General features: G+C 64.8%; 101 protein-coding genes, 2 tRNA genes, 1 pseudogene and 1 riboswitch (1 of these 105 only partly in view). Of the genes and pseudogenes, 38 read left to right on the top strand and 66 right to left on the bottom strand.

The annotated features are described in order from the left end of the window. Window positions 1-69: 69 nt before the first annotated feature. The 3 genes from DX905_RS12585 to DX905_RS12575 all read right to left on the bottom strand — a co-directional run bounded on the left by DX905_RS12585 (window position 70) and on the right by DX905_RS12575 (window position 2,570). A complete protein-coding gene (locus DX905_RS12585) occupies window positions 70-729 on the bottom strand; it encodes a COQ9 family protein (RefSeq protein ID WP_116091652.1) in 660 nt (219 codons plus the stop codon). A gap of 2 nt (window positions 730-731) precedes the next feature. Beyond that, window positions 732-1,649 (bottom strand): DMT family transporter, encoded by a 918-nt coding sequence (locus DX905_RS12580; RefSeq protein ID WP_116091651.1) that lies wholly within the window; start codon window positions 1,647-1,649, stop codon window positions 732-734. Window positions 1,650-1,835: 186 nt separating this feature from the next. Next, window positions 1,836-2,570, bottom strand: a complete 735-nt coding sequence (locus DX905_RS12575) for a sterol desaturase family protein (RefSeq protein ID WP_116091650.1) — start codon at window positions 2,568-2,570, stop codon at window positions 1,836-1,838. A 46-nt stretch (window positions 2,571-2,616) separates the two neighbouring features. Between DX905_RS12575 and crtY the strand changes: the two genes are divergently transcribed. The 4 genes from crtY to DX905_RS12555 are packed head-to-tail and all read left to right on the top strand — an operon-like array spanning window position 2,617 to window position 6,783. After that, complete coding sequence (gene crtY, locus DX905_RS12570) at window positions 2,617-3,771, top strand: lycopene beta-cyclase CrtY (protein ID WP_116091649.1); 1,155 nt, start codon at window positions 2,617-2,619, stop codon at window positions 3,769-3,771. After that, window positions 3,768-5,258, top strand: coding sequence for a phytoene desaturase (locus tag DX905_RS12565; protein WP_116091648.1), 1,491 nt, complete (start codon window positions 3,768-3,770; stop codon window positions 5,256-5,258). The genes crtY and DX905_RS12565 overlap by 4 nt, the downstream gene beginning before the upstream one ends. Continuing rightward, window positions 5,255-5,836, top strand: coding sequence for an LOG family protein (locus tag DX905_RS12560; protein WP_116091647.1), 582 nt, complete (start codon window positions 5,255-5,257; stop codon window positions 5,834-5,836). The genes DX905_RS12565 and DX905_RS12560 overlap by 4 nt, the downstream gene beginning before the upstream one ends. Further along, the gene (locus tag DX905_RS12555; protein WP_116091646.1) at window positions 5,833-6,783 is read left to right on the top strand and encodes a phytoene/squalene synthase family protein; all 951 of its coding nucleotides are present in this window, start codon (window positions 5,833-5,835) and stop codon (window positions 6,781-6,783) included. The genes DX905_RS12560 and DX905_RS12555 overlap by 4 nt, the downstream gene beginning before the upstream one ends. On the opposite strand, the gene DX905_RS12550 is transcribed toward DX905_RS12555, so the two are convergent. After that, window positions 6,768-7,376: a sterol desaturase family protein gene (locus tag DX905_RS12550; RefSeq protein ID WP_116092536.1), complete on the bottom strand. Its 609-nt coding sequence runs from the start codon at window positions 7,374-7,376 to the stop codon at window positions 6,768-6,770. The genes DX905_RS12555 and DX905_RS12550 overlap by 16 nt on opposite strands. A gap of 73 nt (window positions 7,377-7,449) precedes the next feature. Here DX905_RS12550 and DX905_RS12545 point away from each other — a divergent pair, with 73 nt between their 5' ends. The 4 genes from DX905_RS12545 (at window position 7,450) to DX905_RS12530 (ending at window position 10,961) form a co-directional block, all read left to right on the top strand. Continuing rightward, a complete protein-coding gene (locus DX905_RS12545) occupies window positions 7,450-7,758 on the top strand; it encodes a hypothetical protein (RefSeq protein ID WP_116091645.1) in 309 nt (102 codons plus the stop codon). Between the two features lie 77 nt (window positions 7,759-7,835). Next, window positions 7,836-9,035 carry an ADP-forming succinate--CoA ligase subunit beta gene (sucC, locus tag DX905_RS12540; RefSeq protein WP_116091644.1) on the top strand — a complete coding sequence of 400 codons (1,200 nt, stop codon included), beginning with the start codon at window positions 7,836-7,838 and terminating at the stop codon, window positions 9,033-9,035. A gap of 244 nt (window positions 9,036-9,279) precedes the next feature. Then, window positions 9,280-10,029, top strand: coding sequence for an electron transfer flavoprotein subunit beta/FixA family protein (locus DX905_RS12535; RefSeq protein WP_116091643.1), 750 nt, complete (start codon window positions 9,280-9,282; stop codon window positions 10,027-10,029). Then, window positions 10,026-10,961: an electron transfer flavoprotein subunit alpha/FixB family protein gene (locus DX905_RS12530; protein WP_116091642.1), complete on the top strand. Its 936-nt coding sequence runs from the start codon at window positions 10,026-10,028 to the stop codon at window positions 10,959-10,961. The genes DX905_RS12535 and DX905_RS12530 overlap by 4 nt, the downstream gene beginning before the upstream one ends. Here DX905_RS12530 and DX905_RS12525 read toward each other — a convergent pair. Next, window positions 10,945-11,622: a TetR/AcrR family transcriptional regulator gene (locus DX905_RS12525; RefSeq protein WP_116091641.1), complete on the bottom strand. Its 678-nt coding sequence runs from the start codon at window positions 11,620-11,622 to the stop codon at window positions 10,945-10,947. The two genes, DX905_RS12530 and DX905_RS12525, sit on opposite strands and share 17 nt — an antisense overlap. 172 nt (window positions 11,623-11,794) lie before the next feature. Between DX905_RS12525 and DX905_RS12520 the strand changes: the two genes are divergently transcribed. The 5 genes from DX905_RS12520 (at window position 11,795) to DX905_RS12500 (ending at window position 19,515) form a co-directional block, all read left to right on the top strand. Beyond that, entirely contained in the window at window positions 11,795-12,898 is a 1,104-nt protein-coding gene (locus tag DX905_RS12520; protein ID WP_116091640.1) for a sensor histidine kinase, read from the top strand. Continuing rightward, window positions 12,895-13,689, top strand: a complete 795-nt coding sequence (locus DX905_RS12515) for a LytR/AlgR family response regulator transcription factor (RefSeq protein ID WP_162875600.1) — start codon at window positions 12,895-12,897, stop codon at window positions 13,687-13,689. Before DX905_RS12520 ends, DX905_RS12515 begins: the two co-directional genes overlap by 4 nt. 194 nt (window positions 13,690-13,883) lie before the next feature. Next, a complete protein-coding gene (locus tag DX905_RS12510; protein WP_116091638.1) occupies window positions 13,884-16,868 on the top strand; it encodes a TonB-dependent receptor domain-containing protein in 2,985 nt (994 codons plus the stop codon). A 131-nt stretch (window positions 16,869-16,999) separates the two neighbouring features. Next, window positions 17,000-18,475, top strand: a complete 1,476-nt coding sequence (locus DX905_RS12505) for an MFS transporter (protein WP_240320841.1) — start codon at window positions 17,000-17,002, stop codon at window positions 18,473-18,475. Beyond that, the gene (locus tag DX905_RS12500) at window positions 18,472-19,515 is read left to right on the top strand and encodes a serine hydrolase domain-containing protein (protein ID WP_116091637.1); all 1,044 of its coding nucleotides are present in this window, start codon (window positions 18,472-18,474) and stop codon (window positions 19,513-19,515) included. Before DX905_RS12505 ends, DX905_RS12500 begins: the two co-directional genes overlap by 4 nt. A 201-nt stretch (window positions 19,516-19,716) precedes the next feature. Here DX905_RS12500 and DX905_RS12495 read toward each other — a convergent pair whose 3' ends face one another. After that, on the bottom strand, window positions 19,717-20,091 hold the full coding sequence (locus DX905_RS12495; protein WP_116091636.1) for an endonuclease domain-containing protein: 375 nt from the start codon (window positions 20,089-20,091) through the stop codon (window positions 19,717-19,719). Between the two features lie 203 nt (window positions 20,092-20,294). Here DX905_RS12495 and DX905_RS12490 point away from each other — a divergent pair, with 203 nt between their 5' ends. Next, window positions 20,295-20,738, top strand: coding sequence for a GNAT family N-acetyltransferase (locus DX905_RS12490; RefSeq protein ID WP_162875599.1), 444 nt, complete (start codon window positions 20,295-20,297; stop codon window positions 20,736-20,738). 908 nt (window positions 20,739-21,646) lie between these two features. Here DX905_RS12490 and dacB read toward each other — a convergent pair. Further along, window positions 21,647-23,104 (bottom strand): D-alanyl-D-alanine carboxypeptidase/D-alanyl-D-alanine endopeptidase, encoded by a 1,458-nt coding sequence (gene dacB / locus DX905_RS12485; protein ID WP_116091635.1) that lies wholly within the window; start codon window positions 23,102-23,104, stop codon window positions 21,647-21,649. An 83-nt stretch (window positions 23,105-23,187) separates the two neighbouring features. Between dacB and DX905_RS12480 the strand changes: the two genes are divergently transcribed. Beyond that, on the top strand, window positions 23,188-25,221 hold the full coding sequence (locus tag DX905_RS12480) for a S9 family peptidase (RefSeq protein WP_116091634.1): 2,034 nt from the start codon (window positions 23,188-23,190) through the stop codon (window positions 25,219-25,221). A 102-nt stretch (window positions 25,222-25,323) separates the two neighbouring features. Here the strand turns inward: DX905_RS12480 and DX905_RS12475 are convergent, their stop codons facing one another. Both DX905_RS12475 and DX905_RS12470 read right to left on the bottom strand, forming a co-directional pair. Next, the gene (locus DX905_RS12475; protein ID WP_162875598.1) at window positions 25,324-26,172 is read right to left on the bottom strand and encodes a phytanoyl-CoA dioxygenase family protein; all 849 of its coding nucleotides are present in this window, start codon (window positions 26,170-26,172) and stop codon (window positions 25,324-25,326) included. Between the two features lie 20 nt (window positions 26,173-26,192). After that, window positions 26,193-27,758, bottom strand: coding sequence for an N-acyl-D-amino-acid deacylase family protein (locus tag DX905_RS12470; protein ID WP_240320840.1), 1,566 nt, complete (start codon window positions 27,756-27,758; stop codon window positions 26,193-26,195). Between the two features lie 100 nt (window positions 27,759-27,858). Here DX905_RS12470 and DX905_RS12465 point away from each other — a divergent pair, with 100 nt between their 5' ends. Then, window positions 27,859-29,514, top strand: a complete 1,656-nt coding sequence (locus DX905_RS12465) for an alkaline phosphatase family protein (protein ID WP_116091631.1) — start codon at window positions 27,859-27,861, stop codon at window positions 29,512-29,514. A 9-nt stretch (window positions 29,515-29,523) separates the two neighbouring features. Here DX905_RS12465 and DX905_RS12460 read toward each other — a convergent pair whose 3' ends face one another. Then, window positions 29,524-30,252, bottom strand: coding sequence for a LuxR C-terminal-related transcriptional regulator (locus DX905_RS12460; protein WP_162875597.1), 729 nt, complete (start codon window positions 30,250-30,252; stop codon window positions 29,524-29,526). A 9-nt stretch (window positions 30,253-30,261) separates the two neighbouring features. On the opposite strand from DX905_RS12460, the gene ppk2 reads away from it, so the two are divergent. The 5 genes from ppk2 to DX905_RS12435 all read left to right on the top strand — a co-directional run bounded on the left by ppk2 (window position 30,262) and on the right by DX905_RS12435 (window position 33,481). Continuing rightward, on the top strand, window positions 30,262-30,969 hold the full coding sequence (gene ppk2 / locus DX905_RS12455) for a polyphosphate kinase 2 (protein ID WP_240320839.1): 708 nt from the start codon (window positions 30,262-30,264) through the stop codon (window positions 30,967-30,969). Window positions 30,970-31,032: 63 nt separating this feature from the next. Beyond that, window positions 31,033-31,668: a TMEM175 family protein gene (locus DX905_RS12450; protein WP_162875596.1), complete on the top strand. Its 636-nt coding sequence runs from the start codon at window positions 31,033-31,035 to the stop codon at window positions 31,666-31,668. Between the two features lie 40 nt (window positions 31,669-31,708). Further along, entirely contained in the window at window positions 31,709-31,969 is a 261-nt protein-coding gene (locus DX905_RS12445) for a hypothetical protein (RefSeq protein ID WP_116091627.1), read from the top strand. Between the two features lie 286 nt (window positions 31,970-32,255). After that, window positions 32,256-33,134, top strand: coding sequence for a hypothetical protein (locus DX905_RS12440; RefSeq protein WP_116091626.1), 879 nt, complete (start codon window positions 32,256-32,258; stop codon window positions 33,132-33,134). Continuing rightward, complete coding sequence (locus DX905_RS12435; RefSeq protein WP_116091625.1) at window positions 33,131-33,481, top strand: murein L,D-transpeptidase; 351 nt, start codon at window positions 33,131-33,133, stop codon at window positions 33,479-33,481. Before DX905_RS12440 ends, DX905_RS12435 begins: the two co-directional genes overlap by 4 nt. Window positions 33,482-33,552: 71 nt before the next feature. Here DX905_RS12435 and DX905_RS12430 read toward each other — a convergent pair whose 3' ends face one another. The 10 genes from DX905_RS12430 to DX905_RS12385 all read right to left on the bottom strand — a co-directional run bounded on the left by DX905_RS12430 (window position 33,553) and on the right by DX905_RS12385 (window position 45,607). Beyond that, entirely contained in the window at window positions 33,553-34,920 is a 1,368-nt protein-coding gene (locus DX905_RS12430) for a Gfo/Idh/MocA family protein (protein ID WP_116091624.1), read from the bottom strand. 11 nt (window positions 34,921-34,931) lie between these two features. Continuing rightward, window positions 34,932-36,095 carry a Gfo/Idh/MocA family protein gene (locus tag DX905_RS12425; protein ID WP_116091623.1) on the bottom strand — a complete coding sequence of 388 codons (1,164 nt, stop codon included), beginning with the start codon at window positions 36,093-36,095 and terminating at the stop codon, window positions 34,932-34,934. A gap of 14 nt (window positions 36,096-36,109) precedes the next feature. Continuing rightward, window positions 36,110-36,556, bottom strand: coding sequence for a cupin domain-containing protein (locus DX905_RS12420; protein WP_116091622.1), 447 nt, complete (start codon window positions 36,554-36,556; stop codon window positions 36,110-36,112). Between the two features lie 171 nt (window positions 36,557-36,727). After that, on the bottom strand, window positions 36,728-38,644 hold the full coding sequence (locus DX905_RS12415; RefSeq protein ID WP_116091621.1) for a S9 family peptidase: 1,917 nt from the start codon (window positions 38,642-38,644) through the stop codon (window positions 36,728-36,730). Between the two features lie 58 nt (window positions 38,645-38,702). Next, window positions 38,703-41,015 (bottom strand): xanthine dehydrogenase family protein molybdopterin-binding subunit, encoded by a 2,313-nt coding sequence (locus DX905_RS12410; protein WP_205412249.1) that lies wholly within the window; start codon window positions 41,013-41,015, stop codon window positions 38,703-38,705. Beyond that, window positions 41,012-41,995, bottom strand: coding sequence for an FAD binding domain-containing protein (locus DX905_RS12405; protein WP_116091620.1), 984 nt, complete (start codon window positions 41,993-41,995; stop codon window positions 41,012-41,014). The genes DX905_RS12410 and DX905_RS12405 overlap by 4 nt, the downstream gene beginning before the upstream one ends. Then, window positions 41,992-42,501, bottom strand: coding sequence for a 2Fe-2S iron-sulfur cluster-binding protein (locus tag DX905_RS12400; RefSeq protein ID WP_116091619.1), 510 nt, complete (start codon window positions 42,499-42,501; stop codon window positions 41,992-41,994). The genes DX905_RS12405 and DX905_RS12400 overlap by 4 nt, the downstream gene beginning before the upstream one ends. A gap of 78 nt (window positions 42,502-42,579) precedes the next feature. Continuing rightward, window positions 42,580-43,872, bottom strand: coding sequence for a peptide MFS transporter (locus tag DX905_RS12395; RefSeq protein WP_240320838.1), 1,293 nt, complete (start codon window positions 43,870-43,872; stop codon window positions 42,580-42,582). A gap of 22 nt (window positions 43,873-43,894) precedes the next feature. Further along, entirely contained in the window at window positions 43,895-44,905 is a 1,011-nt protein-coding gene (locus DX905_RS12390) for a dipeptide epimerase (protein ID WP_205412248.1), read from the bottom strand. Between the two features lie 60 nt (window positions 44,906-44,965). After that, window positions 44,966-45,607, bottom strand: coding sequence for a helix-turn-helix domain-containing protein (locus tag DX905_RS12385; RefSeq protein WP_116091617.1), 642 nt, complete (start codon window positions 45,605-45,607; stop codon window positions 44,966-44,968). A gap of 152 nt (window positions 45,608-45,759) precedes the next feature. On the opposite strand from DX905_RS12385, the gene DX905_RS12380 reads away from it, so the two are divergent. The 3 genes from DX905_RS12380 to DX905_RS12370 all read left to right on the top strand — a co-directional run bounded on the left by DX905_RS12380 (window position 45,760) and on the right by DX905_RS12370 (window position 52,312). Next, window positions 45,760-47,925 (top strand): TonB-dependent receptor, encoded by a 2,166-nt coding sequence (locus DX905_RS12380; RefSeq protein ID WP_162875595.1) that lies wholly within the window; start codon window positions 45,760-45,762, stop codon window positions 47,923-47,925. Between the two features lie 15 nt (window positions 47,926-47,940). Then, a complete protein-coding gene (locus DX905_RS12375) occupies window positions 47,941-49,926 on the top strand; it encodes a serine hydrolase domain-containing protein (RefSeq protein ID WP_116091615.1) in 1,986 nt (661 codons plus the stop codon). A gap of 502 nt (window positions 49,927-50,428) precedes the next feature. Further along, entirely contained in the window at window positions 50,429-52,312 is a 1,884-nt protein-coding gene (locus DX905_RS12370; RefSeq protein WP_116091614.1) for a potassium transporter Kup, read from the top strand. 27 nt (window positions 52,313-52,339) lie between these two features. Here DX905_RS12370 and DX905_RS12365 read toward each other — a convergent pair whose 3' ends face one another. From DX905_RS12365 to DX905_RS12285, 17 genes are all read right to left on the bottom strand, one after another. Next, window positions 52,340-53,494 (bottom strand): GGDEF domain-containing protein, encoded by a 1,155-nt coding sequence (locus tag DX905_RS12365; RefSeq protein ID WP_116091613.1) that lies wholly within the window; start codon window positions 53,492-53,494, stop codon window positions 52,340-52,342. A 102-nt stretch (window positions 53,495-53,596) separates the two neighbouring features. Next, entirely contained in the window at window positions 53,597-53,851 is a 255-nt protein-coding gene (locus DX905_RS12360) for a hypothetical protein (protein WP_116091612.1), read from the bottom strand. Continuing rightward, window positions 53,848-54,420 (bottom strand): methyltransferase domain-containing protein, encoded by a 573-nt coding sequence (locus DX905_RS12355; RefSeq protein ID WP_162875594.1) that lies wholly within the window; start codon window positions 54,418-54,420, stop codon window positions 53,848-53,850. Before DX905_RS12355 ends, DX905_RS12360 begins: the two co-directional genes overlap by 4 nt. A 200-nt stretch (window positions 54,421-54,620) precedes the next feature. Next, a complete protein-coding gene (locus DX905_RS12350) occupies window positions 54,621-54,845 on the bottom strand; it encodes a hypothetical protein (protein WP_116091610.1) in 225 nt (74 codons plus the stop codon). Between the two features lie 141 nt (window positions 54,846-54,986). Next, window positions 54,987-55,115 (bottom strand): hypothetical protein, encoded by a 129-nt coding sequence (locus DX905_RS16400; protein ID WP_275896078.1) that lies wholly within the window; start codon window positions 55,113-55,115, stop codon window positions 54,987-54,989. Between the two features lie 140 nt (window positions 55,116-55,255). Next, window positions 55,256-55,948, bottom strand: coding sequence for a response regulator (locus tag DX905_RS12340; protein WP_116091608.1), 693 nt, complete (start codon window positions 55,946-55,948; stop codon window positions 55,256-55,258). Continuing rightward, window positions 55,945-58,608 (bottom strand): sensor histidine kinase, encoded by a 2,664-nt coding sequence (locus DX905_RS12335; RefSeq protein WP_116091607.1) that lies wholly within the window; start codon window positions 58,606-58,608, stop codon window positions 55,945-55,947. The genes DX905_RS12340 and DX905_RS12335 overlap by 4 nt, the downstream gene beginning before the upstream one ends. Next, a complete protein-coding gene (gene kdpC / locus DX905_RS12330; protein ID WP_116091606.1) occupies window positions 58,605-59,195 on the bottom strand; it encodes a potassium-transporting ATPase subunit KdpC in 591 nt (196 codons plus the stop codon). The genes DX905_RS12335 and kdpC overlap by 4 nt, the downstream gene beginning before the upstream one ends. An 11-nt stretch (window positions 59,196-59,206) precedes the next feature. Further along, window positions 59,207-61,237: a potassium-transporting ATPase subunit KdpB gene (gene kdpB, locus DX905_RS12325; RefSeq protein WP_116091605.1), complete on the bottom strand. Its 2,031-nt coding sequence runs from the start codon at window positions 61,235-61,237 to the stop codon at window positions 59,207-59,209. A 17-nt stretch (window positions 61,238-61,254) separates the two neighbouring features. Continuing rightward, a complete protein-coding gene (kdpA, locus tag DX905_RS12320) occupies window positions 61,255-62,958 on the bottom strand; it encodes a potassium-transporting ATPase subunit KdpA (protein WP_116091604.1) in 1,704 nt (567 codons plus the stop codon). A 13-nt stretch (window positions 62,959-62,971) separates the two neighbouring features. Further along, window positions 62,972-63,061 carry a K(+)-transporting ATPase subunit F gene (gene kdpF, locus DX905_RS12315; protein WP_116092531.1) on the bottom strand — a complete coding sequence of 30 codons (90 nt, stop codon included), beginning with the start codon at window positions 63,059-63,061 and terminating at the stop codon, window positions 62,972-62,974. Between the two features lie 233 nt (window positions 63,062-63,294). Further along, on the bottom strand, window positions 63,295-63,798 hold the full coding sequence (locus DX905_RS12310; protein WP_116091603.1) for a hypothetical protein: 504 nt from the start codon (window positions 63,796-63,798) through the stop codon (window positions 63,295-63,297). Next, the gene (locus DX905_RS12305; protein ID WP_116091602.1) at window positions 63,755-64,636 is read right to left on the bottom strand and encodes a transglutaminase family protein; all 882 of its coding nucleotides are present in this window, start codon (window positions 64,634-64,636) and stop codon (window positions 63,755-63,757) included. Before DX905_RS12305 ends, DX905_RS12310 begins: the two co-directional genes overlap by 44 nt. A 24-nt stretch (window positions 64,637-64,660) precedes the next feature. Continuing rightward, window positions 64,661-64,897 carry an antitoxin Xre/MbcA/ParS toxin-binding domain-containing protein gene (locus tag DX905_RS12300; RefSeq protein WP_116091601.1) on the bottom strand — a complete coding sequence of 79 codons (237 nt, stop codon included), beginning with the start codon at window positions 64,895-64,897 and terminating at the stop codon, window positions 64,661-64,663. Continuing rightward, window positions 64,894-65,085: a hypothetical protein gene (locus DX905_RS12295; protein WP_116091600.1), complete on the bottom strand. Its 192-nt coding sequence runs from the start codon at window positions 65,083-65,085 to the stop codon at window positions 64,894-64,896. The genes DX905_RS12300 and DX905_RS12295 overlap by 4 nt, the downstream gene beginning before the upstream one ends. Window positions 65,086-65,324: 239 nt before the next feature. Further along, the gene (gene infA / locus DX905_RS12290) at window positions 65,325-65,588 is read right to left on the bottom strand and encodes a translation initiation factor IF-1 (RefSeq protein ID WP_116091599.1); all 264 of its coding nucleotides are present in this window, start codon (window positions 65,586-65,588) and stop codon (window positions 65,325-65,327) included. Window positions 65,589-65,592: 4 nt separating this feature from the next. Next, window positions 65,593-65,799 carry a cold-shock protein gene (locus tag DX905_RS12285; RefSeq protein ID WP_116091598.1) on the bottom strand — a complete coding sequence of 69 codons (207 nt, stop codon included), beginning with the start codon at window positions 65,797-65,799 and terminating at the stop codon, window positions 65,593-65,595. Between the two features lie 312 nt (window positions 65,800-66,111). On the opposite strand from DX905_RS12285, the gene DX905_RS12280 reads away from it, so the two are divergent. Further along, a complete protein-coding gene (locus tag DX905_RS12280; RefSeq protein WP_116091597.1) occupies window positions 66,112-66,330 on the top strand; it encodes a hypothetical protein in 219 nt (72 codons plus the stop codon). Window positions 66,331-66,410: 80 nt separating this feature from the next. Here the strand turns inward: DX905_RS12280 and DX905_RS12275 are convergent, their stop codons facing one another. The 4 genes from DX905_RS12275 to DX905_RS12260 all read right to left on the bottom strand — a co-directional run bounded on the left by DX905_RS12275 (window position 66,411) and on the right by DX905_RS12260 (window position 70,098). Then, window positions 66,411-67,181 carry an ABC transporter permease gene (locus tag DX905_RS12275; RefSeq protein ID WP_116091596.1) on the bottom strand — a complete coding sequence of 257 codons (771 nt, stop codon included), beginning with the start codon at window positions 67,179-67,181 and terminating at the stop codon, window positions 66,411-66,413. Continuing rightward, entirely contained in the window at window positions 67,178-68,104 is a 927-nt protein-coding gene (locus DX905_RS12270) for an ABC transporter ATP-binding protein (protein ID WP_116091595.1), read from the bottom strand. The genes DX905_RS12275 and DX905_RS12270 overlap by 4 nt, the downstream gene beginning before the upstream one ends. Before the next feature lie 74 nt (window positions 68,105-68,178). Then, a complete protein-coding gene (locus DX905_RS12265) occupies window positions 68,179-69,195 on the bottom strand; it encodes an LLM class flavin-dependent oxidoreductase (RefSeq protein ID WP_116091594.1) in 1,017 nt (338 codons plus the stop codon). After that, window positions 69,196-70,098 (bottom strand): ATP-grasp domain-containing protein, encoded by a 903-nt coding sequence (locus DX905_RS12260; protein ID WP_116091593.1) that lies wholly within the window; start codon window positions 70,096-70,098, stop codon window positions 69,196-69,198. A 217-nt stretch (window positions 70,099-70,315) separates the two neighbouring features. Here DX905_RS12260 and DX905_RS16095 point away from each other — a divergent pair, with 217 nt between their 5' ends. Next, window positions 70,316-70,624, top strand: a complete 309-nt coding sequence (locus DX905_RS16095) for a hypothetical protein (protein ID WP_162875593.1) — start codon at window positions 70,316-70,318, stop codon at window positions 70,622-70,624. A gap of 61 nt (window positions 70,625-70,685) precedes the next feature. Here DX905_RS16095 and DX905_RS12255 read toward each other — a convergent pair whose 3' ends face one another. The 3 genes from DX905_RS12255 to DX905_RS12245 all read right to left on the bottom strand — a co-directional run bounded on the left by DX905_RS12255 (window position 70,686) and on the right by DX905_RS12245 (window position 74,981). Then, window positions 70,686-71,639, bottom strand: coding sequence for an alpha/beta hydrolase (locus DX905_RS12255; RefSeq protein WP_116091592.1), 954 nt, complete (start codon window positions 71,637-71,639; stop codon window positions 70,686-70,688). Between the two features lie 41 nt (window positions 71,640-71,680). Continuing rightward, window positions 71,681-74,335, bottom strand: coding sequence for a glycoside hydrolase family 3 C-terminal domain-containing protein (locus DX905_RS12250; RefSeq protein WP_116091591.1), 2,655 nt, complete (start codon window positions 74,333-74,335; stop codon window positions 71,681-71,683). 241 nt (window positions 74,336-74,576) lie between these two features. Further along, window positions 74,577-74,981, bottom strand: coding sequence for a hypothetical protein (locus DX905_RS12245; protein ID WP_116091590.1), 405 nt, complete (start codon window positions 74,979-74,981; stop codon window positions 74,577-74,579). A gap of 94 nt (window positions 74,982-75,075) precedes the next feature. Between DX905_RS12245 and DX905_RS12240 the strand changes: the two genes are divergently transcribed. The 3 genes from DX905_RS12240 (at window position 75,076) to DX905_RS16300 (ending at window position 78,375) form a co-directional block, all read left to right on the top strand. After that, a complete protein-coding gene (locus DX905_RS12240) occupies window positions 75,076-75,477 on the top strand; it encodes a hypothetical protein (protein ID WP_116091589.1) in 402 nt (133 codons plus the stop codon). Window positions 75,478-75,588: 111 nt separating this feature from the next. Continuing rightward, window positions 75,589-76,062, top strand: a complete 474-nt coding sequence (locus DX905_RS16090; RefSeq protein WP_162875592.1) for a hypothetical protein — start codon at window positions 75,589-75,591, stop codon at window positions 76,060-76,062. A gap of 1,410 nt (window positions 76,063-77,472) precedes the next feature. Further along, on the top strand, window positions 77,473-78,375 hold the full coding sequence (locus DX905_RS16300; RefSeq protein ID WP_240320837.1) for a hypothetical protein: 903 nt from the start codon (window positions 77,473-77,475) through the stop codon (window positions 78,373-78,375). Between the two features lie 322 nt (window positions 78,376-78,697). Here the strand turns inward: DX905_RS16300 and DX905_RS12220 are convergent, their stop codons facing one another. The 7 genes from DX905_RS12220 to DX905_RS12190 form a co-directional block, all read right to left on the bottom strand. Then, the gene (locus DX905_RS12220; RefSeq protein ID WP_162875591.1) at window positions 78,698-79,729 is read right to left on the bottom strand and encodes a DUF6624 domain-containing protein; all 1,032 of its coding nucleotides are present in this window, start codon (window positions 79,727-79,729) and stop codon (window positions 78,698-78,700) included. Window positions 79,730-79,747: 18 nt separating this feature from the next. After that, a complete protein-coding gene (locus DX905_RS12215) occupies window positions 79,748-80,257 on the bottom strand; it encodes a toxin-activating lysine-acyltransferase (RefSeq protein ID WP_116091585.1) in 510 nt (169 codons plus the stop codon). Between the two features lie 19 nt (window positions 80,258-80,276). Beyond that, window positions 80,277-82,004, bottom strand: coding sequence for a hypothetical protein (locus DX905_RS12210; protein WP_162875590.1), 1,728 nt, complete (start codon window positions 82,002-82,004; stop codon window positions 80,277-80,279). 56 nt (window positions 82,005-82,060) lie between these two features. Further along, window positions 82,061-84,169 (bottom strand): peptidase domain-containing ABC transporter, encoded by a 2,109-nt coding sequence (locus tag DX905_RS12205; protein WP_116091583.1) that lies wholly within the window; start codon window positions 84,167-84,169, stop codon window positions 82,061-82,063. After that, entirely contained in the window at window positions 84,166-85,392 is a 1,227-nt protein-coding gene (locus DX905_RS12200) for an HlyD family secretion protein (protein WP_205412247.1), read from the bottom strand. Before DX905_RS12200 ends, DX905_RS12205 begins: the two co-directional genes overlap by 4 nt. Window positions 85,393-85,544: 152 nt before the next feature. After that, entirely contained in the window at window positions 85,545-86,687 is a 1,143-nt protein-coding gene (locus DX905_RS12195; RefSeq protein WP_116091581.1) for an MvdC/MvdD family ATP grasp protein, read from the bottom strand. 309 nt (window positions 86,688-86,996) lie between these two features. Beyond that, complete coding sequence (locus DX905_RS12190) at window positions 86,997-87,212, bottom strand: hypothetical protein (RefSeq protein WP_116091580.1); 216 nt, start codon at window positions 87,210-87,212, stop codon at window positions 86,997-86,999. 465 nt (window positions 87,213-87,677) lie between these two features. On the opposite strand from DX905_RS12190, the gene DX905_RS12185 reads away from it, so the two are divergent. Continuing rightward, entirely contained in the window at window positions 87,678-88,949 is a 1,272-nt protein-coding gene (locus DX905_RS12185; protein WP_116091579.1) for a glycosyltransferase, read from the top strand. Here the strand turns inward: DX905_RS12185 and DX905_RS12180 are convergent. After that, window positions 88,830-89,849 (bottom strand): glycoside hydrolase family 5 protein, encoded by a 1,020-nt coding sequence (locus DX905_RS12180; RefSeq protein WP_116091578.1) that lies wholly within the window; start codon window positions 89,847-89,849, stop codon window positions 88,830-88,832. The genes DX905_RS12185 and DX905_RS12180 overlap by 120 nt on opposite strands. 224 nt (window positions 89,850-90,073) lie before the next feature. Next, a tRNA-Thr gene (locus DX905_RS12175) sits at window positions 90,074-90,149 on the bottom strand. A 201-nt stretch (window positions 90,150-90,350) separates the two neighbouring features. On the opposite strand from DX905_RS12175, the gene DX905_RS12170 reads away from it, so the two are divergent. Next, entirely contained in the window at window positions 90,351-95,000 is a 4,650-nt protein-coding gene (locus tag DX905_RS12170; RefSeq protein WP_116092529.1) for an NAD-glutamate dehydrogenase, read from the top strand. 156 nt (window positions 95,001-95,156) lie between these two features. Here DX905_RS12170 and DX905_RS12165 read toward each other — a convergent pair whose 3' ends face one another. Genes DX905_RS12165 through DX905_RS12155 form a run of 3 tightly spaced genes read right to left on the bottom strand, consistent with a single transcriptional unit; the run spans window position 95,157 to window position 98,855 of the window. Next, on the bottom strand, window positions 95,157-96,863 hold the full coding sequence (locus DX905_RS12165; protein WP_116091577.1) for a heparinase II/III family protein: 1,707 nt from the start codon (window positions 96,861-96,863) through the stop codon (window positions 95,157-95,159). Further along, window positions 96,863-97,528 (bottom strand): ribulose-phosphate 3-epimerase, encoded by a 666-nt coding sequence (gene rpe / locus DX905_RS12160; protein ID WP_116091576.1) that lies wholly within the window; start codon window positions 97,526-97,528, stop codon window positions 96,863-96,865. Before rpe ends, DX905_RS12165 begins: the two co-directional genes overlap by 1 nt. 52 nt (window positions 97,529-97,580) lie before the next feature. Next, the gene (locus DX905_RS12155) at window positions 97,581-98,855 is read right to left on the bottom strand and encodes an RsmB/NOP family class I SAM-dependent RNA methyltransferase (RefSeq protein WP_116092528.1); all 1,275 of its coding nucleotides are present in this window, start codon (window positions 98,853-98,855) and stop codon (window positions 97,581-97,583) included. A 38-nt stretch (window positions 98,856-98,893) separates the two neighbouring features. On the opposite strand from DX905_RS12155, the gene DX905_RS12150 reads away from it, so the two are divergent. Both DX905_RS12150 and DX905_RS12145 read left to right on the top strand, forming a co-directional pair. Next, complete coding sequence (locus tag DX905_RS12150) at window positions 98,894-99,061, top strand: DUF1674 domain-containing protein (protein WP_116091575.1); 168 nt, start codon at window positions 98,894-98,896, stop codon at window positions 99,059-99,061. A gap of 38 nt (window positions 99,062-99,099) precedes the next feature. Then, window positions 99,100-100,938: an AsmA family protein gene (locus tag DX905_RS12145; protein ID WP_116091574.1), complete on the top strand. Its 1,839-nt coding sequence runs from the start codon at window positions 99,100-99,102 to the stop codon at window positions 100,936-100,938. 9 nt (window positions 100,939-100,947) lie between these two features. On the opposite strand, the gene DX905_RS12140 is transcribed toward DX905_RS12145, so the two are convergent. The 3 genes from DX905_RS12140 to DX905_RS12130 are packed head-to-tail and all read right to left on the bottom strand — an operon-like array spanning window position 100,948 to window position 103,326. Further along, window positions 100,948-101,925, bottom strand: coding sequence for an NAD(P)H-dependent glycerol-3-phosphate dehydrogenase (locus tag DX905_RS12140; protein ID WP_116091573.1), 978 nt, complete (start codon window positions 101,923-101,925; stop codon window positions 100,948-100,950). Next, entirely contained in the window at window positions 101,922-102,956 is a 1,035-nt protein-coding gene (gene tsaD, locus DX905_RS12135; protein ID WP_116091572.1) for a tRNA (adenosine(37)-N6)-threonylcarbamoyltransferase complex transferase subunit TsaD, read from the bottom strand. Before tsaD ends, DX905_RS12140 begins: the two co-directional genes overlap by 4 nt. Before the next feature lie 31 nt (window positions 102,957-102,987). Continuing rightward, window positions 102,988-103,326, bottom strand: a complete 339-nt coding sequence (locus DX905_RS12130; RefSeq protein ID WP_116091571.1) for a DMT family protein — start codon at window positions 103,324-103,326, stop codon at window positions 102,988-102,990. Between the two features lie 82 nt (window positions 103,327-103,408). On the opposite strand from DX905_RS12130, the pseudogene DX905_RS12125 reads away from it, so the two are divergent. Beyond that, window positions 103,409-103,839, top strand: a pseudogene (locus DX905_RS12125) (pyridoxamine 5'-phosphate oxidase family protein). A gap of 46 nt (window positions 103,840-103,885) precedes the next feature. Here DX905_RS12125 and DX905_RS12120 read toward each other — a convergent pair. The 3 genes from DX905_RS12120 to DX905_RS12110 all read right to left on the bottom strand — a co-directional run bounded on the left by DX905_RS12120 (window position 103,886) and on the right by DX905_RS12110 (window position 107,801). Next, window positions 103,886-105,769, bottom strand: coding sequence for a TonB-dependent receptor plug domain-containing protein (locus DX905_RS12120; protein ID WP_116091570.1), 1,884 nt, complete (start codon window positions 105,767-105,769; stop codon window positions 103,886-103,888). Between the two features lie 76 nt (window positions 105,770-105,845). Continuing rightward, window positions 105,846-106,032, bottom strand: a riboswitch (cobalamin riboswitch). A 21-nt stretch (window positions 106,033-106,053) separates the two neighbouring features. Continuing rightward, a complete protein-coding gene (locus DX905_RS12115) occupies window positions 106,054-106,815 on the bottom strand; it encodes an ABC transporter ATP-binding protein (RefSeq protein WP_116091569.1) in 762 nt (253 codons plus the stop codon). Beyond that, window positions 106,809-107,801: a FecCD family ABC transporter permease gene (locus tag DX905_RS12110; RefSeq protein WP_116091568.1), complete on the bottom strand. Its 993-nt coding sequence runs from the start codon at window positions 107,799-107,801 to the stop codon at window positions 106,809-106,811. Before DX905_RS12110 ends, DX905_RS12115 begins: the two co-directional genes overlap by 7 nt. Before the next feature lie 103 nt (window positions 107,802-107,904). Between DX905_RS12110 and DX905_RS12105 the strand changes: the two genes are divergently transcribed. Further along, entirely contained in the window at window positions 107,905-108,705 is an 801-nt protein-coding gene (locus DX905_RS12105) for an ABC transporter substrate-binding protein (protein ID WP_116091567.1), read from the top strand. 34 nt (window positions 108,706-108,739) lie between these two features. After that, a tRNA-Gly gene (locus tag DX905_RS12100) sits at window positions 108,740-108,813 on the top strand. Window positions 108,814-108,834: 21 nt separating this feature from the next. On the opposite strand, the gene DX905_RS12095 is transcribed toward DX905_RS12100, so the two are convergent. The 3 genes from DX905_RS12095 to DX905_RS12085 all read right to left on the bottom strand — a co-directional run bounded on the left by DX905_RS12095 (window position 108,835) and on the right by DX905_RS12085 (window position 113,248). Further along, window positions 108,835-110,481 (bottom strand): M28 family metallopeptidase, encoded by a 1,647-nt coding sequence (locus tag DX905_RS12095; RefSeq protein ID WP_116091566.1) that lies wholly within the window; start codon window positions 110,479-110,481, stop codon window positions 108,835-108,837. A gap of 136 nt (window positions 110,482-110,617) precedes the next feature. Beyond that, the gene (gene clpA / locus DX905_RS12090) at window positions 110,618-112,933 is read right to left on the bottom strand and encodes an ATP-dependent Clp protease ATP-binding subunit ClpA (RefSeq protein ID WP_116091565.1); all 2,316 of its coding nucleotides are present in this window, start codon (window positions 112,931-112,933) and stop codon (window positions 110,618-110,620) included. Between the two features lie 117 nt (window positions 112,934-113,050). Beyond that, entirely contained in the window at window positions 113,051-113,248 is a 198-nt protein-coding gene (locus DX905_RS12085) for a DUF1192 domain-containing protein (protein ID WP_116091564.1), read from the bottom strand. Between the two features lie 168 nt (window positions 113,249-113,416). On the opposite strand from DX905_RS12085, the gene DX905_RS12080 reads away from it, so the two are divergent. Continuing rightward, window positions 113,417-114,394, top strand: coding sequence for an NAD(P)H-quinone oxidoreductase (locus DX905_RS12080; RefSeq protein ID WP_116091563.1), 978 nt, complete (start codon window positions 113,417-113,419; stop codon window positions 114,392-114,394). Window positions 114,395-114,418: 24 nt separating this feature from the next. Here DX905_RS12080 and DX905_RS12075 read toward each other — a convergent pair whose 3' ends face one another. Further along, a complete protein-coding gene (locus tag DX905_RS12075) occupies window positions 114,419-114,796 on the bottom strand; it encodes a GIY-YIG nuclease family protein (RefSeq protein ID WP_116091562.1) in 378 nt (125 codons plus the stop codon). A 185-nt stretch (window positions 114,797-114,981) separates the two neighbouring features. On the opposite strand from DX905_RS12075, the gene DX905_RS12070 reads away from it, so the two are divergent. After that, window positions 114,982-115,343: the start of a CocE/NonD family hydrolase gene (locus tag DX905_RS12070; protein ID WP_116091561.1), read on the top strand. 1,564 nt of this gene lie beyond the right edge of the window; only the first 362 of its 1,926 coding nucleotides appear in the window; the start codon lies at window positions 114,982-114,984; the stop codon falls past the right edge of the window.

The raw sequence follows: 115,343 nt of genomic DNA, 5'->3' as shown, positions 1-115,343 counted from the left end.
ATCATGCCTCCGCATCGTTCGCGCCTGTTGCGCGATGGATGCTGAAACAAGTTCAGCATGACCACGTGGTCAGTGGTTGGGATAGCGTAGCCGGCCGAGGAAGCGGGCCATGCTGAAATGGCGATCGGGATCGGGTTTGATCTGCGCCTTGAACTTCTCGAATTTCATGACATCGTCGATGCGGCGATCGAGGAAGGCGCGGGTGTCGGCATAATCCTCGCTATCGTCGTTGAGGAAGGCGAGCAAAGTCGCCCCATAGACGCCGCCGAGCGTGAGCCGCTTGCTGTAATGGGCAAAGCCGGTCGCTTTATCGCCCGCCAACCGCCACATCCTGTCAGCCGCACGCCAGCCGAGACGGGTGCCAAGCAGGACATTCTGGGGAAGCGCGAGCATTGCCAACGCGCGGCGCAGCGCTTCGCGATGCGGCGCCACGGCGGCAAGGCGCGCGAGCACGAGGGCGGTGATGCGATCGCGGATCCGCATCGCCGCCAGCGACTCGGGCGGCAGCACCACCGCCATCTGCCGGTCGATGTCGGCGAACCACGCGTCGATCATCTCGCCCGCTCCACCGGCGAACGCCAGGCGCGCGCGCTCGGGTGGCACGCCGAGCGAAAGGGCCGCGGCGTTCAGCGCAGCGTCGGTCCAGCCTTCGAACGTTGCCTCGCCCGGCAGCCGTTCGGCCAGAGCGGCGCGCAATTCGTCGAGCGTCATGTCGAGTGGATCGGCCATGGTCATGCACTTAGGCTTATCTGTTCGGCGGGCAAAGGGCGCTTGGTGTCGCGCACCAGCAGCACGGCCAAGGCAATGGCGAGCCCGCCGGCGAGATCGAACAGGGTCAGCCGCTCGCCATAGACGATCCACCCGATCGTTGCCGCGACGATCGGCTGGAGCAGGAGCATCAGGCCGACGACCAACGCCGACACGCGGCTGACGGCGTACATGATCAGGCCCTGCCCGAGCAGCTGGCTGCCGAGCGTCATCAGGACGAGCGGCCACCAGATGGCGGGCCAGATCGGGTCGCCGAGTGCGAGCGCCACCACCAGCAATATTGGTATGCCGGCGGCGACCGACCAGGTGAGCGTCGTCACCGGCCCCAACACCGCGCGCGCCCGATCGGCAAATACCAGATAGCCGGTGAAGCAGACGCCCGCGAACAGGCAGAGCAGATCGCCGAGCAGATTGCGCGCCGACAATTCATAAGAGCGGCCGAGCAAAAGGACCGCACCGACCAGCGCCAGCGCCAAGGCGATCCCCTGCTTGCGGCTGGGCAAGGTGCGCGCCACCAGGAAGCCGTAAAGCGGGAAAAGGATCGCGGTCACGTTGCCGAGCAGGGTGGCGTTGGAAAGGCGGGTATGGAGGATGCCCGCATGCCAGGCGCCAAGATCGGCGGCGAAAAACAATCCGGAGAGAATCGCGGCGACCACGAGCAGCCGCATGTTGGCCGGGCGCGGGCCGCGCTCGCTGCGGGCGGCGATCATCAGCACCGGCAGCGCCAGCGTAAGCCGCCAGAAGCCGGAGCCGATCGGGCCGACGTGACCGTCGACCCGCGCAATACGGACCAGCCACGGCCCCAGCGCGAGCGCCACGTTGGCGACCACCAGGGCGGGCACGGCGAAACGCGCCGCATCTTTCTGAGCGAGCTGCTGCATCGGCCTCCTCTAGCGCAAACTCCCTTGGCGTCACCCCCGCGCGGGGAATGCGCAGAGCATAAAAAAAGGGCCGGCGAACCGGCCCTTGAGTCTTAGGAGAGGATGCCTGAAAGGCAGGATCAATGTGACTCTAATGGTGCAGTGCCGCAATAGCTATTTTGCAGCGCAAGGTGCAAAGATTGACTGCTAGGTTGCGCGCTTTGCATCATCAAAGTTGCCGAGACCGCGGTCAGTGCGACATAAACTGTCCCAAAAGCGGAAATAAAGGCCGTAATTACAACGATATTCCCGATGATGGCGCTGGTGATGGGTGGCGGTGATCAGCCAACGTCCGGCCGGGCCATCGACGATGAAGCGCGGAAAAAGCTCCCAGCCCATATGGTTGGTGACGCCCATCAGCGTCATGATCGACAGGACCAAACCCAGCATGGCGACGTGGATCGGAATCAGGAACACCAGGGCGGGAATCACGACCGCACCGCTGACCGCTTCCCACGGATGAAAGCTCATCGCGGCCCATGCCGTGGGCGGCCGGCTGGCATGATGCACGGCATGCATCGTCCGGAACGCCCATGGCCGGTGCATCAGCCGGTGCGTCCAGTAGAAATAGGCATCGTGCGCGATCAGGAAAGCGAGCACCGACAGCGGCATCCACCACACAGGATAGGCATGGGGATCGGTATAGATGCGGGTCCAGCCGCGCGCCTGCCAGCCCCATGCGACCAGCCCCGCCGGCACGCCGTAGATCGCGGCGGAAGCGAGCGACCAGCCAATCTCGCGCCAGATCTGGCGTCTTTGCCCGGCGTACAGGCCCGGCCGGCGGAGCTGCGTCGCAAGCGCGAAGCCGGCACTCGTCGCGAGATAACGCAGCGCCACGATCGCCGTCATCGCCAGCGCGGCGAACAGGATGGAAGCAAGCATGACAGCGCTATAGGCGCAGGCGGGCGGCGTGGGTAGAAGCGACGCGATGGCGCAAAACCCGAATATTGACCTGCTGATCGCGGGTGGCGGCCTGGCGGGCGGATTGATCGCACTGGCGCTGGCGAAGCGGAGGCCGGAGCTGAAGGTGGCGATCGTCGAGGCGGGCGAGCGGCTCGGCGGCAACCATATCTGGTCCTTCTTCGACAGCGACGTCGCGCCTGCGGAGCGCGCACTTGTCGACCCCCTCGTCTGCCATCGCTGGAGCGGCAATGACGTGCGCTTTCCCGGGCATCGCCGTACTCTTGCGGGCAGCTATAATTCGACCGAGTCGGAACGACTCGACGCCACGGTTCGAGCCGCCCTCCCTCCCGAAGCCGTGATCACCGCCGCGATTGCAGCCCTCGATCCGCAGGGTGCCACGCTGGCTGACGGATCACGGATCGACGCGACAGCGGTGATCGATACACGGGGCACGCGCGACCTTTCGGTGATCGATCTCGGCTGGCAGAAGTTCGTCGGCCGGCTGCTGCGGTTGAACGGCCCGCATGGCCTGACCCGACCGGTGATCATGGATGCGACGGTCGATCAGGCCGAGGGGTATCGCTTCGTATACCTGCTGCCGTTCGGACCCGACCGCATGTTCGTCGAAGATACCTATTATAGCGACACGCCGACGCTGGACGTGCCCGCGATCGAGGCGCGGATCGATGCTTATGCCCAGGCGCAAGGTTGGAGCGTCGCCGAAGTCGAGCGTCAGGAAGTGGCGGCGCTGCCGATCGCGATGGGCGGCGATTTCGCACAGCTGTGGCCGGCGCGGGACCGGGTTGCGCGCGCCGGCATGGCGGCAGGCCTGTTCCAGCCGATGACGGGCTATTCGCTGCCCGATGCGGTGCGGACCGCGGCGCTGGTGGCGGCGCTGCCGTACCTGTCGCCGCACGCCCTCTATGGTGCGCTGCGCGGCCACGCGCGCAACGCATGGGAGGAGCGTGGCTTCTACCGCTTGCTGGCGCGGATGCTGTTCCGTGCCGCCGACCCGCCCGAGCGTTACCGCCTGCTGGAACGCTTCTACCGGCTCGACGAAGGCCTGATCGGTCGCTTCTATGGCGGGCAGTCGACGCTGATCGACAAGGCGCGGATATTTGTCGGAAAGCCGCCGGTGGCCTTGCGCCGCGCGCTCGGCGCGCTCAGGGAGGCGGAGTGAATAATCCAACGCGCAAGACGGCGGCGGTTATCGGCGCCGGCTTCGGCGGCCTCGCGCTCGCCATCCGCCTCCAATCCGCCGGAATCGCCACGACGCTGGTTGAGGCACGGGATAAGCCCGGCGGCCGCGCTTATGTGTGGGAGCGGGACGGCTTCACCTTCGATGCCGGCCCGACGGTCATCACCGACCCTGCCTGCCTGGAAGAATTATGGGCGCTGACCGGCAACCGACTGGCCGACGACGTGACTTTGCTGCCGGTCAGCCCCTTCTACCGACTTAACTGGCCGGACGGCGTCAGTTTCGATTATTCCAACGACGAGCCGGCGTTGAGGGCCGAGATTGCCAAGCTCAATCCCGCCGATGTCGCGGGCTACGCCAAGTTCCTCGATTATGCCGCGGGCGTGTATCGCGAGGGCTATGAGAAGCTGGGCGCGGTCGCGTTCCTCGACTTCAAAAGCATGATCAACGCCGCCCCCGCGCTCGCCAAATATCAGGCGTGGCGTTCGGTCTATTCGATCGTCTCATCCTATGTGGAGGACGAGCATCTCCGTCAGGCGCTAAGCTTCCATACCCTCCTGGTCGGCGGCAACCCGATGACGACCAGCGCCATCTATGCGCTGATCCACAAGCTCGAGAAAATGGGCGGGGTATGGTTCGCCAAGGGCGGCACCAACGCGCTGGTCCGCGGGATGGTCACGCATTTCGAGCGGCTCGGCGGGGTCGTGCGGATGGCCGACCCGGTGGTAGAGATCGAGACGATCGGCGACCGCGCCAGCGCGGTCCGTACGACAAGCGGCTGGCGCGAGGCGTTCGACATGGTCGCCACCAACGCCGACATCATGCATAGCTATCGCGACCTGCTCGGCCGCAGCGAGCGCGGCAAGAAGGCGAGCAAGGCACTGCAGCGCAAGCGCTTCTCGCCGTCGCTGTTCGTGATCCATTTCGGCGTGAAGGGCACTTGGCCGGGCATCCCGCACCACATGATCCTGTTCGGCCCGCGCTATCGCGAGCTGCTGACCGACATCTACAAGCATGGGGTGCTGCCGGCGGATTTCTCGATCTACCTGCATCATCCGACCGTGACCGACCCCAGCCTCGCGCCCGAAGGCTGTTCGAGTTTCTATGCGCTGGCGCCGGTGCCGCATCTCGGCAAGGCACCGCTCGACTGGGAGACGATCAAGGAGGAATATGCCGATCGCATCCTCGGCGAGATCGAGCAGAGGCTGATGCCGGGCCTGAAGGACCGGATCGTCACACGCTTTTGCTACACGCCGCTCGACTTCCAGCACGATCTCCAGGCGCATCTCGGCTCGGCCTTCAGCCTGGAGCCGTTGCTCACGCAATCGGCCTGGTTCCGCACGCACAATCGCGACGATGTGTTGCACAATTTGTATTTCGTCGGCGCCGGCACGCATCCCGGCGCGGGCATTCCCGGCGTCGTTGGATCGGCCAAGGCAACGGCGGCCTTGATGCTGGAGGGCCTGTGAAGCGACTGGCGGTTTATTGCGGATCGGCGAGCCCGGCGGATCCAACCTATATCGAAGCGACGCGCAATGTAGGGACCGCGCTGGCGGCACGCGGCATCGGGGTCGTTTATGGCGGCGGCCGGCTCGGCCTGATGGGCGCGATCGCGGACGGCGCGCTGGCGGCCGGGGGCGAAGTGATCGGCGTGATTCCGAAGGCGCTGGTCGATCTGGAGGTCGCGCATCGCGGACTGAGCGAATTGCACGTCGTCGCGACGATGCACGAGCGCAAGCAGGCTTTCACCGATTTGTCGGACGGCTTTCTGACGCTTCCGGGCGGTACCGGCACGATGGACGAATTGTGGGAGGCGCTGAGCTGGGCGCAGCTCGGCTATCATTCCAAGCCGGTGGGGCTGCTCAACGTCGCCGGCTATTATGACGGTATCCTCGCTTATTGGCGGATGATGCAGGATGTCGGCTTCCTGCGCCCGCAGCATCGCGATCTGCTGATCGCAAGCGACGATCTGGACGATCTGCTCGACAAGATGGCGGCGCACCGGCCGGCCAAGCCGATCACGAGCATGCGCGCGGAGGAGCTTTGACGTTCGATCGAGAGGCGCTGGTCGATCATGCGCGGCAATCGATCGCGCGCGGTTCCAAGTCTTTCGCAATGGCATCCAAGCTGTTCGATCCGGCGACGCGCGAACGCGCCTGGCTGCTTTATGGCTGGTGCCGCGCATGCGACGATCTCGCCGACGGGCAGGAGATGGGCCACGGCATGGAGATCGTCGCCGATCCTGCCTCCCGCCTCGCCACGATCCGCGCGCGAACCGCGCTCGCTCTGGCGGGAGCGCCGAGCGGTGATGCGGCGTTCGACGGGTTCGGCGTGGTGGCGCGCGAATGCCAGATACCGGCGGCGCTGGCGGAGGACCTGATCGAAGGCTTTGCGCTGGACGCCAAGGGCTGGCGGCCGCGCAGCGAAAACGACCTTTATCAATATTGCTATCATGTCGCGGGGGCGGTCGGCGTGATGATGGCGCTGGTAATGGGGGTTGCGCCCGACGACGAGGCGACGCTCGACCGCGCCTGCGATCTCGGCCTCGCCTTCCAGCTCGCGAACATCGCGCGCGACATCAGCGAGGACGATGCTGCCGAGCGCTGCTACCTGCCGATCGAGTGGCTGGTCGAAATGGATATCCCGCCGGGCGAACATATGAAGCCGCATTATCGCCCGCGGCTGGCGGTGCTGGCAAAGCGGCTGGCCGCACGCTCCGCCGAACATGAGGCCAGCGCCCGGATCGGCGCCGCGGCCTTGCCGTTCCGCTCCGCATGGGCGGTATTGGCGGCGGCGGGCATCTATGGCGACATTGCGCGCGAGGTTGCGCGGCGCGGCGAACATGCCTGGGATCACCGGGTGGTGACGAGCAAGGCGGCCAAGCTCGGCTGGGTGGCGAAATCGTTCGGGCAGACGCTCAGGCGCACTGGCGGCAGTGTTCGATCTCCGCGCTTATGGACGCGCCCGCGGACCGGCCCTTACCGTTCGTCCTGAGCCTGTCGAAGGACAGTTTTTTGGTCTTGGGAAGAAGAGAGCGGTACCTCGACAAGCTCAGCACGAACCGGAAAATTCGGAGCAGCGTCCTGACGGGACGCACGCACTCCTGCCCGGCCGTGTTTCGCCAGTTCAGCCTTGAGCACTTCCGGCCGCGGCGCGATCAGGAAGCCGAAGCTGACCGTGCCATGCTTGGTCTCGACCACATGGTGAAGACGGTGCGCCTGGACGATGCGCTTCATATAGGTCGAGCGGGCGACGAACCGTCCCGGCAGGCGCTGGTGCACGATCCAGTCGTGGAAGCCGAAATAGATGGCGCCGTAAGCAGCGATACCGGCGCCGATCCAGGTGCAGCCGGGCCACCAGCCCAGCTGGACGCCGCCCAGCAGCAGGATGAACGAGGGTATCGCGAATATTGCGGCGTAAAGATCGTTGAGCTCCCACGCGCCGAGCCGCGGGCGGTGATGGCTTTCGTGGAGAAACCAGCCCGGCCCGTGCATCACCCAGCGATGCGCGACATAGGCGACGCCTTCCATCGCGGCGACGGTCAGGACGAACAGGACAAGGCCAGCGAGGATCGACACGATCCCCATATAGGAGCCTTGCTGCCGTTCATCCATCCGTCAGGCGGCAAAGCGTCTAGCGCCGCCATTCCGGGAGACGAACATGAAGCGCGTGCTGATCCTGCTGCCCCTGCTCGCCCTGGCCGGCTGCATGGCCACGCCCGAGCAGCGCGTCAAAGCGGCGCTGGTGAATGCGGGCGTCGCGCCCCGCGTCGCCGGCTGCATGGCGGAGCGGATGGCAGACCGGCTGTCGATCGAACAGCTCAAGGAACTCAAGGCACTGACCAACGGGCGCAAGCCCGGCGAGAAGCTGAGCGCCAAGCACATTCTGAAGCGGGTGGCCTCGATCGGCGATCCGGAGGTCGTCAGCGTCACCACCAAGGCTGCCATTGGCTGTACTATCGCCGGCTGAGCCTTTGCCTTGCGGACTTCGCTGTGTAGAGGACGCCGCATTCCTCTCCCCCGAGTCCGCACAGGAATCGCCCACCCATGAACATCCACGAATATCAGGCCAAGGAACTGCTTGCGAAGTTCGGCGTCGCCATCCCCTTGGGCTTCGCCGCGATGAGCGTCGACGAGGCGGTCGCGGCCGCCGGCAAGCTCCCTGGGCCGCTTTATGTCGTTAAGGCGCAGATCCATGCCGGCGGACGCGGCAAGGGCAAGTTCAAGGAATTGGGCGCGGACGCCAAGGGCGGCGTGCGCCTGTCCAAGACGCTGGACGAGGTACGGGCCAACGCGACCGACATGCTCGGCAATACTTTGGTGACGATCCAGACCGGCGATGCCGGCAAGCAGGTCAACCGCCTCTACATCACCGACGGCGCCGACATCGCGAAGGAATATTATCTCTCGATGCTGGTCGATCGTTCGACCGGCCGTATCGCGCTGGTCGTATCGACCGAAGGCGGCATGGACATCGAGACGGTTGCGCATGAGACGCCCGAGAAGATCCGCACGATCATCATCGACCCGGCCGAGGGCTTCCAGCCGCATCATGGCCGCGCCGTTGCGTTCGCGCTCAAGCTCAAGGGCGATCTCAACAAGCAGGCGGTCAAGCTGGCCGGCCAGCTCTACGACGCCTTCGTCAGCACCGACATGGCGATGCTGGAGGTGAACCCGCTGGTCGAGACCACCGACGGCAAATTGCTCGTGCTCGACGCCAAGGTCTCGTTCGATTCGAATAGCCTGTATCGTCACCCCGACATCCTCGCGCTGCGCGATGAGACCGAAGAGGATCCGGCCGAAGTCGAGGCATCCAAGTACGACCTCGCCTACATCAAGCTGGACGGTAATATCGGCTGCATGGTGAACGGCGCCGGCCTCGCCATGGCGACGATGGACATCATCAAGCTCAACGGCGCCTTCCCCGCAAACTTCCTCGACGTCGGCGGCGGCGCTTCCAAGGAGAAGGTGACGGCGGCATTCAAGCTGATCCTGTCCGACCCGGCGGTGAAGGGCATCCTCGTCAACATCTTCGGCGGGATCATGCGCTGCGACATCATCGCCGAGGGCATTGTCGCCGCCGCCAAGGAAGTGAATCTGTCGGTGCCGCTGGTTGTCCGGTTGGAAGGCACCAACGTCCAGCAGGGCAAGGAAATCCTGGCCAATTCGGGCCTGCCGATCGTGGCGGCGGACGATCTGGGCGACGCGGCGAAGAAGATCGTGGCGCAGGTGAAGCAGGCCGCCTGAGGCCAATCCTCCTTCCGCTCATGCTGCGTAGAGACTGAGTAGGCGCTTGGGCGCCGTAGCGAAGGCTCGTATCGAAGCAGCGTCCTTCGATACGCCACTTCGATAGACTCAGGTGGCTACTCAGGATGAGCGGGGTAGGTGATCGATGAAAGACGTGTAGCAGCTTTACCTATACGTCAAGCTGCTGCTAACGGACCCGTGCTGACCGGCGGGCGTTGACCCGCACTGGCTGTGGAGAAAAGATGTGAAGGTCCTCGTCCCCGTCAAGCGGGTGATCGACTATAACGTGAAGCCGCGCGTCAAGATGGACGGCAGCGGCGTCGATCTCGCCAACGTCAAGATGTCGATGAACCCGTTCGACGAGATCGCGGTGGAAGAGGCGATCAGACTGCGCGAGAAGGGCGCCGCGACCGAGGTCGTGGCCGTCTCCGTCGGGCCGCAAAAGGCGCAGGACACGCTGCGGACCGCACTGGCAATGGGTGCTGACCGCGCCATTTTGATCATGACCGACGCCGAGGTCGAGCCGCTGGGGGTCGCCAAGCTGCTGAAGGCGGTAATGGACGAAGAGCAGCCCGGCATCGTCATGCTGGGCAAGCAGGCGATCGACGACGATTGCAACCAGACGGGACAGATGCTGGCGGCGCTGAGCGGGCGGCCGCAGGGCACGTTCGCCTCCAAGGTCGAAGTCAGCGGCGACCGGGTCGAGGTGACGCGCGAAGTCGACGGCGGGCTGGAGACGGTCAGCCTGGCGATGCCCGCGATCGTGACGACCGACCTGCGTCTCAACGAGCCGCGTTATGCGAGCCTGCCCAATATCATGAAGGCCAAGACGAAGCCGATGGCACAGAAGACGCCTGAGGATTATGGCGTCGACATCGCGCCTCGCCTGACCACGCTTAAGGTGGTCGAGCCTTCCAAGCGTCAGGCGGGCGTCAAGCTCGACAACGTCGATGCGCTGGTCGGCAAGCTCAAGGATATGGGGATCGCACAATGAGCGTGCTGGTATTGATCGAGCATGCCGAGGGCGCGCTCAAGGATGCGAGCCTTTCGACCATCACCGCTGCAGCGCAGCTTGGCGAAGTCCATGCACTTGTCGCCGGCGAAGGCGGCCAGGCCCAGCAGGCGGCGGATGCCGCGGCGAAGGTCGAAGGCGTTGCCAAGGTGCTGCTCGCGAGCGATCCCGCCTATGCGCAGGCGCTGGCGGAGAATGTCGCGCCGTTGCTCGTGTCGCTGATGGGCAATTACGAGGCGCTGCTGTGCAACGCGACGTCCGAAGGCAAGAATATCGCGCCGCGCGTCGCGGCCTTGCTCGACGTCATGCAGGTCTCCGACGTTCTCTCGATCGAGGGGCCGGATACGTTCACACGCCCGATCTATGCCGGCAATGCGGTCGCCACGGTGCAATCGTCTGACGCCAAGAAGGTGCTGACCGTGCGCGGCACCGCCTTCGCCAAGGCCGCGGCGAGTGGCGGTAACGGCACCGTGGAGCCGGTCGCCGGCACCGGCGATGCGGGCCTGTCCAGCTTCGTCGGTCGCGAGACCAGCAAGTCGGAGCGGCCAGAGCTGACCTCCGCGCGTGTCGTAGTTTCCGGCGGCCGGGCGCTCGGTTCGTCCGAGCAGTTCCACGCCTTGATCGATCCGTTGGCAGACAAGCTCCATGCCGCGGTCGGCGCCAGCCGCGCAGCGGTGGATGCGGGCTACGCACCCAACGACTATCAGGTTGGCCAGACCGGCAAGATCGTGGCACCCGAAGTCTATGTCGCGGTCGGCATTTCCGGTGCGATCCAGCATCTTGCCGGCATGAAGGACAGCAAGGTCATCGTCGCGATCAACAAGGATGAGGACGCGCCGATCTTCCAGGTCGCTGACCTCGGCCTCGTCGGCGACCTGTTTCAGATCATCCCGGACCTTACCGCGAAACTTTGAACTCCGGCGGGGCGCGCCTCGGCGCGTCCGGCCGAGCCGCGAAAAAGCCGGCGCGGTGATGGTCAGCCTCGAAAGGTGCGGCGCCCGCCGCGAGGCGGCCGAGAAAGATCGCTACGATCTCGTGCGGATGGAATGCCGAGGGCTGCGTCACCGCAACCATCACCATCGCGGCGAGCCGCTCCGCATGGGCGGACGGCTCGTCAATCGCCAGCCCATGGTCATGAATCTGCCGCACGAGGCACCGCTCGATCGCCCATTCGAGCGGCAGCACCACGCGCTGGCGGTACATTTCGGAAAGCCACGGCAGGTCGGCCCCGTCACGCGCCACCGCCCCGCGCAACTGGAGGTGGGCTTCGCCGGATAGGGCCAGCCAGGCTTCACGAACGAATTGCTCCATCGCCTCCCGCAGCGGCAAATTGCGGTTGATTTCGCGCGGCAGCACCGTTTCCACTTCCACGACCAGCTCGAGACGGACGATGCGATACAGTTCGGCCCGATCCTCGAACTGATTGTACAAGGTGCGGCGGCTGAGGCCGGCAAGGCGTGCCACGCGCTCGACCGAGAAGCTGCCATAAGCCTGGTCGCGCAGCACTTCCCGTGCTGCCGCAAGCGCGCGCCGTCGTGCGCCATATTGTCCGTCGTCGGGTCGGCCCTGGGTCATGCGCGGAGAATATCGTCAAGCGCGCGCCGATAGATGCACGATGCCGTGAACACCCCTGCCTTGCGCGCCAAGCGACGAAGCGTGACGCTCCACCTCACCAACGGCCATGCGCCGCCCACCAACGGCACGGCGCGCTGTTTACGCGAGACGGGGATAGCCCGTAGCAAGGGGTATGGCGCAGATCGAACTGGGGCAGGAGAGCAATGGCGGGCTGTCCCCGAACCGGATTGCCATACTCGCGATCTTGCTGGCCTGGATGACGCAGTTCGCATTGCTGACCGCCCAGATGGCCGCGGCGGAGAAGGCGGCCGGCATGCCGGTAATGACCTGGTCCGAATTGGCCGCGCGCGCCTGCGTGACGACGATCGGCATCTTGTTGTCGATCGGTATGGCGTTGCTGTTGCGCAAGCTGCGCGAGACACCGCTCGGGCTGCGCATCACCATGGCCGGGATAACGGCGGTGGCCGGGTCGCTCCTCCACGCGCTCGCCAATTTCGGCCTGTTCTCGATCCTTATGCCGGAAGAATCGATGAAGCGGGCCAGTATCGCCTCTTATCTTGCGGCGACGACCGTCTGGTTCTGGACCTATGGCGCGATAGCAGCGCTGCTGCTGGTCATCTATTACAATGCCGACCTGCGTGAACGCGACCGCCGGCTGGCGCTGCTGCGGGCGGTTGCGCAATCGGCGCAGATCAAGGCGCTGCGGTACCAGATCAATCCGCACTTCATGTTCAACACCCTCAATTCGATTGCTTCCCTCGTCGGTCGCAGGGAGACCGCCGAGGCCGAAGCGATGGTCGAAAACCTGTCGGATTTCCTGCACACGACATTGTTGCTCAATCCCGAGGACGACATTCCCTTGTGGCGTGAGCTGGAGCTGCAGCAGCTCTATCTCAGCATCGAGGCTGCGCGCTTCCCCAAACGCCTGCTGGTGGAAGTCGATGTGCCCGACGAATTGCGCGCCCTGCTCGTGCCGAGCCTGATCACGCAGCCGCTGATCGAAAACGTGATCAAGCACGCGGTGCGCAAGAGCACCACGCCGATCGAGCTTCGGATCGTCGCCCGCCAGGTCGGTAAAAACCTGGAACTCGTCATCCGCAACAGTTTCGGCGATGCCGCCGGCCAGATGCGGGGGCCGCCCGGGATCGGACTCGCCAACGTCGATGAGCGGCTGACGATGCGTTACCCCGGCGCATGCCGCTGCCTGGCCGTATCGGATGCCGACGGCTTCTACGTCCGCTTGCTCATGCCCGCGACGGGCGGAGCGGTGCCATGAGGGTGGCGGTATGCGACGACGAGCTGCTTGCGGTCGAGCGGCTGGTGAGGATGCTGGGGCGCATCGACGGCATTCGTGTCGAAGGCACCGCGCAGAACGGGCGCGACGCTCTCGCCCTGGTAGCCCGCACCTCTCCGGATGCGATCTTCCTGGATATCGAAATGCCGGCGCTCGACGGTTTTGACGTGGTGGAGGCACTGGCAGCCAACCCTGGCGCGGCTACACCGCCGCTGATCGTGTTCGTCACCGCCTTCCCACAGTTCGCGGCGCATGCGTTCGACACGGGCGCGATCGACTTCCTGATCAAGCCGGTCCGCTTTTCCCGCCTGGAGACCGCGGTCGGCCGGTTGCGCGACGTCCGCGATCAGCGCGACGCGCGACGCCGGCTGAGCGAACTGGCCGACCAGCTCGACACGTTGCGAGCCGAGGGGCGCGAGATCGGCACCCCGGCCAATGAGATCTGGGTGCACCGCCGCGCGGAGCGGGTGCGGGTCGATCTCGACGAGGTCGAACTGGTGCGCGCGGAAGGAGAATATGTCCGCCTCTTCATCGGCAGCCAGAGCTTCCTGCACCGCGCGTCGATCGGATCGATCGCGGCCCGCCTCGACCCCGGCCGCTTCATGCGCGTGCATCGTTCGTATGTCCTGCGACTCGACCTGATCGCCAAAATCCGGCGCAAGGCCGCCGGCGGCTATACGTTGGTGCTAACACACGGCGAAGAAGTGCCGCTTGGAAGACTGTATCGAGCAGACCTTCTCAAGCATGCCAACAAAAGCTTTACGCCGTCGTAAACTGAACCGGATGGGTATTCGCAAGGTCGATGCACATCCTTGTAAATCAACTGTTGTATAACTCACGCGCCGACGATCGATTTTCATGATGTATTCACATCGTCGTTTGTTCGGACGCCGCATACTTGTAGCCCCAGCCCATTCCGCGCCCGTCGATCTGTCGACACGCGGCACGCCAACAAGGGACTGCAACCATGCCATATCTGCCCGCCGCCCGGCCGGCTTTCCTGTACGCCGGCACCGCCTTGCTCGCCATCGCCTCTGCGCTCAGCGCGGCGCCGGCCCACGCACAGGATGCCGCGTCGGCGACACCGCCTGCGGCCCCAACCGCCAATGTCGACACACAGGAGATCGTGGTGACCGGATCGCGCCTCGCGCGCACCACGTTGCAGTCGACCGTACCCGCCGCCGTACTCAACAATGCCGCGATCGAGGAAAGCGGCGCGACCAACATCCAGGATGCAATTTCCCAGCTTCCGGCGGTGGGGCAGAATGCGTCGCGGTCCGACACCAATTTCGCAACCACCGGCAATGGCACGGCGACGCTCAACCTGCGCAACCACGGTTCGCAGCGCACGCTTGTCCTGATCAACGGCAAGCGCTCGGTTGGTTTTCCGGGCTCGTCGGCGACCGATCTCAACAATATCCCGAGCGACTTCGTCGATCGGGTCGAAATCGTCACCGGCGGCGCCTCCGCGGTCTATGGTTCGGAGGCGATTGCAGGCGTTGCCAATTTCATCCTCAAGGACCGGTTCGACGGCGTCCGGTTGCGCGCGCAAAGCACGCTATCCGACAAGGGAGACGCGGCCCGCCAGTTCGGCAGCCTCACCGCCGGCCAATCCTTCGCGGGCGATACCGGCCACCTGATCGTCAATTTCAGTTACGACAAGGACCATGGTCTGCGCTCACGCGAGCGCAGCTTTTCGGCGACGGACAACCCCAATCGCAGTTCCTACGCGGCGCAGGGCCTGTACAGCTTCGACACGTTGTTCCTGCGCGGGCCGACAACCTATACGTTCGACGCCAACAATCGCCTGAAGCAATATGAGGGCGCCAACGTCGATGGCTATAACCGCAATAACGACCGCTATCTGTCGCTTCCGGTGGAACGGTATAGCGCGGCCCTGATCGGCAATATCGAACTGGGCGGCTTCGCCACCGCCTATGTCGAAGGCGAATATACCCGCACCAAGGCCGCAAACGGGCTTGAGCCGCTGGCCACCGGCAACATCCCGCCGGTGCCGGTGACGGAGCCCGACGGCAGCCCCTATCCCGGAATTCCGCTGAGCAACCCCTATATTCCGCCCGCTTTGCTGGCGGCGGTGACGGCGTACAATGCGGCAGGCGCAGCCGCGGCGACGCCGGATGCGCCGTTCACGCCGGTTACCAATTTGCAGTTCCGGCGCCGCTCCAACGACATTTTCGACCGCAGCAGCTTCGTGAAGCGCGATTATTATCGCGGGGTCGCCGGGCTCAAGGGCGCGATCGGCGGGTCAAACTGGCATTGGGACGCCTATTACGAGCATAGCCAGACGACCGACCGCACCCATAGCCAGAATGCCCTGGCGACCAATTACGGCGCGGCGCTGAACGCGACGCGCGATGCCAGCGGCAATATCGTGTGCAGCGACCCGGTCGAGCGCGCCGCCGGCTGCGTGCCGATCAACATCTTCGGCTTCAACACGGTCAGCGCCGCCGCGGCCAACTGGCTGCAGACCGATCCGGGCCCGAGCCTGGGCGGCATCACGGCTGGAGCCCATGTCGAGTTCCGCTACAAAGGCGTGGTCAAGCAGGACGTCGCCAACGCGTCGATCACCGGCACGCTGTTCACCCTGCCGGGCGGGCCGGTCAACCTGGCGGCCGGCGTAGAATATCGCCGCGAGAGCAGCTCCGAATTGTTCGATCCGTACACGCAAGCGGGCATCGGCCTCGGCAACCAGCTGGCCAACATCGTCGGCAAGTTCAACGTCAAGGAGGCCTTCGGCGAACTGGTCGTGCCGATCCTGGCCGACCGGCCGTGGGTCAAATCACTCAGCGTCGAGGGCGCGATCCGCTATGCCGATTATTCGACCGTCGGCAGTGTCGCGAGCTGGAAGCTGGGTGGCGAATATGCGCCGAGCCGCGATATCCGCTTCCGCGGCGTCTATGCCTCGGCGACGCGCGCGCCCAATATCGGCGAATTGTTCACCCCGCCGAGCCAGACCTTCCCGGCGGTGACCGACCCGTGCGACCAGGGCCAGGGCATTGGCGACGACGCGATCGTCGATCCGAGCCAGCGTGTCGCTCTGCCGGCGGCATGCAGGACGATCCCCGGCATCCAGGCGCAATCTCAGACCGCGCAGGGCTTCACCTACTCGACCGCGCAGATCCAGAGCGTGAGCGGCCTGCTCGGCGGCAATATCGCGCTCAAGCAGGAGACGGCGCATACGATCACAGCCGGGGTGGTGTTCACGCCGAGCTTCGTGCCCAACGTGTCGCTGACGGTCGATTATTACCGGATCAAGGTGAAGGACGCGATCGGCTTCATCGGCCAGCAGACCTCGCTCGACGAGTGCTTCGCCAACGGCGATCCGTTGTTCTGCAACAATATCGTCCGCAACGCGCAGGGCTTCGTGACCGCGGTCAACGGCCTCAATCTCAACACCGGTTCCAACCTGGTCGAGGGTATCGACGTCGAATTCCACGCGCGCCGCAGTCTCGCCGGACTGGGCTTGCCGGGTGCGCTCGACTGGTCGGTCTTCTGGAATCACCTGCTCAAGCAGCAGCAGGTGCCTTTCCCGGGCGCGCCGGTGCAGAAAGAGGTCGGCCAGAGCGATTGCTATAATTGCGGGCGGCTGGGCTCCGGCTTCCACAACAAGATCTTCACCACCGCGACCTACACGGTCGGCGGTCTGACCCTGAATTACCGCATGAATTATTACAGCCCGGTGGTGGACGATCGCACCGATCCGGATGCCACGCGCATCCCGGCCTTCTTCTATCATAATATGCAGGTGCGTTATGATGTCGGCCCGAACCGGCGGATCGGGCTCTATTTCGGCATCAACAATTTCACCGACAAGAAGCCGCCCGTCTTCCCCGACACCAACATCGTGACCTTCCCCGGCACGCAAACCGTGGCCGACACGTATGACACTTATGGCCGCATGCTCTACGCCGGCGTGGAGGTGAATTTCTGAGTGGAACGGGAGGGGGCGAAACCCCCTCCCCGACCATGATTGCGGTTCGGCCCGCCGGATCGGTTGACGGCGCGGTGCGGTTGCGTCGACAAGGGCGGCGATGACGTTTCGATTTGGCCGGTGCGGGCGTCTTGGCTGACGCGACGATTGCTCCGAAGGCGCCGCCCGGGCGGCTAGCCCTGTACCTGATGCTGGGCTTTTCGGCGGGCCTGCCCTTCTACATGTTCAATGCGGTGCTGACGCTGCGGCTGGCGCGGCATGGCATCGACATCGTGCTCATCGGCTTCTTCGCCTGGGTCGCGCTGCTGCCGACGTTCAAGTTCGTATGGGCGCCGTTACTCGACCGCTTCGACGTGCCCGGCTTCGGAAGCTTCTGGGGAAAAAGGCGCGGCTGGATCATGCTGTCCCAGCTCGGCATCTTCCTGTCGATGGCGGCAATGGCGTTCACGTCGAGCGACAGGAGCCTGCCGCTGACCGCCCTGTTCGCGGTACTGCTCGCCTTCTGGACGACGACGCTGGAGGTCGCCGCCGACGGCTGGCGGATCGAGCTGGCGCCGACCAAGGCGGAGCAAGGGCCGATCGTCGCGGCCAATCTATGGGGTTACCGCAGCGCCATGGTTGCGGCCGGCAGTGGCGCGGTGTTCGTGGCGGGCCAGCTCGACTGGACCTGGGCCTATCTCGTCATCGCCTTTGCCGCCTTCCTGCCTTTCCCGATCCTGGTGGGAACCGCACGCGACGCGGGCCATGAAGGCAGCCGCTGGGCGGCGCTGGGAACGGGACTGGTGGCGAGCGCGGTCATCCTGCTTGCCTCGCTGGCAGCGACCGCTGCGGTCGGCTGGGCCATCCTCAACGTCGCCGCACAGGCCGGCATGACCAGCCGGACCAATGTCACTCCGGCGGTGCTCGCGCTCGCCTTGCTCCCGTTCGTCGGGCTGGCGCTGGCGTTGCCGCGCATCCGCCGCCTGGGGCGTGAGGCGCCGGCGCGGCGCTCGCTGGCGATCGGGCCCTATGTCGATATTTTCTGGCGGTTCGGCTACGCGACCCTGCCCGTCCTCGCCTTCGTCTCCTTCTACCGGATGGGCGACGTGATGACCCTGACCCTATCGCACCCCTTGTGGAATGCGCGCGGCTACAGCCTCAACCAGATTGCGATGGCCGACGGTGCGGTCGCCTTGCTGTCGAGCATGGTCGGCGTGGCGATCGGCGGCTGGATGGCGGCGCGCTGGCGCATGGGCGCGGCACTGGCCGGCGGCGCGATCGCATCCGCGTTCGGAAATTGGGTGTTCGTCTGGTTATGGCATGCCCAACCCAGCAATTTCGTGCTCTATGTCGCCGCCGGGCTCGATCAGTTCGCGCACGGCCTGGAGGGTGCGGTGTTCGTGGTCTACCTCTCGCTGCTGGTGAACCCACGCTACCCGGGCGCGCAATATGCCTTTCTGTCGGGCTTCGCCTTCCTGCTGCCCCGGCTGCTGGCGGGCGCGGCGGGATCGATCCAGCAGCAGATCGGCTATGACGGCTTTTTCTGGCTGTCGGGCGGCCTGAGCGCGGCGGCGATCCTGTTCCTGCCGTTCATCGTCAACGTGAAGCCGCGGCCGGCCGAGGCATGATCGACGAGGCCTTCGCACCGGCCGCTGCGGCAATCGCCGAGGGGCGGATTCCCGGCGCGGCGCTGGGCGTCGTCCACGCCGATGGGCGCCGCGCAATGCACCATGCCGGCATGGCGGCCTTGCTGCCCGAGCCCGAGCTGCTGACCGAAGATCATTGGTTTGACCTCGCTTCGCTGACCAAGGTCATCGCCACGACGACCATGATCCTGGCACTGGCCGAAGCGGGCCGGATCGACCTCGATCGGCCGTTGATCGACGCCATTCCCGACCTGCGCCAATATGATGTCGCCAATGCCGCCGAGCGCCGGCTGACCTTCCGCGACTGTCTCGCCCACCGCACCTTCCTGCCCGCGGTCGAGCCGATTTACACCTATGGCGGCGATCCCGGGCGGCTGCGCGCGTTCGTGCTGCAGCGCGAATGGCGGCATGGACCGCCAGTCTATTCGGACATTAACTTCATCCTGCTCGGCATCGCGATCGAGCGGATTACCGGCGAGCCGCTGTCGGCGTGGCCGTTGGGGCAAGGCCTGAGCTACGGCCCGCCCCCGGGCCCTGCCGTGGCAACCGAAGCCTGTTCGTGGCGCGGGCGCGTCATCAAGGGCGAGGTGCATGACGAGAATTGCTTCGCGCTGGGCGGTGCCACCGGTCATGCCGGGCTGTTCGGCACGGTCGAAGGCGTGTTGGGCTTCGCGCAAGGCCTGCTCGACGGTAGCGGTGCCACGCCAAGAATGCTGGAGGCGATCCGCACCCCCGTCCACGACGATCGCACCTGCGGCTGGGAGAAGAAGTTCGCCGGCTGGCACGGCGGCGATGCTTGCTCAGCCGAGACGATCGGCCATACCGGTTTCACCGGCACGGGCCTGTGGGTCGATTTCGAGCGCGGGGTGGCGTGGACCTTGCTGACCAACCGGGTCCACCCGACGCGGCATCGGGAGACGGGGATCCTGGACTTGCGCAGGGCGACGGGCGATGCGGTGGTCGCATCGGCCTGGCCCTCCGCCAGCGAGCGCAAAACAAAAAAACACCAGAAACGAACTTGATGATGTGGACGGGCGGACGGCGGAAACCGGGCATCGCCTCGGCTGCTGTCGAGCCCTGCGCGGCGTATCGCTGTCCTCCCCCTCCGTCGCCTTCGGCGCCACCTCCCCCTGGCGGGGGAGGATCACTAGGAGACGGCAATCCAATCCTCCCCCGCCAGGGGGAGGTGGCAGGCGTAGCCTGACGGAGGGGGCGGGCCGCGATCAGCCCTCGGATCGCTCGCGCCGCGCGAGCGCGATCGTCAAGATCTCGCGCACGACGCCGTCGAGGTTGGTCAGGACCTCGACTGCCGTATAGCGCAGCACATGCGTGCCCTGGATGGCGAGCCATTCGTCGCGCAGTTCATCCCGCAGCGGACGGTCGCCACGATTATGCGCTTCGCCATCGACCTCGATCGCCAATTTGGCCGGGGCACAATAGAAATCCAGGACATAGGGTCCGGCGGCGTGTTGCCTGCGGAAGCGTAAGCCAGCGTCGTTGCCGCGGAGGGCAAGCCACAGGCCGACCTCCGGCGGCGTCATCGCCCTGCGTAGGCGCCTGGCGTTGCGTCGGCTGCTGTCCGAACCCGCGAGACGCATCGTCGCCCTCCCCCTCCGTCGCCTGCGGCGCCACCTCCCCCTGGCGGGGGAGGATCACTTATTGCGTCTGCCCAATATGAGAAACAGCCGGCGCCTGCGATCGCCTCGCCGCGCGAAAGAGGCCGTACGCTTTGTGCGTACGTTTGTCAAGTGAGCGGCCGCACGCCATTACCCGGACCAGGGCGCGTGACGGAGACGATGTTGTGGAAACGGTGAGCGACTATCGGCTGGTCGAGCGCGTGCCGACGGTGGCGGAGCATGGACGCCTGCGCGTCGCCGCCGGGATGACGCCGCGCAGCGCCGAGGCGGCGGCGCATGGCCTGCCGGGCACGCTGCTGGGCGTCGTGATCGAGCGGGATGGCGTGGCGGTCGGGATGGGGCGCGCGATCGGCGATGGCGGGCTATTCTATCAGCTGGTCGATATCGCGGTCGAACCGACGCATCAGGCGCGCGGGCTGGGGAAAAGGATCGTCGGCAACCTGGTCGAGCGGCTGCGCGCGTTCGTGCCAGCCGAAGCCTATCTCAGCCTGATCGCCGATGGCGATGCCAAATATCTATACGCCCAGTTCGGCTTTGAGCCGACGACGCCCGCATCGATTGGGATGGCGACGTGGCTTAATCCGCCGGCGGATGATGCGGAGGTTTAGATGGCTAACCCCTTATCCAAAACGACAGATTTATTGGATTTGCAGCCTTCCGGTTTGAGGCGTTGAAATCGAGATGCGTATCTAGGTTGATCGGGGCGGTCGCAAACCCGTCAGCCGCTGAATCTCGGTAGATCTAGCGTGCATATCAGCCTCGTAGCTCGGGTTTGACCAGTCAGGTTGGATGCTCCCGCCACAACCGATTGGGTTTCCATCGACTAAGCTGAAGCAATCCGTCCAGACCCCAGCCCTCGCTATCAGGAGCCATTTGGAGTCAGGGGATAACACGATCTTCTCGTCACCAGTGAAACGCCCATCCTCCGAGTAATCCAGTCTCGCAACCTCCCGCCACCAAAAGCCCCAGCGGCCAATCGGCCGATAAAGGGTATATACAGCATCTGTGGGGATGGGCTCGAGGGCTAAGATGAACCGCGCTCCACTTGGCAAGCGGACGCTTCCCAGCATTGCCGGACCTCGAGCTAGCGCAAGCAGACCCGCTACGAACGCAATCGGCACCAGAATGACGAGACCAATCCTGCTTAGCCGCCGCAGCAAGGCGGATCGCCAGCCGCGCTGCATCCAAAGGGCAGTTCCAATCAGACCCAGCGGTACGAATACACCGCTCGCTCTCCACCAATCGGCCGGAACGCGGGGAATGCCGGGAGCACCTCGGGCATACGCCCGATACTCGGCAGCAGCGGCCCGCAGCGCATGTGACTGAGCGAAAATCAGAGCGATCGCGGCCGCCCATAGAAGCAGGATTACGAGATTACGCCACGGCGGTTTCGACGTGTTAGCGTCTGACTTCATGCCGCCATCATACAAGAATGTCGTCTTACGGGATACAGCACCTGCCATTCCGAAGACCGCATCTGGTCCTCTTGCTGTCCGCCTGCTTTATTAGCGTACGCCTAATTCTCGGCAGCTACGAGATTTAGGGCGTCCTCCACCGCCTTGGTCGCGACCACGCCTTGCGGCACGTCGTTGGCCAAGGCCGAAAAGGTCAGGATCCGCCCGCTGCGGGCGATCATGTAGCCCGACAAGGCATTGGTCTGGTTGAGCGTGCCGGTCTTGGCGAAGACCTTGCCCTCAAGCGGTGTGCCTTTGAAGCGGCGGGCGAGCGTGCCCGGGCCCTGCCCGCCGATCGGCAAGGTCGCGCGCCATTGCGCGCCCCAGGGCTGGGCGGCGACCCAACGCAGGAAGATGACGGTGCCGCGCGGGGCGATGCGGTTGTAACTCGACATGCCCGAGCCGTCGGCGAAATCATAATCGGCCCGCGGCACGCCCGCCTTGGCCAGCATCGCGCGCACCACCGCCAGTCCATCCGCGACCGAACCGCTGCCGTCGTGGAGCGACACGCGGCGCAGGAAAAGTTCGGCATGCAGGTTCTGGCTGACCTTGTTGGTGTGAATGAGGTCTTCCGCCAGCGGCGGCGGGGTGAGCTTGGCCAGCACCGGCTGCTGCGGCGCGCGCATCGGCGCAGTGCCACCGCGGTGCGCGCCGTCGTCCGCCCATTGCAGCAGACGGTGGCGGACATCGATCGTGCCGGTAACCCTAACACCCCGGGTGGCGAGCAGCGCCTTGAACCGCCAGGCGGCGTACCGCGCCGGGTCGTCGATGCCCATGTGGATCAGCTCGGGCTTGGCGGTCGCGCCAATCGTACCGCGCAGATGGACGAGCAGGCCGTTGGGATCGCGATCATAATCGAGATCGACCTTGTCGCCGGCGACGGTGACCGCGCGATTGTCGACCGCATAATAATCGGAAAGGGCGAGGACAGGCGGGCTGCCGATCGCGCCCGGCGCGACCGTCATCGCCACTTCATTGTCGTCGAGCGTCAGCGCCGAGGTGGCGGTACCCGAACCTGTCGGGATGTTGTTCCAGCTCATTCCCTGGCTCCAGCGCTCGTCGGGAAAAAGGCTGTCGTCGCCGATCACGTCGTGGACGACGCGCGCTTTGGCGGCGACGGCATCGGCGAGGGTGGCGAGGCAATCGACGGTGCAGTCGGTGGCGCTGGAGAGGCGGGCATCGCCATGGCCTTCGAGCACCACGTCGGGCGGCCCCCTGCGATAGTCTTCGAGGCGAACCGCCGCGCCGCCGGTCGCGTCAGGCCGGTCGAGCGCATCGAGGGTGGCGAAGGCGGCGGTGGTGGTGAACATCTTGGTATTCGAAGCCGGGATGTAACGGCCGTCGGGATCGATCGCGATCAGCTCCTTGCCGCTCTCGTCGGCGACGACCAGGCCGAAGCGGGGCCCCTGCCCCGCGGCATGGAGGACGGCTTCAACCCGCTGCTGCAGCGATGGTGCGGTTTGCGCGGATGCCGACGCCAGCGGCAACAGGATGGCGGTGAAAAATGTGCCCCACTTCATGGCCGCGAACCTAAAGCGGAAGCCGAGAAGAGCAATCGGCCAAATGGCTTGCTCCGGCCGGTACAGGGTTTCAGAAGACGGCGATGGACTGGACCGGATGGAAGCTGGCGCTGTGCGCGGCGGGATTGGCGTTGGCGCAGCCGGCTGCGGCGGATGCGCTGGAACAAGCGCTGGCGCTGCCAGTCGCGGGCGGGCTGGTGGGTGCGCAGGACAAGCCGCGTTTCGCCTGGGTCGAGAACAAGGCCGGCGTCCGTAACATCTGGATCGCGGACAAGAGCCAGCCGGCGCGCGCGATCACCGCTTTCAAGGACGACGACGGCCTGCCGATCTACGATCTGGAGTTCACACGCGACGGCGGCACGCTGGCGTTCGTGCGCGGCGGCGACCCGGAATATCCGGACGAGGAAGATGCGCCGAACGCCGCCGGCCTGGCGGCGTGGCCGAGGCAGCAATTGTTCGTGACCGCACTCGACGGCAGCGCAGCGACGCTGATCGGCGAAGGCCATGCCCCGGTTTTCTCGCCGCAAGGCGACCGGCTGGCCTTCACCCGGCGCGGATCGCTCTATCTGTGGCAACGCGGCGGTGAGGCTCGGCGGGTTGCCAAAGTCGCGGGCGAGGTCGGCAATCTGCAATGGTCGCCCGACGGCGCGCGGCTGCTGTTCACCGACAATCGTCGCGGCCACAGCGTGGTCGGTCTGCTCGACATCGGCGCGGACCAGGTGCGCTATGTCGATGCCGCACTGGGCGATGCGATCGAGCCGGTCTTCTCGCCCGACGGCCAGCAGATCGCCTTCATTTTCGCGGTCGATCCGCCTGCCGGTGCCGCGCCCGACAGCGGTCCCTATTGGTCGCTGCGGATCGCGGATGCCGCGACCGGGGCGGCGCGCATGTTATGGGCCGCGCCGCAAGGCGTCGGCGGGCGCTATGCGGGAACGCGCGGGCAGAACCTGTTCTGGAGCGCGAACGGCACGATCGTCTTTCCGTGGGAAGCAAGCGGCTGGATCCATGCCTATGCGATCGATCCCAACGGTGGGGGGCCGCGTGAGCTCACGCCGGGCGCGTTCGAACTCGACACTTACACACTCAGTCCCGATGGCAAGAACCTGGTCTATGCGGCCAATGCCGGCGACCTGGACCGCCATCATGTCTGGCGCGTGCCGTTGCGCGGCGGCGCGCCCGAGGCGCTCACCAAGGGCGATGGCATCGAATCCTATCCGCTGTTCGGCGGCGACACGCTGGCGGTTACCGCGACCGACGCCACCCACCCCGCTTTCCCTGCCCTGGCCGGACGCAAGCTCACGCCGATTGGCGCGGCGCCCGCGGCGAGCGGCTTCGTCACCCCGCAGCCGGTGGTGTTCAAGGCGGAGGATGGCGTAGAGGTTCACGCGCAATTGTTCAGGGCCAAGGGCGCGGGGCGGCACCCCGCGTTGATCTTCGTCCATGGCGGGCCGCGGCGGCAGACCCTGCTCGGCTTCCACCCGTCAGGCTATTATTCCAACGCCTATATCCTCAACCAGCATTTCGCGGCCGAGGGCTATGACGTGCTGTCGGTCAATTATCGCAGCGGCACCGGCTATGGCCGGACCTTCCGAGACGCCCCCGCAATCGCGCGTGAGGGCGCCAGCGAATATCGCGACGTGCTGGCCGGCGGCCGCTGGCTGGGAGCGCAGAGCTTCGTCGATCCGGCGCGGATCGGCATCTGGGGTGGCAGCTGGGGCGGATATCTCACCGCATTGGCGCTCGCGCGTAACAGCGACCTGTTCGCCGCGGGGGTCGATTTTCACGGCGTGCATGCGATGGTCCGGCCGGTCGAGAACAACCTCTCGCCCGATCAGCAGGCGGCGGCACAGCGGTTGCAATGGTCGTCGTCGCCGATGGGGTCGATCGACAGCTGGCGTTCGCCGGTGCTGTTGATCCACGGCGATGACGACAAGAATGTCGATTTCGGCCAGTCGATCCTGCTCGCGCGTGAGCTGGCGGCGCGACGCATTCCGTATCGCGACCTGGTCTTTCCCAACGAGCGGCATGGCTTCCTGCGTTACGCCGATTGGCTGACGAGCTATTGCGCGACGGATGCTTTCTTTCGCGAGATGCTGATGGAGAAGAAGGCGCGGTAGAACGCGTTAAAATTGCCGTTCGTGCTGAGCCTGTCGAAGCACTGTCCTTTCTTTCGGACAAGAAGAACGGCCCTTCGACAAGCTCAGGGCGAACGGAAAGGATCAGTCGACGTAATGCGGCTCCGGGTGCTCGCGCAGCGCTTCGTAATGAACGAGCGCCTGCTCGGGGCCGAACGGGACCGGCACGCCATCGCGGAAGGCCCATTCGCCGCGGTCGCAATCGGCGGCGCGGACGTAGCCGTTGATGTAGAGGCGGCGCTGATGATCGGAATGGTTCGCGCCCGATCCGTGCACCAGATAGGGGCTCCACAACGCGAAATCGCCGGGATCGAGCACGACCTCGACCAGATCGTCGGCGGACAGGCCGGCCCGCTCCAGCACATTATCGTTCATCGATCTGCCGAGCACCTCGGCGGTCGTGTCGAGATCGAGATCGCCGTGGCGGTGGCTGCCGCGGATGAACTTCATGCAACCGGATTCGGGCGTGTGCGGATCGATCGCAAGGCCGGTCTGGATGTAGGAGGTGGCGAGGTTGCGATAGGCGTCCGCCGGCAGCCGAAAACGGCTGTCCTGGTGCCAGGCGAAGTCGCCTTTGGCGCCCGGCGTCTTCCAGTGGATCTGGTTGATGATCTGCTTGAGATCGTGCCCGATCAGGGGCGCCAGCGTCCGCTCTATCCGCGGATCGAGGCGGACGGCGTTGAGCACCGGCTGGTGATAGGCGATCCATTGCGCCATCCGCACCAGCGGCGGCTCGCCCGGCGCGACATTGTAGAACAGATTGCCGTGGCGGAAACTGCGGCCATGGGCGACGCCTTCGGCATGGACGCGGTCGATCGCGAGACCGATCCCGGCGATTTCGTCGGCGCTGAACAGGCCGCGCACGATCGCATAACCGTCGCGGCGATAGTCGGCGACGATGTCTTGTCGGTCGATACGCTGTTGAACACCCACGATCATCTCCTGGGACAGACTTAAGGGCACGTCCCGGCCGTGGGACGATGCGGCAAGGCGCGCCCTGCCGCACGGCCGGTTAACGCACCATGATCAACCGCGACCACGCCGTTGACGAGCACGGTCTGCACGCCGGCGGCAAGCAAGGTCGGCTGCTGATAGGTGGCGCGCGCCGCATAGGTCCTGGGATCGAACACGACAATGTCGGCAAAGGCGCCGGCTTTCAGGTGCCCGCGCCCTGCGAGATGGAACCAGTCGGCCGTAAGCGCGGAGCTCCGTTCGATGAATTCGCGCACCGTGATGACGTGATCGGCGACGGCATATTTGGCATATTTGCGGGCGAACGTGCCGTAGACGCGGGGATGGCCGGTCGACGCGTCGGAATCGGTCATCACCCATGGCCGGCGCATGAAGGCGGCGATATCGCCTTCGCTCTGATTGAACGAGACGGTGCCGGGATCGGCGATGCGGATCACGGCGATGGCGGCGGCAACCGGGTCCATCGCATGGGCCCTGGCGACCTCGGCCAGCGTGTAGTTCCTGAACGGGCCTTCGACGATCAGCAGCTTTTCGGGGCCGCCGCGCTTGCGCAGATTCTCGACGATGCCGGCGCGCAGACGGCCCTGCAGCGCGGGATCGTCGAACCGCTTGACCAAAGCGGTGCGGCCGCCGTCCTGCGCCCAAAGCGGCATGAGCGAGGCGACCAGGCTCGTGCCGCTGGCCGACCAGGGATATTGGCTGGCGGTGACGTCGATGCCCTCGCGTTGCGCGGCCTCGACCCTGGCGATGATCTCCGGCGCCTCACCCTGCACGTCCACGCCGAGCGCCTTGATGTGCGAGATATGGATCGGGATATGGGCCTCGCGTCCGATCGCGATCGCCTCGTCGATCGCGGCCTTCAGCCCGACCGTGTAGGAGGATTCGTCGCGAATGTGGCTGTCATAAATGCCGCCGCGCCTGGCCGCCTCGGCCGCCAACGCCACCACCTCGTCGGTCTTGGAGAAGCTTTGCGGCGCATAGAACAGGCCGGTCGAAAGGCCGAGCGCGCCGTGGCACATGGCGTCCGCCACCATCGCCTTCATCCGCGCCAGCTCGGCGGTCGTCGGCGCGCGATCGGCTTCGCCGACGACCTTCTCCCGGATCGTGCCGAAGCCGGTATAGGTGGCGTAGTTGATGCCCACCGGACGGGTGCGGGCATTGCCGAGCACCTTGGCAACATCGATCGCGCCACCGCCGTCATTGCCGATGAAGGCGGTGGTCACGCCCTGCATCAGGAAGGCCGGCACCAGGCGTTTCTGCGAATCGGCCGACGCAAGATCGCCCCCCATATGGGTATGCGGATCGATGAAGCCGGGCGCGACGATCTTGCCGGCAGCGTCGATCGTGCGACGCGCCTGGACCTTCAAGCGGCGGCCGACCGCGGTGATGCGATCGCCGCTGACGGCGACATCGCCGACAAACGGCGCATCCGATCCGGTATAGATCGTTCCGCCGCGGATCAGGAGGTCGGCGGTCGCGCCCGAAGCGTGAGCGGGCAGTAAGGCGGCGCAAAAACCGCCCAGCAAGGCGAGCATTCTGATCGTCATGACGCGCTGCATAGGCCGCGCTGCGAAAATGGAAAACGGCTAGCGTCATCGATCCGCAACATAGTCGCGCGAACGAGGCTTATTCTCCGGGAGATTGTGGATGACGCGGCTGGGAATTTGGTTTGCGGCAGCGTGGCTCGCCGCCGGCAATTGGGCGGGCGCGACAGCCCAGGCCGCGCCGCCCCAGCCCAAATTGGTGGTGGCGATCGCGGTCGACCAATTCTCGGCCGAGTTGTTCCAGCGCTATCGCCCAAGCTTCACCGGCGGGCTCAGGCGGCTCGGCGACGGCATCGCCTTCACCGGCTATCAAAGCCATGCCGCGACCGAGACCTGCCCCGGCCATTCGACCATCCTCACCGGCCGCCACCCGGCCGCGACCGGTATCGTCGCCAACAGCTGGTTCGACGCGAAGAGCGGATCGAGCGTCTATTGCGTGGCCGTGCGCGGCACCGCCGATCCGGATGCGCGCGGCCCGCAGAATTTGCGGGTTTCGACCTTCGGCGACTGGCTCAAGCAGGCACAGCCGCAGGCCCGCGTCGTCTCCATCTCCGGCAAGGATCGCGCCGCGATCATGCTGGGTGGGCACAAGGCGGATGCGGTCTATTGGTGGAAGGACGGGATCGGCTTCACCACCTCATCCTATGCCGGGCCCGCCACCGCGGACGTCACCGGGCCGGCGGCGACGTTCGATCAGGCGCTGTTCGCGCGCTGGAAAGCCGCGCCGCCGAAGCTGTGGCCGAGCGACGTTTCCGCTGCCTGCCAGGCGCTGGCCCAGCCGCATCTGTTCGGCAAGCTGGCGATATCGGGCAAGGTCCCGCCCGATCTGTCGCTCACCGCCGAGAGCGGCGATTTTCTCGGCAGCGCCGATTTCCAGGATCAGCTGCGCGTCTCGCCGATCTTCGACCCGATGACGCTCGACTTCGCGGATCAGACGATCGATCGGCTCAAGCTCGGCCATGGCCCGGCGACCGACCTGCTCGCGGTCAGCCTGTCCTCGACCGATTATATCGGCCATCGCTACGGCAATGGCGGCGCCGAAATGTGCGTGCAGATGGCGGCGCTCGACCAGGCTCTGGGGGCATTCCTCGCCAAGCTGGACAGCCTGGGCGTGCCCTATGTGGTGGCGCTCACCGCCGACCATGGCGGCATCGATGCGGCCGAGCGCGCGAGCGAGCATGGCGTCGACGCGCGGCGCATCGATCCGGCCGCGTTCGTCAAGGCGCTCAACGATGCGATGAAGACGCAATTGGGCCTGGCCTTCGAGCCGATCGTCGGCGACGATCCGCAGCAATTGACCGTCAATGTCGGCCCCGACGAGGCCTTGCGGGCGAAGGTGCGCGATGCGGCGGTCGCCTGGCTCAAGCAACGGCCCGAGGTGGCGGCCGTGTTCACCGCCGACGAGACCGCGGCGGCGGTGCCCGCTCCGGGCACGACTGCCGACCAGCTCTCGATCGTGGAGCGCTTCCACGAAAGCTACGACAAGGAGCGCAGCGGCGATATCCAGGTGCAGCTGCTGCAATATGCCAGCGTCGGCATGCCGCGCGCGCCCGGCGATGGCGTCGCGGGCCATGGCAGCCCGTGGGATTATGACCGGCGCGTGCCGATCCTGTTCTGGTGGCCGGGGGTTGGGGCCGCGCAGCGCCCAGAGCCGATCGAGACGGTCGACATCGCGCCGACGCTGGCGGCGGTCACCGGGGTGGCAGCGCCGCAGGTCGATGGCAAATGCCTAGTAATGGTGGCGGCGACCTGCCGCTGACCAAAGCGATCAGGCCTGCGCCATGATCGCCAGCGGCCGGCCTTCGTCGTCCTTGAAGAAAGCCATCCATTCCTCCGTCCCGTCGGAGTGGCGATGGATCATGTGCGGCGCATCGAGAAATTCGATACCGCGGTCCGCCAACTGCTTATGCGCGGCATGGATGTCCGGCACGCGGAAATAGAGGATCGAATCGGCAGCCCCTTCCCCTTCGGACAGGAACAGCCGCAGGCCGCCGCAATCCAAGAAAGCGAGCTTTCCAAAGGAATATAGGTGGGTAAGCCCGAGCACGTCGCGATACCATGATGTCGACGCCTCGATATTCCGAACGCTGCGCGCGACCTGGCCGAGCGGGCCAAGCTTGATGTCTGACGCCATGGGCTCCCCCTTTCGATGAAGCTTGCTGTCGCGCCGTACGCCATCCCAGTGACGCAACTCGGCGCGCCGCTGCAGACCCAGTTTCTGCAGCGCGTTGGTAATATGAAATTTGACTGCATCGCGGCTTACGCCCTGACGCGCGGCGATCTCGGCGTTGGTGGCACCATGACGCACCGCCTCGACGACGCGCCATTCGGCGGCTGTCAGGATATCGGCATAAGGAGGCCGACCGCGGGGGCGCTTGCTCATGCCTCTCCATAACGCGGCTGAGGCGCATTTTCCCTCCCCGCCCTTGATTTGCCGCGCGCGAAGGGTCACCCCCCTGGAATGAGTGGTTACAAAAAAGAGCTGATCGAACTCCAATGCGCGCTGGTGCGGACCCAGCAGGCGTTGATGGCGAGCGGCGCGCGCACGATTTTGGTGATGGAAGGCCGCGACGGCGCCGGCAAGGATGGCAGCATCAAGCGCATCACCGAGCATCTGAGCCCGCGCAACACGCGCGTGGTGGCGCTGCCCAAGCCATCCGACCGCGAAACCTCGCAATGGTATTTCCAGCGTTATGCGGCGCATCTGCCGGCGGCAGGCGAGCTCGTGATCTTCAACCGCTCCTGGTACAACCGCGCCGGGGTCGAGACGGTGATGGGCTTTTCGACGCCGTCGCAGCAGGCCGAATTCCTGCGCGACGCCCCCGATTTCGAGCGGATGCTGGTCGAGAGCGGCATCACGCTGGTGAAGCTGTGGCTCGACATTTCCAAGAAGGAGCAGGCCGAGCGGCTCAATGCGCGCCGCACCGATCCGCTGAAGGCGCTCAAAGTCTCCGATCTGGATACCGTCGCGCAGAAGAAGTGGAAGGAATATTCGGCCGCGCGCAACACGATGCTGGAGCGTACGCACAATTCGATCGCGCCGTGGCATTGCGTGCGCGCCGACCACAAGAAGCCGGCCCGCCTCGCCATCATCCGCCATCTGATCCAGCGGGTGGCGCCGGCGGATATCGTCGCCGCGATCGACGTGCCGGACCCCAAGATCCTGTTCCCGTTCGAGCCCGAGGCGATCGCGGACGGCCGGCTCGCGCCATAAGCCGGGTGGACAGGGTGCGCGCCGGATCGCAATAACAACCCGACCGGTCTGAGGGGGCAGCGGGTGGGTGGCAGGGAATCGACGGTGGCGCATGGGCCGGAACATGGTCTCGAGCGGCTAATCTTCTTTTCGGACGCGGTGTTCGCGATCGTGATCACGTTGCTGGTGATCGAGCTCCACGCCCCGATATTGCCGCGTGGCTCGCCGGACTGGAATTATTGGGCTGCGCTGATCGCGCTCACGCCGCATTTCATCGGCTTCTTCATTTCCTTCTTCGTGATCGGCTTCTTCTGGGCGGGACATCATCGGACGCTGTCGCTGGCTGCGCATTATTCGCCGCGCCTGGTGTGGCCCAATCTGATGCTGCTCGCGGCGATCGCGGCCGTGCCGTTCTTCACGGCCTTCACCAGCGCCAATCCGATGATGCGCGTCCCGATCTTCTGCTATTGCGCGTGGCTGCTGATCGCGGCGATTTTAAATCGGCGGCTGCAGGCGATCGCGACCAGTCCGCCGGTGGTGGGCGAGACCGCCTCACCCGAATTGGTTGCCATGACCCGCGAACGCGGTTTGGCGGTGATCCTGGGAGCGGCGACGGCGATGCTGATCAGCATCGCGATACCGGTGCTGGGGCAGGTCGCGCTGGCGACCATCCCCCTATGGCGGCTGATGCTGGGCCGGATCCGGGAAGGGCGCAGATAGGCTGGACCCACCTGCTGCGAAGAGGCAATCGGCTCCCGCAATGGCGAAGAGGAAATATTATCTGACCGCGACCCTAGCGGATGGCTACGTCAAGACCATCGGGCCGACGGCGACGGATTTCACCCATTATTGGCGGATCGTCGCATATCTCGATGGCGGACGTACCGAGGTATTCTGGGGTCACACCAAATCGCTGACCGAGGCCAAGCGCAAGCGGGGCGCGACCGCCGACGCGGCCGCGGCGCGGGGATGGGAAAGCTATCAGTTCGAAATCGTCGAGCTGGTCAGAACGGCGGGCTAAGGCGGAAGGGCAGCCTAGCGCGACGGCGCTATCATCGCGGCCGAGGGCGTCCTTTTGGCGCACCGGACCGCAAGCCTCGCATGGACGAGACGAACCCTGCCCATACCAACATTCTACAACGCCGAAGTTATTGATCCATATTGGCGAGATATCGGCGCCGATAAGTGCAAAATGCAACCTATGTTGTTAACTGGCATCTATTTAATTTTATTGAAAATATTTATTGAACCTTATGCTGCACTGCAATGTTGTGCGCTAACAATTACATTCAGATTGGTTCTAAATCATGCTTTCGAAGACCAGACTTCTGGCCGGTGCCGCGCTTTGCCTGCTGTCGGGCGTGGCACATGCGACAACGCGTAACTCCCAGCCGCTCCACACGGGGGGCGGCACGCAAAACCCAACGACGCCGACCACGCCATCGACGCCGACCACACCCACGACGCCCACCACGCCCACCACGCCTACCGGCGCGACGGCCGATAATGGCGGCAGCTGGGATTCGAGCAGCAGCACGGGACCGATTACGGTGAGCGCCGCAGCGGCGGCCAATGCCGCGGCGGGCGCCGTCTCCGGCAGCAACTCGTCGGTCGGGGCCACGACATCGACCTCGGGCAATAACAGTCTGGCGAACGATGCTAGCAACAGCGGCATCGATGCATCCAACCATAGCAGCTATCGATCGAAGGCGATCTTTATCCCGCCGGTGGTTCCGGGGACGCCGCCGTCGCAGCTCGCGATCGGCAATATCATCAAGGAAACGACCGCGTGCGGACCGCTGCAGCATATCGTGCGCCAGCAGGTCAACGGCACCTTCATCGGCCTGCTGCGCAATGCATCGGTCGATCAGGGATGGTCCGACGATCTGGAACCCTATCGTGACCAGCATGGCATGGTGATGGATTACCGGCGCGAGCGCCTCGCCAATGGCGACGAGCGGCTGTTCGGGCATCAGGTGATCATGTTCACCACGGTCGTCGGGGTGGCCAGCAACCGCAACGTCGCGATCGGCGGCGGCGGCGGTGGCGGCGGCTGGGGCCAGGCGGGCATGGGCTCGTCGAGCTCCAACCAGCGCATGATCACCACGATCCAGCTGCGCGATTGCGAGATCGGCACGATGCACAATGTCGTGATGGAAGTCGCCCCGAAGCGTATCCGTCGATGAGCGTCGTGGTCAGCCTGAGCCTGGCCACGATCTGCTTCGTCGGGCAATGCTATCCGGCCCTAGTGGGGAGCACGACCCCTCCCGGCCATTACCAGCTCTCCCAGCGTTATGTGGTTTCACCGGGCTATGGCGGCGATGTGCTGACGTTCAAGGAGGATCCGGACGATCTGTTCGCGATCCACCGGGTATGGCTCGGCTCGCCGCGCGAACGTCGCCTACAGCGGCTGGAATCGAACCAGGTCGCGCTGCGCCAGGGCGTGACTGGCGGATGCATCAACATCGCCCCGGAGACCTATGCCAAGCTGGTGGAATGTTGTTCCACGGCCGAGTTGGTGGTCGAGGGTTAGAGGCGCGCCTTCGGGTTTGCAGGCCCGGGCTGGGCTCAGCCCCTCCCGTCAAGGGGAGGGGCTCACGAAGATCAGATCACATAGGGCTTGCGCATCGGCCGGCTGAGGCGGGCATTGGCGGCATCGTTGTCGACGAAGCGCTCCGCTGCCGGATCCCATTCGAGATGCTGGTCGGGCAGATGCATTGCGATCGAATGGACCAGGCAGGTCGAGCAGGCGCGGTGGCCGAGTTCGGCCGGCGAAATGTTCGGCTGGCGGCTGCGCATCGAATCCAGCCAATTCCGGTGCTGCTCCGGGCTACGATAGAGATGGACCTCGTTCGGGCCGATCACGCTGTCGAGGATCTTGGGATTGCTCGCCACCAGCGGATCGATCTTGGGACCCGACGGGTCGCTCGCCGTGACCGGGCCGTCGCGCGTGACGAAGATCGAGCCTTCGCTTCCAATGAACTTGATGCCGTTGGGCAAGGCGCCCGACATCGTCATGGTGACGCCGTTGGCATAACGCGCGTGCGTCTCGAACGGACCATGCACATTCCACAGGCCGCTCTTGGGAAATTCGGCGCGGCCCCACACTTCGACCGGACCCGAATGCTCCATGTCCATGCCCCAATGCGCAATGTCGACATGGTGCGCGCCCCAGCCGGTGATCATGCCCGCGCCAAATTGTTCGAGGCGGAGCCAGCCGGGACGATCGAACGAGTTCTGCGGGTGGACGCGGATCTCGGTATAATAGACTTCCGGCGTCGAGCCGAGCCACGCGTCGTAATTGAGATTGGGCGGGATCGGCATCGGCGTCGCGTCCGGCCCGGACGGGTCGCCGGGCAGGCCGATCTCGACATGGCGAAGCTGGCCGATGCGGCCGTTGCGGACGAGCTCGCAGGTACGGTGGAATTGCGGCCACGGATCGAGGCTGCGCTGCTGCGAGCCGATCTGGAGGATGCGATCGGTCTTGGCGACCGCATCCGCCATCGCGCGGCCTTCGGCGATCGTCAGCGACGCCGGCTTCTGGAGATAGACGTCCTTGCCCGCGCGCACGGCATGCACGGCCACGATCGCATGCTGATGATCGGGCGTGGAGATCAGGACGCCATCGATATCCTTGTTGGCGAGCAGTTCGTGATAATCGGCATAGCCTCGCGTACCGCTATAAGCCTTGCCCGTCTTCCTGGCATAGGTTTCGTCGACCAGTTGCCGGCCGAGCGCGATCCGCTTGGTGTCGAGATCACAGACCGCGACGATGTGCGCGTCGTCATATTTCCACACGGATGGCATGTCGTGGATGCGCGAGATCCGTCCGACGCCGATCGCGCCGATATTGAGACGGTTGCTGGGCGACGTGGCGCCGAAGACGCTCGAAGGCACGATCGCCGGAAAGCCGACCGCCGCAGCGGCGGCACCCGCCTTGATCAAGCCGCGGCGCGAGATGTGCTGGGTCATTAACCTCTCCCTCAGGCCGAAACCGGCCGCGTGGCATTTTTCTGGGCCGTCAGTACCAATTCGGCGGCGAGCAAGGCGCCTGCCTGATCTTGGGCAACGGAGGTGCGCTCGACGATGTCGGTGACGAATTGCGGGCCGAACGGCAGGAACACGTTCTTGCAATCGAGGTAGCGTACGCCCTTCTTGTCGGCGACGAACAGGTGATTGCCGCCGGGGCGTCCGGCGACATCGACATATTTGCGCAGCTCGATATAGCCCTCGGTACCGAGCAGGAAGAGCCGCCCGTCGCCCCAGGTGGGCAGGCCGTCAGGCGTGAACCAGTCGACACGGACATAGCCTGTCCCGCCATTGCCGGTCATCGTCATGTCCCCGAAATCCTCGAAATCGGGATGCTGCGGATAAGTGAGGTTGCCGGTCTGCGAGGCGACGACGTGCGCCTGCGTGCTGCGCGTGAAATAGACGAACTGATCGGCCTGGTGGCTGCCGATGTCGGTCAGGATGCCGCCGTACCGCGCCTTGTCCCAGAACCAGGCAGGCCGCGTCGGCGCGCTGACGCGGTGCGGCGCGATGTTGATCGTCTGGACGACCTTGCCGATCGCGCCCTGATCGACCAGCTGCCCGGCCATGACGGCGGCCGGCACCTCCAGCCGTTCGGAATACATGATCGCGAACTTGCGGCCGGTCTCCTTGATCGCGCGGCGCACGTCCGCGAGCTGGCCGAGTGTGGTGATGGCGGGCTTGTCGCTGAGATAATCCTTGCCCGCGCGCATCACGCGCACGCCGAGCGGCGCACGCAGATCGGGAATGGGCGCGCCGGCCACGAGCTTGATGTTCCGGTCCTCGAGGATTTCGGCTTCGTCGCGCGCAAGCTTCACGTCGCCATAGCGCTTGCGGAAGGTGGCGATCTGTCCCGGATCGGCGGCGTAGAAGGCGGTCAGCACGCCGCCGCCGCGGATCAGCGCGTCGGTCATCGAATAGATATGCGCGTGATCGAGGCCGATGACGGCGAACGGCACGCGATATTTGGCCTGCGCCACCGGGCCGCGCGGTGCGCTTTCGGTGGAGATGCCATTGCCCTGGGCCGTGGTCTGGGCGAGCAGCTCGCCGCCGAAGGTCGAGGCGATGCCAGCAATCCCCGCACCCGTGAGAAGAAGACGGCGGTCGATCGGGTCCATGACGCTCTCTCCGGTTAGCTCTTGGGCGTGGTCGCGCTGGTCCAGTTGATGACGTGATACACGGCCGGCGTGGAGCCGACGTTGCGCAGCGCATGCAGCGAATTGGAAGCGTTGAAGATGATCGAGCCGGGGCCGGCACGCTTCCACACGCCACCCGACAAGGTTTCGACATTGCCCTCGCGGATAATCACCAATTCTTCGTTGGGATGCTTGTGCGGCGGGTGCGACGCTACGCCCGGGTTAAGCGTGGTGATGTGCATTTCCAGCTCGTTAAGCGTGGCGGTCGGCTGGCGCACGACCGCGCGGACGGAGCCGGTCTCGTTCGGGGTGACGGGCAAGGCATTCCAGTCGAACACCGCCGGCCCGAGCACGCTTTTGTCGGCTTGTGCCAGGACGCCGACCGAGCAGGTCAGGGCCACGCTGGCGCAGGCAATCATCGCATCGCGACGGGTAAAACGCATAAACCTCTCCCGGCGCAAGTCGCGTTTCGCGATTTTGGTAGCGCTCTCAGAAGAGCTACGCCGGGGGACGAGGAGGCGTCAACCGCGCACAGTGGCCAATCCAGTCCGAACATTGGTCTTGGATTGCCTCGTCGCTACGCTCCTCACAATGACAAAGCCGGGCGGGTCGTCCTACCGCGCGGCCTTCACATATTTGTCGAACCAGGCGACGGTGCGCTTGCGCACGTCGGCGGCATGGGCGGCGTCGCGGATGCGATGGCCTTCGTCGGCATAGATGACGAGCGAGGTCGGCACGCCCATCTCCCTGAGCGCGTGCCAATATTCGACCGACTGGGTTGGCGGCACCTCGATGTCGCGCTCGCCGACATAGATGAAGGTCGGTGTGCGTGCGCGCTTGATGAAGTTGATCGCGGATACATCCGCATAGGCCTTGGGATCGTCGTACATCGACTTGCCGAAGAAGGGCAGCATCCACTGATCGATGCCGTTGGTGCCGTAATAGCTGATCCAATTGGACAGGCCGGCGCCGGCGACGATGCCCTTGAAGCGATTGGTCTGGGTGTTGGCCCACATCGACATGAAGCCGCCGTAACTGCCGCCCATCATACCGAGGCGATCCTCGTCCACCGGCGCGACCTTCTTCACCGCGTCGATGCCGGCGAGGATGTCCTTAAGGTCTCCGCCACCGAAATCGCGCCGATTGGCGAGTGTGAAAGCCTCACCCTGGCCGTAGCTGCCGCGCGGATTGGGCAGGAAGATATAATAGCCGGCCCGCGCGAGATCGGCGGTGACGCTTTCGCCCCCGATATACGTGGGGGTGCTGGCCGCCGCCGGGCCGCCATGGACGTTGACGATCATCGGGGCCCGGGCGGCCGCATCGACGCCGCGCGGGGCGAGCAGCCAGCCCTGAACGGAGAAGCCGCCATTGGTCCAGGTGACGCTGCGCGCGGTGACCGCGGCCGGCAGCGCGTCATTGTCGTTGGTGAGCTTGCGCGGCGCCTGCAGCGGTCCGGCATAGATTGCGGGCGCATGTTCGAAATCCTGCACCACGGTGGCCGCTGTGCGGCCATCGGCGCTGAAGGCGACGCGGGCATCGCCCGCCGCGAAGCTTGCCGGGCCGCTCCACAGCACGACGCCGCTCTTCCGGGGATCGAAGCGGACAATGGCCTGATCCGCGCCGGCGAGCGTCGTCGCCCGCAGGCCGCTCGCCAGCCACACCAGCGAGGTAACGCTCGCCTTGTAGCCGGGCGTCATGTTGACGGGCTTCCCGCCCGCGAACGGCACCGTCCAGAGATCGCCCCCGACCGAGCCGAAGTCGCTCATTAGCCCGCCGATATAAGCGACCGTCTTGCCGTCAGGCGACACACGCGGGAAATTGGCCTGGGTCGCGGGCCGGGCAATCTGGCGGACCGCGCCGGACGCGGCGTCGATCGCGTCGATCGTCGCCACCCACCAATTATTGTCGCCATTGCCGAGCGCGGTGGTCGCGACGAAGCCACGCCCGTCCGGCGTCCAATCATATTCATAGACGTAGCGCCCCGCGGGCGAGATTGGACGGACGGCGTCTGGCGCGACCTTGCCGGCAATGCTGAATATAGCGATCCGGCGTTGGTCGGGCGCCTCGCCAATCTCGCCGACCTGGCGCGCGCCGGCCTCGGTCGCGCCGGCTTCCTTGGCGGCGTCGAGCGTCACCAGCACAGCGATCCGTTTGCCGTCTGGAGCGAAACGTGGCTTCTGGGCGATGCCGCGCACGGTCGCGATCGTGCGCACCCGCACGGTCGCATCGGTCACATTGAGGGCGACCGTCCCGGCCGTGCGGTCACGGCTCAGGAAAGCCAGGTCCCCGGTGGACCCGAACATGAGATCGGAATAGGCGCATTTGGCGCAAGGATCGATCGTGCGCAGGACCCGGCCACCGGCAACGCTGCGCACGACGATCCTGCCATGCGCCAGCGGCTCGTCGATCGATTCGATGGCGGCAACGACGTCGCCAGCGGGCGACATCACGAGCGCATCATATTTGTGGACCGGCACCGCCTGCGCGGGAACGGCGGCGGCGGCAAGGGTGACGGCCAGGGTGATGCGCATCGTGGAAAGATTCCTGAAATAAAGCAGCGGCCTAGCGGCTCGCGCGACAGATGCCAAATCAGCCGAGCAGCTTGTCGAGCGTGATCGGCAGATCGCGGATGCGCTTGCCGGTGGCGTTGTAGACCGCATTGGCGACCGCCGCGCCGACGCCGGTGATGCCGATCTCGCCGACGCCGCGCGCGCCCATCGGCGCATGCGGATCCGGAATGTCGGTCCACATCACCTCGATCTCCGGCACATCGAGATGCACGGGCACATGATATTCGGCGAGGCTTGGGTTCATGATCCGCCCGGTGCGTTCGTCGAACAGTGTCTCCTCCATCAGCGCCAGCCCGAGGCCCATGATGATGCCGCCGCGGAACTGGCTGGCGGCGGTCTTGGCGTTGAGGATGCGCCCGCAATCGAATGAACCGAGGAAGCGGCTGACGCGGGTCTCACCGGTTACGGCATTGACCCGCACCTCGCAGAACATCGCGCCGTGCGAATGCATCGACCAGTGCATCAGTTCGAGCGGCGGCGGCGCGCTGGCTTCGACCGTTACCTCGTCACGCTGTGCGCGCGCCAGGATCGAGGCATAGCTTTCGCAAAGCTCGGGCTGATCGAGCTTGCACAGACCGGCATTGAGCCCCCCGACCTCGTCGGGCTTGAGCCCGGCCAAAGGTGAATCATTGCCAGCCAGCTTCAGCAATTCGGTCACCAGCGCACGGTGGGCGGCGATGACGGAGGCGCCGATCGACGCGCTCTGTTGCGAGCCACCGGCAAGCACGACGCCGGGCAGGTCCGAATCGCCATAAGCGAACGTCACCTGATCCATACCCAGCCCAAGCCGTTCGGCGATCACCTGGCTCTGGGCGGTCGAGGTACCCATGCCCATTTCGTGGGCGGCGATCGAGACGGTGACGTGGCCGTCCTTCGCCAGCGAGATGCGCGCCGCCCCGCCGGGCATGCGATAATAAGGATAGGTGGACGTGGCGCAGCCCATGCCGACGAGCCACTCGCCTTCGCGGCGCTGGCCAGGCTTGCCGCGCTTGCTCCAGCCGAAGCGTTCGGCGCCGGCGCGATAAGCCTCGACGATATTGCGCGACGAGAATGGCAGGCCGGTGGTCGGATCCTTGTCCGGCTCGTTGCGCTCGCGGAGTATGATCGGATCGATGCCGAGTTGCTCGGCCAGTTCGTCGACCGCGCATTCCAGCCCGAACGTGCCGACCGCTTCACCCGGCGCGCGCATGAAGGTGTTGGCGAGCATGTCCATCGTCGCCACCTCGACATCCAGCTTCATGCTCGCGGCGGCATAAGCGCCGCGCGTCGCGAGGATGAGCGGCTCCGGCATATTGTTATGCTCGCCCGAGACGACCGCGCCGGTGTGGATCAGCGCGTCGAAACGCCCATCGGCCTGCGCGCCGATCGCGACGCGTTGCTCGGTCACGGTGCGGCCGCCGACGACGCGATAGACACCTTCGCGCGACAGCATGATGCGCACCGGCCGCTGGGCGATACGCGCTGCCGCTGCCGCCAAGATCTGGTGATCCCACAGGCATTTGCCGCCGAAGCCGCCGCCGACATAAGGCGAGGTGACGTGGACCTGCTTCTCGTCGAGACCGAAAACCTCGGCAAGCGTATAGGCCTCGTGCGCGACCAGCTGGGAGGCGTCGTGCACGATCAGCTCGTCGCCCTGCCACATCAGGGTCGCCGCATGCAGCTCGATCGCATTATGGTTGTGGCGCGGGGTGGTATAGACGACGTCGATCTTGTGCGGCGCGTCGGCGAGCGCGGTTTCGGCATCGCCGATCACGGTCTGCAGCGGCTGGCCGCCGAAATTTGCGGGCTTCATGCCCTTGGCCTTTGCCGCAGCAAAGGAGGTGGTTGCGGGCACCGCCTCATAGGTCGCACGGATCAGAGATGCCGCATGATCCGCCTGCTCCTGCGTTTCGGCGAGGACGATTGCGATCGGCTGACCGTTCCAGCTGATGCTGTCATCCTGCATCACCGGAAGATCGTCGCCGCCCGCCGCCTTGGGCGCGCTCATGAACACCGGGGCGGGCTTCATCGGCGGCGCATTGCGGTGCGTCATCACCAGCAGCACGCCGGGCGCATGTTCCGCCGCGTGCGTATCCAGCGTCGCGATCCGGCCTTTCGCGATCGTGCTGTAGGCCAGCGCGGCATAGGCCATATTCTCAAGCGGGAATTCCGCCGCGAACTGGGCGGCGCCACGCACCTTCTGCGGCCCGTCGATGCGCGAGACCGGGGCGCCGACCAGGCCGTGCTGGTGGCGGATGAGCGGATCGGGATTGCCACCGGGAATCCAGCTGTCCGGCGCCAAAGCCAACGCCTTCTTCATGACCGTCTGGAGCTTGTCCTGGATAACGCTCATGCCGCTTCTCCAGTCAGTTCGCCAAGGACGGCGACGATCGTCCGCTTCGCCAGTTCGACCTTGAAGCCATTGTCGCGCAGCGGCGCGGCGTCGCGCAGCTCGGCCTCGGCCGCCGCGCGGAACAGCGCCGGACTGGCTGCTTGCCCCTGCAACGCCTCTTCCGCCGCGAGCGCGCGCCAGGGCTTGTGCGCGACTCCGCCGAGCGCGATGCGGACATCGCGGATGGTGCCGCCGTCGAGATCTATCGCGGCTGCAACGGAGACCAAGGCGAAGGCATAAGAGGCCCGGTCACGCACCTTGCGGTAGGTCGAATGGTTCGCCGCAAAGGCGAGAGGCGGCACGATCACGGCCGTGATCAATTCGCCAGGCTGCAATTCGGTCTCGATATCGGGCCGTCCCCCGGGCAGGCGCAGCAGATCGGTGAGCCGGATGCTGCGCTTACCCCCTGCCCCTTCGATTTCGACGTCGGCATCGAGCGCGGCGAGGGCAACGCACATGTCCGAGGGATGGGTCGCGACGCAATCGGGCGAAGCGCCGAGGATGGCATGGATACGGTTGAACCCGTCGATCGCGTCACAGCCCGAGCCCGGCACGCGCTTGTTGCAGCGCGCGGCGACGTCATAGAAATAATAGCAGCGGGTGCGCTGCAGGATGTTGCCGCCGACGCTGGCCATATTGCGGATCTGGGCGGAGGCGCCGGCAAGGATCGCGCGCGATAGGAGCGGATAGCGGGCGCGCACCAGCGGGTGCGCCGCGACGGCGGTATTCTTGACGCCCGCGCCGATCCGAAGACCCCCGTCCGGCTGCTCCTCGATCGCGCCGGACAGCTGACTGACATCGACGAGCGCACGCGGGGCCTCGACCGTTTCGCGCATCAGATCGACGAGGTTGGTACCACCGGCGAGATATTTGGCGCCGGGCGACATCAGCGCGAGCGCGGAACCGACGTCGGCGGCGCGATCATAGCGGAACTCGATCATGCCGCCGTCTCCGCCACCAGGGTCTCGCGGATCGCGGCGATGATGCCGTTATGCGCGCCGCAGCGGCACAGATTGCCGCTCATGCGCTCGCGCAGCTCGTCATGCGAGAGATCGTGCCGGGGGGCGTTCAGGTCGGCGGTGACGGCGCTCGGTACGCCCTCCTTCCATTCGGCGGCCATGCCGATCGCGGAGCAGATCTGTCCCGGCGTGCAATAGCCGCACTGGAAGCCGTCATGCTCGATGAACGCGCTCTGCAGCGGATGCAGCGCGTCAGCCGCGCCGAGCCCCTCGATCGTAACGATCTCACGCCCCTGATATTGCACCGCCAGCGCGAAGCAGGAATTGATCCGCTGCCCGTCGACCAGCACCGTGCACGCGCCGCACGCACCCTGATCGCAGCCCTTCTTGGTACCCGTCAGGTGCAGATGTTCGCGCAGCAGATCGAGCAGCGACGTGCGGATATCGGCGGATACGTCGATCGCCCGGCCGTTGATCGTGAAAAGCATCCTGGCCTCGTTTCCAGAGACCCCCCGACCATCGATCTAAGCCGGTTTAGCGAACCTGCCAAGCAGCGCCGCCACGCTTCATCCGCGCCGTTGCTCGACCGACCCCATCAGGCGCAATATCACTGCCGCCAGCAGCACCGAGCCGGCGCCCAGGCCGAAGAACAAGGCGGGCGGGATCGCGCCCCAATAGGACCCCATCACGCCCGCCAGCACGCTGCCGAGGAATTTGGCGATGTACCAGGCGCCCATCGCGGTCGCGGCGAATCCGGCGGGCGACAGCAGGTTGACCAAGGTCAATCCGACCGGGATGACGAGCAGCTCGCCCATCGTCAGCAGCAGGAAGTAAAGCAGCACCCACCAGGCGCCGACCGGCTGACCGGTGCGCGCGTTGACGATCGCCGCGGCGACCATCACCAGCATCGAGCCGCCCGCGATCATGCAGCCGAAACTCATCCGGCGCAGCAGCAGGGCGGCGGTGCCGCTGTGCGGTTTCTTGCCCCAATAATGGATCAGCAACGGCGTAAACAGGATGATCAGCAGCGGATTGATCGCCTGGAACCATGTCGCCGGAATGGTCAGCGCGCCGCCGAACATCGATCGGTCGGTCTGGTCGCGCACCCACAAGGCGATGACGTTGCCGCTCTGCTCATAGGCGATGCGGAACAGGATCACGACCGCCACCAGCACGACCAGCAAGCGGACGGCACGCGCGTCGATCGGGACCCTGGTCGTGCCCGGTGCGGCCGGCATGCGCCTGCCGGGATCGTGAGGCAGCAGCCGCTTGAAGCCGAGATAGATGACCAGCCCGAAGAACATGCCGACCCCGGCCGCGCCGAAGCCCCAATGCCAGCCGAGCAATTCGCCCAACGAGCCGCACACCAAAGGGGCGAGCAGACCGCCGAGGTTGATGCCCATATAATAAGCGCTGAAAGCATGCGCCTTGCGCGGATCGTCGTCGGCGTAAAGCGCGCCGACCTGCACCGCCAGCGGCGGCATGAACAGGCCGTTGCCCAGCGCGACCAGCGCCAGCGCCGGGAAGAGGAACGCCGGGAAAGCCATGGCGAAATGGCCGAGCATCATCAGCAGCCCGCCGATCACGACGCTGCGCGTCCGACCGAGCCATTTGTCGGCGATAATGCCACCGAAGAAGGGGCTGAAGAAGGCCGCCCCGCCATAGATGCCATAAATCAGCGAGGACTTGCCCTGGCTGAAGCCGAGCTGGCTGGTCATGTAATAGACCAGCAGCGCCTGCAGGCCGAAATAGGAGAATTCGGCCCACATATCCGTGAGGAACAGAATTGTGAGACCGGGGGGATGGCCGAACAAGCGCTTCGGCGTGGCGGTTGGAACGCTGGCCGAATTCGAATTCACCGTCGTCCCCCGCCCGCCAATATCATGCATGGCCCCAAAATTCGGCCGGCACCATCACCATTCCATCATCGTAGATTTTTTCCGCGAGCGGATCGTTGGCGAGCGAGGACGGGCCGTCGAGGTCGACGAGGTCGCACAATTGCGCGACCACGAAGGCCGGCGCGGTCGACAGGGTCGAACCGGCCATGTTGCCGACCATGACCTGCATGCCCATGCGCTTGGCCAGCGCGGCGATCTCCAGCGCCTCGGTCAGCCCGCCGCACTTATCGAGCTTGATGTTCATCACCTGGAAGAGATGCCCCAACGTCTCCAGTTCGGCGAGGGAAAGGATGCTTTCGTCCGCGGCGACCGGGATCGGCGAGCGCCAGCCCGCGAGCGCCTGCTCATCGCCGCGGCGAAGCGGCTGCTCGAGCAAGCTCACGCGCTGCGCGACCAGCATGGCGACGAGCGCATCGAGATCGTCGCTGGCGAAGCCCTGATTGGCATCGACGCCGATCCAGGCGTCGGGCCGCGCCTTGCGCACCGTCTCGACCCGGGCGGTGTCCGCCGCCAGATCGCCGGCGAGCTTGAGCTTGATCGCCTTGGCATGCGCGAAGCCGGGCAGCCGTGCGCGCAGATAGGCCGGGTCTTCGGCGGGAAGCGTGAAGGTGGTCACGAGCTGACGGGGCGGGCTGACGCCGGCCAGCTCCCATACCGGCCGCTGCTGCTGAAAGGATTCGAGCTCCCAGAAGGCGCAGTCGAGCGCGTTGCGTGCACCGCCCGCGGGCAGCAGCTCCTGCAGCTCGCGGCGGTCGACACCATCCTCGATCGCGCCGCGGACACGCTCGATCTCGCTCGCCATGTGGGCGGGATCGTCGTTGAGATAATAGACGCCTGCCGCCTCGCCGCGCCCCTCATATTGCCCGTCGCCGAGCGTGGCGATGACCGCGGGAATACCTTCGAACAGATAGCCCGAGATGCGGAACGGTTCCTTCATCCGCATCGGATCGCAGCGGTGACGGAGGGTGAGCGCGGTGCGCGATGTGGTGGCCATGACCATCAACATCCCACAGGCCGAACCATGTTTCAACTGGAGAAACATGTGTCCCCAGCTTTACTCGCGATGTTCGGAATTCCACTGGGGATCGGTGGTCTGCGCGAGGCGCTGGATGCCGGATCCGGCACAGACCGAGAGCACGCGGCATGGACCGTCGCTGGTGCGGACATAGCCATGCGCCATGCCGCTGTCGAAATAGCAGGAATCGCCCGCCGCGAGCGGCAGCGGCGCGTAGAGATCGGAATGCAGCTCCATCGCGCCGGTGAGGATGTAGAGATATTCTTCGCCGCCATGGCGAACCAGGCCGCCCAATTCCTCGACGCTGCGCGCCTTCACGTCGATGATGATCGGCACCATCATCTTGCCGAGCAGCTCGGACGCCGGATAGAAATGCGAATGATGCTCTGAGATTGCGCGCATTCCGTCGGCGCGCAGGATGCTGCGGCGGCCGATACCGGGCGGGGGCGTTTCGGCCGGCGGGGTGTTCGAGAGCAACGTGCCGATATCGACGCCGAGCCCTTGCGCGAGTCGCACGAGCTTGTCGTAGGTGACCGCCATTTTGCCGTTTTCGAGCTTCGACAAAGTCGAGAATGGCAAGCCGATCCGCGCCGCCAGCGCCCGGAGCGTGAGCCCCTGCTCGACCCTGGCCGCGCGCAGCGTCAGCCCGGGATGCGACGTGTTTCCGGCATTTTTCTTCATCGGCTCCCCTCGCGGCACGCATAGCGTACGGATTCCCGGAATGGAACACGGGCGATGAATCAGAAACCAGTTGCTATGTTTGAAACATGAGTCATTATGCCGTCATGATTAAAGGGGTTAGTAAAATGATTTCCCGATCCAAGGCTTGGCTGATGGCAACCGGGGCTGTGGTTGCTTTCATATCCCCCGCTTACGCGCAGGCGCAGGCAGCAAGTGACAGCGCCAATAATAACCAGGACGAAATCATCGTCACCGCGCAGAAGCGCGAGCAACGACTGCTCGATGTTCCGCAGTCGGTATCCGTGCTGTCGGCGCAGGCATTGACCGCCGTTCATGCCGAGCGCTTCGCCGATTATTTCACCCGCATCCCGAGCGCGAGCTTCGTCGAAGATCAGGCGGGCCAGACGCGACTCATCCTGCGCGGCATCAACACCGGGGGTGTCGGCGCGACCGTCGCGACCTATGTCGACGAGACGCCTTACGGATCGGCCACGGCGCTCGCCAACGGCGCGATCCTGACGCCGGATATCGATCCGTTCGACCTGCAGCGGGTCGAGGTGCTGCGCGGCCCGCAAGGCACGCTTTACGGTGCCAATTCGCTCGGCGGCCTCGTCAAATATGTGACGATCGCACCGCAGACCGACGCGGTTCATTATGCAGCGGAGGGCGGCGTCGAGAATGTCGATCACGGCAGCACCGGCTGGTCCGGCCGCGCGGCGGTCAACCTGCCGCTCGGCAGCGCCGCGGCAATCCGCGCCAGCGGTTTCTACCGGCACGATCCCGGCTATATCGATGACGCGCGGTTCGGCTCCGACGTCAATGACGGCAAGACCTATGGCGGGCGCATCAGCGGGCTCGTGCGGCCGACCGACGACCTCACCATCCGCGGCACGGCCGTGTTCCAGAACCTCTACAGCAACGGCACGAACACGATCGACGTCGATGCGGTCACGCTGCGGCCGGTGCTGGGCAAATATGAGCATAGCCGCACCGTCGCCGAGCCGAACAACATGAAATACCGGATCTACAACGGCACGGTGGATTATGATTTCGGACCGGTGAACCTCGTCGCCTCGTCGAGCTGGGGAACGCTCGACCAAGCGCAGGTCCAGGACCCCAGCGGCCTGTACGGCCCGCTGCTGACCGGCATCTTTGGGCAGCCGCTGGGCGCCTCGCTCGATCAGAACGTGACGCAACGGCGTTTCACCGAGGAGGTGCGCCTCACCTCCTCCGGCAAGAACAAGCTGGAATGGACGCTCGGCGCTTTCTACACGCGCGAGCGCAACCTGATCGATCAGGCATTGAATGCGGTCGACGCAGGGACCGGCGCAGAGGTCGCTGCTCTGTCGCCGCTCGCGCTCGCCACCGTCGGTTCGCGTTATCGCGAATATGCCGGCTTCGGTAACGTCACCTATCATTTCTCCCGCCAGTTCGATCTGACGGTCGGTGGGCGCTACAGCCACAATCGCCAGACCACGCTGCAGGAAACCTCGGGCCCGCTGGCGGGCGACAGCTCGATTACGGGCGTGTCGAGCGACAATGTCTTCACCTACTCGATCGCACCGGCGTTCAAGCCGAACGACCACACCACCTTCTACCTGCGCGTCGCGCGCGGCTATCGCCCGGGGGGGCCGAACGCCTTGCCGCCGCTGTCGCCGGACAGCGTGCCGCGGCAGTTCGGTGCCGACACCACCACCAATTACGAGGCGGGTGTGAAGGCCGAACTGATCGACCGTCTGCTCACGGTCGAGCTGACCGGCTTCTACATCGACTGGAAGGACATCCAGCTTTTCACCAGCGTCGACGGCTTCGGCGTCAACACCAATGGCGGCAAGGCACGCAGCAAGGGCATCGAGTTCACCTCGACGCTCACGCCGACGCGCGGCCTCACGCTTTCGGCCAACGGCTCCTATGTCGATGCGCGCCTGACCGAGGATGCGTCGCCTTTGGTGGGCGGATTGGACGGCGACCGGCTGCCCTATAATCCGCGCTTCTCGGGTACGCTTAGCGCCGATTATTCGCGGCCGCTGAGCGGTACGATAGAGGGGACGTTCGGCGTGAGCTGGCGCTATACCGGCGAGCGCCGGTCGGCGTTCGATGCCGGGCTCGGCCAATATAAGCTTGGCGCGTTCAGCCAGATCGACGCGCATGCCGGCGTCACGTTCGATCGCTTCCGTATCGATGCTTTCGCGCGCAACCTGACCGACAGCCGCGGCATCACCAATCTCGGCACGTCGGGCACCGCGCCCAACGGAGCGCTTGCGGCAGCGATAATCAGGCCACGTTCGTACGGCTTGACGATCGGCGTTCGTTACTAAGAGGGGTAGGCAGCCATGCGCATCGTCCACAAGATCGCCTTCGCCCTGGCGGCGCTCGCCATGCCGCTTGCGGCGCAGGCGCCGACCCAGCTCCAGCCCAAGCTGACGCTGGCGCCCAAGGCGGCAACCGCGGCACCCGCCGCCGCGGCCACGCCGGCAGGACCGGCGACATTGACCAAGAGCGATGTGGACGCATGGCTCGACGGCTTCGTCCCGTACGCCATTGCCAGCGGTGAGATTCCGGGCGCGGTGGTGGTCGTGGTCAAGGATGGCCAGGTGCTGACCCAGCGCGGCTTCGGCTATGCCGACAAGAAGGCGCGGCTGCCGGTCGATCCCGACAGGACGTTGTTCCGGCCGGGCTCGACCTCGAAGCTGTTCACCTGGACGGCGGTGATGCAGCAGGTCCAGGCGGGCAAGCTCGACCTCGACCGCGACATTAACGACTATCTGGATTTCAAGATTCCGCCCGCTTTCGGCAAGCCGATCACGCTGCGCAATTTGATGACGCACACCGCCGGCTTCGAAGAGACGGTGAAATATCTCATCACGTCCAATCCGAAGATTCTGAAGGCCCTGGGCCCGGCGCTGAAGCGCTGGACGCCCAATCGAATCTTCGCGCCGGGCGAAGTCCCGGCTTATTCGAATTACGGCGCCTCGCTGGCGGGCTACATCGTCGAGCGCGTCTCCGGCGAGCCGTTCGATACTTATATCGAAAACCACATCTTCAACCCGCTGGGCATGAAGCATTCGACCTTCCGGCAGCCGCTGCCGGCGCAATTCGTGAAGGATATGTCCAAGGGCTATGAGCCGGGCTCGGACGACGCCAAGCCGTACGAGATGATCCCGCTCTCACCAGCGGGCGCGCTCGCGTCAACGGGCACGGACATGGCCAAGTTCATGATCGCGCAGCTCGCCAATGGCGGTCCGTTGCTCAACCCCGCGACCGCCGCGCTGATGCATACGCCGCAGCGTTCGTTCATCCCCGGTCTGCCGACGATGGCGCTGGGCTTCTACCACGAGGACCGCAACGGCCAGACGATCGTCGGCCATGGCGGCGACACCGTCTATTTCCACTCCGATCTGCACCTCTATCTGGACAGCAATGTCGGCTTCTTCGTGTCGTTCAACAGCCCCGGCAAGAATGGCGCGGCGCACATCGTACGCGCCCGCATGCTCGAGGATTTCACCGACCGTTACTTCCCGGTCACCCGCACCAATCTTCCGACGGCGGCAACGGCCAAGGAGCATGGTGCGGCGATGGTCGGCCATTATGTCAGCACGCGCGGTGCGATCCACGACTGGCTGAAGTTCATCGGCGTCGTCAGCGAAACCACGGTGGCGCTCAATCCCGACAACACCATCACCGCGTCTTCGTTCGTCGATGCGGCCGGCAATCCGAAAAAGTGGCGCGAAGTCGGCCCGTGGCAGTGGCAGCAGGTCGGTGGCAACAGCCGGCTGCATGCGGCGGTCAAGGATGGCAAGGTGACCGCCTTCCTCAGCGACGATCTGCCGCAGATCCTGCTCTACACGCCGGCACCGGCCTCAATGAACGCGGCCTGGTTGGTTCCGGCGCTCATCGTCGCGCTGGTGATCATGTTGCTGACCGCGCTCGGCTGGCCGGTGATCGCGCTGGTGCGCCGCAATTACGGCTATCGTGCACCGCTCACCGGCCGCGCGCTGCAACTGCACCGTGCCACCCGCATCACCGCCTGGCTCTTCCTGATCATCGCGGCCGGATGGGTTTGGATCGTGAGCTCGGTCGACAGCAACCTCGAGGCATTCAACGGCGGCATGGACATCTGGATGCGCGTGTTCCAGCTGCTGTCGCTGGTGGCGATCGTCGGCATGGTTCTCACCTGCTGGAATGCCTATGTCGCGATCAAGACGCCGGAACGCCGCTGGACCAAATATGTGTGGGCAGTGCTGGTCGCCTTGGCGGCATTGTTCCTGGTGTGGCTGATCATCACGATGAAGCTGCTGACCGTATCGCTCGATTACTAAGGACGCCTCAGCCGCGCGGCAGATCGTGAGCGGTCCACCGTGCGGACAAGACGACCTCGTCGAACAGGTGGCGCCCCTGCCAGAGCGGGCGCCACCGATACTCGCGCTAAGAAAGCCGATCCCAGCCAGCAGATAGTCGAGCGGCGCGGCTGCGCGCGGAGCGTCTTCGAACACCATATGCGCGATCACCGCCGCAAGGCACAATGATGCCAAGCCTGCCGATCGCAGCGCCACATCCACCCACGTCTTTTCATGCCACGCCATCGCCCATCTCCGGATGGACACCCAGTTATTGGGCAGCGCGTAGGGATTCGAGCCGCGCGGGACCGCGACGGCGTAGGGATCGCATATGGCGGCAAGGCCGAAAACATATGGAAAACCTATGCGGCGCGGGCCGCTTGCCGCTGGAAAGCTTATGGAACAGGCCTCATTCGTGAAGTGCGGTGCAGGATGATCCGCAGTTCAAGGATCGTGCGTGTCCGCCACCCCGCTGCCTGACGAAATGAATTCGGCCGCGCCGCATGCGCACCCTCCCGAACCGCTCTCGCTGCTCGCGCTGGGCGCGATCGGCGTGGTGTTCGGCGATATCGGCACGTCCCCGCTTTATGCGCTCAAGGAGAGCTTCGCCGGCCATCATCCGCTGACGGTGGACCAGCCGCACATTTTCGGCGTGCTGAGCCTGATCTTCTGGACGATGATGATGATCGTCACGATCAAATATGTCTTCATCATCCTGCGCGCCGACAATCACGGCGAGGGCGGCAGCCTCGCACTACTGGCGCTGATCGCGAGGCGGCTTGGCGCGCGGCGATGGAGCGCCGGCATCGTCATGCTCGGCGTGGCGGCGACGGCGCTATTTTATGGCGACGCGATCATCACGCCCGCCATTTCCGTTTTGTCGGCGGTGGAGGGGCTGAGCACGGTCAGCGACACGTTCACGGCGATGGTGCTGCCGATATCGATCGCGATCCTGATCGGACTGTTCGCGATCCAATCCTACGGCACCGCGCGGGTGGGGATGTTGTTTGGCCCGATCATGGTCTTCTATTTCCTCGTGCTGGCCGTGCTTGGCATTTCGAGCGTAGTGACGCATCCCGCAATCCTGGGCAGTCTCAATCCGATCTGGGCGGCCCGTTTCTTCCTGGTCGATCCCAAGCTGGCTTTCCTCGCGCTCGGATCGGTCGTGCTGGCGGTCACGGGGGCCGAAGCGCTCTATGCCGATATGGGCCATTTCGGCCGGCGCGCGATCAGCATCTCGTGGCTCTATATCGCCTTACCCTGCCTGCTGCTCAATTATATGGGCCAGGGCGCGCTGCTGCTGAACCACCCGGGCGCGATCGAGAATCCATTTTTCCTGATGGCACCCGACTGGGCGCGGCTGCCGCTCGTCATCCTCGCCACGGTCGCGACCGTGATCGCCAGCCAGGCGGTGATTTCCGGCGCCTTCTCGGTCACGCAGCAGGCGGTCCAGCTTGGTTTTCTGCCACGCCTGCACATCGTCAACACCAGTGCCAAGGCCGCAGGGCAAATTTACGTGCCGTTCGTCAATTGGGCGCTGCTGGTGATGGTGATCGTCATCACGCTCGGCTTCCGCAGCTCGAGTAATCTTGCCGCAGCCTACGGCATCGCAGTGACCGGTACGATGTTCATTACCGCGTGCATGCTGGGGGTCCTGACCTATTCAGTGTGGAAGTGGCCGAAGCCGATCGCGATCCTCGTGACCGGCATCTTCCTCATGGTGGACGGTGCCTATTTCGCGTCGAACCTGACCAAGGTGCCGGACGGCGGCTGGTTCCCGCTGCTGGTGGCCGCCATCGCCTTCACCCTGCTCACCACCTGGGCGCGCGGGCGTCGGTTGGTGCGCGCGCATCTCAACCAGAGCGCAATGACGATGGAGATGTTCATCGCCTCCAGCGTACGCTCGTTGAAACGGGTGCCGGGCACGGCCGTCTTCCTGTCTGCCAGCGCCCAGGGCGTGCCGCACGCGCTGCTGCACAACGTCAAGCATAACAAGGTGCTGCACGAGCGGATCGCGATCCTGACGGTGCAGATCCAGGGCGTGCCCCAGGTCCCGGAGGAGAAGAGGATCGAAGCGGAACCGCTCGATGCCGGCTTCTACCGCATCGTGCTGCATTACGGCTTCATGGAGGAGGTCGACATACCCGCCGCGCTTGCCCGCGTAGAGGGCTGCGGGCCCGTCTTCCGCCCGATGGACACCAGCTTCTTCCTCGGCCGGCAGACGCTGATCCCGTCGGATAAGCCCGGCATGGCAATCTGGCGCGAGCAATTGTTCGCATGGATGGTGCGGAATGCCGAAAGCGCGATGTCGTTCTTCAAGCTGCCGATCAATCGCGTGATCGAGCTCGGTAGCCAGCTCGAAATCTAGGGCGGCCGGAGAGGCAACCTCGATCGGTCAGGCGGCGCGTAGCCGGGGATCGAGGTCGGCGTGAATAGCTTCCGGGGCCACGACCACCCGGTTGCGGCCTTCTTCCTTGGCCCGGTAGAGTGCCGCATCCGCGCAAATGAAGGCGCTTTTCGGCAGCGTGCCGCCTTTTAGTTCGGTAACGCCGAAGCTCGCGCTCAACCGGTGATCCGGCGCAACGCCGGGATAGGTGCCGGCGTGAAAGCGCTGGCGGATCATTTCTGCGACACTTGCCGCGTCGGCCGCGTTACGGTTGGGCAGCAGCAACGCGAACTCCTCGCCGCCCATCCGCCCGACGGGGTGGCCGGTATGCTCCAGTAAGCCGGCGAATTCGCGCAGCACATCGTCGCCGACAGCATGGCCGTAGCGGTCGTTGACGCGCTTGAAATGGTCGATGTCACACAGGATCAGCGCACAGCTGCCCCGCCCCTGCCCGGCCACCGCCAGATCGAAGCCATGGCGATTGAGCAATCCGGTCAGCCCGTCGCGCTCAGAACGCATGCGATAGGTCGCGATCACGCCGCCAATCACCTTTACGACGAGCAGGAAGGCCGTGGTCGAGGCGAGCAGGCCGGCGACGATCAGCGACATGTGCTGGAAGGAGGACGCTCGGATGACGCCATAATGCGAGCCGGCCTCGAACAGGATCAGGTAAAGCGGGATGCGCGCGAGGAAGACGGCGGCGAGCCCGGTGAGCGCGACCATCAGGCAGATGTCGACGATCCCTTTTTGCGGGCCGCGGGCCAGCCGGATGATGCTCTCGGAAACCGCCACGGCGCAGGCGAGCTGGAACGGCAGCGTCTGGTAAAGGAAGGCTATGCCCGCGAACGCCATCAGCACGGCAATCGCGGTCAGAGCGAGTACAGTTCCGACCAGCGCACGATATTGCCGTTGCTGGCCAAGTGTAATGCGGATCGATTGCGCCACGCAAAGATAGGCAACGGGCACCGTCACGGTCAGCGCGATCCACTCGAGCAGGGAGCCCTGCGCCTGACCCAGTATCAGGATCGCGAGCGCCCCGCATAATAAGGCGGCAGCGAGCCAGCCGAGAGACGATTGGCCGCGGAGCCCGGCAAAAATGGCGGCGCACAGACCGGCAAGGACGGCGAAAACGCCGACCTGCACCATGCCCAGGCTGATCATCATTCCCACGCTTTGGGCCAACCCCCGGCCGTTGATCCCGCTTGCCCACTGCCTAGGACGTAAATGCGTCTTTTACAATTTTGGCGGCCGATTGGTTCGCCAAGCTCAGGAGCCGCGGTTGCGGGGAAGGTCGCGTCGGCCACGCGCCGGGCCGGCACCTCGCAGCAGCTTTTCGCCGTGGAGGATAAGCAAGGTGCCCGCCAGGGTGAGCACAAAGCCGGCGACGACCAGCGCCAGCTCGACCAACGTTGGATCGTGGCGCCCCTCCGGCACGAGCGCACGCAGCCACAGGCAGCTCGCCCAGCCGGCAATGAGCACGCCGACACCGGTCGATCGTGCAAGAAGGTCGCGTCGGGTCATTGCGCGCCACCCAGGCATATCAACGTTCCGGCCGTGACGCGCGCCAGTTCGGCCACGACATGCTCATGACAATCGAGCGGCAGCCGCGCGAGCAGGCCATAGTGGCACAGCACGATGTCGGCACCATGATCGTCCTCGTCCGCAAGCGCGGCAGCGACGTCGGCGACGTCGAAGGACAGGCCGATGCGGGGATCGTGAATTCCTGCCGCCGTTGAGCGTGCACGCTCGACCATCGCCGCGACGGTGTCGAAGCCCCTGCCTTCGATCGCGACGAAGCCGAGCATGGGCGCATGCAGGACCGTTTCGATCAGCCAGCCGCCGTCCTCGCATCCCACGTCGAGCACCCGCAAGGCTTGGCGACCCGCCTTACGCAGCGCGATCAGCGCGTGATCAATCTCTCGGGTGATCGGGCAAGCATTGAGGCCGCGCGACTGCTCGAATGCGGCGAGGCGGGCCACAATATTGGGACGTACGGCGCCGGGGCGATTGCCGGCAGCGAATATGTGAGCCTGTGGATAGAGGCCGCCGGGCGGGTCGTCGTCCGGATCGGAAACCATGAGCCATGCCATTGAAAACATCCTTTTCGAAGATCAATCGCGACGCCGTCGTGTCCGGACGTGCGTCGGAGGCGAGAGCGTTTCCAGCTGGGCGCGGAGGGCCTTTCGCCGCGCGCGTCCGTCGCGCCATAAGCGGAACAGCATCGCCAAGTTGACAAAGCTCAGGGCCGATATGAGCAAGACCAGCATGACCAAGCCTTCGGGATTCATGGTCAGACCGCCAGCCGCGACGTCAAAGGCCCTTCCGCCAACGCGACGATCGCGGCCCGATAGGCATGGCGCTCCCACCGGGCGAAGTGGAGGGCCGCTTCGCGAGACACGAAGCAGCCTTCGAGCGCCCCGTCGGCCTCCTGAACGAGCCAATGGCCATCTGCATCGGGGCCAACCAGCAAGGTAACGGCCGGGGCGGGGTCGATTGCGACGCTGTTCGTGAACATGGAGAATGCTCGACCGGAAGAATGCGTCCGGCACGCGATGAGCGCGACCTTGCGTCATCGTTGATGGATGTGATCCCCTCGGCATTGGGAAGCGAGACGGCCTTCGGCGACGACGCATAGTGTTTGCATAAGAGCGCCGGATCAGTGGGAAAGCAGGCGGAGGATGGCGACGATCAACCCCAGGATGGCGGCCGCTTTCAACGCCTGGAGGACACCCACCCAGCTGACGCCGACCTCCTCCCACCGGCTCTGGCGAGGGGATGGCGGCACCGGCCGGCTCCACGGCCCGGGATGCTCGGCAGGTGTTTCATCGTCCGCGCTCATCCCTCGCAGGTAAGAGCGGTCCGCGTTTTCAATCGAGAGCGAGAAAATAGATTTGGAGTAGTTTTACCGTAGCGGATGATGCCGGCTCAGCTCGCGCCCATCAGGCGGTAACCGACACCAAGCTCATTGACGATCACCGTCGGGGAAGCGGCATCGTCTTCCAGCTTCTGGCGGATGTTACGCACGATCACGCGCAGATATTCGATGTGACGCTCGTAATCGTTGGGCCACACCGCCGCGAGCAACTTGTCGTGGGTGATGACCCGTCCCGGGAAACGGGCAAGCTCGGCCACGACCATGAATTCCTTGGGGGTGAGATGCACCTCCTGCCCATTCTTGTGGATGCGGCGCTGGACGAGATCGATCGTCACGCCGCCGGCTTCAATCAGGGAACGCCCGCCATCCGCCACCAGGCGGCTGCGCAACGCGACCCGCACGCGCGCCAGCAATTCCTCGGTGTCGAACGGCTTGGTGACATAGTCGATCGCGCCGAGATCCAGCGCGGCGACCTTTTCGTCGGTCGCATCGCGCGCCGAGACGATCAGCACTGCTGCTTTCGACTTCTGGTGGATCAAAGGCAGCAGTTCGAGCCCGTCGCGATCGGGCAGGCCAAGGTCGAGCAATATGACGTCGGGCGGATTGCTCTCCATCTCCGCCAGCGCCTGACGGGCCGAGCCAGCCTCGGTCACGCGATATTCGGCGCGGGTGAGCGTACCATGGAGCAGCCGGCGGATATGCGGCTCATCATCGACGATCAGCACCAGCGGAGCGTTGCTCATTCCTCCTCCATTTCCCGTACCAGCGCGCTTTCGGGGAAGCGGATGGTGAAGCGTGCGCCGCCCCCCTCCTCGCGGTTGGCGGCGTCGACCGTTAGCCCCATCGCTTCGGCAAAACCCTTGACGATGGCCAGGCCGAGGCCGGTGCCGGCCTGCTTGCGGTCCGATCCCTCGATGCGATGGAAGGTCTCGAATACCTCCCGCTCACGACCCAAGGGCAAGCCCGGCCCCTGGTCCAGCACTGCCAGTGCCAGGCTGCCCGGCACCCGCTCGGCTTGGATCGTGATCGGCGTACCGGGATCGGCATAGCGCCCGGCATTATCGAGCAGGTTGATCAGGACATGGTGGAACAGCTGCGGGTCGACCCGCACCAGAGGCAGGTCGGCCGCTACCCGCAGATCGATGCCATGACCGTCGAGTGCGCGGCGCGTATCGTGCACCGCGCTGGCGATTGCATCAGCAAGATCGGTCGCCTCCGCGTTGAGCCGCAGCGCGCCGGCCTCGACCCGCGCCATGTCGAGCAGATTGGCAACGAAGCGGTTGAGACGCTCGGCCTCGGCTTCGATGCTGTCGACCAATTCGGGGGTGGCGCCCTGGCGCAATTCGGCGGCGGCGGCGAGGATCGCGGTCAACGGCGTGCGCAGATCGTGGCTGACCGAAGACAACAGGGCGGCACGCAAGCGGTCCCGCTCCTTGAGCTGCGCCACCCCCTGCATTTCCTCGGTCAGGCGGGCGCGCTCGATCGCAAGCGCGGCCTGATCGAGCAGGTTCATCAACAGCGGCAGCTGATCGGATTGAACCGGCTCGCTGCCATCGTCGCGGCTGAGCCCGACGGCCGCGAGCGCACCTGAAGCGCTGCGCAGCGGATAAAAGAGCCAGTCTGATGCAGTGAGCGTGTCCGATCCCCGGCCGGCGGGCGTGCCGCGTTCGAGCACCCAACTCGCTGCCGCGCGCTCGATCGTGTCGAGCCGATCCTCCGCCGGGTTGGCGGCGCGCACTTGTGGTCCATCCGGCGAGGCGACCAGCAATACGGTACGCACGTCGAAAATACGCCCGATCTCGCCACAGATCGCCTGCGCCAGTTCCTCTTCGCTCGCCGTCTGCGTCAATTGCCCGAGGAAGCCGGCAAGCGCGGCATTGGCGCGCGCGCTCGACGAGGCGACATCCGCCTGGGCCCGCGCCCGCGAGGCGAACTGGCTGGTGACGAAGGCGACGCCGAGCAGCACGATGATCGTGATGACGTTTTCGGGATTGTTGACGGTCAGCGTGCCCGTCGGCGGCAGGAAGAAGAAATTATAAGCGAGGCTGGACGCAAGGCCCGCGAACAGGCCCGCGCGCAGACCGAACATGCTGGCCGCGACCATCACCGGCAGCAGGTAGAGCAAGGCGAGATTGCCGAGGTTGAGGATATGGCTGAGGCCGGTCCCGAAGGCGGTGACCGCCGCCACCATCAAAGCCGACCAGAGATAGTCGCTGCGACGGCCCCAGCTGCCGGCTACCGGCTTTCGCACCGCCTGCCCGGTCGGCGTGGCATGCTCCATCGGCAGGACGTGGACGGCGACGCCGGGCGTGCCGCGCACCAGCCGATCGACGACCGAGCCGTGGCGCAATTCGAACAGGCGCGAGCGCACAGATTTGCCGACGACCAGCTGGGTTGCGCGCGCTTCGGTCGCAAAAGCGGTCAGGCCTTCCAGCACCGACATTGCGGGGATGGTGGTGACGGTCGCGCCAAGCTGGCTGGCGAGGTTCATCGTCGCCGCCAATTGCTGCCGTTCCGCCTCGCCGAGCATGCGCGTGCGCGGCGTTTCGACATGGACCGCGGTCCAGGGCGCCCGCGCGCCGTCGGCGATGCGCTTGGCCGCGCGCACGAGGCCGTCCGCGCCGGGCAGTTCGCTGACCGCGACGACGATGCGCTCGCCGCCGGCCCAATTGCCGGCCAGCGCGTGGGTGCGGACATAGTCGAGCATCTGCGCATCGACCGCCTGCGCCGCGCGCCGCAGCGCCAGCTCGCGCAACGCCGACAGGTTGGACTTGGAAAAGAAATGCGCCAGCGCGCGGGTCGCTTCGTCGGGGACGTAGACCTTGCCGTCCTTGAGTCGCTCGATCAGCTCGTCGGGCGGGATATCGACAACCTCGATCTCGGCGCTTTCGAGGATACGATCGGGCACCGTCTCCCGCACCCGCACGCGCGTGAAGGACGCGACGACGTCGTTCAGGCTCTCGATATGCTGGACGTTGATGGTGGAGAAGACGTCGATCCCCGCCGCGAGCAGCTCCTCGACATCCTGATAGCGCTTGGGGTGTCGCCCTTCCGGCGCATTGCTATGGGCCAGCTCGTCGACCAGCACGAGCTGCGGCCGGCGGGCGAGGATGGCATCGAGATCCATCTCGCTGAGCTTGCGGCCCTGATAATCGAGCAGGCGCCGCGGGATCACCTCGTGCCCGGCGATGAGCGCTTCCGTCTCGATGCGGCCGTGCGTTTCGACGATGCCGATCACGACATCGACCCCGGCGCGCTGGCGCGCGGCGCCCTCGATCAACATCTCGTACGTCTTGCCGACGCCCGGGGCGGCACCCAGGAAAACCTTGAGCTTGCCGCGTGCCTCCTGCGCCGCCTGGCGCAGGAGGGCATCGGGATCCGGGCGATCTTCGCTTGCGCTCACCTTCGCGGTGTAGACGCTTGGCTATCGAGCTGTCGATTGAGTAGCAGCACGTTGACGCGATCCTCGCCGATGAAGCCGAGGAGCGGGTGCGCGGTTACGCTCGCTACGGTCGCGCGCAGCCGCCCCTCGTCTATCCCTCGCGCCCTGGCGACGCGCGGAACCTGATACAAAGCCGCCTCGGGCGTGATATCGGGATCGAGGCCCGAGGCGGAGGCCGTGACCAGATCCAGTGGAACGGAACTACCTGGTACGGAAGCTTGCAAAGTCTTGATATCGCCGGCGACGCGGTCGTGCAGCGCTTGGCTGGCCGGGCCGAGATTGGAGCCGGCCGAGGCAAGCCCGTCATAGCCCTTGCCCGCCGCCGACGGGCGCGGATGGAAATAGCGATCCGACGTGAAGCCCTGCGCCAGCAACTCGGAGCCGACGACCTGGCCCTTTTCCCTGATCAGGCTGCCATTCGCCTGATGCGGGAAGACGGCCTGGCCGATCCCGGTGAGCGCGAGCGGGTAGGCGATACCCAGCAGCAGCGCGAACAGCAGCGTCATGACCAGAGCCGGACGAAGCGAGGAGGTGAAGTCGTTGCCCATGATTGAAATCCTCAGGCGAGATGCAGGCCGGTGACGGCGATATCGATGAGCTTGATGCCGACGAACGGCGCGATCAGCCCGCCGAGCCCGTAGATGGCGAGGTTGCGCCGCAGCAGCGGCCCTGCCCCCATCGGCGTATATTTCACGCCCTTGAGCGCGAGCGGCACGAGCGCGGGGATGATCAGCGCATTGAAGATGATCGCCGACAGGATCGCCGAATTGGGCGTGCCGAGCCGCATCACGTTGAGCACGGCCAGACCGGGATAGAGGACGATGAACATCGCCGGGATGATGGCGAAATATTTGGCGACGTCGTTGGCGACCGAGAATGTGGTGAGCGCGCCGCGCGTCATCAGCAATTGCTTGCCGAGCCCGACCACCTCGATCAGCTTGGTCGGATCGCTGTCGAGATCGACCATGTTGCCGGCCTCGCGCGCCGCCTGGGTGCCGGTGTTCATCGCGACGCCGACATCGGCCTGCGCCAAGGCGGGCGCATCGTTGGTGCCGTCGCCGCACATCGCGACGAGCTTGCCGCCCTGCTGCTCGGAGCGGATCAAGGCGAGCTTGTCCTCCGGCGTCGCCTGCGCGAGGAAATCGTCGACGCCGGCCTCGGCCGCGATCGCCGCAGCGGTAAGCGGATTGTCGCCGGTGATCATCACGGTGCGGATGCCCATCTTGCGCAACTCGCCGAAACGTTCGCGGATGCCCGCCTTGACGATATCCTTGAGCGCGATCGCGCCGAGCAGCCGGCCATCCTTGGCGACCGCGAGCGGGGTCATGCCGGCACGGGCAATTTCGTCGGTGGCACGACGCAATTCGGCGGCGGCGGGCGTTTCGCCCACGCCAGGATTGGCGCGCAGCACCGAATCGACCGCGCCCTTCTGGATCAGGACGGTGCCGAGCCGGACGCCCGAGATACGCGTCTGGGCGGTGAAGGCGATGACCTCGGCGCCCTCGGGCAAGGCATTGGCCCGGACGTTGAAGCGCTCGCGCGCCAACAGCACGATCGAGCGGCCCTCCGGGGTTTCGTCGGCGAGGCTCGCCAGCAGGGCGGCCTCGGCCAATTCCGCGAGGGTGGCGCCGCCCACCGCGCGCAATTCGCTCGCCTGACGGTCACCGATCGTGATCGTGCCGGTCTTGTCGAGCAGCAACGTGTCGATGTCGCCCGCCGCCTCGACCGCGCGCCCGGATTTGGCGAGCACGTTGAAACGCACCAGCCGATCCATGCCGGCAATGCCGATCGCCGAAAGCAGGGCGGCGATCGTGGTCGGGATCAAAGTGATCAGCAAAGCGGCCAATACCGTCACCGGGATCGCACCGCCGCCATAAGCAGCGAAGCTCGGGATCGTCGCGACCGCGATCAGGAAGATGATCGTCAATCCGACGAGCAGGATGGTGAGCGCGATCTCGTTCGGTGTCTTCTGCCGCTCCGCCCCTTCCACCAATGCGATCATGCGGTCGAGGAAACCCTGGCCTGGATTGACGGTGACGCGCACCTTGATCTGATCGGAGATGACGCGCGTGCCGGCGGTGACCGCCGAACGATCGCCGCCCGCCTCGCGGATCACGGGCGCGCTCTCCCCGGTGATGGCGGCCTCGTTGACCGAGGCCACGCCTTCGACCACTTCGCCGTCGGAAGGGATCAACTCGCCCGTCCTGACGAGCACCACATCGTCCATGCGCAAGGCGCTGGCGGGCACCGCCTCCAGGGCCGAGCCTTTGACGCGGTTGGCGGTGAGCTCTGCCTTGGTGGCGCGCAGGCTTGCCGCCTGCGCCTTGCCACGCCCTTCGGCGATCGCCTCGGCGAAGGTGCCGAACAATACCGTCAGCCACAGCCATATGATCAGCTGCAGCTTGAACCCCACGCTCAGGCCGTCATGGCCAACGACCAGCAGGACGGTCAGCAACAGAGCGACGCATGCGGTGACGAACATCACCGGATTGCGCACGAGCTGGCGTGGGTCGAGCTTGCGGAAGGAGTCGCCGATTGCCGGGAGCAGCAGATCGACGGTGAACAGGGATTTTGTCGCGGTGCGTGCCATGGTGGCGTGTCCCAGGATCAGGAGAGGTGGCCACCGATCATCGCGAGATGATCGGCGATGGGTCCGAGCGCGAGGCTCGGCAGGAAGGTCAGGCCGCCCATGATCAGGATCACCCCGATCAGCAGGCCGACCCAGAGCCCGCCGGTGGTCGGGAAGGAACCCGCACTTTCGGGGATATGCTTCTTGGCGGCGAGGCTGCCGGCGATGGCCAGCATCGGCACGATCACGAAGAAGCGCCCGACCCACATGCACACCGCCAGCGCGCCATTGTAGAAGGGCGTGCCCGAGGTGATGCCGCCAAAGGCCGATCCATTATTCCCGACCGCGCTGGTGAAGGCGTAGAGTATCTCCGAAAAGCCGTGCGGGCCCTTGTTGAGTGGCCCCGCCAGCCCGGCGCCGGTGACGCTCGCAATGGCGGTCCCGCCGAGGATTGCGAGCGGCAGCACCGCGATCGCCAGCACGGCCAATTTGACCTCGCGTCCTTCGATCTTCTTGCCGACATATTCCGGCGTGCGGCCGACCATCAGCCCGGCGACGAACACCGCCAGGATGGCGAACAGCAGGAAGCCGTAAATGCCCGAGCCGACCCCGCCGACGACGATCTCGCCGAGCTGGATGTTGAATAATGGCACCATGCCGCCCAGTGCGGTGAAGCTGTCATGCATGGCATTGACCGCGCCGCAGGAGGCGGCGGTCGTGACCACCGCGAACAAAGCGGAGGCGGCGGTGCCGAAGCGAACCTCCTTGCCCTCCATATTGCCCCCGGCAAGGCCAAGCTGATGCAGGACCGGATTGCCCGCGGCCTCCTGCCAATAGCAGACGATGACGCCGGCCATGACCATGATCAGCATCGCCGACAGGATCGCCCAGCCCTGGCGCACGTTGCCGACCGCCTTGCCGAAGCACCAGGTGAGGCCGACGCCGAGCGAGAAGATCGACAGCATCTGGACGAGGTTGGTGAGCGCGCTGGGATTCTCGAACGGATGTGCGCTGTTGGCATTGAGGAACCCGCCGCCGTTGGTGCCGAGCATCTTGATCGCCTCTTGCGACGCGATCGGCCCGAGCGCGATCGTCTGCTTGACGCCCTCAAGCGTGGTGGCCGTGATCTGCTGGGTCAGCGTCTGCGGCACACCGCTCGCCAACAAATAAATGGCGTAGACGACCGAGACCGGCAGCAGCAGGTAGAGCGTGATCCGCGTCATATCCGCCCAGAAATTGCCGAGCGTCGATGCCTGCCGTCGCGCAAAACCGCGGAAGAAAGCAAAGGCGAGCGCAATGCCGGTCGCGGCCGAGGTGAAATTGTGGATCGTCAGGCCCAGCATCTGGCTGAGGTTCGACATCGCCGCCTCGCCCGAATACCATTGCCAATTGGTGTTGGTGGTGAAGCTCACCGCGACGTTGGCGGCCCCGTCGGGACCGATATTGGCCATTCCCGGCGCGTTGAGCGGCAGATAGGCCTGGAGCCGCAGGATGGCATAGGTGAACAATGCCAGCACCGTGTTGAACACCAGCATGTGTACGGCGTAACGGCGCCAGCCCATCTCCGCGGTGGGATCGATCCCGGACAATCGATAGAAGCCACGCTCGACCGGGCCGAGCAGCGCATGGAGCGGCGTGCGGCGGCCCTCGTACAGCGCGAACAGCCACATGCCCACCGGCTTGGTGATGGCCAGCAGGACCGCGAAGAAAGCGAGGATCAGGATCCAGCCTTGGAATGTCATGATGGGCGCCCCGTCAGAAGCGCTCGGGCCGCAAAAGCACGGCCACGAGGTAAAAGAGGAGGCCGAGCGCGGTCAGCGCGGCGAGCGAGAGATCGAGGGTCATGTCCAGCCCCTCACGCATTGTCGCACAGCCGGACGTAAGCGAGCGTGGCCGCCAACAGTCCGACGATGATTGCGAGCCAGATGATGTCCTGCACGTGATCCTCGCGGTTAAGCCTGAGGATCAGCCATTAGGCAGCGGGCGCGTAGGGAAACGAGACGCGAGAAACGAATACCGCATAGGTTTTGCATAAACCGAGGCGGATTTTCCGCCGCGTTACGCGCAATGCCGCAGCCTCAGGCCTTGGTGCGCTTCGCGCGCAGGCGCCGTGCATTGGCGGTCGCCTGCTTGTGGATCGGCGCCATTGCCTTGCCGCTCATGCCGATCGACCGCTCGAACATATCGCCCGAGCGGGTCCACGCCGTCGCCGCATCGGCGAGCGTCGATGGCCGCCCCGAAAGCATGACGGCGGCACCATGTGTCCAGGCTGCAAGCATGTTCGCCTGAAGCGCGCCGACGTCACCCATCATCGAGGCGCCGGCGCGGGAAAAGGCCTCGACCTTTTCCGGGACCATCCGGCCGAGTTCGCGGTAATCGCCGTTCAACGGATCGCTCATGGCATGGGCGATCGAGCCGAGGCGGCTGTGCATGACCTCGCTCGATGCGGCCATCATCTCGGTGAAGCGAAGGCCGGTCTGCGTCGCCTTGGCGCCACTGCTCCACAGGCCGAGCCAGAAGTCGAATGGCGATGCGATGTCAGCTTCCCTGGGGATCAGGCTGCACCGGCTGGCCCGTAACATGCACCTCGACGGCCATGTCCACGAAATCGTCAGGGCCGCCGATGAAGCCGCCGGTGATCGGCATGATCTGGCCGATGGTGCGCGCGACCGCAACCGGAACGAGATTGGCGCTGCCCATCCGGGCATTGGTGGGATCGAACGCGATCCAGCCCGCGCACGGCAGATAGACTTCCGCCCAGGCATGGGTCGAGCCATGCTGATGCTCGTCGCCGGTCGGATCGTACAGATAGCCGGAAACCGCGCGCGCGCCGAAACCGAGCAGGCGCGCGGCTTCGATGAACAATGTTGCCATGTCGCGGCATGAGCCGCTGGCGATGGCGAGCGTCTCGGAGGCGGATTGCGTCCCCTCCTCGTCGCGCGAACGATAGGCGACATCGCCGTTGATACGGCTGTTGATCGCCTGCAGCAGCGACAATGTGTCGGTCGGGCTGTCGCTCACGAAGCTCTGCACCCAAGCCGGCAGCCGGCCGCCCGCGTCCTGCGGCCCAGGAACGAGCAATGCTCCGAGATCCAGCATTTCGTCGGGGGAATAAGTGAAAGGGTGGAGATGCGCTGACGGCGCGATCGTGAACACCGGCCAGGCCTGCGCGCATTGTTCGACGACCATGTGGCTGTCGATCGTCAGGCGGTCGCTGGTCTCGGCAAATGTCGCGCTAGCGATAAGGTTGCCGAACGTGTCCTGGCTCCAGTCGATGCTGGCCGCCGGCATGCATTCGATCTGACGCGCCACCAGCGTGAGATCGTAATTGCCGCGGGGACACAGCAGCAGCCGATGCGGCTGCAATGTCACCGGGTTCGCATAATTATAGGTGGTGCGATGGCGGATCGTCAGCAGCATGGCCTGGTTCCGTTCGCAGGGTGATCAGCCGGCCGAACGCGCCGCCAGCGCACGTTCCACGCTTGCCAGCCCCTCGGGACTGGCAATGGCGAGATCGAGCGGACGACCGCCGAGCGCATCGTCATGGGAGTTGAGAAAAGCCATGACCGCGGCCGGCTCGCGCAGCGCATCGAAGGCAAGGCGCGAGGCGCGGCCCTGGCGCGCCGCCTGTTCGGGCGCCAGCCGGGGTCCGTCGAACCGATTACGGAAAGGCTTGTTCATGCGGCATTTCCCTCGGCAGGACGCGCGGCATCGCGCATGGTTTCCGCACGGATCGCACGCTCCGCCATCGATCGCCAGGCCGCTTCGGAACGAAGGCAGCTTTCCTTGACGTTGGCGAGCGTGGTTGCCGCGGCCTGCTCCGCGGCATCGGCCGCGCGCGCCAGATAGAGATCACTGGTAGTAGACATAAGCGGCTCCTGGCGGACTGGTGTTGCAGGAATATGGCGGGCTAGCCGAGCATCTCCGCGACGATCCGGCGCAGCTCGTGGCCGGACAATGGTGAAAAATGCTGCTGTTGCCTCGCTGGGCGAACGGTGGAGCTATGGACCTGGGGGCGGCTTGAACGCGCCGCGCTTGTTGCGAATTGAGTGTGCATTGTTTCCTGGCGCGCAAAAGGGTGCGCGTCTCGTAAGTGATTGTGGTGACGCTAACGTCTGAACGTCCGGCGCTGGCCCGATCCGATCACGCGTGCCGTCGGCTCGCGGAAGATGATCCGGCCCTTGTCTAGGTCGTACGGAGTCATCTCCACCTGGACGCGGTCGCCCACGACGGAGCGGATGCGGTTTCGCCGCATCCGTCCCGCCGTATAGGCTATGATCTTGTGCTCGTTATCCAACAGGACGCGAAAGCGCCCGTCCGGCAAGATCTCGTCGATCAGGCCGTCGAAGGTCATCAGATCTTCTTTGGCCATAATCTTAGGCAGCCTCGAGATTAACCGCTGACTCACGGCCACGCTGGTCGGCTTCGACCTCGTAGCGAAGGCGCTGGTTCTGCTCGAGCGTGCCCATGCCGGCGCGTTCTACCGCGCTGATATGGACGAAGCTGTCCTTGCCGCCGTCGTCGGGCGCAATGAAGCCGAAGCCCTTGTCGTTATTGAAGAATTTTACGGTGCCTACTGGCATGGGATGTTTCCTTTCACGAAAACGGGGTTCCCGCCGGCAGCGTGCCGGAAGGGCCGTGAAGCGTGAAATGGAACAATTAACCCAAAAGGGCATCGAATTCCGTCGCAGGCGACGTTAGCATCACCCAAATAGGGCTTATTCCATGAAAAATCAACTGAGCCCCACGTCGGGAAATGATTAGACGCCATCTTTTTGGAATATTCTGACGGAAATGGGAATTTATTTGAAAGCCCGCGACTCCGTTTGGGTCTTGTGCTAAGGCAGCTTGCCTATTCCGGCTGGCGCGGTTGAAACCGCGCAGGAGATTTCACGATGTCACGCGCACTCAACCTCAATGCTCCCAAGGAGCATGTCCTCGCCACGTGCGTGAAGCAGAAGGTCGCGATCACCCAGATCGAAGCCCTCGTTTCCGGCGGGACCCGCATCGTATTGCAGACCGGCGATGCCGCAGCGACGATCGGCCGCATTTATCGCGACAAGATCATCACCGGCCCGGTCAATCGTATCCCGACCCGCACCATGAATGCCTGAACGGGCTGGACCCGATCTCGGTCTGACGGAGCGCAGTCCGCTTCGTCAGATCGCGTAATCCGGTCTATCCGAATGTGCGGCTATGGTTTCAGCCGCCATCCCGTCCTGAAGATCCACCACAACAGGATCAGGCACACCGCGAGGAACGCGGCGGTGAAGCCGAGGCTGGCGGCCACGCCGACATCGCCGATACCGTAAAAGCTCCAGCGGAAGCCGCTCACCAGGTAGACCACCGGGTTGAACAGGCTGATCGTGCGCCACGGCTGGGGCAGCATGTCGATCGAGTAGAAGGCGCCGCCGAGGAATGTCAGCGGCGTCACGATCAGGGACGGGATGATCGCGAGCTGCTCGAAGCTCCGTGCCCAGATGCCGATGATGAAGCCGAACAGGCTGAATGCGATCGACGTTAACAGCAGGAACGCGATCATCCACACCGGATGCAGGATGCGGACTTCGGTGAAGAAGGTGGCGGTCACGAGGATGATCAGCCCGATCGCCACCGATTTGGTCGCGGCCGCGCCGACATAGGCAGCCACCGTTTCGACGTAAGACATCGGCGCCGACAAGATCTCGAAGATCGTGCCGGTGAATTTGGGGAAGTAAATGCCGATCGAGGCATTGCTGATGCTCTGCGTGAGCAAGGTCAGCATGATCAGGCCGGGCACGATGAAGGCGCCGTAGCCGACACCGCCGACATGCTGGATGCGCGAGCCGATCGCCCCGCCGAACACGATGAAATAGAGCGCGGTGGTGATCACTGGGGTCGCGATGCTCTGCCAGACGGTGCGCAAGGTGCGCGCCATCTCGGTCTTGTAGATCGCCCGCATGCCGAACGCGTTCAAACCGCTCATGCCGCGCGCTCCACCAGTCCGACGAAAATATCTTCCAGCGAGCTGCGCGCGGTATCGAGATCGCGGAAATCGATGCCGAGCTCGCCCAGCCGCCGCAGCAGGGACGGCATGCCCGTGTCCTCAGCCTCCGCATCGAACGTGTAGATGAGGTGACTGCCGTCCTCGTCCAGCGTGAGCGGCCAGGTCGAAAGCTCATCCGGGATCGACGACATCGGCTCCTGCAGCGCGAGCGTCAGCCGGCGCTTGCCGAGCTTGCGCATCAACGCAGCCTTGTCCTCGACCAGCAGGATGCGGCCATGGTCGATCACGCCGACGCGATCCGCCATCTCCTCGGCCTCCTCGATATAATGGGTGGTGAGGATGATGGTGACGCCCTTGGCACGTAGCTTGCGCACGAGTGCCCACATGTCGCGCCGCAGGTTGACGTCGACGCCCGCGGTCGGTTCGTCGAGGAACAGCAGATCCGGCTCATGGCTCAGCGCCTTGGCGATCATCACGCGGCGCTTCATGCCGCCCGAAAGTTCGATGATCTTGCTGTCGCGCTTGTCCCACAGCGACAGGTCGCGCAGCAATTGTTCGATATAGGCGGAATCGGGGGCGCGTCCGAACAGGCCGCGGCTGAAGCTGACCGTATTCAGCACCGTCGAAAAGATGTCGACCGCGACTTCCTGCGGCACCAGCCCGACCTTGGCGCGCGCGGCGCGATAATCCGTGGCGATATCATGGCCGTCGATCGTGACCTTGCCCGAGGTCATCTTCACCGTGCCGCAGACGACACTGATCAGGGTCGTCTTGCCGGCGCCATTGGGGCCAAGCAATGCGAAGATCTCGCCCCGCTCGATTTCCAGGTCGACATTGTCGAGCGCGGTCAGCCCCGACTTATAGCGTTTGGTGGCGGCGCTGACGGTGAGGATCGGAGGCATGCGACGCCCCTTGCCGCATTGGCGCGAATTACGAAAGCGTTTGTGTCGGTCCGGTACAAAAGTGCCCGCGCAGATCAGGCCGTGCCCATCACCTGCTGCGCGAAACGCTCCATCTCCTCCGCCTGCGGGCTCATCTGCAGGAGGAGCAGATCGAGCCCCGCGGCTTCATATTCCTCGATCCGCTCGCGCAATTGTTCGGGCGTGCCGACGAGGTTGGGGCGCAGCCCACGGTTGGAAACCGAATATTCCTGGATCTTCAATTCGCGCTCGAGCTGCGTGCCCGACAGCCATTGGTCGAAATTGGCGTAGCCGGCCGGCAACTCGCTGACGTTGGTGATGCGCTCGAGCTCGCGCTGTGCCTCGGCCTCGCTATCGCGCACAATCGCATAGGCAGCCATGCCATAGTGCATCGGCGCACCCCCCGCCGCTTCGCGCCGCGCCGCCATGTCCGCGATCTTGGGCGCGATCGCCGCCACCGGATCGCCATGCATGACATAGGCATCGCATTGCGCCGCGATCATCGTCTTGGCCTTTTCGCTCTCCCCGCCGGCATAGACGGTCGGGCGCTTGGCCGGCTTGGGCGCACAGATTGCCTCCTCGGTCCGATAATAATGGCCGGTGAAGCTGAACCGCTCCTGCGTCCACAGCCCGTCCACGACATCGAGCCACTCAGAAGTGCGCGCATAACGATCGTCATGCTCGTCGAATTGCAGGCCGTATTGCCGCGCCTCGTCAGCCCACCAGGACGAGACGACGTTGAGCGCGAGCCGTCCCCCGGATATCCGATCGATATTGGCGGCCGCCTTGGCGAACAAAGCCGGCTGGTGGAAGTTGGGACGCACCGCGACCATCAGCTCGACCCGCTCGGTCACCGCCGCCAGCGCCGCAGCGGTTGACCAGGCGTCCAACGCAGGCTGGTCGATCCCCTTGATGTCGTTGAGGTTGAGCTCCGCGATCAGCGTCAGATCATAGCCCCAGCGTTCGGCATCCTGCGTCAGCTTTTTGGTATAGTCCCAACTCGCCTCCATCCGCTCGTCGGCGACGTTGCGCAGCCATCCGCCGAATACGGGCGTCCAATATCCGTAACGCATTCAGCGCGCCTCCTCGATCCGTGCGGCCAGGTAATCGACCAGCCGCTCGTGCGGATCCCAGCCAAGGAGTTCAAGCGGCCTCGCGGCAAAGTTCGACAATGCGTTAATGTCGTAGAAGCGCGGCACCCCATCGCGATCGTCGATCATCACCTCGACCCCGCCGACATCGAGATTGGCGGCGCGAGCGATGCGCTCGGCGGCATCCACCAATTCCGGGCCGGGCTGGACGGCAGTCATGCGGATCGGCGAGCCTACGACGCAGGCATCGGCCGGGCATAGGTCGAAGGCGCCATCGCCGGCGACATCGATCGCGTAGAGGAAGGCGCGGTCGAGCGTCTCGACCCGGGTGATGGCGCCGCCGCGCGCAGGGACATAATCCTGCACCAGCAGCACGCCGTCGACGCTGGTTGGCAATTCCCCGGCGGCGACCGCATGACGCAAAGCGGCCATGTCGTCGAAGCGCACGATGCCCGCGCCCGAACCGCCGATATTCGCCTTGACCACGAGCGGAAAGCCGATCGTCGCCGCAGCGGCCTCTACGTCGGCGGCGCGATGGACGACCCTCGTCGCCGGAATTGCCAACCCGAGCGACGCGATCAGCGAGAGCTGGCGCGCCTTGGACGCATCGATCGCGAGCACGCCGGGCCCGTTGATGATCCGCGCGCCGGCGCGCCGCCAATGATCGAGCAGCGCCATCGCATGAAAGATGGGATGCTCGTGGCTGCGCAGGAAGCTGGACATGGCGATGCGGTTGAACACCACCGGCGCCGGAACGGAGCCGTCCGCCGGATCGAAATCGCCGTCCGGCCGCAATGCTCGATAGGCGATGCCGCGCCGGTCGAGCGCCTCGAACAGCGGCACGAACCAGGCAGGGTGCTCATATAAAATCGCCAGCTTGCTCACGCTTCACCACCATCACCAAGCGGCCTGTCACGGCCGCGCCACCATTAGGATCCCATGCGTCCGGCCTCCTAGAGTCGTGGGCCGGCCGTGAGAAGGCCCAACGGCTTCGCGGCCATTCCCGTGCCAGGACAAGGAGTTGATCCACTGTGGATCGGTCCTCTGGACATGCCGCGCGGCGATGCGACAGGTGAGGCGATGTTTTCAAAGGCTGCTTGACGTGAATGGTCGATCGCTCCGGCGTCACGCGCGCCAATATCAGCTATCCTGCCTGCTGGGCCTGCATCGCCACGGGCCGACCTTCCGCGTCGGACGGCACACCTATTCGGAATGCCTCCACTGTGGCGGCGACCTGATCCGCGCGAACCATCGCTGGCGGCGGCCGCGCCCGAACGAAGTGCCGGCCCGCTGGAGAGCGAAACCCCACCGCCAGCTGCGCGGACGAGTCTACATAGCCCTCGTCATCATGCTGTCGCTCGTCGTCACCGCCGAGGCTTTCTATTGCTGGCGGCTTCTAGCTCCTGCTTGACGCGGACCGGGCGAGTTCGCGACCCCGGATCATCTCGACCAGCTATCGGACGGCCGATCCGTCATCGCGCTGACTTGAGCATGCCGTGCATCCCGATCCAGCGGACGAATGCGTCGAACCATCCGGTGCTGGTGGTTTCCTTCGGATACATGCCGAAGCCGTGTCCGCCCTGCTCATAGAGATGAAATTCGACCGGCCGCTTTGCCGTCCGCCAGCTGTCGATCAGGCCATAACCGCCATTGCCGAACAGCGGATCGTCCGCCGCCAGCGCGACGAACATCGGCGGGGCGTTCGCCGGAACCGCGACCGGCGATAGCGGCCCATAGATGATGCCCATGAACGCCGGCTTCGCGTCCTCGCCGGCAAGCTCGGTCGCCAGGGTCAGCATGGCCCCGGCCGAGAAGCCGACCATGCCGACACGGTCAGGGTCGATCCGCCACGCCTCGGCGCGCGCGCGGACCAGCTCGAATGCGGCGCGCGCGTCCGCGATCTGCGGGCTCAGGCCGGCAATCGCGCCGGCTGCACCGCTCCGCGGCGGCCGCACCGGCCCGGAAAACATCGCGCGCATCGATTGCTCGAAGCTCGCCATGTCGGCCGGCGTCTGGTTGAGCCGGTATTTGAGGACGAATGCCGCCACCCCCTTCGCGGCGAGCGCGCGCGCTACGTCCCAGCCCTCATTTTCCATCGACAAGGTTCGGAAGCCGCCTCCGGGCGCCACGATCACCGCCGCGCCCGAGGCCTTGGCCGGGTCCGGCAGGAACGGCGTAAGCGTGGCGACAGTGACGTTGCGCGCGAAGACGCTGCCATATTGGCTGTGCCAGGATTCCGGGACGGTGGCTCCGGCGAGAGGGCCAGTGCCGAGCACGATCGCGCTCGGCTGAGCGGGTGTCGCAATCGGGGTCATCCGGTCATTCTGTGCCTGCGCCGGTGCTGCACAGGCCAACGCGATCCCCGCCAAGGCCGCGCCCGCTGCCTTGATCAGTCGCGTCCCGCAGGTTCCGTTCGCTCGCTTCATTTTGCCAATTCCTCGCTGTTCGATGGATATTTTTGGGCGCATCAGCGCGGCAGCGCGACCTCGACCCGGGTCGTGAAGCTCGCCGACTGCACCGGCTGGCCGGTGTCGGGCTGGCCTGACCCGACATGCACGCGATATCGTCCGATCCCGACATGGCGCGTGCCGTCGGCGGTGACGCTACTCAGGTCGCGCGAGCTCAGGTCGAACGCGATCGCCCGGCTTTCGCCCGGCTGCAGCGTCAGGCGCTGGAAGCCCCGCAACGCGACGCGCGGTGTTCCGGGCGCCGCGGGGAAGTTCAGATAGAGCTCGGCGACCTCGTCGCCTGCGCGCGAACCCGTATTGCGCACCCGGGTCGTCACACGCAGCCCGTTTTCGGCCCCGCCGGGCGCTGCGTCCAAGATGAGCGGCTCGTAGGCGAAGCTGGTGAAGCTCAGGCCGTAGCCAAAGGGGTAAACCGGCTTTCCGGTGAAATAACGGTAGGTGCGCCCTGCCATCGCATAATCGTCGAACGGCGGCAGATCGTCGATGCCGCGATAGAAAGTCAGCGGCAGACGGCCGGCGGGGTTGGCCTTGCCCGACAGGATATTGGCGACCGCCAGGCCGCCGGACTGGCCCGGATACCAGGCCTCCAGGATGGCCGCCGCATGATCCTTCTCCCAGGCCAGGTCGATCGGGCTACCGTTCATCAGCACCACGATCAGGGGCTTGCCGAGCGCGTGCGCTTTTTCCAGCAGGCGGCGCTGGTCGGCCGGAAGCTGGAGACTGGTCTTGTCGCCGCCCGCGAAACCTTCGACCTGGACCGGCATTTCCTCGCCTTCGAGATCGGAGGTAAGGCCGACGACCGCGACAACCACATCGGCGTTGCGAACCCCCGCAGTCAGGTCGGCGTCGGGATCGGTGGATATCCGTTTCCAGAACATGCCGGTTCCCGCCGACACGCCGCCTTCGGATTGGAAATGGACCGGATAACGCTGCCCTTTCTCCAGCCGGACCTCGATCAGCTGCAGCGGTTCGGCCCAGCGCGAATAGCGGTCCGAAGAAATGGCGGGCTTGCCGCCGACGTCGAGCGATCCCTTCACGCCGGTCACCGCGATACGATATGTTCCGCTTTCGGGCGCTACCAGGAAGCCGTTCCAGGTCACCTTGTGCCGTTCGGCGACTTGCTCGAGCTCCGACGCATGGGAGGCCATGCCGGGCTCGACGCGTGAGACCACGGGCCGGACCTCATAGCTCGTGGCCGTTGCCGGGTTGTAATAATCTGTCTGCAGGCCGGGTTTGCCGTCGCTCGTGACGAACGCGGAATCCGGCACCGGATCGCCATCGGTGATCGAGGCGGTGAACGGTATCAGATTGATCTGTGCGCGCGGCATTGCCGTGCGTAACCCGGCGAGCACCGAGACCGGCGGGGCGCTGGCGGGCGACGAATAATTGCCGCGCAAGACGCGGGTCGCATCGGCCAGCGGACCGATCACTGCGATCCTGGTCGAGGCATTGAGCGGCAGAACCGCCTGGTTCTTGAGCAGCACCATGGATTCGATGGCGGTCTTCAATGCCAGCGCCTGATGGCCCGGAGTGCCGATCGCGCTCACCGGCACGGACGACACAGCCCGTTGGGGCAGGCCGGGAAGATCCCCATTGCGAAAGCGGGCGGAGAAAAGACGGATCAGCGCGCGATCGAGATCCTGTTCGGTGATCAGGCCGCGCGCGACCGCCTGCTTGTAGCGTTCGCCCAGATTCGTGGCGCCAGACAAGGTCGTGGTGTTGCATTCATTGTCGACGCCGGCGTCGATCGCAGCCGCGACACCTGCGGCAGGATCGCTCGCATATTTATGATGGTCGGAAATATCGACCACCGCATCGCAATCGGACACGACGTAGCCGCTGAAGCCCCAGGCGCCGCGCAGATGCTCCTTAAGGAGCAGATTGCTCGCACACGCCGGCTGGCCATCGATCCGGTTATAGGCACACATGATCGAGCCGGCATGCGCATCGACGATCGCCGCGCGAAACGCGGGCAGGTAAGTATCTTCAAGATCGTGCCGCGATACGAAGACGTTGGCGACATGGCGCGTCGATTCAGGGCCGCTATGGACGGCGAAATGCTTGGGCGTCGCGATCACGTCGGGCAAATCGGGATTGGCCCCCTGCATTCCCGTGACGAACGCCACACCCATCTGCGCGGTCAGGAACGGATCTTCGCCATAGGTTTCCTGGCCGCGTCCCCAGCGCGGATCGCGGAAGATATTGATGTTCGGCGACCAGGTATCGAGGCCCGTCCCGATCTTGCCGAGCTTGCCGGTCTGCCGGCCGAGCGTATGCAGCGCGCGCACCTCGACGCTGATCGTGGCGGCAACGTCGTGTAACAAGGGTGCGTCGAACGTCGCCGCCAGCCCGATCGGTTCGGGAAAGTTGGTGGTGGGCACCGCGCCGATCGCGCCATGCAGCGATTCCGTCCACCAATTATAGGCGGGAATGTCGAGCCGGGGGATGGAGGGTGCGACATTGACCAGCTGGCCGATCTTTTCGTCGATCGCCATCCGCTTGACGAGCGCAGCGGCAAGGCGATCGGCGTCGGCGCGCGCGGCCGAGATGGGCGGCGCGGAGGGCGAGGGCGCGGGAGGTTGAGCAATGCCGGCGCTTCCAAGCGCGACACCCGCAAGCAGAAACGCACATGATTGGATCAGATAGCGCCGCATTCCTTCTCCCCCCGCTTGGCCGAGCGGTTCGACCGCATCTTGCCGACACAACATGACGGTACGTCGGTTGCGCTATCATTAGCGCATCAGCCGTTCCGACAGGCGGTGGCTGCTTCTCTCATGGCGTGGAGCCTATGCTGCGACGTTAGCGGTATCAACAATTTTGTCTGAGTTATCGTTGCGTTGTTTTGGGCGGTCGAGATATTGCGATCCCCGCCGACGGCCTTCGCTAGAAGCTCAGTTACCGTCGCTCGAATGACACTTTGCCCTGCGTGATAGTGAACGGGGTATGTTCGGGCCGCGACAGGCGCTTTGCGGACCCGGCGCTGAGACTGAGTAACAGCCGGTAGGAAATTTCACCCCCCGGGGCGTCACAGTCCCATAAAGATATGTGTTCGAGGCTGGCGCCGCTGATCAGGAGGTCGAGCTTTTCGAGTTCCTCGGCGGCAAGCCGAACTCGATCGATCGCGATGTGATCCACCGAGGAAGCGCCGGGGCCGATTCCTGGCGTATAGGATAGATCCACGCTGTGCCCGGCACATGTTGCTTCATAGCCGATATGCACGCGGCTGGGCGTCGTGGGCTCGGTCATATGCACTACGGGAAGCTGGGCCGCGGCCAGCGCAAGGAAGCTGGAGATCAGCATTGGCTATGGTCGCTTACTCCTTGTCTCGACGCAACGGCGATCTGTGCCGTCTCGAACGGCTGTGGTAAAGAAGTCGAACAGACAGGAGGAACGGATGTTGCTTCGAACGGCTGCGCTGATGATATTCGCATTGGCCCCAACTGCCGCAATCTCCCAATCAACCGCTTTCACGCCGCCCGCCGGGACCGGGATATTGGGTGCGGCAAGCGGCAGTTATTTCGGTCCGACCAACTATGCGGGTTCAGGATCGAACAATCTTTCCTACCCAGCGAAGCCTGAACAGATCCGGGTCGGGGATTCCGTATATTCGAGCAGCGGCCCGGTTATCGGCAGGATCGCCTATTCGGACGGCTCTCTCGCCGTCGTTAAATCCCGCAAATGGGCGCTGCGCGTGCCGGTGACCGCCTTCGGCCTTGGACGAGCGGGACTCCTGCTGAATCTGACGCCGGCACGCTTCGATCGAATGGCGCAGGTGAGCGGGGCGCCGGTCCGGTAGACCGCGTCGAATAGGGCAGTTCGGCTGCGGCGCCCGAAACCTTCATTCGGCCGCGAGCCAGGCGGCGCTGCAGATCAGAATGAGCTCCCGTCTGGCCGCCGGCTGAGCGAGATGCGCTTCAACCGCGACGCGGTCGGCCGCCGGCAGGCGGCGAATGATTTCAGAGACGCTACGGCACTGTCCCGATCTAGCCAGATCAAACGCGCGATCGATTGCGGAGATGCTCACCATCGTTACCGCCTAACGCAAGCACGCCGCCGCGCGAAGACTTCTGGTGCAATCAGCCGCTGCTGCACCATAATAAGCCTTGCGATGCGCTCCGTTCGACAGGCCTTTGTTCATTATTGGAGGACGGCGCGTCCGCCGAGCCGGCGCTGGCGATTACGCGGTTGGGCGGTCAATGCGTTCCTGATGCCCGCCATCATGCTCCCGCCCTTGGCCATCGGTTTCTTTACGGACCCCCTATGGATGTTTGAGGATCTCGCATCGTTTCAGCTTTTTGGGATGTTCTTCGGCCTGCCGTGGCTCCTCGCCGGATTCCTGGTCTTCCGATCGTTTCGGGTGAAGGACGATGCGGCAATATAGGGCGCCTCCCCCGACGGCCGCTTTGCATATCCGGACGTCGCCGAGGTTGATAGCCAGGTAGAGAGCTGCGTTGCCTGACCTGCGGCTATCGGAGGATCTCGGCCACGACACCCAACATGACCGCCGCGCCGCCGAGATACAGGGAGCCCGTCTTGGCGGCGTGCACATTGGCGACCCTTTTTCGGGCTACCGTCCAATGTTCCGCCGCCGAGCGCGGCGCTATCTCCCAGCGTAGTGCAAGAAGCCGTGACGCGATTGCGCAGACGAGACTTAGCAAAGCCATGAAATACATGAAGCACCTGCGCCCTAGGCGAAAACTATAAAGGCAAGACTGCCGATCTCTTTTCCGGCCACCATGGATGTCGGTCGATCTCCTGTGCTGACCGGCGAGGGCGAACAGGGGAGATCCAAGATCAGGTCGGGCGAGCTGCCACGAGCTTGGCTGCGACCATCGTCGGCAAGGAAGGGCCAGGCAGGGCACAACTCGCGGAGACCGCGGCCTGCGTCGCCACGAAACCGCGCGGCGCTTCCGACGATTCAGGGAAGCGGAGCATGATGCTATACGAGGCTTCCGCTGCGAGGATGATGGAAAAGGCTGTGATGACAGCGCCATAACGTCGCCCACGCAACTTCGCCCGGGGCTTGGGCCTCCAGTGAGCCGGAATTTCCTCGGCGCCAGCTCGTCGCCAGCGACGATCCTTGCTTATCAGATCGTCGCCACATTGCAGGCATTCGGAATAGCGATGCCGGCCAACGCGGTAGGATATCCCCCGCCTGTGCCTGCCGAGCAGGCACGGCAGCCCATATTCATATGCATGTCTTCGTCCCATGCGACCGCCCCCCGACAGTATATAGCGACAGAATCGGGAGTAAGTTGCCCTGCATTAAGTAACGAGTCGAGTCTAACCAACCGGAATGGACTAGATACCTTGGGAATCGTAACTTCGTATGAGCTTGATCATGCAGCATCGCTCGGCCTTATGCCGCTTGTTCACGCGGCCAGTCGCCTTTTTTAGCCATTTTGGTGTGACTGGTTAACGGGTGTGGGATAGTATAAACGGCTATACTGTTACATCCACCGCTGAATTAATATCGATGCGTTGCAACGCTATCCAGCGTGGGGAAATCCGCCGCAATGTAATCGCTATACGGAAAGCGCGGTTTATTGGCTGTAGGGCAACGACCTACAAAGACGGATTTTCACCGCAAAGGTGGACGTCAACCGCACGGCAGGATGGCGGCAGGCCTGTAGGCGATGGGTGTGCTCTGCTTTGGCGATGGGCCGTCCTTCGAGGCCGCTTTACGAGAAGCTTTGGCGCAACGTGGGCTGATCAACGAATTCTTCTCGAAAAACCCTTTTCAGGCCCGATTTTGCGCATACGTGCTGACCGGAAGATTGAAGGGCACATCATGGCTGTCCGGTTGCTCACGATACTTCGCGGCCTGGTTGAGGCCATTTTCCAGCGCGGGACACTTGCTGGAACCTGGTACCTGCTTGCTTCGGGAAAGGTGGTGTTTCGCGTTGCAGTGCAGAGGGTCGGAAGAAGGTGGAGAGGTGACTGGCATCATCCGGAAAACTTCCAGTTCGACGGCACATCCTTCACGAACGTGTCGGGCTCTCTGGTCAAGGAATCGACAAAAAATGGACAAAATATAGCTGGCGGTATTGAACTTGTCTTCGAGGGCGCAGAGCCTGACAACTACCCCTATTCAATGATCATCCATGAAATTAACTCAGGCGCGGCGAAGATCAGCTTTGAAGGCACCAATCTCCAGGAGCTTCCGCTAGTCCGCTCACCAAGCCGCGAGCTGTCAGAGCCGTGGGACCCAGGCCGCAGCTATGATGTCGCGGTCGCGCATTCGACGAGCGCCGAAATGGAGGCGATTTTCGCGGCTGATCAGAACAACGGCGCGCCAAGACACGAGCCGCTGCAAGCCGCTACTTCGGGGGACCAGCAAGGCCGCAACCGAACCTCGCAGCTGCTCGAATCCGGTCAGCTTAATAGTGGATCCGACTTCTATCACGCCGCTTTCGTATTTCAGCACGGCGATTGCGCCACCGACTATTTGCTGTCCCATCTGCTCGCGCTCGCTGCGGTAGCCCGGGGCCGGCATGATGCGCTTTGGATCGCTGCGGCAAGCCTAGATCGTTATCTCCTCAACATCGGGCAGCCCCAGGTGCTGGGTACGCAGGTTAGGACGGAGAGTGGAGCGATCTCGGAGCCTTTCGATCGTGCGCTTGTCCCCAAAAGCCTGCGTGACGCGCTTCGTGTACCGCCAACCGGCGAGCAAACCCTGTCGAACGGCGAATAGGAGGAATACAATTCCTTTGCTTTTCAGCGCTTCAATATCCGCTAAACTCGTCACAATCGGAGAGGGTGGACACTATGTTCCGCATTGTCGAACGCTTCGCGCGCTTCAGGCGTGGCCATGACAACGAGCCGCGACCCCCGATTTCGACAGCCAACCTTCCGGTCAGCGCCCCTCATGACCCGCTTGTGCTCGGGCGCACGCCAAAAATGATATTGCGCGCGTTAGCGTACGCGGCCCGCGGCCATTTCCAATCGTGACCGCCGTGTCGGAATAGCAGAGTCGTAGACCAACCGACGCGGAGCCAAAGTCCGGCCACGAACGCCTAGGGCTGGGGCGGACAAGAGCCCAGCATATGGTTCATCTGCTCCAGATAATCCGCCTCCGAAGGGAGGCCGATGCCGCGGCGCAGCCCGTCAACGGCGGCCGGATCCTCAAGGGGCTGCGGCACGCGCATCGCCTTGGAACAGCTTGTCTGCGTGCCATATCGCTGCCGACCGGTCAGTTTCAAAAAGACCCGGTCGTACAGATAGGCGTAATCTTGCTTCGTGACCTCGCCGTTCGAGATGAGCGGCTCCATCTTCTTCAAAACATCGAGCTGAAAGATCGGATCGGCGTCGGCATGCTGTGCCAGCAGCCAAGCTGCGTGTGCGCCGGCCACGCCGAATTCAGATATCCTCGGCCAGCCTTTTTGCGTCACGATGGATTTTAGCAATTCGGTATTTTCGTGATCCTGATCTGCAATGGCGACCGAAACCCGCGCCAGAACGACTGCCCGCTCATCCTCCGTCAGCGGAAGAGCATCCTGGCCATGCCCGAAGCGCTCGTTCGTTGCTTGCCTCAGCACCTGTTCGCCCAGCGTCTGCGCCGTCAGAAATTCGCCTGGGGTCGAAATACCGACCCGGGCTGCGGAATTCACCAACGCAACGGCAGTCAGGAAACCATGAGATACCAACGCCGCACGTGCCGCGGCCGTCGCGAATGCTATCCGTGTTTTGCCATTCCCCAATAATGGCTGGACGGCGAGTTGGCGGCACAGCAATGGGCCGACCGGCACGCTTTGCACCGCCGCCTTTGGGTAGCCCCGCTCCGCCAGATCCACTTTCAGGCGCGTCTGGGCCTGTTGCAGGCAATCTGTAGCCCAGCGCGCGATCCGCAGATACGTGGCCCGCTCCGCCGGACTGGCGCCGGCATACGCCCCCCGCACCCATTCGAATTCCCCCGGATGGTATTTCCCAGCTTGAATAAAGGGAGCGATCTCCGGTGGCGGGTCGCCGGTTGCCGACGACGCCGCGGCCGTCGCGACGTTCAACATTAAGAAGAGCCCAAGCGCGCTCGACCAACGGTGCGCCTTCATGCCATCCTCCCAGCGCTATTACGCTGTTTCATCGGCGTAAATTTTCTCCGCATCCTGCGAGCGCGGACGTAGACTGACACTGGCGGCGCGAACGCCGCTTTGGTCGCGGCGAAGGCGAGCGCCATGAGCGCGGCTAAATGCGGACAAGCGCCCTCTCCTGAGCTTTCGCACCAGGTTGCTAATTTGCCCGGGGATCGCAACCATATCGACGATCCAAAGCTGATCCCCTTCGTTCCATTCGCTCAGATGAAGGATATAGGCCGGGTCCGCCGCCAGCTTATCGCCAGAGTCTTTGCTCAAGAAAGCCCAGGTGGCGTAGCCAATCGGCACCCCGTGTGAATTGAACAGGAACTCAATCTGATCGAGCCGGACAGGGGCAATAAGCCGACGTACCACATCCGCCAGCATCACCGGCTTCTTCCCACTTGTCGCCCAGAGCAGCCGGCATGCGTGCCCCAGCTGAGCCGACACGCGCATCTCAAAGGCGCTTTCCGGGTAGGTGGTCACGCGATGGGGCGGCTCGATCATGAGCGTTCGGTGGCCATTGTCAGGCGCTGCCGCCGAAGCGCCGAAGCTGGCGATCGCTATCGATGCCAAGGCCGTTCAGGACCGGTGCGACCTGGCCAAGGTCGGCCAGCGGTTGGCGGAACCAGGCCCTCCCCGCTTCCACGGACAGCGGCGTCGCGAGAGCATCCGGGCTCAGCACACCGCCAAGGACGTGCAGATGACCGGTGAGAAACGGGCCTTCCAGATGCAAGCTGACGGCGCCATCGCCAGGGTCGCGGCAGACGAGAACCGACGAGACGACGTCGGTCGCGTAGCGGATCACCTCAAGTTCCGGATCCAGATGCCGCCAGCTGCGAATTGCCATGAAGAATTGCGCTTCGACAAAGGCGGCAATGGATGTTTCGACCTCGTTCTCGTGAGTCAGACCGCTCGTGAATTCTTCCACTTCCGCATTAAAAGTAGCGAAGTTCAGAGAGGTGCGCGGCGCGAAGAAGACCATGCTTCTCGATCGCGAAACCGGAAATCCGGCGGATTGCAACCGATCGAGCTCGGCAATCAATTCTTGGGCACGCCGGATTTCCATCGGGCAGCTGCCATCACAATCGCCGCCCGATAATATTGTATATATTGTCGAAGGTCCGCACTCCGGGCCGTCGCCCTCGAGCATCTGTTGCTCTTGCGCATAGTAAGCGGAAATCAGCCCCTCGAGCGCTGGCTGCTCGCCAAACGTCGCGCGCTGGACGCCCAGCCCCTCAAGGCACGCATCCAAAAAGGCGCGTTGCACCAGGTTCGGAAGCGCATTGTAAAATTCGGTGACGTTGAAATCCAGCTCATCTCCTTCCGCATATTTTGCATAATAATAGAGAACGGAAGCGAAGCCGAGGCGTAGTTGCTGCGTTTCCGACCCGAAGCATTCACCGGCAAGACCGAGACAACGTCGCCAGCTCGGCACGGCCCGGAAGGCGCCGAAATCGACGAAGGCACCGTCGATGCTGAGATTGGATGTAAGGAAGCGCCCTGGCCATAACCGATAGGCGAGGGCCGCGCCGAGCTGCTCGGCAAGTCTAGAAAATATCTGCTTCACACCGGGGTAGACGCCGGCGCCGCGCGACACAGCACGGGCAGCCTCGGCGACGCGGCTCGCATCGACATATTGATGGGAAGTGCGCGCTCCGGCATCCCCAAAGAAGATGCTACGCTCAAGGTGAGCCGGGCGAATGAAATTTGGTCGGACGACGATGGCCGATCGCTCTTCCGGCACGTTGGGAACCGTCGAATGCGCAAAGCCCCTGTCGATGACCGCCAAAATCGGGACAGCCCCATGGGGTAATTCCGAATGGCAGATTTCCGATATTATGACTTCGCGGATCGCCTCGGCGAGGCTCATCAAGCCAGTCTTGTGTATCGCGTCCACATTATCCGAAACGAGCGGTGTCCGGCCGATCCCTTTCGCATTAAAGCCGCCGAATATTCCGCACCGACCACTCCCCCCATGATCAGCGCCGCCGGTCGCCCCATATAAATCGGCTTCGAATAGCCACTTCTCATCGGGGGATCCTGCCACCGATTGAACCGCGTAACGGTTCATCAGGGCCTCCGCGATTTCGCTGCGGATCGCCTCGTCCGAAACATCGACGCCGCGTTCGAGAAACCACCGCCGGTTCAGCCATGCAAGGCGTGCCGTCGGGATCGGCCGAACCGCAAACTCGACTGTGCCACAGGAGGAAAGTCGCCGTGGGTCGTGCGCCAACTCAACATCGTTGAGCAATGCCTCCAAGATCGGGGGGGAAAACCTCCGCTCCGCTCGATCTTGCAAGGCTTGGGTCACCGAATCTGTTCCACCCGGCCATCGGAAACGCGGAAGACCCTTTGCGCGCGCTCCACCAGCGCCGGCCGATGGGCAACGACAATCCGTGTGATAGGCATGCGCGCGATCGTCTCGGTGATCCTCGCTTCGGTTTCCGCATCGAGATTGGCGGTGCCCTCGTCGAGGACCAGTATCTCGGGCTTGCGATAGAGCGCACGCGCGAGAAGGACCCTTTGCCGCTGGCCGCCGGAAAGATTGCTGCCCATGTCCCCGATCTGAGTTTGGAAACCCATCGTCATCCGGGAAATTTCATCGCCGACGCAGGCAAGCTCGGCCGCCTCGCGAACCCGCACCATATCAATGTCAGGATCGAAGAAGGAGATATTCTCGGCGATCGTCCCCGACAGCAGCTGGTCGTCCTGGCGCACGACCCCGATCTTCCTTCGCCACTCCTGCCAGAACGTCGGACTGGTCCACTGTCCTCCGATCAGGATATTGCCTTCGGTCGGGCTGTGCAAGCCGAGCAGCAGTTTGAGCAGCGTCGACTTCCCGCCCCCGGTGGGCCCGACAATGGCCACGAAATCCCGGTCTTCGACATCGAAGGTGACCTTCGAAAGTACATTGGGATCGGTCGAACCATATTTGAACCCGACGTCCACGAGCGAGATGGTCTTGCTTGCCGGCAACGCGGTGAGCGCCGAAATGTCGTCGATTTCGGAAGGCGTGCTAATAATGTCGCCAAGCCGATCGAGATAGACGCGCAGCATCGCGACTTCCTGTAAGTTTCCCACCAGCACCCCTGCCCGGTCGCTGAAAATGGCGGAATAGGTAAGCACCGCATACATCATCCCGATCGACAGCCCGTCGGCGTGGATGACATTGTCGGCGCATAGATAGATAAGCGTTCCAAGCTGAAGGGTGATGATGAGGGATTGCACGAACGCAATCAGAACCTGAATTCTTTGCAGACCGACGCTGGAGTTGAAGCTTTTGCTCAGCGTGTTTCGCCAGACCGAGTGCCGCTCAGGCTCGCCGCCCATCAGCTTGATCGTGATCGCGCCCCGGATGGATTCCATCAGGATCGACTGCTCTTTCGCGGAATAGGAAATCGACTGTTCCGTGCGCCTCCGCAGTAGCGGCACCGTTCCAATCTTGAGGAGCATGATCAAGACGGTGAAGCCGATCACGGTAAGTGCGATGGGCACCGAATAGAAGAAGCAGATCAGGATCGCGGCCAGCGCCATCCCGCCATCGATCAACGCCGACAATATCCCCTTCGTGATCGCATCCTGAATTGTTCGCAATGACCCGAAGCGCGACAGGATGTCGCCGAGATGCCGCTTCTCGAAATAGCTCGACGGCAAGCGAAGGAGGTGCCGGAAAACGTTGCCGGACGCCTGGAAGACAAATTGCGACCCGAACAATTGCAACGTCCAGTCGCGCACGACGGTGACCAACGCGCCTAAGGCACCGACCAGAGCGAAGCCGACCACTACTACGACCAGCAGGCTGGTATCCTGATTGGCGATGACGCGGTCGACCACCACTTGCATTTCGAGCGGCGATACGAATGCGAGCGTCTGGATGGCGATCGAGAGCAAAAGCACGAACACCAGGTTGCGAGACAGGCCGTGCAAGCTTGACCAGAGCGCCTTCGGATCGACCTTGGTCTTGGCGTCGATCGGCACGAAATTGTCCGACCGGCGGAGCTCCAGCACGACGCCGGTGAAGTGTTCCGAAAACTCAGCGATCGAGAGCACACGCCTTCCGCCGCTTGGATCGTGGATTACGACATGCGAGTTCTTGACGGCTTCCAGAACGACGAAATGCGTCATGTCCCAGTGGAGGATGATCGGAAGCGGCAATTGGCCAACCGCGCCGAGCTCAACCTTCAGGGCGCGCGCGCTCAAACCGATCTGATCCGCCAATTGCATCAAGCCCCGCAAATTGGTTCCGGAAACCGAAACCGACACGCGGTGGCGAAGGCCGTTCAAATCGATATTGTGACCGTGATACGCCCCGACCATCGCGAGGCATGCGAGCCCGCACTCGGAAAGCTCGCTCGCGAGAATGACGGGAGTCTTGCGCTGCGTGCGGAACAGCAACTCTTGCGGGATGTACGTCAACGTCGCGCCACCGCGTATAGCGGATCAAAAATCCATTGTATGAAAGTCTGGTGGCCTGTGATGATTTCGGCGTCCAACGCGAAACCCGGCTGCAGCGGCACCTTCTTTCCGTAAGCGAACATGAAGGGCTTATCCAACCTTGCCCGAACGCGGAATACCGGTTCCGCAATACTGGCGGCGTTGAAACCCGACGCCGCCACCTCGGCCGGCGTCAACGGCGCCCGCGAGATCGAGATAATTCGCGCCGACGCGGAGCCGAATTGCTTGTAGGGAAATGCGCGATAATGGATCGAAATCTCCTGGCCTACCGCGAGCAAGCCGGCCGAGCTCGATGGCGCAAACAGCTCGCCTTCCAATTCCGACTTGGTTTTGCTGAATACGGCCACCGTAGCGCCTGGACTCAAGCTTTGCCCCCTCACGATTGGAAGCGCCATGATCGCTCCGCTGAAGGGGGCATTGACGGTATAGGAGTTCCTGCTCTTGAGATCCTGAAGCTGTTGGGACAGCGCCGCATCGGTGGAGCCGGCCGAGGCATTGGCCTGCGCAATCTGAAACGGAATCTGCTCCTGCTGGGCGACGAGCTCATCCTTGGCACGGCGTAGCGACGAAATCTGCGCTTCCTGCGCCGAGATCGCCTGCGCGGAATCGAGATAGGCGCCGCGCAGATCATCCACGGTCTGCGCGGTCACGAAACCTCTCCCGGCGAGTTCCATTGCCCGGTCGAGCTTGGTCTTGGCGAGATCTCTCTTGGACTGCAGAACCGCCAGCATGGTGTGAGCCTCTCCGACCTGGCGTTCCAGTGTGGAAACCTGTTGCGCCAGCGCCCCCCGATTGGCGACGATCATCGCGCGCTTTGCCTGAGCCTCCGCGCGCGTGGCAGTGAGTTGAGCAAGGCTCATTCGCTCGATGAGATCGCCGCTGTCGCCGCCGCGTGATTGGCGCGATAGCCGCAACAGCGCGATCGCCGTTCCGGCGCGGACCTCCGCACCTTCCGCCAGATAGATTTCCTCGACGACCCCGCCTTCTGCTGCCCCAAGCCTGCTGAGTCCGCTCTGCGGGACCAGCCAGCCACTCACCGTCTCGGTTCGGCTATAGGTGGCAAGCGACAGGAATAATGCTGCAAGCACCAGAACCGCGATCACGCCGTAACCGGCCAGATACCATCTGGGTGCGGCCCCGATCAGGATTTCGCCCTGCAGCCGCCGCTGCTGGCCTTCGATCATTTCCCGCCGGAACAGGTTTGTCGGCGGGGCAGCCCCCACCTGATTGGGGCGAGGTAGGTCGCGCGCAGGACCACCATTCATGGCGGCTCTGCCCGCGGATACGTCTTCAGATCCGCCCGCCCGATGCTCGGCCAGGGCTTCGAAATGCTCCATCAAGCAACGACGACAGACTGGGGCGGCAGCCAGGGGACCGACACGCTACCATAAAGCGACGTCATCAGATCGCCGTGATGGTGCATTTTTTCCCGCTGCGCCACCGCATCATATTCCGCGCCATCATAGTCGCAAAGGCGGAAGCTCTGCCGTCCCGAGTAAGTGAAATCAGGCTGTCCGGAGATCAGAAACTCAGCCATCGCCTGCAATTGAAACAGGCCGAGCATCTCATCACCCCACAGCCAATTTCCTTGGGGATTTACCTCGAGGAATATGTAGTTGCCATCGCGGTCGATGGCGAAATCAAAGCACCCGAAAACCAATCCCAGCGCCTCCATAAGACGGAAGCATTGTACTTGGACGAACTCGGGGAGGTCATGGCGCGCGTGGGTCGCTCCCTTGTACATAAACCTCCAGTCGACATCCTGATCGGACCGATTGGGGAAGGACTTTTCCCAGGCGAAGATCGAGCGGCCCATGATCGTGGCGCGGACCTCGGTCTGCTTGTCGATCACTTCTTGAAATATTGCGGGCGACTTTTGGACGGCACCCGCGGTCAAAAGCCTGGTATCCGTAAAGATGGTTGTCGGGACGGTTGAATAGCGATCCACGTCGCTCAGCCACAACGCCGGCTTGAGAGGCTTGTAGATCATGCGCTCGCCGCACGCGTGGAAGAACTGGACGATCTCATCGCGCGCGTTGCTAATTATCGACCTGGGCATCTGCAGACCGAGCTCCGAAGCTACCCGCATCTGGAAAGGCTTCAGCGACGCCCTTTGCATCGCGTCGAGCGGGCTAACAGTGAACCGCCCGGTTTCGATCCTGTTCAGCACACTCGCGAGCAGGATCCCGCACTCGACTTCGGAAACACCGCGCTCATGCTGATCGGAAATGTCTTCCTGAGGAATTCTAGCCGGCGGGCGTCGCATCCACACCGAGCGAAAATCGTCAAACCGCAACTCGGTTCGCTCCGAGCGGTATCGGATTTGCAGAGCCTCGGCGGCGGGATCGAACACCCACTCGGCGCCGCCGCTCAGGTCAAACGGATAAAATATCTCGCACCGTTCACCAAGTCGTTCCACGGCCCACTTCACAGAAAGCGCGTGAATATCGTTAGGCATCGAAATAATTAAGATGCTCATAGTAACTCGCAACCTGTTCGGCGGACACATTTGAAAGCCGACTCAAGCCTTGCAGAACACGACAATACGCCTGTCAATGATTGCCTTGACGGCTTGCCATCCCCCCGGTCAGTTTGAATCAGGCCCTTAGCATATGATAACAACCTCAGAATTAGTCGCGATGACCAACTCCCCGTAAACATTCAGAGAAAGCCGTACTTAGTCCCCGCACTTACGTATGCGGCGAATGATATACGACGCGGCCGATGCGACTACACCGGCCACGCCGCAGTCATTTCTCTAAGATACATACGGGTTCCTGCGGACTGATCAGTCCCAGCCGAAGCTCGTGACGGTGTCGGAGTTGCTGTCATCCTGAACAGTAACAACATAGACATGACCGTAGGCGGCGTATGTCTGCTGCGAGTTCGTCGCACTGTTGGTGGATTCCGAGCTTATGCAAAAGCCACTACCACCGGCAACGAGATCAATTTCCTCGTTTTCCAATTCACGAATCTCGGCAACTGCTCTCTGAAGGGTTTGCATTCGACTCTCCCTGTTAAAGGTCAAATTGGCAGCCTTGGCGCTAGCTCAACATGGCTACTCAGTGCGAGAATGACCCGTCAAGTACCCGTTACGTCCGTTTCGGTCTTTTCCTTAGCATTACCGGTACACTCATGAGTTTAGATCAAAAGTCCGTCCGATTTCGATACGATTTGGGGATTGCTATGTTGCTTCGATATGTGTTTTCTATTGATTCTAAGCAAAATGCTGATCTTGAATTGCGTACATCGTAAATTTGTTATGATGGATAAGAAACACGATGAATTCACGTGATGTGTATTGTTATGTTTGGCCGCGAATCGGATTCACGCAATATGACTCCCAGGAGTATCGCATACGATCCTACCATCTAAGCAATCTCTTGTCTGGTTGTTTGGGGGTTGCATCCTTTAATCCAGATCAGCTTTGCTGTGAATTGATGTCTTAATAACAGGGAACATTTGTCGCGTGGAGATTGTGCTTTGTACGCTCGGAACACAGGGCGACATTAGTCCGTTTCTTGCGCTTTCCCGGCGGTTGGCCAATAAAGGCTGTTCAGTCACGCTGCTGACAAATGAAAACTGGGGGGATGCGGCCAGGTCGACTGGCGCAGCCTTTGTGGCGATTGCACCGGCCGATGATCCCCAGTGCGGCCGTGACGACCATGAATTCTTTCTGTCCAACACGCTGGATTCATTTCGCGTGTCCTACGATTTTGTCGCGGGGAAGGTCAGGCATTCACGAAAGCTAGCGCTCGTATATCGCGTCAACATGCTTGGAATGGAGTGCGCGGCCGAAAAATTTGGCCTGCTGAACGGCCGCGTCGCATTGCAACCCTCGGTGGTGCGCTCGTACCTGCGCCCCCCTTGGCCGATGACCGTCCTTACGAAAGGAAGGATCGGCTGGATTGGCAGCAATATCGTGGTGCCCGCAATCTATAAGGGCTTCGAAGCGGCCAGCCCGTATCGCAAATATACGAATGCCTTCCGATCCTCGGTCGGTCTTGCGCCGATCAGCCTATTTCGACCGCGCGATCCCGTCGAGGATTTCGTGCTGATGATGTGTCCGGAGTGGTTCGCGATGCCGCAGCTCGACTGGCCCTCGAACGTCCACACGATCGGCTTTCCCTTCACCGATGGCGGCATAAGGGATGAGGAGATTGCCGGTTTCATCCGCGCGAACGGCCCGCCGGTCGTATTCACACCGGGCACAGGCGTAACCGAAACGGACAGATTCTTTGCGAATGCCGCTGCGGCACTGGAATGCGTGCAGGCACCGGGCATATTCCTGAGCCAGCATATTCCGCCCGTGCACCGGCGGAATCCGCGGATATTGTGCAAGGCTTTCAGCGATCTGGGCTGGCTGTTGCCGCAGTCCCGCGCGCTCGTCCATCACGGCGGGATCGGAACCACGGCACAGGCGCTGCGGGCCGGCATTCCCCAGATGGTGATACCGGGCCGCTTCGACCAGCCGGACAACGCCATGCGGGTTGCCATGTTGGGGCTCGGTTCCGCCATTCTGTCCGACCGCTATTCGGGGGAGAAGTGGGGCGAGCTGCTGCTGGACACGCTGCGCAGTGGCTATGTCGGCGAGCAGTGCCGGCGGGCTCGCCGCTCGATGCTAGGTGCGAACGCCGCGGCCGACGGCGTGCGACTGATCGAAACCTATATATGCGAGCGCTTCGCGGATGCGGGTAAGCCTGGCCTGCCCGCGCAGGTATCTGCGTACGAAGCGGCCTGATGGGCTGAGGTCGTGCCTGTCCCACGACCCTGTCGGATCCGCGCCGGGCATGAGTGCCGAACAGGTTTCGGCTTTGTCGAAGAGGGACCAGTTAAGGTGGCTGATGCGGTGTCTTTCCAGGAATCTTAGCCATTGGCGTGCTTCCCGCAGCGCGAGCCTACCCCCGCCGGTTGCATCGCCGGCGCCCCATTCCGTAGCGATCACGGCGGCTCCGCGGGACTTCGCAACTTGCACCCGGCGGCGCAGACCCTCGCCATGACTACCGGCGTACCAATGCAGCGCATATCCAACATTCTCAGCGTCGAGCGGGGATCGGGCCGCAACATCGACCCCTCGGCAGTGATCCGGCGTGCCGAGAATGAGCGACGCGCTGGGCGCGCCTTGCCGGATTATGCGCAGCATGCGCTGGTGGTGCGGCTTGATGTCGGCTTCCCAGGAATAAGACGGACCCGGCTCGTTCCACGTCTCGTACAAGATATTCGGGCGGTCGCCGAACCGGCGCACGATGGAAGAGAAGAAATGCTCCGCCGCATCGGTCTCCGGGTCGTGGGCATGCCAGTCGACGATGACATAGATCGCGTTCTGGAGTGCCGCCTCTATGACGACCGATATCTTGTCCATCTCTTCTTGGGGGTGCGAAAGATAACCCGGCCGGGTTGCGGCGAGAGGCGCACGAATGACACTGATCTTCCAGTCCTGCGCGAGCCAGCGCACGACATCCGCATTGTAAAATTGCGGTGACCACTGGCTCCAGAACAAAGACATACCCCGCATCACGACGATTTCGCCGCCTGCGGACCGCAAAGCGCCCTCGCTAAAAAAAAGCTTCCGAAGCTGTTGCTTGGGCGTGGCCGCCGACGGCTTGCTGTCGTATCGACTTAATCGCAGGGGCCTCTCCACTCCAAAGGGCTCCTTTGGATTAATGACGGCTGTTTGACTTGCTTGCAATGCGCCCGGGAAGTTGTGGATCCCTTCTACGTGGCGCCTTCGACATGCCCCGACCTGAGGCCAAATCCGCCGCTACGTCTACCGAGACACGTCCCACGTCGGACCCATGCGGCTTAGCACGTTGCGCCCGGTCAACCGCCATCACGGCTGACCTGGCCAAAGCTGCTTTCAGAAGGTGGTGCCGCCTACAGGACTCGAACCTGTGACCCTCGCATTACGAATGCGATGCTCTACCAGCTGAGCTAAGGCGGCGCGCCGGAAGCGGGCCGTTACCAGCGCTTAGGGAAACTGACAAGGCACCTGCGCTTCTGCCCACACCTGCCAGTTGCCGCGATGATGTCCGGCTGAACCCGGCCCGCCGCGGGTTGTCCCGCTTGTCGCACAGGCGCATAGGGCCCGCATTGACCGAACAGCAGTGCACGGATGCGCGTCGCATATCGTGCGGAGAGCAGGATGACGAACAGCGATCTGGCCACTCCCGCAATCGGGGAGGAGGCCGCTGCCGCTATCGCCGCGGCCCTCGTCGAAGGCGCCTTGCCCGGCGAGACGGATAATTTCGACGATCATGCGCGCGCCGACGCCGCCGCCTTCATGGGGCGGATCGCGGCGCGCCGCACGCCCGGCCAACCGGCGATCGCGCTGGAATCGACCGGCGGCGACAGCGTTCAGCGCCGCATGCGGCTGGGCGTGGTCAATGACGACATGCCGTTCCTGGTGGATTCGGTCGCCGCGACCTTGGGCGCGCGCGGCATCGACGTTCACCGCCTGCTCCACCCCGTATTGTCCGTCCGTCGCGACGGCGATGGCGCGCTGAGCGCGATCCTGCCCGCCGGCACCAGCGGCGAGCGGCGCGAATCGATGATCTATATGGAGGTCGACCGGGTCGACGCGAAGATCCGCCGCACGCTGGAGGCCGATCTCGCCGCGATGCTTGGCGACGTCCGCGCCGCGGTGGAGGATTGGCCACGGCTTCAGCTGGCGCTGCGCGACGCCGCCCAATCACTGCCCGACGGCGAAGGCGCGGCCCTGCTGCGCTGGTTCCTCGAACGCCACTTCACCCTGCTGGGCGCCCATGTCGAGCACCGCGACGGTTCAGATGAAGCGGGCTTGGGCGTTCTCCGCGCAGCCGGCGAGCCCTTGTGGTCGGACGCCGCGCGCGCCGCCGCCTTCGCTTGGTTCGAACAGGGCGGCGAGGCTCCGCTCGTGGTCAAGAGCGATCGTCTGGCCACCGTCCACCGCCGCGCCGCGCTCGATCTGCTGATCGTGCCGGTGCGCCAGTCCGGCACGATCGTCGGCCTGTCGATCACAGCCGGTCTGTGGACCAGCGCGGCGCTGCGCGCGCCCTCCGACAAGGTACCGGTGCTGCGCACCCGCCTCGCCCAGATCGAGGAGAAATACGGCTTCAGCCCGTCGTCGCACGCCGGCAAGGCGCTGCATCACGCGCTGTCGGATCTGCCCCATGACATTCTCGCCACCTTCTCGCCGGCCGTGCTGGAGGAGGTCGCGCTGACTGCGATGAGCCTCGCCGATCGGCCCCGGCCCAAGCTGGTGCTCGCCCCCGGGCCGCTGCTGCGCCACCTGTTCGCCTTTGTCTGGCTACCGCGCGAGGCGCTGACGACGCGACAGCGCGAGGCGATCCAGCAGATGCTCGAGCGCGCCGCGCAAGCGCCCGTGACGAGTTGGGCGCTCGATCTCGGCGAAGGCGATCTCGCCTTGCTGCGCTATACGCTCGATCTGCCCTACGGCGCGGCGATGCCCAATGCGGCCGCGCTCGACCGCCAGCTCGAGAATATGCTGCGCGGCTGGGCGCCCGCGATCGAGATGAAGCTCGGCGAGAGCGCTGCCCCCACCCGCGCCGCGCGCCTCGTCCTCGACTGGGCCGAGAGTTTCCCGTCCGATTACCGCACCCGGTCCACCCCCGACGAAGCCGCCGCCGATATCCAGCGGCTGGCGGAGCTGGAGGATGCAAGCTCGCGCGCGGTGCGCCTGTATCGCGCCGCCAGCGACAACGGGGCGCGTCTGCGCCTGAAGACCTATCGGCTGGGCGAACTGATCCCGCTATCGGAAGCGGTGCCCGTGTTCGAGAATTTCGGCTTTCGGGTGCTGGAAGAGATTCCGACCCCGCTCAACGGCGGCAATGCCGCCTATATCCACGAATTCCTGCTCGAGGCCGACACGGCCGAGGTGGCGGACGCCCTGCTCGCCCGCGCCGCTGTCGCCGAGACGGCGATCGCCGCCGTGCTGGCGACCAAGGCTGAGAATGACGCGTTCAACGCGTTGATCGTCGGCGTCGGCCTCGACCCGCGTGAGGTCGTGCTCGCCCGCGCCTGGTTCCGTTATCTCCGCCAGACCGGGCTGCCTTACGGCCTGCAGACCGTGGCCGATGCGCTCGACCGCGCGCCCGAAGTCGCGCGCGCTTTGATCGCCCTTTTCGACGCACGCCACGATCCCGACGGCGACGGCGACGACCGCGCCGCCGCCGAACGGCTCGAAGCGGCGCTAGCCCAGGTCGGCTCGATCGAGGACGATCGCATCCTGCGCCGCCTTGCCGGTGTCGTACGCGCGATCCTGCGCACCAACGCCTTCGCGCCCGCCGCGCAGGAGGCGTTGGCGTTCAAGATGGATTCCGCGCTGGTGCCGAACCTGCCCAAGCCACTGCCGTGGCGCGAAATCTGGGTCTATTCGCCCCGCGTCGAGGGCATCCATCTGCGCGGCGGGCCGATCGCGCGCGGTGGCCTGCGCTGGTCCGACCGGCGCGACGATTTCCGCACCGAGATTCTCGGCCTGATGAAGGCGCAGGTCGTCAAAAATGCCGTCATCGTGCCGACCGGTGCCAAGGGCGGCTTCTACCCCAAGCAATTGCCGCCGGTCGCCAGCCGCGATGCGTGGTTGGCCGAGGGGACCGAAAGCTACCGCGTCTTCATCCGCTCCTTGCTGTCGGTCACCGACAATCTGGTCGAAGGCGCGGTCGTCCATCCCGAACGCGTCCGCGTCCATGACGGCGACGACCCCTATTTCGTGGTCGCCGCCGACAAGGGCACCGCGACCTTCTCCGATATCGCCAACGCCATCTCTGAAGAGCGCGGCTTCTGGCTGGGCGACGCTTTCGCCAGCGGCGGCAGCCATGGCTACGATCACAAGGCAATGGCGATCACCGCGCGCGGTGCCTGGGTTTCGGTCCAGCGCCATTTCCTCGAACGCGGCGTCGACGTGCAAACCGATCCGACGACGGTGGTGGGCTGCGGCGACATGTCCGGCGACGTCTTCGGCAACGGCATGCTGCTGTCCAAGGCGCTTAAATTGGTGGCCGCGTTCGATCACCGCCACATCTTCCTCGATCCCAACCCCGATCCGGCGCGCAGCTGGGAAGAGCGCAACCGCATGTTCGCGCTGCCGCGATCGTCCTGGGCGGATTACGATCCGGCGTTGATCTCGACCGGCGGCGGCATCTATCCGCGTACCCAGAAGGCGATCCCGATCTCGGCCGAGGTGAAAGCGGTGCTCGGCATCGACGCCGACGAGCTCGATCCGTCGGGCCTGATCGCGGCGATCCTAAAGGCGCCGGCCGACCTGCTCTGGTTCGGCGGCATCGGCACCTATGTGAAGGCCGCCTTCCAATCCAACGCCGAGGTCGGCGACCCCGCCAACGACGCGCACCGCGTCAACGGTGCGGAAATCCGCGCCAAGGTGATCGGCGAAGGCGCCAATCTGGGTGTGACGCAGGCGGGGCGGATCGAGTTCGCCGAGAGCGGCGGGCGCATCAATACCGACTTCATCGACAATAGTGCCGGCGTCGATTGCTCGGACAACGAGGTCAATATCAAGATCGCGCTCAACCGCGAGATGAACGAGGGCCGCCTGCCGTTCGAGGAGCGCAACAGCTTCCTCGCCGAGATGACCGACGATGTCGCGCATATCGTGCTGGAGGATAACCGCCTCCAGACGCTCGGCCTCAGCCTCGCCGAACATGGCGGCGCTGCGGCCCTCCCCGCGCAATTGCGCGTGGTCGAGATATTGGAAGCCGCTGGCCGCATCGATCGCAGCGTCGACGGGATCGAGAGCAATGCCACTTTGCTGCGCCGCGCGCAGGAAGGCCATGGCCTGACCCGGCCCGAGCTTGCAGTCATCCTCAGCCACGGCAAGCTCGCACTGCAGGCTGCGATCGAGGCGAGCGACGTTGCCGCCGATCCGTTGCTGCGTCCGTTGCTCCATGCCGCCTTCCCGGCCGCGATGCAGGCGCGCTTCGCGCAGGCGATCGACGACCATCGCCTGGCACCCCAGATCATCGCCACCAAGATGGCCAACCGCATCGTGAACCGGCTCGGCCTGGTGACACCGTTCGAGTTGGCCGAGGAGGAAGGCGCGGCGCTCTCCCAGGTCGCTGCGGCGTATTTCGCGGTCGATGCGATCTTCGGGCTGGAGCCGATGTTCGAGGCGATCGAGCAGGCGGCGATGCCGGAAACCGCGCGCTTGGCACTGCTCGCCGCCGCCGGCTCGGCCGCACGTCTCCACGTCGCCGACGCGATGCGGGCCGCGGGCGGCGATATCGTCGCGGGCGAGGTGGCGGCCAAGCTGGCGCCCGGCGTCGCGCGCCTTGAATCCCGCATCGACAGCCTGCTCAAGCAGGAAGCACGCGCCGGCGCGGCCGCGTTGCGCGCCCGCCTCGGCACGGACGGCGCGAGCGACGACATTATCGCCCGCATCGTCCGCCTCTACGAACTGGACGGTGCGATCGGCACCGCCAGCCTGGCCGCCCGCATCTCCGCCGACGAGTTGGCCGTGACGCAGGCCTATGTCCGGCTGGGCGAAGCGCTCGGTCTCGACTGGGCCAAGCAGGCGGCGCTACGCTTTGTTTCGTCGGATCCATGGGAGCGGCTGCTCGCGGCCGGCCTCGCCCGCGATTTCGAGCAGCTTCGCCTCGAATTCCTCGCCCGCGCCGGCGGCGGCGATCCGCAACAGGCGGTCGACACCTGGCTCAAGGCGCAGGCCCCTCGCGTCGACCAATTCCGCACCCTCATCGACCGTGCGCGTTTGGCCCCGACCCCGAGCGCGGCGATGCTGGCGCAGGTCGCCGCCCAGGCGCGGGGGTTGTTGGGGCGGTAACTGAAGTAGCGCCGTCACCCCAGCGCAAGCTGGGGTCCATCTCTATCGAGGCAAACGATGTCGCTCGTGGAAAGGGACGTGGACCCCAGCCGGCGCTGGGGTGACGACCCTTAATTTTCACGGACGAAGCTGCAGACCTTGCTGCTCAACGAAAGCTCAGCGCACCCGCCGGAACGACCAGGGGATGGTCGCGCCCGTCTCCGGCGTATCCAGGGCGACCACCAAAGCCTTTGCCGCGCGTGGCCGACCCGCGCCGTCGATCCACAAACTGTCCTCCAGCGACAGCGCACCCGCGCGCGTGCGAAACTGCCAGCCTAGCCCCGTGCTCGGGCGCAGCAGGGCGCCCTGACCGTCGGTCGTCAGCACCGTCTCGATCCCCGGCGCGAGGTGGAACCACAAGGCCAGCGGCGTCGACGCCGCCTTCTTGCGCCCTGCCGGCACCAACCGGTCCTCGCCATCGAGCGCGCGGCCGTCCGCGGTCAGGCTCAGGCGCCGGACATGGCTGAAGCCGAAGCGTTTGACATAGCCGTCATGCGCCGCCTCGATCCGGCTTGCCTCCGCCCCGTCGCTGCGCGTCATCTCGACCTCGGTCACGCCGCGCCCCATCGCGCCGTCCGGATGGAGCGCGGTCGAATTCGTCTCCGCAAGCACCAGGGTGGAATGCGCCGCAGTGGTGCGCAGCCCCCTCGCCAGCTCGGCCGGCAGCCCCGCCCCCCCACCGCAATTGACGACCAGCCGCTGCGGGCCATCGGACAACTCGAATGCCAATGTCGAAGCGCACGCGCCACGCGCCAGCGCTGCCGCCGGCGGCGGTGCGGCGTCGACGATCAGGCGCGTCTGCCCGCAGCAGAAACGCTGATAACCCCAGTCACGCGCATCGTCGCGCGTCCCGCCGCGCACGCTGATCGCAGCCAGCGCCGCCGCCACCCGCGCCGCGCCAGCCGGACCGCCGCCCTGCCAGCTCGACAAGGCGCCGTCGCCCAGCGTCGCGCTCGCCAGCACCGGCACCGCATTGGCGAGCGCCAGCGCGACCGCGCCCGAAGGCGGCCGCGCCCGCACTTCATAGACGCCACGCAGCTGCGCCAGCAGCTCGACCAAGGCCAGTTGCTCGACCGGCGCGCGTGAGATCAGCCCGCCGTCGCTATGCACCGCCAGCGCCAGCGCGCGTGTGATCCCCGCCTCGCCATGCGCCGTGCGCAGGTCGCCGCCCGGAAATAGCAGGCCCGCCGCTATCACACCCGCCCAGGCCGTCACCCGCGCCAGCCCCTGCGGCGCCGTATCCGCCGCGCCGTCGAGATGGCGCGCGCCGCGCGCGAGCGCGTTGAGCACCGCCTTGCGATACTCCGCGTCGCGCGTGTCGAGCAGGATCGGCGCATAAGCCGTCCAGAACAGGATGCGCCGGCCCCATAGATCCGGGCGCCAGGCGGGTTCGCTGACCGTCCGCGCGTGCGCCGCGAGCCATTGCCGCATCAACCCGTCGGCTACCGGAGTTGCGGTCCGCCGATCAGCCGCGGCGGCAAGATCGCGCAGCCAGGCGAAGCTCTGCCAATAGTCCGCGAAGGCAGGCGAAAAGCCGCCTCGGCCGAGCGCGTCGAACGCGATACTCTCGCCGGCCGCTACCATGCGTCCTTCGAGCAAGGCCCGCCCGGCCGCCGCATTGCCCGGAATCGGATCGGCGGGCACGTCGAGCAATTGCAGCGGATAGCGCCCCCGCAGGCGCAGCTTGTGAACCGGCGTCCGCCATGACAGCCGCCTGATGCCTTGACCCAGTTTCTCGGTCAGCGATGTACCCGGCCGCTCGCCCGCGCGAAGCTGGCGCTTGCCCTGGTCGTCATCGTCGCCCGCGCCGGGCTCGTCGGTCATCAGCGCGCCTCGCGCAGCGCGGCGACATTGGCGGCGTAGCTGGCCGGGCCGCCCTTGAAGGTGGACGTGCCGGCGACAAGGATATTGGCACCCGCGGCGATCGCCTTGGCGATATTCTGCGGCCCGATCCCGCCATCGACCTCGAGCCCGATATCGCGCCCGCTGGCGTCGATCCGGCCGCGCAACGCCTCGATCTTGCGCAATTGGCTGTCGATGAAGCTCTGGCCGCCGAAGCCCGGATTGACGCTCATCACCATGATCACGTCGAGGTCCTCGATCACATAATCGACCGCTTCGACCGGCGTCGCAGGATTGAGCGCCAGCCCCGCCTTTTTACCCAGCCCCTTAATCGCCTGGATCGTGCGGTGCAGATGCGGCCCCGCCTCGGCATGGACCGTCATCAGGTCGGCTCCGGCTTCGGCGAAGGCCTCGAGATAGCGATCGACTGGAGCGATCATCAGGTGGACATCCAACGTCTTGGTCGTGTGCGGACGGATCGCTTTAACCGTCTGCGGTCCCAACGTAATGTTCGGCACGAAATGACCGTCCATCACATCGATATGGATCCAGTCGATGCCCGCCGCATCCACCGCCCGTACCTCATCGCCGAGCCGCGCGAAATCGGCGGACAGGATCGAGGCGGAAATCAGGATCGGACGGGCCATCCCTAAGCTTTAGGATGCGCGCTCGGGACCGGCAATGGCCCTGATCGTGCGCTCAGTTCCGCCGGAAGCGCGCCACGAAGAAGCCGTCCGCGCCGCCCTCCGCGGCAAATGCGCCGGGCAAGACGCGCACCCGCCCCGCCTCGTCCGGTGCCAGTCCCCTGGGCAATTCTTCTGCTGTAACCGGCTCGGCGGCGAAGCCGGCATGGCTGGCGAGGAAGGCGTCGGCCACCCGCTCCCCTTCCTCGCGCTCGAGTGAGCAGACCGAATAGATTAGCCGCCCGCCCGGCCTCACCAGGCTGGCCGCACGCGCCAGCATCGCCTGCTGCTGCTCCGCGAGCGCGGCAATGGCGCGCGGCTTGACGCGATACAGCACGTCGGGATGGCGCCGGAAGATGCCGGTCGCCGAGCAGGGCGCGTCGAGCAGCACCGCGTCATAGGGCGCGTCGGAGAAGGTCAGCGCATCGCCGACAAGGAGCTTTGCCTTCAGCCTTGTCCGCTGCAGATTCTCCCGCACCCGCTTGAGGCGCGGCTCCGCATTGTCGAGCGCGGTCACGTCCCAACCGGCCGCGGCAAGCTGCATCGTCTTGCCGCCGGGTGCCGCACAGAGATCGAGCGCACGCCCGCTTCCGCTGCCGATCAGCCGCGCCGGCAGCGACGCCGAAATGTCCTGAACCCACCACGCCCCTTCTTCGAAGCCGGGCAATTCGGTGATGCGCGCGCCCGCCGGGAGCCGGACATGGCCCGCCGCAAGGCTGAGGCCACCAAGCTTGTCCACCCAGTCTCCACCCGCGTCGCGCAGGGTCAGGTCGAGCGGCGGCGGCGCCGCGATAGCCTGCTCGGCCGCCGCCAGCATGTCATCACCCCATGCACCGTGCCAGCGCAGCGCGACCCCGTCAGGCAGGGACGGCACGTCCGGCATGCGCACGCCCTTGCGCATCAGCGTCCCGAACACGCCGTGGACCAGCCGCCGCGGACCGCCATCGACCAGCGGCAGCACCGTCGCGATCGCGGCATGGGGCGGCGTGCCCAATTGCAGCGCCTGCGCCAGCGCGATCCGCAGCACGAACCGCGCCTTGGCATCGTCCGGCAAGGCCTTGGCAGTGGCGCTGTCAATCAGCGCATCGAGATCGGTCAGTCGCCGCAGGACTTCGGCCGCCAGCGCATGGGCCAGCGCCCGATCGTCGCTGCGTTCCAATCCGCGCGTGGCATTGTCGAGCGCGCTCTCAAGCGGCAGCCCGCGCCGCAGCACAGCCTCCAGCAGGCGCAAGGCCGCGGCGCGCGCGGCAACGCCGGCTGGTTGGGGATCGCTGCTTGTCTGTTCTGTCATCGCAGCCCACATGGAGCCGAACAGCGCGAGCCGCAACGATGACCGAACCTTCCCGCCGTCCGCCCCACGTCAAACCGCCCGCGCATTTGTCGCCCAGCCCGCCCGTGCCCGTGCCGGAAGAGGCCATCCCCGAGGCCGACCCCGATGGCCTCTCGCCCGTCCGCTACGGCGATTGGGAAAAGAAGGGCATCGCGATTGATTTCTGACGCGGAACGACTGGGGTAGCTCATGCGTCTCCCGCGGCGTGGATGTTCCGGCATTTTTCAGGCGTCATCGCCGCGTCTGGTATGCCGTCGGCGGCACGATCCTCGCCCTATTGCTGATCATCTTCCTGATCCTCAGCTATGGTTGGGCCTATTTGCGCGGGCCGCTGGAACAGAGTCTGTCGCGCCAGTTTGGGCGCGCCGTCACGGTCGGCGCGCTCGACCGGATCGATCACGGCTTCCTGCAGGCGGATCTGCGCATCCGCGACATACGCGTCGCCCAGCCCGAGTGGGCGGGTGGGGGCGACATGATCGTCATACGCTCGGCGCTGGTGCGCCTGCCGATCATACCCTTGATGTTCGGTCAGGCACGTCCGCACTCGCTTGAGGTGGACGGACTCACGATCGCGCTGCTCCGCCAAGACCCGCTCCACGCCAATTGGAAGGGTTTCGGGGGCGGAGGAAAAGGTGGTGGCGGCTCGCTGCAGCACCTCACGATCCGTAATGGGTTGCTGACGCTCGACGATCGCAAGCGCAATCATCGTTTCACCGCGCCCTTCATGGCGGATGATCAGGGCCTGCGTCTTGCCGGACGCGGGAGCCTCGCCGGCAATCCGTCCACCATCGCGCTCACGGGCGCGGCCTTGACCGGCAACAAGCCCTGGCCGTTCCGATTCGATTATCGTTCCGCTATCGCCAACGGCACCTTGATCGGTCGCGCCGATCATCCGCTCGACCTTGGCCATTTCGACGCCCGCGCCACCGCGTGGGGCGACGATTTACGGCACCTCGATTTGCTGATCGAGGCAGGCCTGCCCGGAACCCAGCCGGTGCGGCTGACCGCCAACCTGCGTCACGACCGCGCGGATTGGGCGGTTCGCAAACTCGATCTCCGTCTGGGCCGCTCGGCGCTCGCGGGTGACGTCACCGTGGCGAAGCGCGATGGGCGCACAAGGGTGGACGGCAATATCGTCTCGACCGGCCTCGACTTCGACGATCTCGCCTCCAACGAGGGGCTCGCCCGCGCCGCCGCCAAGCGCAAGGCGATCGGCCCGCGCATTTTCCCGGACACCGCGATCCACCTCGAACATATGCAGCGCACGGACGGCACCATCGATTTCGATATCAAGCGCCTGCTGTTCAAGCAGCCTTCGACCTTCCGGGCGCTGCGTGGCACGCTTACGCTCGACCATGGCGTACTTACCGCCAAGCCGCTCGTCGCCACGCTCGGCCAGGGCCGGCTGACGGGCATGGCCCGCGTCCGACACCAATCGGGCACGCCTCGCCTGACGCTCGATCTACGCGTCGGTAATGCCCGACTCGAGGCGATGCTCGGCGATCTTGCCTCGGGAGCGCTGGCGGCGCGGATACATTTGGAGGGCAGCGGGCGCACGGTTCGTGCCGCGATCGGCCAGGCCAGCGGTACCATCGGCGTCGTCGGCCGGAATGGCGCGGTCAATCGCCGCGCCGCTTTGTTGCTAGGCTCCGATGCGGGTCGTGCGCTGTTCGAGGACAAATCGGACAAGGCAGCGCTGCGCTGCCTCATCGCCCGCTTCGACATGAAGGGCGGTATCGCCACGGCGGCGCCGCTGCTGCTCGATACCGACGTCTCCCGCACGCAGGGCAAGGGCACGATCAACCTTGCGACGGAGCGGCTGGGCCTGACGCTTTCCGGCCAGCCCAAGCTCAAACATGCGGTTCGCCTGCCTATCCCGATCATCGTGTCCGGAAGCCTGTCGGAGCCCAAGGTGGTGCCGCAGAGTGTGCCCAAGACGGTCGGCACCGTCTTCAAGCTGATCGGCAATGCCATTGCCGGGCCGCATGTCGAGCCGGCGCCCGACGCTGATTGCGCCGGGCTCGCGGCGCAAGCGCTGCGCTAGCACCTCGTTCTAAATCGCCTCGTCCTTTAACGGCCGCGCCAGCAGCGCCACGACCGCGGCATTCACGCTGACCTTGCCTTCCAGCAAAGCTGCCACCGCTTCCGAGATCGGCAGTTCGACGCCGACGGCCCGCGCGGCCCGCACCAGCACCGGCGCGGTGAAAGCCCCTTCGGCGACCGTGCGGCGGTCCGCCATCATGCTCGCCGCATCGCGCCCCTGGCCGAGGCCCATCCCCAGCGAGAAATTGCGCGATTGCTCCGACGAGCAGGTTAGCACCAGATCGCCCAGGCCGGACATGCCCGCCAGCGTCTCCGGTCTGGCGCCCCGCGCCAGTCCGAAACGCGTCATCTCCGCAAAGCCGCGCGCGATCAGGGCCGCGCGCGCATTCTTGCCGAGCCCGGCGCCCTCGACGACGCCGCAGGCGATCGCGAGCACATTCTTGACCGCACCGCCAATCTCGGCGCCCACGACATCAGTCGAGCGATAGGGGCGAAAGCCGGGCCGGGCGATGCGTGTCGCCAGCCGCGTTGCCACCGCCTCATCCGCGCAGGCAAGCGTCACCGCCGTCGGCAGGCCGTTGGCGACTTCGCTGGCAAAGGTCGGTCCGGACAAGACCGCGATCGGCGCGGCGGGGCACGTCTCCGCCGCCGCCTCCGACATCAGCGCCATCGTTTCGGCTTCGATCCCCTTGGAACACAGAATGAGCGGCCGCTCGTCGATCGGGGCCGCCGCCAAAATGTGCCGCATATGCTGCGCCGGCGTCACCACCAGCAAAGCCTCGCACTGCGCCAGAGCCGCGAGATCGCCCGTCGCTTCGATGACCGGGGACAGTGCAACCCCGGGCAGGAAGATCGGATTTTCGTGTGCGGCGTTGATGGCCTGGACCACTTCCGGTTCGTAGGCCCACAACAAGACCTCGCCGCCCGCGCTCGCCACCTGCGCCAGCGCGGTGCCCCAGGCCCCGCCGCCGATCACGCCGATCCTCATGCCTTCACCCCCGCGCCGCGCGCCCTTTCCGCCGAAGGGTCGAGCGGCCAGCGCGCGCGCGCCGGCATGTCGAGCGGGTCGGTCAGGCCCAGCGCGAACCGCTCCGCGCCCGCCCAGGCGATCATCGCGGCATTATCGGTGCAAAGCCACATTGGCGGAGCGACGAACCGTAGATCATGCTGTCCGGCCAGCGTCTGCAGGGCGTCGCGAATCGCATCGTTGGCGGCAACACCGCCCGCCACCACCAAGGCATTCATCCCGGATGCGCGCCCGATCGCGCGGCGCGTGCGATCGACCAGGCAGTCGATCACCGCCTGCTGGAACGATGCCGCGATATCTTCCGCCGAATAGAGGCCGGCGTCGCGCGCGCGCAGCACCGCACTTTTCAAACCAGCGAAAGAAAAATGCGGTTCGGCCGAGCCCACCAGAGGACGGGGCAAAGGCACCGCTTTGGGATCGCCCGCGCGCGCGGCCGCCTCCACCGCCGGACCGCCGGGAAAGCCTAACCCCAGCAATTTCGCCGATTTGTCGAACGCTTCGCCGGCAGCGTCGTCAATCGTGGTCGCCAGCCGGCGATAATCGCCCACGCCGCGTACCTCGAGCAATTGGCAATGTCCGCCCGATACGAGCAGCAGCAGATAGGGAAATTCCAGATCCGGATCGGCGAGCCGTGGCGACAAAGCGTGGCCTTCGAGATGGTTGATGCCGATGAAAGGCTTGCCTGCCGCCAGCGCGAGCGTCTTGCCCGTCACCAGCCCGACCATGACTCCACCGATCAGCCCCGGCCCGGCCGTCGCGGCGATGGCGTCGATCTGTCCGAGCGTGACCCCGGCGTCCTTGAGCGCAGCCTCCGTCAGCGGCGTCAGCACCTCGACATGGGCACGCGCCGCAATCTCCGGCACGACGCCGCCATAAGGACGATGCGCCGCCTCCTGCCCCGCCAATCTGTGCGACAGCACTCGGGCGTCCGAGGTCACCACCGCCGCCGCGGTCTCATCGCATGAGGATTCAAGGCCGAGGATCAGCGCCACCGCGACCCTCTGCGCGCGCCTTCGCCGGCTTTCAAGGTTTGCCGACGAACAGGAAGGCCACCGCTGCCATGATGCACAGGAAGGCGGCAAGGTGGCGCCAATGCAAGGGCTCGCCCAGCACCAGCACCATGAAGCCGCCGAAGATGATCAGGGTGATCGCCTCTTGCGCGATCTTTAGCTGCCCCCCGCTCCATCCGCTCGCATAGCCGAGCCGATTGGCCGGCACCGCCAGGCAATATTCGAAGAAGGCGATGCCCCAGCTGATCAGCACCACCAGCCACAGCTGTTTGTGCATCCCGCCTTTGAGGTGCCAATACCAGGCGGTGGTCATGAAAAGATTGGATAAAATCAGCAGGAGGATCGTCGGCATCGGTCATGATTCCCGTTTCGCGGTCGCGTGCTGAACCTCTGTCGCAGGCGAAGCGTTCAATCGCAAAACAGGAGCCCGATGCATGACCAAGACGCTCGCCGAAATTTCAGAAAAGATGCGCGACATCGATTTCACGATGCTCTCGACCCGCGCCACCAACGGCGCCATCGGCGCGCGCCCGATGAGCAACAATCGCGACGTCGATTATGACGGCGACAGTTTCTACTTCACCTCCGACGACACGCTGATGGTGCAGGATATCGGCCGCGATCCGCAGGTTGGACTTTCCTTCCAGGGCAAGGCCGGCATGCTCGGCATGCGTCCCTTCTTTGTCGCCATCGAAGGCCAGGCGGAGCTGATCCGCGACAAGAATCAGTTCGAAGCCCATTGGAATAAGGACCTAGAACGCTGGTTCAAGGACGGCGTCGAGACGCCCGTCTGGTGCTGATCAAGGTCCATGCCTCGCGCATCCATTATTGGGACGGCGAGGACGAAGGGGAAATCCAGGTTTAAGCCCATCGTCACCCCGGACTGGTTCCGGGGTGACGATGGGATGTCGTCAGAACTTGGCGCGCACGCCGCCGTAGAAGCTGCGGCCAAGCGTTCCGTAGCGGTAGGCCGTCTGATACTTCTCGTCGAACAGGTTCTCGACCCGCCCGAACAGCGTCAGATCATGGCCGATCGGTAGCTCCGCGCGCAGATCGACCAATGTATAGCCGCCCAGCCGGGTCGTGTTCGCCGCGTCCTCGAAGCTGTGGCTGGCCCTCGTCACCGCCGCGGTAATGACCAGGCCGAACGACCATCGATAGCTGACATCGGCACTCGCCGTGTCATGCGGGCGGCGGATGAGGTCCTTGCCATGGGCAGTGCCGGGTGAGCGATCTTCGGCGTCCGTCCATGTATAGTTAGCATGGAAAGCGAGCGGCCCGAATATCGCCGCGGCGGCCGCCTCGATCCCATGTGCGCTGGCCTTGGCGACGTTCGAATAATAGCCGAACGGCCGGTCGGCGCGCGGTGGCGTTGATGCGAACTGGATCAGGTTGCGTGTGTCGCGGTCGAACCAGGTTGCCGAAACCGTGAAATGCGTGCCGAGACGCTGCTCGATGCCCGCATCCCAGCCGTGTGCGCGCTCCGGCTCCAGCGCCAGGTTGCCGTAATCGCTATGAAGTTGGTACAAGGTCGGCGCCTTGAAGCCCTCGCCGTAGCTTGCCCGGACGATGGTGCCACCCGAGGCCCACACGCCGCCTGCCGAGAACAAGGTCTTGCCACCATAGACCTGATGATCGTCGTAACGCACGCCGCCGGTGAGCGTCAGATGATCGAGCACCGTCCCGTTGATCTGGCCGTAAAGGCTGTCGATCGAAACGTTGGCGCGGTCATTGCTATAGGGAGACGCGGCGCGGAAGCTGGAATGCTCATGCTCTGCGCCGAAGATCGCGTCCCAGCCCGGCACGATCGCAAGGCTGCCCTGATATTCGATATGATCGTTGCGTCCGCGCGAATCGAACGTCTTGTCATCGGCGCCAAGGCTCGGATCGAAATTGCCGCGGTCGATCTGGTCGCGCGTATAGGCGATGCGGTTCTTGAGACGACCGTCGAGCAAGGCGATATTGACGCCCGCATAGCCGATCCAGTTGGTCGACTTCTGATATTCGGCTGTGTCGGGCGCGCCGAAGCTGGAATCGAGGTCAACCTTACCGTGGCTCCAATAGCCGCGCAGATCGACGCTGACGTTCGAAGTGACGTCCGCCAGCACGCGTCCGCTGCCGCCGATATGGCGATAGCCGTCGCGCTCACGGCCGCCATATTCCGGCGCGATCGCCGAGATACCATCGGTACGGAAGGCATTGCCGGCCAGCTGCCACTGCACGCTCTGGCTGGCGCCGCCGACCGCCGCCCGGCCGCTCGCGGTGCCACGCGATCCGCCTTCCACCTGCGCCGATCCTTGGGTGCCCGCACTCGGCAGCGTTGTGACGATATTGACGACGCCGCCAATCGCCTGACTGCCCCACAAGGTCGATTGCGGGCCGCGCAACACTTCGATCTGTGCGGCATCGCCCACGAACAGGTCGCCGAAATCATAGCCGCCGCCGGGCGCCGCCGGATCGTTCAGCTTCACACCGTCGATCACGACCACGGTCTGGTCGCTCTCGGCACCGCGGATGCGCACGCCGGTCGTCGTACCGAAGCCGCCCGTGCGCGATGCGGTCACGCCGGGTGTGCGGACGATGAGATCCGAGATGGTGAATTGCTGCGATGCCTCGATCGCCGCCTGGTCGATCACGGTGACGGAGCTTGCGACCCGATCGATCGCGGTCGGCGTCCGAACGGCGGTGACGACCACTTCGGTGGCATCGGTTGCGGCATCGGGGGGCGATGCCTGCTGGGCGAAAGCGGGCGTGGCGAGGACGCTCGCCAGTAGGACAGTCTTGAAACGGAACATGATACTTCCTCGCGGTTGACGACAAATGCCGTCTCACGAGGAAATTCCTCGACCGCGCGGCGCACCCTGGCCGAACGGTGGACAGCCGCGACGGGCAGGTCTCCTGGCTCACGGGTCATCGCGCTTTGGCCGCCTTCTCGGGATCGGAACCCCAATGGCTAATCGGCCGGACACTCACCGCTTACAGTTGCAGGGGCAGCGCGAGCATTTCACTCGCTTCCCTTTTCATCTCCCGAAGGAGAACCTGTCGCGGGACTGCGGTTAGGGCAGATGCTGCATTGCGGTCAATGATGTGTCAGCGGAACGACGAGCGGCTGGCCCTCAATCTCCCCGATGAAAGCGGACACGCCGTAGACGGACCCGATCCGATCCGCCGTCAGCACCTCGCGCGGCGGGCCGTCCGCGACAAGCCGCCCCTCGTCGATCAGGAGCAACCGGTCGCACCAGCGCGCGGCAATGGTGAGGTCGTGCAGCACCGCGATCACCGTCGCACCGCGCGCGGCCTCGCCTCGTAGCAGCGCCATCACCTCGATCTGATGCGCCGGGTCGAGCGCGGCGAGCGGCTCGTCGGCGAGCAGCAGCGGCGCCTCGACCGCCAACGCCCGCGCCAGCAAGGTGCGCGCGCGCTCACCGCCCGACAATTGGTCGATCGGACGCGTGCGCAAACCGAGGAGATCGGTCCGCTCCAGCGCTGCCTCGACCGCCGCTTGGTCGGCTGCCGCCGGCCGCGCAAACGGCGCCAGATGCGGCAACCGACCAAGCGCGACCAGCCGCTCGACCGTCAGCGGCCAATGCACGTTCTGCCCTTGCGGCAGATAGGCGATCTGCCGCGCCCGCTCGCGTGGGGACAGACTGTCGATGGCCGTGCCATCGATCAGGATAGCGCCCTCGTGCGGGATCAGGCCCGCGATCGCGCGTACCAGCGTCGACTTGCCCGCGCCATTGGGGCCGATCAGGCCGATCACGCCGCCCGCCAGATCGGCGGTCGCGGCCTCGACGACCCGGTGCGCGCCGAGCGCCACCGAAACCCGGTCGAGCCTCACCATTCGCGCCGTGCCCGCACAAGCTGATGGAGGAAGATCGGCACGCCGATCAATGCCGTGACCACGCCGAGGCGCGGCTCCTCCAGCGTCGGCACCGTGCGCACCAGCGCGTCCGCCGCGGCCAGGAGCGCTGCCCCGCCCAGCGCGGACGGAATTAGCAGGGAGGATGGCCGCCGGTCGGTGAAGGGCCGCAACAGATGCGGCACCACCAGGCCCACGAAGCCGATCGCGCCCGATACCGCGACCGCCCCGCCGACGCCGATCGCGGTCGCGATCAGCAGCCGAGCCCGGGTTCGCGGGAGATTGACGCCCAGCGCGATCGCGCCGTCCTCGCCCAGTGTCAGTGCGTCGAGTGCGCGACCCTCTAGCAGGATCAGGCCAAGCCCGATGGCGATGCACGGCAATGCCAGCCAGACGTGGAGAAAGGAGCGGTCGGCGAGACTACCCATCAGCCAGGTCATGATCTCGATCGCGGCAAACGGATTGGGCGCCAGATTAAGCGCGAGGCTGATCCCGGCCCCCGCCGCGGTGGCGATGGCAACGCCGGCGAGGATCAGGGCAAGCGGTCCTTCGCTCCGTGCCGCGAGCAACAGCAGCGGCACCAATCCCGCGAGCGCGCCGATTATGGCAAAGAGCGGCAACATAAGGGGGCTCACCGCGGCGAACCCGTAATAAAGCGCCACAACCGCGCCCAATGCGGCCGTACTGGAAGTCCCGAGCACACCGGGATCGGCGAGCGGATTGCGCAAATAGCCCTGCAGCGCCGCCCCTGCCGCACCCAGCATTGCGCCGACCATCAGCGCGAGCAGCGCACGCGGCAGCCGCAATTCCCACACGATCGTGCCGGCGATCGCGTCGCCCTGCCCCGTCAGCGCCGCGAAGGCACGCCCCCAGCCGAGATGCGCCGGCCCAAGGCCGAGCGACACCGCCGCGCAGAGCAGGGCGACCAGCGCCAGCGCAAGATCGATACGGACCGAGGATTTCCCCACGCGCGATCCCTAGCCTTTGCCCCGCCGCCAAGTCGAGCCGCACGCGCGGATGAACGGGATTAGGGCGTTTCACTTAACCCTTACTTGCCCGTAGAGCTGCCCTATGCGCGTGCGTTTGCCTCTTTTCGCCCTCCTCCTCGCGCTCGCTTTGCCCGCGCACGGGGCGCCGCCCCGCCGCGTCGCGTCGCTCAACCTGTGCGCGGATCAATTTTTGGTCGTGCTGGCCGATCCAAGCCAGATTGCCGGTCTCACCCGCCTCTCGCACATGCCTGCCATGTCGCCGATCGCGCGTCAGGCAGCGCACTTCCCGACAATTGACTCCTCGGCCGAGGCATTGCTTGCGCGCCAGCCCGATCTGCTGCTCACTGGCTGGCCGGGCCAGGCGGACGCCGCACTGCGTGCCGGGCTCAAGGCGCAGGTCGTGGCCGTGCCCCCCGCCAACAGCTACGCCGATATCGTCGCGCAGGTGCGGCTCGTCGCGGGCGCGGTTGGCCACCGCGAGCGGGGCGAGGCGCTGATCAAACGCATGGATGCCGCGCTCGCGACCATTCCGCGCACCGGCTACGGGCGCGTCGCCGCCGACTATCAGAGACGCGGCTATCTCTCGGGCGGTGGCACGCTGATGGACGAGATGGTGCGCCGCGTCGGGCTGGTAAATCTGGCGACGAAGCTCGGCCGCCCGGCTCTGTCCAACCTGTCGCTGGAAGAATTCGTCGCCGCCCGCCCCGATTTCCTGATCACGGGCGGCAAACAGGCGCGCGATCTCGGCAGCGCCATGCTGGAGCATCCCGCGATCGCAGACATACCGCGCCTCTATCTTCCGGGCTCGCTCGCCGATTGCGGCGGCCCATCTTTCCCGGCTGCCGTTCGTACATTGTCGGATCAGCTGCGCTACAGACATTGACCATCGCCGCCGGGCAATGGCATGGGGGCCGCGCGCGGGTATAGCTCAATGGTAGAGCGGTAGCCTTCCAAGCTTCATACGAGGGTTCGATTCCCTCTACCCGCTCCACCATCAGCCATTTCCGCCCGCTCAGGGCTTACGCGCTGCGGCGGTTGCGTCGCGGGCACCACGGAATTCGCTGTCCGCGCTCCAATTGGGCCACTCGCGCGAATTGGCGAGGCGCTGGCCGAGCGCGAACATCAGCTCGGCGTCGACCGCCTGTCCCTTGGCATTCCAGGCTGGCGTCCACTCGTCGGCCGGCTGGTGATATTTGTCGCGCACATAGGCTTCGCTGTCGGCCTTGCCCGCCGCCTTGCCGCCTTCGACCAGATCCTCGCCGCTGCCGATCGAGATGGCGGGCACGCCGCGCTTGGCGAGCGGGAAATGGTCGGAGCGGTAGAAATGGCCCGCCTCCGACTGGGGATCGGGGGTAAAGGTTCGTCCCTGCTTGGCACCTTCCGCGATCAGGTCGTCGAGCAGACCGAGCTTGGCATTACCCGAGATGGTGAAGTCGTGCGCCGGCCCGGCCGTGCTGAGCGCATCGGTGTTGAGCATGCCGACCGTGGTCGCCAGCGGATAGAGCGGGTTGGCCGCATAATATTCGGAGCCGAGCAGGCCCTTCTCCTCGGCGGTCACCGCCAGGAACAGCACCGAACGGTCGGGGCGGGGCGCGGCCGCGAAGGCGCGTGCGGTTTCGATCAGCACTGAGATACCGTCGGCATTGTCGACCGCACCATTATAAATGCGGTCGCCCTTCGCGTCAGGCTGGCCGACGCCGAGATGATCCCAATGCGCCGAATAGACGATCGTCTCGTCGGGATGTTGCGCGCCCGCCAGCCGACCGACGATATTGTGCGAGACGATCGTCCCGGCATCGACCGCATAATCGGCCGACAAGGTCGCCTCGAGCGGCATCGGCGTGAAGTCGCGTGCCTGCGCCGCTTTCTTCGCCGCCTCGAAGTCGAGCCCTGAATCTGCGAATAATTTCACCGCGAGATCGCGCTGGATCCAGGTCTCGAAGGGCGTGTGCGCCTTTTTGGGTTCCGCGCGCACGATATCGAACTGGACGTTGGCGTTGGAATTCTTGACCGTCGCCCAGCCATAGGAAGCGGGCGCAGTCTCGTGCACGATCAGCACACCCGCCGCCCCACGCCGCGCGGCTTCCTCATATTTGTAGGTCCAGCGGCCATAATAGGTCATCGCCTTGCCGCCGAAGTCGCCCTGCCCGGTCTCGAAATCTGGATCGTTGATCAGCCCGACCAGGATCTTGCCGCGCACGTCGACGCCCTTGAAGTCGTCCCACTTTCGCTCCGGCGCACTCGTGCCATAGCCGACGAAGACCAAAGGCACGTCCTTGAGCGAGACATGCTTTTCGCCGGTCAGCGCCGCGCGCACCGCAATCTGCTCGCCCTGCGTCAACGGCATGGCCGTGCCGTTGCTGGTGATGCCGAGCGTCGGCGTGCCCACGATCGATGCGCGCAGCAGCGGCACGTCCTGGGTCCAGAGGCGCGTGCCGCCCTTAAGGTCGCCGCCTGGCTGGAGACCGGCAGCCTTAAATTGGGAGACGATATAATCGATCACCTTGGGCTCGGCCGCCGTCGCCGGCCCGCGCCCTTCATAGGCGTCGGACGCCAATATCTCGACATGATGCGACAGGCGCGCCGGATCGAAATGCGGAGTGGCCTGCGCGAATGCGGCAGTCGAGAGCAGGGTGAGGAGCAGCGAGAGCTTTTTCATGGCCGCAAGTCTGGCAGGCAAGGCGCCACGGTTCAATCAGGATCAAACTGTCATCCCGGCAAAGGCGGGGTGACGATAAGAAAAAAAACGCCCGGCGGATTTCTCCACCGGGCGCCTTGTTCGTCACACCTGAGGCTTATGCCTTGGCTTCGGCCTTGGGCTTGCCCTTGCGCTTCGGCTTGGGTGCCGCCGGCACGATCTCGAAGGCGAGCGCGCCGTCCTTCATATGGACCTTGACCTCGCCGCCGCTGACCAATTTGCCGAACAGCAATTCCTCGGCGAGCGGCTGCTTGATCTTCTCCTGGATCAGGCGGCCCATCGGCCGCGCGCCATAGAGCTTGTCATAGCCCTTCTCGGTCAGCCACGCCTTGGCCTCCTCGTCGAGCGCGATATGCACCTCGCGGTCGGCGAGCTGCAGTTCGAGCTGCAGGATGAACTTCTCGACCACGCGCGCGATCACCGGCGTTGGCAGGTAACCGAACGGCACGATCGCATCCAAACGGTTGCGGAATTCCGGCGTGAACATCTTCTTGACCGCTTCCTCATCCTCGCCCTCGCGGGTGAGATTGCCGAAGCCGAGGCTCTCGCGCGCCATGTCGGACGCGCCGGCATTGGTGGTCATGATCAGGATCACGTTGCGGAAATCGACCGTCTTGCCGTGGTGATCGGTCAGCTTCCCGTTATCCATCACCTGCAACAGGATGTTGAACAGGTCCGGATGCGCCTTCTCGATCTCGTCGAGCAGCAGCACCGAATGCGGATTCTGGTCGACCGCGTCGGTCAGCAGTCCGCCCTGATCGTAGCCGACATAGCCCGGAGGTGCGCCGATCAGCCGGCTGACCGAATGGCGTTCCATATATTCGGACATGTCGAACCGCTGGAGCGGAATGCCCATGATCGACGCCAGCTGGCGTGCGACCTCGGTCTTGCCGACGCCGGTCGGGCCGGTGAACAGATAATTGCCGATCGGCTTGTCCGGATCGCGCAGGCCCGCCCGGCTGAGCTTGATCGCCGACGACAAGGTGTTGATCGCCGCATCCTGCCCGAACACGACCCGCTTGAGATCGGTATCGAGCGTGGCGAGCGCCTTGGTGTCGTCGGTCGAGACCGACTTGGGTGGGATGCGCGCCATCGTCGCGATCACGGCCTCGATCTCCTTGGCGGTGATCGTCTTCTTGCGCTTGGCCGGCGGCACCAGCATCTGCATCGCACCGACCTCGTCGATCACGTCGATCGCCTTGTCGGGCAGCTTGCGGTCATTGATGTAGCGCGACGACAGTTCCACCGCCGACTTGATCGCCTCGGTCGTGTACTTGACCTTGTGGTGGCTTTCGAAGGCGGTGCGGAGCCCGGTCAGGATCTTGATCGTATCCTCGACCGTCGGCTCGTTCACGTCAATTTTCTGGAAGCGCCGGAGCAAAGCCCGGTCCTTCTCGAAATGATTGCGGAACTCCTTGTAGGTGGTCGAGCCGATGCAGCGGATCGTGCCGCCCGACAGAGCCGGCTTGAGCAGGTTGGACGCATCCATCGCCCCGCCGCTGGTCGCGCCCGCGCCGATCACGGTATGGATCTCGTCGATGAACAGCACCGCATGCGGCAGCTTCTCGAGCTCGGTCACGACTTGCTTCAGCCGTTCCTCGAAATCACCGCGATAGCGTGTGCCCGCCAGCAGCGCTCCCATGTCGAGCGAATAGATTACCGCCGGCAGCAGCACCTCCGGCACGTCGCCCTCGACGATCTTGCGCGCCAGTCCCTCGGCGATGGCGGTCTTGCCGACGCCGGGATCGCCCACATAAAGCGGGTTGTTCTTGGAGCGGCGGCACAGGATCTGGATCGTGCGGTCCACCTCCGGACCGCGCCCGATCAGCGGATCGACCCGGCCGTCCTTGGCCTTGGCATTGAGATCGACGCAGAATTGCTTGAGCGCGCTCTCATTCTTCTTGCCGCCGCCCTCGCTCTTGGGCGCCTTCTCTTCCTCGGCACCTTTCGGCTCGCGGCTTTCCCCCGGCTGGCCGGCCTTGCCGACGCCATGGCTGATGAACGACACCGCATCGAGGCGGCTCATATCCTGCTGCTGCAGGAAATAGACGGCGTAGCTCTCGCGTTCGCTGAACAGGGCGACCAGCACATTGGCGCCGGTCACTTCTTCGCGGCCGGACGACTGGACGTGCAGGATCGCGCGCTGGACGACGCGCTGGAAACCGGATGTCGGCGACGGATCGTTGCCGGTCTCGGTCTTGAGCGCATCGAGCTCGCTGTCGAGATAGGTGGCGACCGCCTCCTTGAGCTCATCGAGATCGACCCCGCACGCCGTCATCACCTTGGACGCGTGCTCGTCGTCCACCAAAGCGAGCAGGAGATGCTCCAGCGTCGCATATTCATGGTGGCGCGAGGACGCGGCCGTCAGCGCGTTGTGGAGGGTCTGTTCGAGCTCGCGGGCAAAACTAGGCATGTAATGTTTACTCCCGCAGGGGCAGCGAGGATGCCGCCCTGCTGACACCAATGTCGGAACGCGCCGCCGTCCAATCAAGCTCCCCCTGCTTGGGCGCCCTAAAGACGGCGTTTGCCGTCATCGCTTGAACAGGCTTTCGGCGCTCGAGCGATGGTTGACCGCATGATCGATCCGGGCACGGGCGCGGGCGATTTCCGCCTCCAGCGTCGCGATCCGCGCGTGGAGCTCGTCGACCGACAGCGGATCGAGATCCTGCTTCGTCAGCGCGGCGAGCGGATCGCCGGGCGTCTTGGGAAGATAGTCTTCCAGATCCATTGCCGAATGGTTGACCCTTCGCGCGAGTCTGTCAAATGCAACCGTCACCCCAGCGCAGGCTGGGGTCCATGGCTGCTCCAACGGGCGCCGACGCTGAGATACTATAGACATGGATCGCAGCCTTCGCTGGGATGACGAAAGGGTCAGGCAGTGACGATCCCAAAAACGATGATCGCCATCGACCCTGCCGAAGCCGGTGGCCCGGAAGTGCTGCAGCCGGTCGAGCGGCCCGTCCCCACACCGGGCCCCGGCGAATTGCTGATCAAGGTCGCTGCCGCCGGCGTGAACCGGCCCGACCTCATGCAGCGCGCGGGCAAATATCCGCCCCCGCCCCGCGCTCCCTCCATCCTCGGCCTCGAGCTCGCCGGCGAAGTCGTCGCGCTCGGCGAAGGCGGCGACGCGCGCCTGCTCGGCCGCCCGGTGATGGCGCTGGTCGCAGGCGGCGCTTATGCCGAATATGCCGTCGCTCCCTCCGGTCAGTGCATCGCGGTTCCGCCAGCCTTGTCGATGGTCGAGGCCGCGGCGCTCCCGGAAACCCTGTTCACCGTCTGGTCGAACCTGTTCGAGCGCGGCCGCGCCGCACCCGGCGAAACGATCCTCGTCCACGGCGGCACCAGCGGCATCGGCACGATGGCGATCCTGCTCGGCAAGGCCTTCGGCCTGACTATGATCGTCACCGCGGGCTCGCCCGACAAATGCCGCCGCGCGCTGGAGATCGGCGCCGACCACGCGATCGATTACAAGGCGCAGGACTTTGTCGCGGAGGTGAAGGCATTCGCCCCGGATGGCGTTCATGTCGTGCTCGACATGGTCGGCGGCGATTATCTGCCGCGCAACCTTGCCTGCCTCGCCGAAGAAGGCCGCCACGTCTCAATCGCCTCGCGGCGTGGCGCCACGGCCGAGCTGCCGATCGCACTGATGATGCGCAAACGCCTGACGCTGACCGGCTCGATGCTGCGCGCCCGCGACGTCCCCTTCAAGACCGCGATCCGCGATGCGCTGGTGCAAAGCGTGTGGCCTCTGCTGGCAGCGGGTAAGCTCAAGCCGATCATCGATTCCACCTTCCCGCTGCGCGATGCAACCGGGGCGCACGCCCGGCTGGAAGATGGCGACCATGTCGGCAAGGTCGTGCTCACGATGGGCTAGGAACACCGTCACCCTGAACTTGTTTCAGGGTCCATTCGGCGGCCAGGGGCTATCCAACGGAAGTAAGCCCAATCCGATAGCTAGGTCAGCCCAATCAGGGTTATCCTGCTCGATCAGGTTGATCTTCCAGTCGCGATGCCAGCGCTTCAGCTGCTTCTCGCGTGCGATAGCTGCCGGCATGTCGTCTAGAATCTCGAAACGGACCAGCCGCTTCACCTCGTAGTTGCTCGTAAACCCGCCGGTCACGCCCTGCCGATGCTGGTGTAGCCGCGCCATGAGATCCGACGTCACGCCGATATACAGCGTGCCATAAGGCCCGCTTGCCAGAATATAGACAGAGGGTTGCCGCTCCCTCACCCGGCGAAATCTGCCTCGCGATGGATGCCGAAACAAGTTCAGCATGACGGATCACGGATCAGCTATCTACGTCACCCTGCACTTGTTTCAGGGTCGATCGTGCCACGCGGGGGGGGCAACGCGTAACGGAAGCGCCGCCGGACGGGGTTGAGTGCAGAACTACGTCAAAGCCCTCGACACGCAGGGTTGTGCCTTTCTAAGCTGTCACATTCGCTCTGACGGGAAACGCTATGACCAAGACGCTCGCTTTGCTCCTGCTCGCCACCTCCACCCTCGCCCGCGCGCAGGCGCCCGAGCCGGTCTTCCCGAAAAGCGGCACCGATTTTCCCGACAAATATGTCGAGCCGACCGATAGCTACGATTATGTCCGGCGCGAGGTCGAGATCCCGATGCGCGACGGGGTCAAGCTCCACACCGTGATCGTCGAGCATAAGGGCACCAAGAACGCCCCCATCCTGCTCAACCGTACGCCCTACGACGCCGACGGCCATACCACGCGCAACAAGAGTGGGGTGATGCGCTCGATCCTGCCGCAAAGCTACGACGTGTTCGCCGACGCCGGCTACATCATCGTCTTTCAGGACGTGCGCGG

Origin of the sequence: Sphingomonas crusticola (genome assembly GCF_003391115.1) — a bacterium.
GTDB lineage: Bacteria > Pseudomonadota > Alphaproteobacteria > Sphingomonadales > Sphingomonadaceae > Sphingomonas_I > Sphingomonas_I crusticola.
The sequence above is the reverse complement of the archived record's forward strand: the minus strand, read 5'-3'. Positions and strand labels throughout refer to the sequence as shown.

What these genes read in the sequence shown, in the direction of transcription:
- DX905_RS12095 (WP_116091566.1), bottom strand. Translation starts at nt 110,481, where the DNA reads ATGAAAAAGCTCTCGCTGCTCCTCACCCTGCTCTCGACTGCCGCATTC.
- DX905_RS12300 (WP_116091601.1), bottom strand. Translation starts at nt 64,897, where the DNA reads ATGAACAAGCCTTTCCGTAATCGGTTCGACGGACCCCGGCTGGCGCCC.
- DX905_RS12480 (WP_116091634.1), top strand. Translation starts at nt 23,188, where the DNA reads ATGGACTGGACCGGATGGAAGCTGGCGCTGTGCGCGGCGGGATTGGCG.
- DX905_RS16090 (WP_162875592.1), top strand. Translation starts at nt 75,589, where the DNA reads ATGCGCTTCAACCGCGACGCGGTCGGCCGCCGGCAGGCGGCGAATGAT.
- DX905_RS12120 (WP_116091570.1), bottom strand. Translation starts at nt 105,769, where the DNA reads ATGTTCCGTTTCAAGACTGTCCTACTGGCGAGCGTCCTCGCCACGCCC.
- DX905_RS12525 (WP_116091641.1), bottom strand. Translation starts at nt 11,622, where the DNA reads ATGACCCAGGGCCGACCCGACGACGGACAATATGGCGCACGACGGCGC.
- DX905_RS12405 (WP_116091620.1), bottom strand. Translation starts at nt 41,995, where the DNA reads ATGATCGAGTTCCGCTATGATCGCGCCGCCGACGTCGGTTCCGCGCTC.
- DX905_RS12370 (WP_116091614.1), top strand. Translation starts at nt 50,429, where the DNA reads ATGAATTCGGCCGCGCCGCATGCGCACCCTCCCGAACCGCTCTCGCTG.
- DX905_RS12425 (WP_116091623.1), bottom strand. Translation starts at nt 36,095, where the DNA reads ATGGACCCGATCGACCGCCGTCTTCTTCTCACGGGTGCGGGGATTGCT.
- DX905_RS12215 (WP_116091585.1), bottom strand. Translation starts at nt 80,257, where the DNA reads ATGATCGAGCCGCCCCATCGCGTGACCACCTACCCGGAAAGCGCCTTT.
- DX905_RS12165 (WP_116091577.1), bottom strand. Translation starts at nt 96,863, where the DNA reads ATGACCGACGAGCCCGGCGCGGGCGACGATGACGACCAGGGCAAGCGC.
- DX905_RS12365 (WP_116091613.1), bottom strand. Translation starts at nt 53,494, where the DNA reads ATGATGATCAGCCTGGGCATGGTGCAGGTCGGCGTTTTCGCCGTCCTT.
- DX905_RS12440 (WP_116091626.1), top strand. Translation starts at nt 32,256, where the DNA reads ATGCTTTCGAAGACCAGACTTCTGGCCGGTGCCGCGCTTTGCCTGCTG.
- DX905_RS12155 (WP_116092528.1), bottom strand. Translation starts at nt 98,855, where the DNA reads ATGACAGAACAGACAAGCAGCGATCCCCAACCAGCCGGCGTTGCCGCG.
- DX905_RS12445 (WP_116091627.1), top strand. Translation starts at nt 31,709, where the DNA reads ATGGCGAAGAGGAAATATTATCTGACCGCGACCCTAGCGGATGGCTAC.
- DX905_RS12470 (WP_240320840.1), bottom strand. Translation starts at nt 27,758, where the DNA reads ATGACGATCAGAATGCTCGCCTTGCTGGGCGGTTTTTGCGCCGCCTTA.
- DX905_RS12075 (WP_116091562.1), bottom strand. Translation starts at nt 114,796, where the DNA reads ATGCTGAACTTGTTTCGGCATCCATCGCGAGGCAGATTTCGCCGGGTG.
- DX905_RS12130 (WP_116091571.1), bottom strand. Translation starts at nt 103,326, where the DNA reads ATGCCGACGATCCTCCTGCTGATTTTATCCAATCTTTTCATGACCACC.
- DX905_RS12530 (WP_116091642.1), top strand. Translation starts at nt 10,026, where the DNA reads ATGAGCGTGCTGGTATTGATCGAGCATGCCGAGGGCGCGCTCAAGGAT.
- DX905_RS12385 (WP_116091617.1), bottom strand. Translation starts at nt 45,607, where the DNA reads ATGAAGAAAAATGCCGGAAACACGTCGCATCCCGGGCTGACGCTGCGC.
- DX905_RS12580 (WP_116091651.1), bottom strand. Translation starts at nt 1,649, where the DNA reads ATGCAGCAGCTCGCTCAGAAAGATGCGGCGCGTTTCGCCGTGCCCGCC.
- DX905_RS12255 (WP_116091592.1), bottom strand. Translation starts at nt 71,639, where the DNA reads ATGAAGCGAGCGAACGGAACCTGCGGGACGCGACTGATCAAGGCAGCG.
- DX905_RS12275 (WP_116091596.1), bottom strand. Translation starts at nt 67,181, where the DNA reads ATGAGCGGTTTGAACGCGTTCGGCATGCGGGCGATCTACAAGACCGAG.
- DX905_RS12190 (WP_116091580.1), bottom strand. Translation starts at nt 87,212, where the DNA reads ATGCAAACCCTTCAGAGAGCAGTTGCCGAGATTCGTGAATTGGAAAAC.
- DX905_RS12085 (WP_116091564.1), bottom strand. Translation starts at nt 113,248, where the DNA reads ATGGATCTGGAAGACTATCTTCCCAAGACGCCCGGCGATCCGCTCGCC.
- DX905_RS12250 (WP_116091591.1), bottom strand. Translation starts at nt 74,335, where the DNA reads ATGCGGCGCTATCTGATCCAATCATGTGCGTTTCTGCTTGCGGGTGTC.
- DX905_RS16300 (WP_240320837.1), top strand. Translation starts at nt 77,473, where the DNA reads ATGGCTGTCCGGTTGCTCACGATACTTCGCGGCCTGGTTGAGGCCATT.
- DX905_RS12575 (WP_116091650.1), bottom strand. Translation starts at nt 2,570, where the DNA reads ATGCTTGCTTCCATCCTGTTCGCCGCGCTGGCGATGACGGCGATCGTG.
- DX905_RS12520 (WP_116091640.1), top strand. Translation starts at nt 11,795, where the DNA reads ATGGCGCAGATCGAACTGGGGCAGGAGAGCAATGGCGGGCTGTCCCCG.
- dacB (WP_116091635.1), bottom strand. Translation starts at nt 23,104, where the DNA reads ATGAAGTGGGGCACATTTTTCACCGCCATCCTGTTGCCGCTGGCGTCG.
- DX905_RS12545 (WP_116091645.1), top strand. Translation starts at nt 7,450, where the DNA reads ATGAAGCGCGTGCTGATCCTGCTGCCCCTGCTCGCCCTGGCCGGCTGC.
- DX905_RS12105 (WP_116091567.1), top strand. Translation starts at nt 107,905, where the DNA reads ATGCGCGTGCGTTTGCCTCTTTTCGCCCTCCTCCTCGCGCTCGCTTTG.
- DX905_RS12140 (WP_116091573.1), bottom strand. Translation starts at nt 101,925, where the DNA reads ATGAGGATCGGCGTGATCGGCGGCGGGGCCTGGGGCACCGCGCTGGCG.
- clpA (WP_116091565.1), bottom strand. Translation starts at nt 112,933, where the DNA reads ATGCCTAGTTTTGCCCGCGAGCTCGAACAGACCCTCCACAACGCGCTG.
- DX905_RS12415 (WP_116091621.1), bottom strand. Translation starts at nt 38,644, where the DNA reads ATGCGCATCACCCTGGCCGTCACCCTTGCCGCCGCCGCCGTTCCCGCG.
- DX905_RS12585 (WP_116091652.1), bottom strand. Translation starts at nt 729, where the DNA reads ATGGCCGATCCACTCGACATGACGCTCGACGAATTGCGCGCCGCTCTG.
- DX905_RS12115 (WP_116091569.1), bottom strand. Translation starts at nt 106,815, where the DNA reads ATGGTGAGGCTCGACCGGGTTTCGGTGGCGCTCGGCGCGCACCGGGTC.
- DX905_RS12285 (WP_116091598.1), bottom strand. Translation starts at nt 65,799, where the DNA reads ATGCCAGTAGGCACCGTAAAATTCTTCAATAACGACAAGGGCTTCGGC.
- DX905_RS12305 (WP_116091602.1), bottom strand. Translation starts at nt 64,636, where the DNA reads ATGCTGCTGACGATCCGCCATCGCACCACCTATAATTATGCGAACCCG.
- DX905_RS12295 (WP_116091600.1), bottom strand. Translation starts at nt 65,085, where the DNA reads ATGTCTACTACCAGTGATCTCTATCTGGCGCGCGCGGCCGATGCCGCG.
- DX905_RS12195 (WP_116091581.1), bottom strand. Translation starts at nt 86,687, where the DNA reads ATGAGCATCTTAATTATTTCGATGCCTAACGATATTCACGCGCTTTCT.
- infA (WP_116091599.1), bottom strand. Translation starts at nt 65,588, where the DNA reads ATGGCCAAAGAAGATCTGATGACCTTCGACGGCCTGATCGACGAGATC.
- DX905_RS12310 (WP_116091603.1), bottom strand. Translation starts at nt 63,798, where the DNA reads ATGTTACGGGCCAGCCGGTGCAGCCTGATCCCCAGGGAAGCTGACATC.
- DX905_RS12435 (WP_116091625.1), top strand. Translation starts at nt 33,131, where the DNA reads ATGAGCGTCGTGGTCAGCCTGAGCCTGGCCACGATCTGCTTCGTCGGG.
- DX905_RS12500 (WP_116091637.1), top strand. Translation starts at nt 18,472, where the DNA reads ATGATCGACGAGGCCTTCGCACCGGCCGCTGCGGCAATCGCCGAGGGG.
- DX905_RS12265 (WP_116091594.1), bottom strand. Translation starts at nt 69,195, where the DNA reads ATGCGTTACGGATATTGGACGCCCGTATTCGGCGGATGGCTGCGCAAC.
- DX905_RS12430 (WP_116091624.1), bottom strand. Translation starts at nt 34,920, where the DNA reads ATGACCCAGCACATCTCGCGCCGCGGCTTGATCAAGGCGGGTGCCGCC.
- crtY (WP_116091649.1), top strand. Translation starts at nt 2,617, where the DNA reads ATGGCGCAAAACCCGAATATTGACCTGCTGATCGCGGGTGGCGGCCTG.
- sucC (WP_116091644.1), top strand. Translation starts at nt 7,836, where the DNA reads ATGAACATCCACGAATATCAGGCCAAGGAACTGCTTGCGAAGTTCGGC.
- DX905_RS12170 (WP_116092529.1), top strand. Translation starts at nt 90,351, where the DNA reads ATGACGAACAGCGATCTGGCCACTCCCGCAATCGGGGAGGAGGCCGCT.
- DX905_RS12420 (WP_116091622.1), bottom strand. Translation starts at nt 36,556, where the DNA reads ATGCGTTTTACCCGTCGCGATGCGATGATTGCCTGCGCCAGCGTGGCC.
- DX905_RS12465 (WP_116091631.1), top strand. Translation starts at nt 27,859, where the DNA reads ATGACGCGGCTGGGAATTTGGTTTGCGGCAGCGTGGCTCGCCGCCGGC.
- DX905_RS12360 (WP_116091612.1), bottom strand. Translation starts at nt 53,851, where the DNA reads ATGACCCGACGCGACCTTCTTGCACGATCGACCGGTGTCGGCGTGCTC.
- kdpF (WP_116092531.1), bottom strand. Translation starts at nt 63,061, where the DNA reads ATGACCCTCGATCTCTCGCTCGCCGCGCTGACCGCGCTCGGCCTCCTC.
- DX905_RS12510 (WP_116091638.1), top strand. Translation starts at nt 13,884, where the DNA reads ATGCCATATCTGCCCGCCGCCCGGCCGGCTTTCCTGTACGCCGGCACC.
- DX905_RS12350 (WP_116091610.1), bottom strand. Translation starts at nt 54,845, where the DNA reads ATGTTCACGAACAGCGTCGCAATCGACCCCGCCCCGGCCGTTACCTTG.
- DX905_RS12400 (WP_116091619.1), bottom strand. Translation starts at nt 42,501, where the DNA reads ATGCTTTTCACGATCAACGGCCGGGCGATCGACGTATCCGCCGATATC.
- DX905_RS12245 (WP_116091590.1), bottom strand. Translation starts at nt 74,981, where the DNA reads ATGCTGATCTCCAGCTTCCTTGCGCTGGCCGCGGCCCAGCTTCCCGTA.
- DX905_RS12240 (WP_116091589.1), top strand. Translation starts at nt 75,076, where the DNA reads ATGTTGCTTCGAACGGCTGCGCTGATGATATTCGCATTGGCCCCAACT.
- DX905_RS12340 (WP_116091608.1), bottom strand. Translation starts at nt 55,948, where the DNA reads ATGAGCAACGCTCCGCTGGTGCTGATCGTCGATGATGAGCCGCATATC.
- DX905_RS12515 (WP_162875600.1), top strand. Translation starts at nt 12,895, where the DNA reads ATGAGGGTGGCGGTATGCGACGACGAGCTGCTTGCGGTCGAGCGGCTG.
- DX905_RS12355 (WP_162875594.1), bottom strand. Translation starts at nt 54,420, where the DNA reads ATGGCATGGCTCATGGTTTCCGATCCGGACGACGACCCGCCCGGCGGC.
- DX905_RS12080 (WP_116091563.1), top strand. Translation starts at nt 113,417, where the DNA reads ATGATCGCCATCGACCCTGCCGAAGCCGGTGGCCCGGAAGTGCTGCAG.
- DX905_RS12410 (WP_205412249.1), bottom strand. Translation starts at nt 41,015, where the DNA reads ATGAGCGTTATCCAGGACAAGCTCCAGACGGTCATGAAGAAGGCGTTG.
- DX905_RS12280 (WP_116091597.1), top strand. Translation starts at nt 66,112, where the DNA reads ATGTCACGCGCACTCAACCTCAATGCTCCCAAGGAGCATGTCCTCGCC.
- DX905_RS12200 (WP_205412247.1), bottom strand. Translation starts at nt 85,392, where the DNA reads ATGATCGAAGGCCAGCAGCGGCGGCTGCAGGGCGAAATCCTGATCGGG.
- DX905_RS12390 (WP_205412248.1), bottom strand. Translation starts at nt 44,905, where the DNA reads ATGGCCACCACATCGCGCACCGCGCTCACCCTCCGTCACCGCTGCGAT.
- DX905_RS12495 (WP_116091636.1), bottom strand. Translation starts at nt 20,091, where the DNA reads ATGCGTCTCGCGGGTTCGGACAGCAGCCGACGCAACGCCAGGCGCCTA.
- DX905_RS12220 (WP_162875591.1), bottom strand. Translation starts at nt 79,729, where the DNA reads ATGAAGGCGCACCGTTGGTCGAGCGCGCTTGGGCTCTTCTTAATGTTG.
- DX905_RS12270 (WP_116091595.1), bottom strand. Translation starts at nt 68,104, where the DNA reads ATGCCTCCGATCCTCACCGTCAGCGCCGCCACCAAACGCTATAAGTCG.
- kdpB (WP_116091605.1), bottom strand. Translation starts at nt 61,237, where the DNA reads ATGGCACGCACCGCGACAAAATCCCTGTTCACCGTCGATCTGCTGCTC.
- DX905_RS12150 (WP_116091575.1), top strand. Translation starts at nt 98,894, where the DNA reads ATGACCGAACCTTCCCGCCGTCCGCCCCACGTCAAACCGCCCGCGCAT.
- DX905_RS12375 (WP_116091615.1), top strand. Translation starts at nt 47,941, where the DNA reads ATGCGCATCGTCCACAAGATCGCCTTCGCCCTGGCGGCGCTCGCCATG.
- rpe (WP_116091576.1), bottom strand. Translation starts at nt 97,528, where the DNA reads ATGGCCCGTCCGATCCTGATTTCCGCCTCGATCCTGTCCGCCGATTTC.
- kdpC (WP_116091606.1), bottom strand. Translation starts at nt 59,195, where the DNA reads ATGGGCAACGACTTCACCTCCTCGCTTCGTCCGGCTCTGGTCATGACG.
- kdpA (WP_116091604.1), bottom strand. Translation starts at nt 62,958, where the DNA reads ATGACATTCCAAGGCTGGATCCTGATCCTCGCTTTCTTCGCGGTCCTG.
- DX905_RS12380 (WP_162875595.1), top strand. Translation starts at nt 45,760, where the DNA reads ATGGCAACCGGGGCTGTGGTTGCTTTCATATCCCCCGCTTACGCGCAG.
- DX905_RS12550 (WP_116092536.1), bottom strand. Translation starts at nt 7,376, where the DNA reads ATGGGGATCGTGTCGATCCTCGCTGGCCTTGTCCTGTTCGTCCTGACC.